This is a genomic window from Pedobacter sp. GW821-FHT01D05, assembly GCF_059422505.1.
Genome location: NZ_JBWKXA010000001.1, coordinates 1556257 through 1671599, shown reverse-complemented (window position 1 = coordinate 1671599; position 115343 = coordinate 1556257). Strand labels below are relative to the sequence as shown.

The following is a 115343-nucleotide window of genomic DNA, read 5'->3' as shown; positions in this document are numbered from 1 at the left end:
AGCTTACAATGGATCTGAAAACTTTGCGTTTGATGGTTTCTTAGGTTTTCCAAGTCAGCAATATGGTTTCTTTCCATCATTTTCTGCCGGATGGACCGTTTCTAACGAACCTTTCTGGAAAAAGAACAATGCCATTACGTATTTAAAATTTAGGGGTAGTTATGGTTTAGTGGGTAACGACCAGGGAATTGGCCGGTTTTTATTCTTAACCAGTTATACCTCAATTCCAACTACTGTTTTTCCAGCGCTTCAATTTGGTGCACCAAATTCGCCAACAACTTATCCAACAATCTATATTCCGGATAATGGATTGGGAAATCCCGAAATTACCTGGGAAACTGGAACAAAACGGAATTTAGGTATGGAGGCACGTTTTTTAAATGATGCCCTGAAACTAAATGTGGATGTATTTGATGAAACCCGTAAAGACATTTTAACTTCTCCAAAAGATCAGCTTTTATCATTTGGCCACATTTATCCATCATTGAATGTTGGTGTGGTTTACAATAAGGGTTATGAAGTAGAACTGGATTACCAGGGTAAAATCGATCAGTTTACTTTCGGGCTTAACGGACAGTTGAGTTATGCTAAAAACATTGTAAAAAACGCATCAGAGCCAGCTGGAACACCCGATGCTCAAAAAACTGAAGGTAAGCCCGTAGGTCAGTTTATTGGCTATTTAAATGATGGTTTTTATACTTCAGCGGCTGATGTTGCTGCTTCTGTTAAGCCGCAGGGGGGTACACCGATTCCTGGTGATTTAAAATTTAAAGATTTAAATGGAGATGGTGTGATCACACCCGATGATAGAACTTCAATCGGTTATTCACCAAATCCTGAATATATTTTCAGTATTACGCCAAGGTTGGCCTATAAAGGCATTACACTTTCGGTAATGTTCCAGGGGGTGGCCCATGTAAGTTCGAACGTAATTTTAACTGAGCAAAATAACGGGCAACAGATGTATCCGTTTATGCTCAATGCCTGGACGCCTGAAAACGCAGCTACTGCAACCTGGCCGGCATTACATGCAAGAGGATACACTGGTTTAAATTATTCACTTAACGATTTTATCCTCCAGAATGCTGCTTATGTTAAGTTAAGAAACGTAGAACTGGCCTGGACTTTACCACAGGCTTGGACAACGGCACTGAAAATTGGTAGTGTAAGGGTGTTTGCAAACGGACAAAATTTATACACCTGGACGAAGTTTAAAATGTATGTAGACCCGGAAAATTTAAACACGGTAAATCAAACTTTCCCACTACAATCACTCTATCCGTCATCTAAAGTTTTCAATCTTGGTGTTAACGTTAATTTTTAATAAGATGAGAAATTATAAAATATATGCTTTAGTTTTTTTACTTACACTTCTTTCAATTTCGTGTAAAAAAGATTTCTTAAACAGGACCCCAGAAATTGCTTTAGATGATAATGGTGTATTTGCCGATCCATTGAGAGCTGCAAGTTATGCTGATGCTGCATATAATTACATGATTAATGATTATGCCAGGTTTAACGATCACCGCGGTTCAACCTCACAAGCCTCTGATGAGGCCGTATCAGGTAATTCCGAATCTACGGTTACTACATTAAACAGGGGTTTATATCACGACCACTCTAATTCTGCATCTTTAAATGATATGCGCGATGTTTGGACAAGATGTTATGCCGGTATCGCTATCAACAATAAAGTATTGGACAGAATGGCCAGCGTACCAACAGCTCCAGTTTTTCCGAAACAGAGAATTGAAGGTGAAATGCGTTTTTTACGTGCTTTTTCTTATTTCGAACTCATCAAAAGATTTGGTGGCGTTCCAATTATGGATAAGGAATATAGCGTAAACGATGATATCAATTTTCCAAGGGCATCTTATCAAGCCTGTGTTGATTTTATTATTGCCGATTTAGATAAGGCCTATACTTTACTGAATAATGATGCTGATAATGGTGCATCAAATTACGGAAGAGCAACTAAAGGTGGAGCATTGGCCCTTAAAGCAAGGGTGCTTTTATATGCAGCAAGTCCGCTGAACAATCCCAGTAATGATAAAACCAAATGGCAACTGGCTGCAGATGCAGCGAGTAAGGTAATGGACGGTACCAGTGCCGGCCAGGTTTACGCTTTGCAGCCCACCTATGCTGATATATTAAACATGGCTTCCTCGCCTGAATATATTATGATCAAAATCAGAGGTCCAAGGGCAATTGATGGAATTTTGGCTGATTATGCCATGTCTCCAGGCTCTGGAGGTGCACAGGGCCAGATGGATCCTACACAAAACCACGTCGACATGTACGAAATGGCAAATGGCAAAGCCATTACAGATGCTACTTCCGGTTATAATCCTCAGCAGCCGTACCTAAACAGAGATCCTCGTTTTTACGCCAACATTCTTTACAACGATCAAAACTGGCAAGGTAAAAAGATCGAAATGTGGTCTTCAACCTCAGCTACGGGCGTAGTAACTTATGGTAAAGACTGGAACCCGACAAACATTATTTATACAGCTACCCGGTATTATTGCAAAAAATACTGGCCAGAAACCTACGTGCGTTTGGGTGGTACATCGGGTACAGCTTTAATCAATTACATTTTCTTTCGTTATGCTGAAATCATGCTAAATTATGCTGAAGCTCAAAATGAAGCAAATGGTCCGGATGCATCTGTTTATAAACAGTTAACTGATATCCGTGCCCGTGCAGGGATAGCTGCAGGTGCCAACGGTTTGTATGGGTTAAAGGCCAATATGACTCAGGGTGAAATGAGAATAGCTATCCGCCACGAACGTGCGATAGAATTGGCTTTCGAAGATCACCGCTGGTATGACATTATGCGCTGGAAAATCGGCCCTGAAGTTATCGCTATTCCCATGTACGGAATGAATGTGGTTAAAAATACTAATGGTTCATTTACTTATTCCCCTGTATTGCTGGGTCCGAATTTTCAAAAAACATATACTTCTAAACAAGATCGTTACCCTATACCCAGGTCTGAGATTTATAAGAGCAATGGGGTGTTGATCCAAAATCCGGGATGGGAATAAACAATATGTTTAATATAACGTAAAACAGATTTTATTCAGTTATGAAATTATCAAAATCAAAATATATAGTTTGCCTTCTTTTTTTGTGGATGGCAGTACTAAAAGTTAGCGGTCAAACACCCGATGAGGCACTGACCGTTACCAGCAAAGTTTTAGATCAAAATAAAACACCGCTTCCGGGCGTGGTCATTACCATACAGGAAGATAAAAGCAACAAATCTATAACAACGGGCGCAGATGGCTCTTTTACCATTCAAACTACATCAAGTGATGTGCTTGTTTTCAAAATGATAGGTTATGGTTTGGTACTTAAGCCTGCGTTGGAAGTAAACAATGCACCTGTTATCTTAAGTAAAACGCTTGTTGAAGCCGGAGATGACGACAATGTTTATATTCCATTTGGCGTAAGAAAAAGAAGAGAGATTACAGCAACCATCAGTACCTTAAAAGCTGATGATCTTCCTCAGATCCCGTCATCCTCTTTAAACAACGTGTTTTCAGGTCGCTTATCGGGTTTGGCCATCATTCCAAATGGATCGCAACAACCTGGTTATGATGTTTCCAGCTTCCTGATCCGTGGACGTTCATCTTATAACAATAATCAAGAACCTTTGGTACTCGTTGATGGTGTGGAGCGCGATTTTAAATCGATGGATTTAGGTGAAATTGAAAGTATAAGTGTATTGAAAGATGCCGGAACTATTGCATGGTACGGCATGTATGGTGCAAATGGAGTAATTTACGTAAAAACACGCCGGGGTAGTGCAACTTCAACAAAAGTTACGTTCGATGCACAAGCCGGTATACAGCAGCCCTTAAACATTGCCAGTCCGCTCGATGCCTACTCTTATGCAACACTTTATAATGAAGCGCTTGTAAACGGAGGTGCCGCACCGGCATATAATGCTACAGCGCTACAAGCTTACCAAACAGGTTCTGATCCTTACCGGTATCCAAACAACAATTTTGTTAAAGATTATATCAGGCAGGTGGCACCTACACAGCGCTATGTAGCTACCGTTACAGGTGGTAATGCCTTTATTAAGTATTATACTTTGGTAAGTGCTTATAATCAGGCCGGTATTTATAAAGGCGGTGATAACCCTACCTACGACGCAAATACCAATTTTAACCGCTATAACCTGCGTACCAATATTGATTTGCATGTGAGTAAATCATTAGATGTATCACTTGATGTGGGTGGGCGCATCACCAATCTGCGTTTTCCAAATATTGGTACAGGTACTTTCTTAAATACTGTATATAGTACCCCGGCAAATGCATTCCCAGTTTTAAATGCTGATGGAAGTTATGGCGGAAATTCTATTTTCCAGGCCAATAACCCATTGGCGATGTTAGAATCGAGAGGCGTAAGCACCGATTTAACCAGGAATTTACTAGCAACGATCGTTGCAACGCAAAAACTTGAAAACATTACCAAAGGTTTATCTTTCAATGTGTTTTATTCTTATGATGTGGCTGGAACCTACCGTTATGGCTTTAACCAGACTTATGCCACTGTTGATCCATTTGCAGCCGGAGGCCCTGCTACTTATGGAACAGCATCTATTGCAAGTTACGCCGCTAATACTTTTATGGGCAACCTGCGTAGAAATGAACTGTGGTTAGGTTTTGATTACGACCGTACTTTTGGTAAACATGGTATCAAGTTCACTACGCGTGGCTCAAGAGCTAACTATTCAACATTTACCGCTTTAGATCAAAGGAGAGAAGGATGGTCTAACCGTTTATCATACAACTATAACCAGCGTTATTACGTGGATCTGATCGGAACTGTTTCTGGTTCTGAAAGTTTTGCTCCTGGCAAACGTTATGGTTTCTTTCCCGCTGTTTCGGCAGGATGGATCATATCTGATGAGGGTTTCATGAAAAGTTCTTCAGGTTTTCTTGACCTATTGAAAATCAGAGGTTCATATGGTCTTGTGGGTAATGATGCAACTGATAATTTACGCCGTTTCGCTTTTAACGATTATTTTAACAGAAGCGGTACCGGATATAATTTCGGCACAAGCTACACCGGGGTAGGTGGTACTGAGCAAAGGGCTTTGGCCAATCCTAATTTAACCTGGGAAAAGGCATACAAGGGAAGCATTGGTTTTGATTCAAAATTATTTAAACAATCGCTTTCAATCAGTGCTGATTATTTCTCGGAAGACCGAAAAGATCTGTTAACTAATTCATTACTTCCAAATGTACTTGGTCAAACACTTTTACAGGTAAATGAAGGCGAGGCATCTTACAAAGGTTTTGAAACTAATCTTAATTTTTACAAAAAAATCGGTTCCGTAGATTTGAATCTATTTGCAAATTATACTTATACCAAAAGTAAAATTATCGCTATAAACGAGGGCGCTGGTATTCCAAGTTACCAATCAAGGGTTGGCCACGAAGTTTCCAGTGTAATCCAGGGTACAGGTTATGTAAGCAGTATGTTGGAGGCCATCGGGATTTTTCAGTCGCAGGCAGAAGTTAGTGCATCGCCTGTACAGCGTTTTTCAAGAACAGTAGGGCCTGGCGATATTAAATATAAAGACCAGAATAATGATGGTGTAATTGATAACCTTGATTTTGTTAATACTGATTATAACTTCGTTCCAAAATCTTTTTACGGTTTTGGTGCCAGTGTAGCCGTTAAAGGTTTCGATCTTAACTTCCTTTTCCAGGGCATGGGTGGGCGAAGCATCAGTATTCATGATCTGATCATTTCAGGAAACTCCAATACAGGATACATTAACCAGTTTAGCGTAGATAGATGGACACCCACAAATCCAGGCGCAACTTACCCGAGGTTATTGGTTGCTGATCGTGGTAACAATACCCAGAATTCTGATTTCTGGATACGCTCCGGCAATTATTTAAGACTGAAAAATATTGAGTTAGGTTACGCTCTTCCTACAGCTTTTGTAAAAAGATTAAAACTATCTCAGTTAAGGTTTTATGTAAGCGGACTAAACCTGTTAACCTTTGATAAACTGGGTAATTTAGATATTGATCCTGAATTACCTGAATCGGGTTATTCATATGGAACATCTTCAGGAGCTTATTATCCTTATATGAAAATATATTCATTTGGGTTGAATTTGAAATTTTAATTACACTGTAATCTTTACAAGATGAAAAAAAATATATTTTATATACTCCTTGCCGTATCAGCAATTTATATGGCAGGCTGTAAAAAAGATGGCTTTTTGCAAGATGGCACAGTTACGCCAAACGGAGATGTTTCGGAAGCTCAGGTTTGGGCAAATCCTGATTTTGCCAGGAACTTTTTAAATAATATTTATGCTACACTCTCTGATCGTTATAATTTAGATAATGATGGGGCCATGCTCGCATCTGGTAGTGATGAAGCTGTCAACTCCAATCTTAATTCGAACATCAATATTCTAAATAACGGAACCTGGGGCCCGGTTAGGGTTGTAGATGATGTTTACACCGCCATGTACACGGGGATCCGTAAAACCAATATGTTTTTGGTTAATGCACCAAAAAGTGTGATCATCCCGTCGGATGGTTTAACCTTTGCCCAGGATATTGCCAGGTTACGTGGTGAGGCATTCTTTTTAAGGGCGTTTTTTCACTTTGAGCTCGTAAAACGTTATGGCAGTGCTGTTTTGGTTACCAGGGTTTTAGATGCAGATGAGAATTTAGATTTACCCAGAAATACATTTGATGAATGTGTTGCACAAATATCTTTAGATTGTGATTCGGCAATTGCCAGATTACCGATCGGTCCAACTGATTGGGCTGTAGCAAGCAGGGGAAGGGCTACACAAACTGCCGCAATGGCCTTAAAAGCAAGATTGTTATTGTATGCTGCCAGTCCACAATATAACCCAAGTGGCGATGCCGCTAAATGGCAGGCCGCTGCTGATGCTGCCAAACGATTGATGGATACGGGCAAACACGCCATTTATTCTTCTTATCAGAATATCTGGTTGTGGAACGTATCTGGGGCAGCCTATAATACAGAAGTTATTTTTGCCACACAAACCCTTAATACCAATACCATCGAAACTAATAATGCACCAATTAGTTACGACGGTGCAAACGGACGAACCAACCCAACACAGGATCTGGTTGATGCTTTCGAAATGAAAACAACCGGCCGCTTGATTAGTGATCCTGCTTCTGGCTATAACGCTTCAAACCCCTATGCAAACAGAGATCCGAGATTAAATTTCGCCATCATGTATAACGGTTCTACTTTCAAAAGTAAACCTGTCGAAACTTTTGTTGGCGGTAAAGATGGTTTAGGACAAAATGTAAATGCGACCAAAACCGGATATTACATGCGTAAATTTTTAAGTGAAAATGCCGTATGGAACAATCCTTCCAATACCACTATACGCCGTCCGTGGATTTTCTTTCGTTATGCCGAAGTATTATTAAACTATGCAGAGGCATTAAATGAGGCACAGGGTGTAGCCGCATTGTCTGAGATTTTAAAGTCGGTTAATGCTGTTAGGCAACGTAAAAATACCACTACGGCATCTCTAAGTGTTGATATGCCGCCTTTACAAACAACCAACCCTGCAGGAGCCGGTTATGTTATCCCATCAAAAGAGGAACTAAGGAAACGTATCCGTAACGAGCGTAGAGTAGAGTTTTGTTTTGAAGAACAACGTTTTTACGATGTAAGAAGGTGGAAAGAAGGAGAAACTTCGTTAAACAAAAATGTTACAGGCATGAGAATTACCCTTGTTTCACCTGGAGTTTATTCTTATCAGCCATTTGTTGTCGAAAACAGGGTTTTTACAGCTAAAAACTATTTATATCCAATTTCACAAAATGAACTAAACAGGGCACCATCGCTTAAACAAAATGCCGGATATTAATCAAAGAACTGGATTTTGCTCAAATTTAGGCGGGCGGTGGAAACACCGTCCGTTAATTAATTGTTAGTTTTGATACGATCAATTAATTAATATTAAAACTTAAGTTATGCTAAAAACAACCTATAGCGTATTTTTAATCTGCTTTTCGCTCCTTTCATCAATCAGTTACGGTCAGGTTACCGCTATACAGAACATTCAGGGCCGGAAAATCCAAAGCCTTAATGGTAAATGGAATTATATTGTCGATCCTTACGAAAACGGTTACTACGATTATCGCCATGAGCCTTTCGATCAGTCGAAAACCGGAACAGGTGGTTATTTTGATGATAAAGTTCAGAAAGATAAATCAGAGCTGATCGAATACGATTTCGACCATTCACCACAAATGAATGTGCCGGGCGACTGGAACTCACAGTCAGAAAAATTAGAACTTTATGAGGGTAATGTTTGGCTCCGCAAAAAGTTTGATGCAAAACCCGAAAAAGGAAAAAAATATTTCGTGTATTTCGCAGCAGTAAATTACGAAGCGCATGTTTACCTTAACGGTAAAAAATTAGGTGTACACAAAGGAGGTTTTACGCCTTTCCAGTTCGAAGTAACCAATAACTTAAAGATTGGTGAAAATTCCATTGTGCTTAAAGTTGATAATATCCGCAAACAGGATGAAATCCCGACTGTAAACACCGATTGGTGGAATTATGGTGGCATTACCCGCGATGTTTTTCTGGCCGAATTTCCAGACCATTTTATTAGCGACTATAAACTTCAGCTCATTAAAGGAAACAATAACCTGTTAAATTTTTCGGTAAAACTTGCTGATGCAACCGCTGGGCAGGAAATTACCCTTTCTATCCCTGAGCTTAAGCTGGAAAAGAAATACAAAACGGATAACGAGGGTAAAATAGCGGATGAATTTACCTGGAATAACTTAAGCCTATGGTCGCCCGAAAGCCCAAAATTATATGCTGTAAATATTAAAAGTGATAAGGAAAATATCAACGATAAAATTGGTTTCAGAACCATTCAGGTTGATGGCGACAGCATTTTGTTGAATGGTAAATCTGTTTTTTTAAGAGGGATTTCCCTTCATGATGAAAACCCGCTTTTAGCAGGCCGTTTACGCTCAGAAGGCGATATGCGCATGATGTTACAATGGGCAAAAGATATGAATTGTAACTATGTTCGCCTGGCACATTATCCGCATAACGAAGAAATGATCCGTTTGGCTGATGAAATGGGCTTATTGGTATGGGCTGAAGTTCCGGTTTATTGGACCATCAGCTGGACCAATCCGGCAACCTACGCCAATGCAAAAAAACAATTGACTGATTTAATTGTGCGCGATAAAAACAGGGCAAGTGTAATCGTTTGGTCTATCGGTAATGAAACACCATTAAGCGATGCCCGTTTAAGTTTTATGAGCAATTTGGCAGAGACGGCCCGTTCTTTAGATGATACCCGTTTGGTGGCAGCCGCTTTAGAAGTTCACCGGGATGGAAATAACATCATTTTAAATGACCCTTTGGGTGAAAAAATCGATTTGGTTAGTTTTAACGAATATGCTGGCTGGTACTGGGGAGGTAATCCATCCGAAATTACCAAATACAATTTCGATATCAAATACAAAAAACCTGTGGTCATTACCGAGTTTGGTGGCGATGCTTTGGGCGGTTTCCATGCCGATGAAAATACGCGTTGGAGCGAAGAGTACCAGGAGGCATTGTACAAAAACCAGATCACCATGTTAAGCAAAATCGGTGCTTTACGTGGAATGACACCATGGATTTTAACCGATTTCAGATCACCAAGAAGGCAACATCCTATTTATCAGAATTTCTGGAACCGTAAAGGTTTGATCAGCGAAACAGGCAAGAAAAAGAAAGCCTTTTATGTGCTGAAAGATTTTTACGACCAGATGCAGGTCAAATACAAATAAAATATGAACAGATTACAGAAAATTAGTTTCGCTTCGAAAATAATGCTTTCGATGTCGCTGTTAACCCTCTCTTGTGCCAAATACAAGAGTACCAGTATCGATCCTGGTATTTTAATACAGCCAACACCGATTGAAGAAGTTACTTTACAGAAAAATATGCCTTTCCCCATGGGGGCCGCTATTAATGTAAGCCTTTTAAAAAGCAACACTAACTACCGTAATCTGGTCATTAAAGAATTTAATAGTGTAACGGCAGAAAATGCCATGAAATTTTGGTCCTTACATCCTTCAAAGGATACCTATACCTGGAGCGATGCAGATTATCTGGTCGATTTTGCCGTAGCCAATGGAAAAAGAGTACATGGCCATACTTTAAACTGGTACAAATCACTTCCCGATTGGGTGAATAACTTTCAAGGAACCACTGCAGAATGGGAGAACCTTTTAAAAACACATATCCAAACGGTTGTAGGCCACTTTAAAGGTAAGGTAGTTTCATGGGATGTGGTAAACGAAGCCGTTAATGACGATGGTACCATACGCAATAGCATCTGGGTACAGAAATTAGGAGTCGATTATATCGGCAGGGCATTTCAGTATGCACACGAAGCGGATCCTAATGCCTTACTTTTTTACAATGATTATGGTCACGAATTTGGTCCAACCAAGCGTACAGCAATCCTAAACCTGGTTACAGGGTTAAAAAATAAAGGTATCCCTATTGATGGGATTGGTATACAGATGCATACGCGTGTAACACAAACTGATGCAAATTTAACAGCTGCCATTACTACGGCCGCTGCTACAGGTTTAAAAATCCATATTTCAGAAATTGATATCGCTTTGAATCCAGACAATGTGCCGTCGATGACTTATACAACTGGATTGGGCGATCAGCAGGCTGCAAAATATAAAACCATTGTTCAGGCTTATAACGCCATTCCGAAAACTCAACAGTTCGGAATCACACAATGGAATGTAACCGATGCCGACAGTTGGATCCCCTCCACCTATAGCCGCCCCGATTGGCCCTTGCCTTTCGATGCACAATTTCAAAGAAAAGCAGCTTATCAAGGAATTTTAGACGGAGTTAAATAGCCATACATTAATGAGAAGATATTTACCATTAGCCTTTATTTTAGGGATATCCCTTTCTGCTACAGCACAGGATAAAAAGATCGAAAAGAAAATTGATTCGGTTTTAAAACTGATGACTTTAGATGAAAAAATAGGTCAGTTAAACCAGTATACGGGCGATCGTGATGCAACGGGGCCCATTACGAATAATCCAAATAAACTAAAGGATATACGTGATGGTAAATTAGGCTCCATGCTGAACGTGCGTGGTGCAAAAGAAACGCGCGAAGTACAGGAAGTGGCCATGCAATCAAGAATGAAAATTCCATTGATTTTCGGTTTGGATGTAATTCATGGTTATCGAGTTACCTTCCCAATTCCACTGGCCGAGGCCGCAAGTTGGGATTTGGCAGAAATGGAAAATGCGGCAAGAGTGGCTGCACGGGAAACGGCTGCCGCTGGGGTACACTGGACATTTGCACCCATGGTTGATATTGCCCGCGATCCACGTTGGGGCAGGGTAATGGAAGGGGCAGGAGAAGATACCTACCTGGGTTCTAAAATTGCTTTTGCCCGTGTAAAAGGTTTTCAGGGTAAAGGTTTGGGTAACCTTGACGCGATTATGGCCTGTGCCAAACATTTCGCTGCATATGGAGCTGCCATTGCCGGGAGAGATTATAATGCGGTTGATATGAGTGAGCATACACTTTGGGAAACTTATCTTCCCCCTTTTAAAGCTGCGGTTGATGCTGGTGCAGCTACTTTTATGAATGCTTTCAATACGTTGAATGGAATTCCAGCTACTGGAAACCGCTATCTGCAACGCGATATTTTAAAAGGGCAATGGAAATACCAGGGTTTTGTAGTAAGCGACTGGGGATCGATAGGTGAGATGATTGCCCATGGTTATGCTAAAGATAAAGAGCAGGCCGCAGAACTGGCTATGAGCGCTGGTAGCGATATGGATATGGAAAGCAGAAGTTACTTGCCAAGCCTTGCCAAACTAGTTACCGATAAAAAAATACCTATTGCTTTAATTGATGATGCCGTAAGAAGGATTTTACGTAAGAAATTCGAATTGGGTCTGTTTGATGATCCATACCGTTTCAGTAACGAAAGCCGTCAGGAAAAGGAGCTGAATGCTGCCGAAAACAGAAAAGCTTCCTTAAAAATGGCCGAGAAAAGCATCGTGTTATTAAAAAATGAAAACCAGGTTTTACCCTTGTCTAAAAACTTAAAAAAGATTGCGGTAATTGGCCCTTTGGGCAAATCGGAAAAAGATATGCAGGGCTTTTGGTCTATTGCCTGGGAAAAAGATAAGCTTGTTTCGCTACATCAGGGCTTGAAAAATAAAGTTGGCAACAAAACCGAGCTACTTTATGCAAAAGGTTGCGAAGTGGCTGATTCATCGAAAGCTGGTTTTGCCGAAGCTGTAGCAGTAGCTAAACAGGCTGATATGGTAATTATGGCTGTTGGAGAAACATTAGACATGAGTGGGGAAGCAAAAAGTAAAGCCAATATCCATATGCCCGGTGTTCAGGAAGATTTAATAAAAGCCATTCAGGCCACGGGTAAACCTGTTGTGGTGCTGATTATGGCTGGTCGCCCGTTAATTTTTAACTGGACAGCCGATAACGTTCCTGCCATTATGTACACCTGGTGGTTGGGCAGCGAAGCGGGTAATGCCATGGCCAATGTGCTTTATGGCGACTATAATCCTGCAGGTAAATTACCAATGACTTTCCCACGCGATGAAGGACAGATCCCTTTGTATTATAACTACCTAAGCACTGGCCGTCCGGCTAAAAATGATAAGGATACCCGTTACCGTTCTGCCTATTTAGATATGCCAAACAGCCCGAAATTTGCTTTTGGCTACGGCTTAAGTTATACCACTTTCGATTATAGCGATTTAGCGGTAAGCAAAACACAGATCAAACAGGATGAAAAAATTACAGTAAGTTTTACTTTAAAAAATACAGGTAAATATACTGGCGAAGAGGTAGTTCAGTTATACCTGCAAGATAAATTTGCTTCTATAGTGCGTCCGGTTAAAGAACTGAAAGATTTTCAGAAAGTAACGTTAAAAGCGGGCGAAAGTAAAACCATCACTTTCCATATCGATAAAGAGAAACTTTCTTTTTATAACCAGCAGCTTAAGTGGGTTTCCGAAGCAGGCGATTTTAAATTAATGATCGGAACCGCTTCGAATAATATTAAACTGGAAAAGGATTTTACACTATTGAACTAGGTTGGCCACGGAGACACAGAAACACGGAAGATTTGTGTTAACCTGCATTGTGAACTTAGTGCCTTAGTGGTAAAAAAAATACAATTCGTAGCGACACGAATGACGGAGGATGGAATTGAAAACAAAGTTTTCCGTGCCTTGGTGGCAAAAATAATTACGAAGATATAACATGAAGAAATCATCCCTACGATCGAAATCACTTTTATTATTACTTATTGCTGCAGTTACCGGCCTAAACACCCACGCCCAGAATGCTGGCCGGAAAACCATCAGCCTGAACGATCAATGGGAATTTAACAAAGAAAACGGACCGGTTGAAAAAGTGAATATTCCACATACCTGGAACAATAAAGATGTTTTGGATGATACACCTGGTTATTACCGCGGTTTGGGAATTTACAAACGTAAACTCAAACTCGGTGAAGGTGCAAAAGGTAAAGCTATTTTTCTTGTATTTAACGGCATAGCACAAGAAGCTGAGGTATTGGTTAATGGCAAATCTGCTGCTAAACATATCGGTAGTTACACCCGTTTTATCGTGCCGATTTCTTCATTTTTAAACTATAAAGATGATGTAATCGAAGTTAGGGCAAACAATCGTTTCAATGAAGATATTCCACCGCTCACTGCCGATTTTACATTCTTTGGTGGTATTTATCGTAATGTAACACTGTTAATCACCAATCCAGTTCACTTTTCGCAGGCAGACAATGGTAGTTCAGGTGTTTTTATCACCACGCCAAAGGTTTCGGCTTCAACGGCGAGTGTGCAGATTAAAAGTTCAATTGATAATGCTACTTCAGCTAATCAAAAAGTGCAGGTTGTAACAACTATTTTCGATGCCAGTGGAAAAGTTGTAACCAGTCAAAATACTACCGCGAATGTAAACAAAGGTGGGAATATGGTGGTCCTTCAGGATATCAAAGCGATCCAGAAACCACAGTTATGGTCGCCGGAAAATCCTTATCTGTACAGGGTGGTGACTAAGATTGTCGATCCTAAGACCAAATCGGTGATCGATCAGGTCTCCAATCCATTAGGTTTCCGCTGGTTTAAGTTTGATGCAGATAATGGCTTTTTCTTAAACGATAAAGCTGTAAAAATCATAGGTGCCAGCCGCCATCAGGATTACGAAAACAGCGGTAATGCCACCCCCGATGCATTACAGATCAGAGATATAGAACTGCTAAAAGCCATGGGGGGTAACTTTTTAAGGGTAGCGCATTACCCTCAAGACCCACAGATTTTAGAAGCCTGCGATCGTTTGGGCATTTTGGCTTCGGTAGAAATTCCGGTAGTAAACACCATTACCGAAAGCGAGGCTTTTACCAATAACTGTTTGAACATGCAGACCGAAATGATTAAACAGAACTTTAATCACCCCAGTATTATTATCTGGGCTTATATGAACGAGATTTTATTGCGCTTAAAATTCTCGAACGATAAACCGCGCCAGCAGATTTATTTTGACCATGTTCGCGAACTGGCCCAAAAGTTAGATAGTTTAACCCGTAAACAGGATCCATCCAGGTATACACTTTTGGTTAACCATGGTGCCTGGGATATTTACAACAAAGTTGGATTGACAAAAATTCCGATGATTGTTGGATGGAACTTATATTCTGGTTGGTATTCGGGCATTCCCGAAGATTTTGCTAAATTTTTAGACCATCACCACAAAGAATTGCCCAATACACCTTTTATGGTAACAGAGTATGGGGCAGATGCAGATCCTAGGATTCGTTCTTTTTCGCCCATCCGCTTCGATAAAAGTGTAGAGTACGGCATCAAATTTAATCAGGTTTATTTAAATGCAATGCTGAGCAGGCCATTTGTAGCTGGAGGCGAAGCATGGAATTTAGCCGATTTTAATTCCGAAACCCGCGAAGAAACCATGCCCCACATCAACAACAAAGGGCTGTTAACCATTGGTCGTGAGCCAAAAGATACTTATTTTCTTTACCAGGCTTATTTATCGGGCAAACCTTACCTTAAAATTACTTCAGCCCAATGGAAAGAGCGAACAGGTAGTGCAGATTCTGCAGCTTTAACCTGCACACAGCCGGTACAGGTGGCCACTAATTTAAAATCGGCTGAACTTTTTTTAAACGGTAAAAGTTTAGGAACAAAAGAAGCTGTAGACCACATTATCGACTGGCAAGTGCCTTTTATTAATGGTAAAAATCAGTTGCATGTCGTTTCCGGCGATCAAAATGATCAGGTGGAAATCAACTTCCAGTTACAGCCTTTTAATTTTAACGATTCCAATATTCCTTTTAAAAATATCAATATCCTTTTAGGTTCAAAACGTTTTTATATCGACGAAAAAGAACATCAGCTTTGGATGCCCGATCAACCTTACAAAGTTGGCGGCTGGGGCTGGATAGGAGGCGAACCTTACAAAGGAACCAATAACCGCATTACTTATGGCAGCGACAAGAATATTTTAGGTACTGATAACGATCCGGTTTATCAAACTCAGCAGGTAGGTATCAAACAGTTTAAATTCGATGTACCCAATGGGGAATATGAGTTAGCATTACATTTTGCCGAACTCGTTGGTGGCGAAACCAAAGAAGCTTTAGCCTATAACTTAGATAACAACCATAAAAAAGAAGTAGAAGAACAGCGCATTTTTAATGTTTCCATTAACGGAATGTCATTTATGCCAAAACTGAATTTAGCTTTCGATTTCGGTTACACTAGCGCAGTAAAGAAAACAACCAGGGTTACAGTACAGAATGGGACCGGTATCGTGATTGATTTTAATGCCATCCAGGGAAAACCGGTTTTAAATGCTGTGCAACTTAGAAAAATCTATTAATCAATTAGAGAAAATGAGCCAACTGCCAGTCCGTATTTTATCAATCGACGTTTTAAGGGCCATCACCATGTTTCTGATGATTTTTGTGAACGATGTTGCAGGGGTTTCCAATATTCCACAATGGATTGAACATACACCAGCTGATGTAGATGGAATGGGTTTTTCAGACCTCATTTTCCCCGCTTTTTTATTTATCGTTGGACTTTCTCTGCCTTTTGCTATTCAAAGTAGAAAAGATAAAGGCGAAAGATGGATTTCCATTTCAGTCTATATCGGTTTAAGGGCACTGGCCTTAATTGTAATGGGATTTTTTCATGTCAATTTAGAGAATTACGATCACCAATCTGCACTACTGCCTTATCCGCTTTATACCATTATCCTTACCGTTGCCTTCTTTTTGGTATGGCTGGATTATCCATCTGGCCTCTCAAAGTTTAAAAAGAACGGATTTATTGCTTTGGGTATTTTGCTCATTGCAGTAATGGCATTGCTGTATAAAGGCGGTTCCGAAGCAAATCCAGAAGGTTTAAAACCTCATTGGTGGGGTATTTTAGGCATTATTGGCTGGGCTTATCTCGTTTCGGCTTTTGTATATCTTTTTTCTAAGGGCAATTTGTTGGTGCTCATGTTAGCTTTTGTAGCTTTTGCAGCCATTAACATCACTGCGCATACAGGCGTTTTTAACCACCACTTATGGGTCATTGGTGATGCTTCGCCAATTGTTTTGATGCTGGGCGGTGCATTGATTACTTCGATATACAAAAAACTAATCGGAGGCAAAAAATACCTCGATTTCTGGATATTGATCAGTTTTTATGGTTTGTTATCCTTCGCTTTTGGTATGTTCATCAGGCCTTATTCAGGTGGGATTTCTAAAATTTATGCCACACCTGCCTGGGTATTTGTATGCATGGGCATTACTATTTTGGTTTTCGAGTTATTGATCTACCTGGTAGATGTTAAACATAAAAAAGATTGGTTTAAACTCATTAAACCTGCCGGCACCAGTACGCTAACCTGTTACCTCATTCCTTATTTGTTGTACGCGCTTTTGAGTTTAGTCCGTTTTCATTTTCCGCATTTCCTGAGTTCGGGTATTGGAGGGATTATCAGGTCGTTTTTGATGGCATTTTTGGTGATTGGTATAGTGTCCTTTTTAGAAAAGAAAAAATTGCGTTTAAAAGTTTAATTTTCAAAATTTATGTTGAAGTTATTTAGATATATAGTCTTGTTTATTGTGTTGTTTAACAGTCAGTTATTGTTTGCACAACAATCAGTTCGCTTAAATAATAACTGGGAGTTTTTAAAGCAAGATTTAGGAGGGATTTGGGAGGCTGTTCGTCCGGTTGGCGCAGGTAATCCTGAATCAGTACCACTATGGCAGAAGGTAAGTTTACCACATTGTGTAAATGCAGAAGATGCGGTTGATCCTGATGTAAATTATTATCAGGGGCCAGCCTGGTACCGCACACAGCTTAAAATCGAAAACCCTTATCAAAACGGCAGAACGATCTTACATTTTGAAGGCGCCGGACAAAAAACAGATGTTTATGTATACACCACCAAAGTTGCTTCGCATGTTGGAGGCTATGATGAGTGGACCGTTGATATTACCGATGCTATTGCCGCTTTCCAAAAAACAGATGTTTATCAAAAACAGTTTAAGGGTAAAGTTCCGGTTTCAGTACGTACCGATAATTCAAGAGATCTCGAAATGATCCCTTCTGATTTATCTGATTTTAACGTTTACGGAGGTATTTATCGCTACCTGAATTTGGTTTATACACCTTCGTTATCCGTTGATAAAATGTTTGCTAAAGCTGAGGTAGATGTGCAGGGTAAATTGGGTAAATTGTATGTCAGGGCACGTTTGTACAATCCTGTCGGACTTAAAAACGCTACTATTCAGTTAAAATTGATTGATGCCGCAGGAAAAATCGCGGGTAAAACAGAGAAAAAGCTTAATAATTTATCTGCTGATATTGATTTACGGTCGCTGGAGATTAAAAAACCTCAATTATGGTCTACCGAAAAACCTATGCAATATCGTTTGCAGTACGAAGTAATTTCTGCAGCAGGCAATTATAAAGGGGAAGAAAAAATTGGTTTCCGTAATATCGAATTTGTAGAAAAAGGACCGTTTAACCTGAACGGAAAACGTTTATTGTTACGCGGAACACACCGCCACGAAGATCATGCAGGTGTAGCAGCAGCAATGACTGAGGGTATGATCCGTGAGGAAATGCAGATGATGAAAGATATGGGCGTTAACTTTATCCGCTTAGGTCATTACCAGCAATCGCGTATTGTTTTAAATCTCTGCGATAGTTTGGGGATTCTGGTTTGGGAAGAAATTCCATGGTGCCGTGGTGGCCTTGGTGGTGAAGTATATAAACAGCAGGCCCGCAGAATGCTCACCAACATGGTTGAGCAGCATTATAACCATCCGGCCATTATCATCTGGGGGATGGGCAACGAAAATGATTGGCCTGGCGATTTCCCGGAGTTTGATAAGGAAAAGATCAGAACTTTCATGAAAGAACTGAACGATCTCTCCCACAAACTGGATAAATCGCGTTATACAGCCATCCGACGTTGCGATTTTTGCAGCGATATTGTAGATGTGTATTCTCCTTCTATTTGGGCTGGCTGGTACCGTGGTGCTTATACCGATTACAAAAAGGCATCTGAAGATGAATTTGCCAAGGTAAAACGCTTTTTACACGTAGAATGGGGAGGAGATAGTCATGCACTACGTCACTCAGAAAATCCTGATAAAGCTTTAAGTAAGATCAAAACCGGGGGAAGTGCTGATGAAAGAGCAGGTGACGCCTCTTTATACGGTGGTGCGGCAAGGATTTCTAAAGATGGCGACTGGAGTGAATCCTACATCACAAACTTAATCGATTGGCATTTAAAAGAGCAGGAAACTATGCCCTGGTTAAGCGGTACGGCTTACTGGCCTTTCAAAGACTTTTCTACGCCCGTTCGTCCCGATAATCCAGTGCCTTACATGAACCAGAAGGGCGTGGTAGAAAGAGATTTTACCAAAAAAGAAGCCTATTACGTTTTCCAGTCTTACTGGACAGAGAAACCAATGGTGCATCTCTACGGACACAGTTGGCCCATCCGTTGGGGCGATGAGGGTGAAGAGAAAATGGTGAAAGTTTACTCCAACTGTACAGATGCCGAAATTTTCTTAAATGGCAAAAGTTTTGGCAGTAAAAAACGCAATAGTCAAGATTATCCGGCAGCGGGTTTGCGCTGGAATCTTCCGTTTGTAAAGGGTGAAAACACGGTTAAGGTAATCGCCAAAAAAGGGAAGGAGACCGTAACCGACAAAATTAAATTTACTTATCAAACCGAAAAATGGACAAAGCCAGCTCAAATGGAACTGAAAAAAATCAGTCAGCAAGATGATGTGGCAACCATTGAAGTAAAGCTTTTTGATGCCAAAGGAATTCAATGTTTAGACGCCGTTAATTTAATTACTTTTGGTTTAACTGGCGATGGTAAATTGATTGATAATCAAGGAACTTCATCTGGTTCCAGGAAAGTGCAGGCTTACAATGGAAGAGCGATGATCAGCATGAAATTAAATAAAGGTCAAAGCGTAGTATCGGCAATTTCTGAAGGTCTGAAAACGGTTTTTATAACTTTATAATACCTAACCAAATATATACCAATGAAAAAAATCATTACCTATGCATTATTAGTGCTGCTCGGTCTTGCCGGAACAGCCTTTGCATGTCCAAAGCCCAATCTGAAAGGAACCGATTTAAAAAAGCAGGCAGAAGCATTGTTGAAAAAACAGATTTTAGGAGAAGCAGCCTGGGCCATGCAGCAAAAACCGATTACTGTTACCGCTTCATCGTCGCCAAGGAGTGCAGGTGGGAAGCATGATTTCTTCTCTGAAGCGGACTATTTTTGGCCTGACCCGAAAAATCCGGATGGTCCTTACATCAACAGGGATGGACTCACCAATCCTGATAACTTTTTAGCGCACCGTAAGGCGATGGTCCGTTTTAGTAAAATTATCGGTGCGCTGGCTTCCGCCTATAAAATTACTGGCGATGAAAAATATGTAAAACAAGCCGTTAAACATTTTCAAGCCTGGTTTATCAATTCGGAGACATTGATGAACCCCAATCTATTGTTTGCGCAAGCGGTAAAAGGTAAGTTTACGGGGCGTAATTATGGTATTATCGATACTATTCATTTAATGGAAGTGGCTCAAGGTGCATTAGTAATGGAAAAAGCAAAAGCATTTGATCAGCATACCAATAAAGGTGTGAAAAAATGGTTTGCCGATTATACCTTATGGTTAAACACCAGCAAGCCAGGTATTCAGGAAAAAACCGTGAAAAATAACCATGCAACCTGTTGGGCCATGCAGGTAGCATCTTTTGCAAAACTTTGTGGCAACGAAAACATGCTCGATTCCTTGCGTACCAGTTATAAAACTATCCTTCTGCCAAACCAAATGGGCGATGACGGTAGCTTTCCGTTGGAAATGGCGAGAACAAAACCTTACGGTTATTCGATCTTTAACCTTGATGCCATGACGATGCTCTGCCAGATTTTATCTACGCCAAAAGATAATCTATGGAATTTTGAAACTGCCGATGGAAAATCCATCAAAAAAGGATTAACTTATTTATATCCGTTTATTGCCGATAAAAGCAAGTGGACCTTAAAGCCCGATGTAATGTACTGGGAAAATTGGCCTGTAGCACAGCCTTTTTTACTGTTTGGAGCAGTACAATACAATCAAGCCAATTGGTACCAAACCTGGGCAAAATTAGACCATCAGCCTCAGGTAGAAGAAGTAATTAGAAATTTACCTATCCGTAACCCATTAATCTGGTTATAATATGAACTTAAAAGTAACAATAACGGCGCTAACTGTATTGTCTTTCAGTATAGTAAAGGCACAAAAAACAGATGTTAAAAAAGCATTTGCATCTGCAGCGAAACAAACAGAAGTACTGATTAAAAATGTAGATTCGGCCAGGAAAGTAAAGCCTAATCTGGTTTCACCACGTACTGTAGAAAACGGACAGTTTAAAATGGTGGTGTCGAAAGATTGGACCAGTGGATTCTTTCCGGCAGAATTATGGTATTTTTATCAATATACCAAGGATAAGAAATGGCTCGGTTTGGCCAAGAAATATACTGAGGATATCAAAAAGGAACAATTTAACACAGGAACCCACGATTTAGGTTTCATGATCTATTGTCCATTTGGAAACGGCTACCGTTTAACCAACGATCCGGCCTATAAAGCTGTAATTATTCAGGCGGCAAAATCATTGTCTACCAGATTCAATGTCAAAGCAGCTGTGTTAAAATCGTGGGATCATAATGGCGATAAGTGGAAATATCCGGTAATTATCGATAACATGATGAACCTTGAGCTGTTATTCGAAACCACTAAATTAACCGGCGATTCATCTTTTTATAAAATTGCGGTAACACATGCCAATACCACAATGAAGAATCATTTCAGACCCGATTTTAGTTCTTATCATGTGATCGATTATGATACCTTAACAGGTAATGTGCGCCAGAAATTAACCGCACAGGGTTACGCTAATGAATCGGCTTGGGCACGTGGACAAGCCTGGGCACTTTACGGTTATACCATGTGTTATCGTGAAACTAAAAATAAAGCATATTTAGCTCAGGCTGAAGGTGTTGCAGGTTTTATCTTAAACAGTAAAATTACACCAGCTGACGGCATTCCATATTGGGATTATAACGATCCTAAAATTCCCGATGTTTCCAGAGACGCATCTGCTGCGTCAATTACAGCCTCAGCACTTTACGAATTGGCAAAGTACAGTACCAATGGTAAAAAATATAAAGCCGCTGCCGATAAAATCTTAAATTCGCTTAGCACAAAGTACACCAGTAAAATTGGCGCAAATTATGGCTTTATTTTGGAACACAGCACTGGGCACCGCCCGGCAAAGTCTGAAATAGATGTGCCGATCAATTATGCCGATTATTACTACTTAGAGGCTTTGTTAAGAAGTAAAAACTAAAATGAAGCGTGTATTAAAGCTATTTATCGGTGCGGGCCTAGCTGCCGGCTTACTACTGGGCATGCAGGCAGATTATTTAACCAAAAAGAAAGTGGTTATTGGGTATGTTGGCGGTTATAGAGGTCTGGTTGATGTGCGTAAAATTTCTGCGGAGAAACTCACACACATCAATTATGCTTTTGTCGACGTAAAAAACAACCGTGCTTTTTTACACCGGGAAGCGACTGATACGGTTAATTTTCAGCAGCTCAATCAACTTAAATTTAAAAATCCTGGTCTTAAAATCCTGATTTCCATTGGTGGATGGGCCTGGAGCGAAAATTTTTCAGATGCTGCACTGAGCGACACGTCGCGTAAAGCTTTTGCCGAAAGTGCCGTTAAAATTATAGAAAAATTTAAGCTGGATGGGATAGATATTGATTGGGAATATCCTGGTATAGCAGGCGAAGAAGGTAACGTTTTCAGGCCGGAGGACAAACAGAACTTTACGCTGATGCTGAAAGAACTCCGTTTAGAACTGGATAGTTTAGAACATAAATATCAATCTAAAAAGCTCTTAACCATTGCGGTTGGTGGTTTTACTGATTTTATCCGCCATACGGAAATGGATAAAGCAGAGCAGTATCTGGATTATGTAAACCTAATGACCTACGATTTCTACAATGGTAGTTTTGCAGGTCATCATACCAATCTGTATAACTCAAAAAGCTACCCAGCACAGCATTATGCAGACAAAACCTTTCGCGAGTTTGCCGCTGCAGGCGTTCCCGACGAGAAATTAGTAATGGGAATTGCCTTTTACAGTCGGTCTTTCACCCTTAAAGAAGGTGCTAAAAATGGCTTAGGCGATTCTGTTTTAAGCAGCAGATATGGAAAAGGTTATACTTTTTTAAAAGACAGTCTGATCAATCAGAAAGGCTTAAGAAATATTACGATAAAGACGCAAAAGCTTCTTATCTCTATAATACCGCAAGCCGTGAATATATGACTTACGATGATGAAAGATCGGTAAAGGCAAAATGTGAATATGTATTGAAAAATAACATGGCTGGGGTGATGTTTTGGGAGTACGACTCTGATTTAAATGGCTATTTACTTAATCAGATCAATAAAAGTTTAAAATGATAATAATGAAACGAAATCTAAGCATCCTATTGATTTTGGCAGCGGCATTTAATGTATCTGCCCAGAAAAAAAAAGTGGTTAAGCCGGTACAAACTTATACCCTTTCCAACAAAAAAGTAACGGTTTACACTACAGCAGACAAGTCTGAATATCGCATCAGTAAAACCGAAACCTTAAGTTTTGTTGAGCATAAGCAACCGTTTGAAACAGAGACTTGTATTTTTGTAGATCCAACTATAAAGTACCAGACCCTGGTGGGAATTGGTGGTGCTTTAACGGATGCTTCTGCGGAAACATTTGCGAAGTTATCTAAGAAAAATCAACAGGAACTTTTAACGGCATATTACAGTAAAGATAAAGGTATCGGTTATACTTTGGCACGTACCAATATCGCCAGCTGCGATTTTTCGAGCGGAAGTTATACCTATGTGCAGGATAATGATAAAGACCTTAAAACTTTTAGCGTAGCGCACGACGAAGAATTTAAAATTCCTTTGATTAAACAGGCTATTGCCGCATCTGGAGGTAAATTGCCTCTGTTTGTAAGCCCTTGGTCGCCACCAGCGTGGATGAAAGATAACAACAGTTTAATTCAGGGCGGACATTTATTGCCTGCATACCGACAAAGCTGGGCAAATCATTACGTGAAATTTATCAAAACTTACGAGGCTATAGGTATTCCGGTTTGGGGTTTAAGTGTCCAGAACGAACCTATGGCCAAACAGAAATGGGAATCTTGCTTGTTCACGGCCGAGGAAGAACGCGATTTCATTAAAAACTTCTTGGGCCCAACCTTGCAGAAGTCTGGCCTTTCGGCGAAAAAACTTATTGCCTGGGACCATAACCGCGATCAGATTTTTCAAAGGGCCAGTACCATTTTGAATGATAAGGATGCGGCTAAATATGTCTGGGGTATTGGTTTTCACTGGTACGAAACGTGGACAGGCAGTGGAATGCAGTTCGGTAATGTGAAACAAACACATGAAGCTTACCCGGATAAAGCCCTGATTTTTACTGAAGGATGTAAAGAAAAGTACGATGTAAATAAACTGGATGACTGGACTTTGGGTGAGCGTTATGGTTACTCCATGATTAACGATTTTAATGCCGGAACAGCTGCCTGGACAGATTGGAATATTCTTTTAGATGAAAAAGGTGGTCCAAACCATGTCGGTAACTTCTGTTTTGCTCCAATACATGCCGATACGAAAAATGATAAATTGATTTATACAAATGCTTATTATTATATGGGACATTTTTCTAAATTTATCCGCCCTGGAGCTAAAAGAATAGGAGCAGCATCCAGTCGCGATAAATTACAATCAACAGCCTTTTTAAATCCCGATGGTAAGTTGGTTGTAGTGGTAATGAATCAATCAGATGATAAATTGAAATACAGTTTATGGATAAAGGGCGAGGCTGCAGCAACAACCAGTTTGCCACACTCCATCACAACATTAGTAATAGAATAAACTTAAAAAAGAACTAAACAAATGGTAAAAGAAGTAGAAAGCCTGTTTTCGCTGAAAAATAAGGTTGTAGTAGTTACAGGAGCTACAGGTGTTTTGGGCGAGGCTTTTATTAACGGTTTGTGTGCCGCAGGTGCTACAATCGTTGTAATCGGAAGAAATGAAGAAATAGCAAAACAAAGGGCCGCAGATGTAATTGATGCAGGTGGTAAAGCAATTTACATTATTGCCGATGTATTAAATGAACAGAACCTGATTGATGCAAATGCAACCATTATTAAAGAATTTGGGCGGATCGATGCATTGGTAAATGCAGCAGGAGGCAACGTGGCTGAGGCAGTAATCCAACCAGGTAGCGATGTTTTTGACCTAAATATTCCGGCCTTAAAGCAGGCTTTTGACTTAAACCTGTTCGGAACGATTATGCCAACGCAGATTTTTGGCAAAGAAATAGCCAAAAACGGCGGTAGCATAGTAAATATATCGTCTGTTTCGGCAACCCAGGCACTTACCAGGGTGTTGGGTTATTCACTGGCTAAGGCATCTATTGATAGTTATACGAAATGGATGGCTGTTGAATTAGCCAATCGTTATCAGGATAAAATCAGGATGAATGCCATTGTTCCTGGCTTTTTTATTACCAACCAGAACAGGGCATTATTAACCAACGAAGATGGTTCTTTAACTGCAAGAGGGCAGGCCATTATTTCTAAAACACCCTTTAAGCGGTTTGGAGCCCCAGAAGAATTAATAGGCGCTTTAGTATATTTGCTAAGTGATGCCTCTAAATTTGTAAATGGAGAGAATGTTAAAGTGGATGGAGGATTTACAGCATTTTCTGGCGTTTAAATAATTTAGGTAATTTGTACGATCATTTTATCAATGTAATCCCAAAATCTGTGTAATCATATATTAAATGAAATATAAAAAATTAGAACAAACCTGGCGTTGGTACGGTCCGAACGATCCAGTTAGCCTACAAGATGTTAAACAGGCAGGCGCTACAGGCATTGTAAGCGCATTGCATCATATTCCGCATGGCGAAGTTTGGCCATTAAATGATATTCAGGAAAGAAAGGCCCTTATCGAGGCTGCAGGTTTAACCTGGTCGGTAGTGGAAAGTGTTCCCGTACACGAAGCGATTAAAACGCGTAGGGCAGACGCCGGACAGTATATCGAAAATTATAGAACCTCTTTGCGTAACCTGTCTGCTTGCGGAATTAAAATTGTTTGTTACAACTTTATGCCGGTATTAGATTGGACTCGTACGCAGTTAGACCTCGAAATGACCGATGGATCGAAAGCACTTTATTTTAACTGGATCGATTTAGCCATTTTTGATCTTTATATTTTGAAGAGAGCAGGTGCTGAGGCAGATTATTCGAAATCTATTTTAGATCGGGCTGCTGCTAAATATACAACTTTAACAGAACAGGATTTAGCTGATCTTCGTGTAAATGTATTAATGGGGATTCCTAATGAAAAAGAAATCGAACTGGAAACTTTGCGCAACAGTATTAATGAATACAAAGCCATTGGTACACAAGGATTAAAAGAAAATTTGAAATTTTTCTTGTTAGCTATTGCTGACGTTTGTACAGAAGAAGGCATAAAAATGACCATCCATCCTGACGATCCTCCATATGCTATTTTAGGTTTGCCAAGAATTGCGAGTACGCTCGAAGATTTTAATTATATCATTAAAGAAGTAGATCAGGCTTTTAACGGTGTTTGTTTCTGTACAGGCTCGCTGGGGGCTGGCATGGGGAATAATGCCTTAGAGATCTTTAATGCGGTTAAAGAGCGTGTTTACTTTGCGCATTTGCGTAACGTCAAAAAAGATGAAGACGGTAGTTTTTACGAAGCAGATCATTTGGGTGGGGATGTGAACATGTACGAAATCATGAAAGCCTTATCAGAAGAGAATGCACTGCGCGATAAATCAATTCCTTTCCGCCCGGATCATGGCCACCAAATGTTGGATGATTTAGCTAAAGTAACTAATCCGGGTTATTCTGCAATTGGTAGATTAAGAGGTTTGGCCGAATTAAGAGGCTTAGAAATAGGCGTTACAGGGAATTACTAAACAATTTCCTAGAGAAACACTTTCGCTTTGTCATCCTGAGCGTAGTCGAAGGATCTTTTAGTGTTTAATTTATCACATATGCGCACAAATAAAAACATTGATTTATTTGTGCGCATTTTTCATTATCCACCTTTCGCCGACCGCCAGACACTTATCGCCAACCCTTATTCTTCACAAATACACCTCAATTCCCAAAATTTTAACTCACCTTTGCTTGTGGCTTGAAATTTGAGTCTCTTATAATTATGGAAAACAGCAATAACCCCAAGAAGAAGATCTTAACGCCTTCTGTTGTACATGATGATTTACCTGAGGTTAAGAAGCCTGAGCATTTACGAAAGGTGCCGCTAAATCACGATAGCGGATTGCCGGAAAATCCTGAAAGAAATTATCACCATGAAGAATTAAAGAGTGTTACCGCCAGTCATGACGAAATTCGGCATGCCGATGATGATATTTGGAACGGAGAAGACGCGTAATTTAGCATTGATTTGATTTTTAGCGTAGCTGTTCTGTAGTAATCATGCAGAATTGGGTGAGAAATCATGTTTTTTACAGGCTTAAATCAAATTTATTTCGCCTGGATTAAATTTTAATTGCTTCGTTCTTAAATACTTATTTGAAATGCGAAAAGCAGCTTCTAAATAGTTTAAAATATATTTTTACATATTAAATAGAACTTCTATATTTGCAGCTCATTAAAAAATGAGCCTCGGTAGCTCAGTTGGATAGAGCAACGGTTTTCTAAACCGTGGGTCAGGGGTTCGAATCCCTTCCGGGGTACATTTAAAGGCTTCTAGTTAAAAAACTGGGAGCTTTTTTTATTTCTGGCCTAAAATCGATGAAGAACTGTTATGCCCGAAAAGCATTCTAACTTTGGAATAATCCTCAATACACAAGTATTTATAGCTAAATTATTGAATTAGTAATGGATAATAGATTTTCTGATAGCAAGCAGGTAGCGGTGGTTTCCACTTTTTCTCATCTTTTAAATACGGATTTTAAGGGAGATATAAATGCAGGTTGCTGGCAGAGAGACCTGGTTGGCGACTTTAAGGAAATTGTATCTAAACTTGAACTGAAAGCTGACCTCACGGAAGTTTCTATGGAAGACCTTCATGTGCTTAAGCTATCTGAACAAGGTAATATGGCAAGAGAAGTAATCTTAAGTGATTTTGAGTTGTTGGCAGATTCAGGTACATCACCTTCTCTTAATTTAGTCAAAAGTTACGAGCGGGATGAGGAACTCGGTTTCATTTCAACAGATGTATATTCATTTCATGTAGACCGATCGCCCATTGGTACCGATACTTTTTTATGTACCTACTATGGTGCTGCGAGTGAAATCTTAGCTAATAATCAGGCTGAACAGAAAATCTTAGTCCCTGAAATCCGGCAAAAGCTCAAAGAGTTGTATAACGGTCCGGAATCGGAATTTGAAAACTTTTTGATGGAACATTATTTTGACTTGCATTACCAGGCCAAAGCTGGTGCAAAGCCCATCAATCTAGGATTGGGACATTTATGGAGACTAGCAGTGGATCATCCTGAAAAACAATGTTTGCCCTGTATTCACCGTGCACCAATTGAAAAAGATGGCGAGTATAGATTGCTTCTGATCTGCTAAAATTAAAATTTTTTTTATCTAATCCCCTTTATTAGGTGTTAATCACTGTCACGTTGTCCAAAAGACTCCTACGCAGAGCTTGTCGAAACACCTTAATGGTATTTAAACAAGTCCTTCGACAAGCTCTCCGTAGGATAGGAGTCCTTTGGACAGAATGACAAATCTATATTATGATACAACCCCTCATTTCTTTTAGCTTCAATCTTTAATACGCTGCTATTGTTACTTTATCTAAATATTTTGTTGACAGCCAGCTGGACTTTAGCAGTGTCATTTTCGATAGTTTTTTTGATAGACTCGTCAAATGAAGGAGGGAAGTCTGCTGTGATAGAGATCAGCTGCGTATGATTGGTCACCGTAAGCTCAAAGGCATGACTCCCGAATTTAAATTTGCTTTTAATTTTGTCTGCCTGTTTTTCAATGGCCTTAGAAAATTCATAGCTGTTGCTAATTTCGTCAAAATGATCCTTTACTGCATGGAAAATCAGGTGTGTTTCTACATCCAATTCGTTGATGATCACCCTGGCATTTAATAGCGCTGGTGCTGTTTTTCCTTCAGTTCCTTTCTGTAGGTTCTTCAAAGAGGGAAGCAGGTCTTCACTGAAGATGATATCCTTAGGGTCGTTAATGAAAATTGTTGAGGGGTTACCATTCTCATCCGATCGCTGTTGGAGGTATATCGTATCATTGCCGTCCTTTAGTTCTACGCTAGCTGGCGCAATATATTCTGTTTTGATATCGGTGATAGTGTTTTTGATGAGCTTAACAACATATGCCAAGACAGGGTAATCTGTAATATCGTTCATGGTGTTTTTTTTACAAATGTACGGCTTCGTTGAGGTGATATAAAGCGCCTAGAGAAAACGAATAGATAGTTTTATTATAAATGGATCACCAAGAGGGAGTTAATTTTTTCTTTGCTCCGGTTTATTTATAATAAGTCACAATCCCCTCTATATTTAACCATTACTTGAAGCTTAGTTTCGCTGAGCAATTCTGGTTTGCGCCTGCGCAGGAATGATGACCTTTCTATTAGGAATCTATCAATTCTAGTGTAGTTGAATGACAATCTTTTTTCGATTTAACTGATGAGAAAGAATCTTCAACTACAATCAGACTCACAACCGCTTTGATCAACTTAATGACATTAGCCTGTCAGGAGAAAATATCAGCGGAAAAAATTGCCCTTCCATTTTATGTCCCGCCCTAATAGGTGCCACGCCTTTAAGTAAGGCCTCGTCGGTATTCGATTCGGTACCGTCAGTAAATACATTTAAAACGAAAGCGCTTCTTGAGCGCGGTGATTTATTTTGGAACGAACCATGAACCATTAACGGATGGTGAAACGTAGCATATCCCTTTTTAAGTTCGATAGGGACAGGATTAAATTCTGCCTTTTGCTCTTCTGTTAAATACGGCATTAAGCCTTCCATATCTCCAGCTAAATCTGGTTTATCCAACAAGCCCCAGTTGTGGCTTTTAGGTACATAATATAAACAACCGTTTTCGGTAGTTGCATCATCCAATCCAACCCAGCAGGTTAAATGTTGCATGGGGCCAGTGCGTGTCCAATAAGAATAATCCTGGTGCCAGGCTACAACTCCTCCGTGTTTTGCTGGTTTACAGAACAACTGATCATGCCAGAAACGTACGCCTTTGTTGCCTAAAATCTGACTGGCCGCCATCGCAAAGCCCGGATTCCATATTACGTCATGAAAGCTTTCGGTAATGCGCCAGGCGCCTAAAGCATGAAATAAAACTGAATTGGGATCTGCAGATTCATTGCTGTGAAATTCGTGAAACAGCCCGTTTAGCGGGTGTGCAGGATCTACAATTTCTGCTAATTCTTTGTTCAACCGCTCAACCTGCCATTCATCCAATAACTTTACATCGCTAACGTATCCAAACGTCTTAAAAAAATCAAGTTGCTCGTTGCTGAGCTTGTACTGTTCCCATTCAGAAGCTTTGGTAGGCCATTTAAATAGGTCGGAAATGAGTTGATGTTTTTTTGAGAGGTCTTGCAGATTGGGTTTGGCCATCAATTTTATACGTTTTATGGTTAGAAATTGCTCATTTATTTAAAGGTAATAAAACATTTTCCGTCATAGAACTGGCAAGGCAAATTTGATTCTAATTATTTTTCAGCCGGTAAACGGTGTCTTACAATTTAATGAATTATGCGGTGTAACCAATTTTAGATAACAAGTGATAAATATTTAACATTGAATTAATAATCGGTCATTAGTTTTGCGGTATAAATATTTGGTTAGTATTTATAAGTTTAGGTTAGTTGATTATAAAAGCCCAGATGGATATCGGGGCTTTTTATATTTAACCCATGCGATAGAAAAACTCGTCGGCCACGATTTTTCCGTCTTTAACCTCATAAACACAGATTTCACTCATAGCCATTCTTCCATGAGCTTTATAAGTGGCATCAATGTTCATTACAATAGCAAAATGATTGTCTGCCACAATTGGTTCGGAGCACGAAGCGCTATGTATCTCTTCAACACTTTCTTCCCATTGTATGGTTTTCTTTTTAACGGCATCTTTGCCTTCTGTTAATTCCATTGGCGAGCCTTTTGGCTCTTTGCTTATAACGTTGTCGGCGTAAAGTTCATCAATGGCCTGTTCGTGTTTGCCTTCACGGCAAAGCTGTACCAATTTGTCAGCTACTTCCTTAGTATTCATATGCTTATATTTAGTTATGATCTAAGTTATCTAAAAATAAACGCTTTTACCTGTTTAAAAGGTTTTAAGTTTAGGTTAACTTGAAGTGTTAATGAAGAAGATTGCAATTATTAAAATTCGTGATTGAAATTAGTCTCAGGTAAACGGGATTACAGTCACAGAAATGGATAAATATTCATCACACAAAACATTTTAAGTTTCGCATTTCGGAGTTTAACAAATTGTTAATCCTGGCCTGCCCTTAAATTTAAACGGCTATTATTTAATGATTCATTATTTGGTTTTGTTGGTTACCAAGGCCAGGATCTCCATTAAATTGTCTATTACCACATCAGGTTTAGCTTCTTCTAATTGTTTTTGTGTATGGGCTCCAGTTGTAATACCTATGCTTAGGCCGCAACCTGCATTTTTGCCTTCTTCAATATCAATACTTGAATCTCCAACCTTAACAACCGATTTACCATCGGTAAGACCATGGTGTCTCATCGCCAATAAAATCATATCAGGTTCAGGCCTGTTCTGGCTAACTTCCGAAGCAGTAACGAGTGTATCGAATTCTGTACCTGCTTTCCAACCCAACCTGCTCAGGATAGCTTCTGCAGTAACCCTGTCATAACCTGTATTAAGCACCGAAATTATTCCTTCTTTTCGAAGTTTTTCAAAAAGTTCAATTGAACCTGGTTGAGGTAAAATTTCCTCAGTTTCATATGCCAGTTTTAGTTTACCAATAAATTCTTCATATATATCGAATACCATTGCCTCATCAAAAGAACCTTTGTAGGTTTTAAGTACCGATCTGATTGCTTCTTTCTTTTCCTTTCCAGCTGCAACAGCAAGGACCTGATCAAGGGTATAAGAAAAACCAGCGGCATTTATTGCATTCATTAGTGTTTTGTAAACTAGGTTGTTTTCGTTCACTGTAGTGCCAGCCATATCGAATACTACCATCTTAATTTCAGGGTACATTTGCTTTCTATTAAATTAGATAAATTAATTTTTTGAACTATTGTCGTCAAATATACTATCAGTATTTTTACTAAACAAATGTTTAGTAATAGTTAACATTTATATTAACATTTGTTTACTTTAGCTAAACATTAAAAGTTCACTTTTGCTTTATTGTTTCGTCAATAAGAAAATATGGATTAGAACAACCAAATTTAAATCAACAGAGAAAGATAAAAATGAAAATCGCAACCCTCATTGTTTTCAATGGATCAGGAAAGGCCCTTGAGGAAATAGAAATAGCTATTCCTATACTTAATCCAGGTGAAATCCTAGTGCAAAACCTTTATACCACGATTTGCGGAAGCGATCTGCATACCTTCTGCGGGTTGCGGAGTGAAGCTGTTCCTACAGTTTTGGGGCACGAAATTGTGGGTAAAGTGCTGGCTTTTCATCCAGAACATAACCAGAAAGATTATTTAGGAAACCCACTTGAAATCGGCGATAGGGTAACCTGGAGCATATTTGCTTCCAACGCAGATTCGGCAAGGGCAAAAGAAGGTATGCCTCAAAAGGCTGATGGTCTATTTAAGTATGGACATGCTAAAGTTACAGATGCAGATGCGCTTCACGGAGGACTTTCAACACACTGTGTATTAAAGCATGGTACTACCGTACTTAAAATCAGTAAAGAAATTCCGCTTAAAGTTGCCGCTACAATTAATTGTGCTGTGGCAACGGTTGCAGGTGCTGTCCGTCTTTCAGGAGGCCTTCAAGGGAAAAAGGTATTAATCTCTGGTGTTGGGCTGTTGGGTTTAGTATGTGCAGCAATGTGCAGTGCCGATGGTGCAAAAGAAATCCATGTAGCGGATGTAAATGAGGGACGTTTAAAGTTAGCCGAAGCGTTCGGAGCCAATGTTCTACATCTCTTAGGCCAGAATGCAGACCTCCCAACTGATATTGATGTGGCATTTGATATGAGTGGTTCGCCAGATGCGATGGAAATGGGACTTGCAACACTTACTGTTGGTGGAACAGCAGTCTGGATCGGAGCAGTTTTTAAAACAAGGGAGGTTCAGGTTAATGCAGAGCGCATTGTTCGAAACCTCGTTACCATCAAAGGCCTCCACAATTATAACTACGAAGACTTTGTACAAGCGGTAAAGTTTATAGAAGCCAACTATGCTAAGTTTCCGTTTGAAAAACTTGTTTCAGCAGAGTTTTCTTTGGAAGATGCAGAATCTGCCTTTAATTATGCAGTGGCTGATAAGCCCATCCGAGTGGGGATAAACGTAGCCAAAAAAAACAATAATGAACAGTAATAGCGTGAGTAAACAGAAATGGAAAATGTTATTGGTAACCATGCTGTGTTACCTTTTCTTTTATACGGGCAGGCACAACTTCGGCTGGGCTGTAAAGGGCATGGTTGCTTCGTTAAATATACCCTACAGTACCATTGGCTGGATTAGCTTTTGCATGTTAATCGGCTATGCCATAGGCCAGTTTATCAACGGTAATTTAGCTGATAAATTGAGCCCTAAACTGATGGTGGTAACCGGAGCTTATCTATCAATCATGACCAATATTGCGATAAGTTTTTCAAATACGGCCACCGTGATTATGATCCTTTGGGGACTCAACGGTTTTTTCCAGTCTATGGCTTGGGCACCAGGTGCGAAACTGATCAATAATTGGTGGGACGAACATGAGCGGGGCAAGGCATTTGGCTTTTATACCATGGCAGCTGGACTATCTTCTGCAGTAACTTACCTTATTTCAATTGTGCTCTTGCAACAGGGAATTGAATGGCGAATGCTATTCCGCTTACCCGTACTACTGTTATTGGCTACGGCAACCGTATTTCTGATTATTGCAAAGGATCGGCCTGATGTTGAAGATAATGATGACCATCAGCCACTGGCCAAAGATAAATCAGATTGGCTCGACCGTTATAAGGAAGCATTCAGAAATAAAAATTTTTTGCTTACCTCTTTATCTTTCGGTTTTGAGAGTATGGCCCGTTATGGACTGATATTTTGGGTTCCAGTTCATTTTTTGGGTAAAAACTGGAAAGATAACCCTGGCAATATCTGGGTTACATTTTTATTGCCCGTTGGTATGGCCATTGGTGCATTATGTTTTGGTGTTTTATCTGATACCCTTTTTAAAGGAAACCGGTTAAAAGCCATCGTAGTTGGAATGTCGGCAAGTGCAATCCTTTCACTTCTTATTTTTATTGTGCCTACGCAACAAATCATTCTCAGTAGTATTTTAATGCTTTTAACAGGTTTCTTTGTATACGGACCACAGGCTTGTTACTGGCCTTTAAGTCCAGATATGTTGGGTAACAGCCTTACAGGTACAGGGATAGGGATTATGAATATGTGCGGTTATCTGTTTGCAGCAATTGGTGAGCCATTTTTGGGCTATGTAATTGATATTACTGGCGATAGCAACAACATTTTTATTGTAACTGCGCTAGCCTGTGTATTTTCTGCTTTAATTGCGTTTTTTGTTTCCAGATCTAAGCCAATCAAAGTAGCATAATGTTTTAAGTTAAGGTACAGTAATGCGGTTGTTACCTGAGCCAGAAGTAATTTTTACCTCCGGAATAATTTTAAAGTCTTTTTTTATAATAATTTATGAGTTTGAAAGGGATAAGTAAGACTACAGTAGGCAATTTGATCGGTCTTCTTGATCAGCTTGAAGAACTGGAAAGAATGATCGGAACTGATCTTGATGGATGCGGTGAAATTAAAAAACTTAAACAGGAACTAATCGAAATCTACCAGAAATATGAACATATGGTACGCGAGATAACCGATCAAATTGGTGTATATCAGGATCTTTATGCTAAGATCAGGTTTAGGTTTGTGCCCGAAAAACTAAAATCTTTAAGACGGATTATTCCGCAGGATAGTTATGAATTTACGATGCTCAAAGAAAGTATTCAAAAAAGCCACTTAACTTAAGTGCTAATAGGAGTAGTTAATTGTAAAATCGAAAAATCAGCATTAGTCGGATCAGCCTGTGCATCCGCCAGTACGATTTACGTGAATCATTTAAAATGATCTCTGGTTTTCTAGATATTGATCATGTGATAATCAGTATGGTTTGTTTTAAATTATAAAGCTTGATATAAAAATGTTGTTCGTTTCTAAAATAATGCACTTCTATTTTTTTTATCCTTCCCGAATATGATTCGTATGTAATATAGTCACCCTCCTTGAGCGTTTGAAGCTCAGCACGGCTGGTCCATCTTTGTATTCTCATGTTTGTGATAAACTGGCTCCTATAACAGGGCTAATATTAAGGATTGCTGAAGGAGAGCGCCCTTTTTAACAGGATTTTTACCCCATTATTTGTCAGTAATAGCTTTTATTCACTCACATAGAACATAATATAATTGTTGGCAAGAATATACTTTTCTATAGCACAACTTAAAAAAAATGTAAAGCAAATTGTCCGTCAATTGTGAAGTGCAATAAACCGCTAATTCCATAATTTGCATTGATTAATTGTCGAACATGAAAAATAAAAGTTTGCCACTTTTATGGGCTATTTTATTTATTTGTTTTAGCTGTAACTCAATTCAGAGTTTGACGGCTTCTCACGCTATCAGTAAAACTGGTGAACAAATAAAGGATGGTGAGAGAATAGATGGCAACCAGTTAATTGATTCACTTTTGGCCGATCGGTTTAGTTACAACAAATCGCTGATTAAAGATGGTTTTAATTCTAAAAAACAGCTTCCAAAGCCCACAACGATCATTACCAATACTCCACTCAAAACCATATCGTTCAATGGATTAAATTATTTAGTCAAAGATGATAAAGTTGTTGACATTAAAGGGCTTAAGCTATCCTTATCAGCACTGTCTATACTAACCGAAAAGTTGGCGATTTTAGATCGGATTCAACAGTATTGTAGTGAAAAAGCAAACCTGGAATACCAACAGAAAAATCGCGATATGAATGCCATTAAAACATTGGACCGTCAGTATTTTGCAGCACTGAATACCTTAAAAAATATCACCTCAAGCGTAGCCATCGAAGCCAGAAAACGAAACGCATCTATATCGATAGAAATGTTGCTAGCCAAAATCGAGCTACCTGATATCAAGAATACCCGGATGAAAACTAAGCGTAATTATGTAGCCAAAATTGAATAATATCAGATGAAGTGATACAAGAATACCACATCACCCACATATGCTGGTTTGGGTTGGTCCTTAATCACAAGCGTAGCTTGAATCGTAACTTTAGTTATTCCCCTCAAATTGCTAATGCAATTTAATTTTGCTTTTAGTTGCACTTCACTATCCACTAAAACTGCCTGGCCAAATTTAAAACGTTCAATGCCATAATTGATTTCCATTTTAATATTACGGACATCCGCAATCTGCTTCCATAAATATGGAATTAAAGATAATGTTAAATATCCATGCGCTATTGTTGCCTTAAATGGTCCTTCATTTTTAGCTTTTTCTGGATCGGTGTGTATCCATTGATGATCTAAGGTTGCATCGGCAAATTTATCAATCTGTTCCTGGTCTATAGTATGCCATTGCGAAACACCTAGTTCTTTACCAAGATGCGATTCATACTCTTCAAAATTATTAATCACCAACATATATTCTGTTTATAGGATTAGTACTGTTACAACTCCTTTAGGTACAACAATCCTTCAGGTATTATAGTTTCATTCACTTTTTTGTATTCAATGATAATCATAATAACGGTGTATTTGCAGGATATGGTTGAAAATATTCAAAAGATTTTTCTGCTCATTTTGCCTTGATTTATGAACAACAAGTGTAGGTTGTTTATAATCAGTTAGATAAGTATAACCACTGTTTATTATCACCCTTTTAAATTTTAAAAGACAACAGGAAATGAAAGATGCTAATTTGACGTGTGGGCTAACAAATGGTGCTGGAGGGAATGCTGTATGGGGTGAGAATATAAGATGGGAGATATAAAATTTATGATGGAATGCCTTCCTAACTATGATTCGAGTTCGGAGAAAAAATGCCCTTCACTTAACGCTAAGCACTTTTAAGCTTTGCTTAATTGTTTTGATTTTAAGTTGATTAAATATTATCTAAATATTTTATTTGATATATTTAAATTAAAATTTAGATTTGTCTAAAATTATATTTAGATAAACCATTCTTGTTCATGAAATCATTCTTATCCTACTGCTTTTGTTTTTTTATATCACTAAGTGCCATCGCGCAAAAAGTTGTGGTTAAAGGTTTGGTCACCTCTCAAAATGAACCAGTAGAAAATATTACCATTAAAATTTTAGGATCTAATGGATCCACCAAATCAAATGTTTCCGGTGCCTATCAATTAGGAGGTATTTCATATGGAAATTACGACCTCATTTTTTCGGGCATAGGTTATCAATCTAAAAGAATTAAAGTAACGCTAAAAGGAGATACCGCACTGGTTAACGTTGATCTGCTAAGCTTAGCATCTGATTTGGGCGATGTGGTAATTACAGGGGTTAACCGGGCCACACAGTTGCGCAAAAGCCCTGTGCCTATTGCCGTGCTTTCCAAAAAATCAATGGACCAAAATGTAAATACGAACCTGATAGAAGCCATTGTAAAGGGCGTTCCGGGCATTACGGCTGTTACCACAGGGCCAAATGTTTCTAAACCTTTTATTAGAGGTTTGGGGTATAACCGTGTGTTAACTTTGTATGATGGTTTACGGCAGGAGGGACAGCAATGGGGCGATGAACATGGTATTGAGGTAGATGAATATGGTATTACCAGGGCCGAAGTGGTAAAAGGCCCGGCCAGCTTAACTTATGGTTCTGATGCACTGGCTGGAGTAATTAATATGATTCCTTATACACCGAATTTTGAAGATGGTAAGCTGAAAGGCGATTTTACTTTAAACTACCAAAGCAACAATGGCATGATCGGTTCTTCTCTCGGACTAGCATACATTGAAAACGATTGGAAATACACGTTTAGGGCAACTGGGAAAACAGCACATAATTACCAAAACAAAATTGATGGACTGGTTTACGGAACAGCATTTAGGGAATACAATTTGTCGGCCAGTGCCAGGGTAGACAAAGCCTGGGGTTTTTCTAAAACTGCCATTACCTACTATGATAATTTAATGGAAATTCCTGATGGAAGCAGAGATTCTTTATCGCGGCGATTCACCAGGCAGGTTTTGGATGATGGAGATGATATTAAAAACAGACCTATTGTGCCTGAAAGTGATCTGAATGTCTACTCCATTAATCCTTTACATCAGCACATTCAACATTATCGGTTTTATAACACCAGTCAGTTTAAATTTGGAACAAGTGATTTAAATTTATTGATAGGCGGACAGCAAAGTGTAAGGAGAGAATATAATCACCCAACGTTGCCAAGTCAGGCCGGACTTTATGTAGTGTTAAACACTTTTAATTATGATCTTAAATACAACCTGCCCGATTTTGCCGGTATCGAAAGTACCATTGGGGTAAATGGCATGTACCAGGGAAACAGGAGCAAGGCTGCTACCGATTTTCCTATTCCCGATTATGATCTTTTCGATATCGGTGCTTTTTATTTCGCAAAGAAATCAATGGGTAAAATCGATGTTTCCGGAGGAATCAGGATAGACAGAAGGAATATACACTGGAATGATTTTTATGTAGGTACAGATGCACAAACAGGTTTTGGCAAACAGGTGAGCTCGACTGATGCCACTGGAAAATTGCAGTTCCCTTCTTTTAATAAAAACTATTATGGCTTGTCAGGAAGTTTGGGTTTAACCTATAATATTTCTGAAAAGCTGCTTATTAAAGCCAATATGGCCAGGGGATACCGTGCACCAAACATTACAGAAATTGGCTCTAATGGATTAGATCCTGGTGCACACATTGTGTATTTGGGCAACAGGACCTTTAAACCAGAATTTAACCTGCAGGAAGATATTGGCATTATTGCTTATTTAAAAGATGCTGAAATAAGTATGGAACTGTTTAATAACAATATTCAGAATTACATTTATCAATCGCGCTTAACCGATGTCAACGGAAATCCAGTGGTTATCGTTCCTGGAAACTTAACTTATCAGTATCAGCAGTCGAAAGCAAGGTTATATGGTGCAGAAATTTCGGTAAATCTACATCCTTCAGCTATAAAATGGCTAACTTTTAATAATAGTTTGGCTTATGTGGTAGGGTTGAACCAGAATCAGGAATTATTAAATAAACATGGTAGGGAAGCTAAATACCTGCCTTTTATTCCGCCATTGCAGGTGAGAACCGAGATCAAGGCAACTGCTCAAAAGGCTATAGGAATTTTTGATAAGCCATATATTAAAATTGACGCTGCTTTTTTCGCTGATCAGGATAAATTTTATGCTTTAGATGATACCGAAACCTTTACGCAAGGTTATACCTTAATCAATGGTGGAATTGGATCAGCACTCAAAACTAAAAAAGGAAAGACCTTATGTGATATTTTTCTTCAGGCAGATAATATTTTCAATATCTCATACCAATCAAATTTAAATCGATTAAAATATTTCGAATATTATAAACCCTCGGCAGATGGCAGATCAGGAATTTATAATATGGGCAGGAACTTAAGTTTTAAAGTTATTATTCCGATTTAAGGCCGGAAGATGTAAGATGAAATGGTTGATCGTTAATGGCTTATGATCAATAAAATATCTGCAGATAGAAATGTGGATAATGGCTGCAAACTATTGACCAAAAAACCATTGACCATAAGCTTCTAATAAAACTATAACAAGGTTATATAATCATGTTTTAGGGTTAAATGTTTCGTTTAGGAAATGGGAGGTATTTATATCTTCCATTTTCTTTTTGCCATAAAACCTTTTTTCTATCAACTGTTCCATCTTATGGACTATGGACTATGGACCAATAAACTATTTTGCCTATTTTTACCCGATATGGAACCCTCTTTAAGCGAACAGCGTTTAACTTTTTTAAGGCAATCAATTGGCAAGGTAATTACCAATTCGCCCTCTAACTTTATGAACTGGCTGGCTCCTGTTTTAGTTAAGGCAGAGCATGGCATATTGGTTTGCCGGTATACCATCCGTAAAGAAATGACCAATCCTTATCAAATTTTACATGGTGGTGTAACAGCAGGCATTATTGATGATCTGATTGGTGCAACTGTTTTTACGATGGGATTAAACGAACGTTATACCACTGTAAATAATTATATCGATTATTTTGCCCCTGCAAGCGAAGGCGACGAAGTTGTTGCAGAAACCTCAATCGTAAAAAGAGGGCGCACCATATTAAATCTGCAATGCGAAATATTTTTACCCTCAAAAAAGCGTTTAATAGCTAAAGGCTATTCGAATATGTTAAACATAGGTTAAGTTTTTTCTGATAGCTTAAGAATTAATTGTTAATTCCTTTAAATTAACGAAACATTCTCATTTATAATTTGTTGTAGATTAACCTAAAATATAATGAGCCATGTTAGAAAATTATTCCACCCTGCAATTCATCGTGAGAGGCAAAATTTTTAAGGGATTTTGCATGCGTATTCAAGATGATTTTCACGAAACTTATGCTGTTGTTTTAGACGGTTACCATTCTTTTTGTATCTGGTTAGATAATAAAACAGAAACATGGTGTGCTTCTAAAAACGTAGCGATTGATCCTGATGCTATTGATGAAATCATTAACAGAATATCTATCCCCCAAACATCTTGCTAAAATTGCGTAATAAAAATGTTGCAGCATAAATTCTGCCATTGATCTGCAGGATTTTGCTGTTTTATGCGGTATTTTCTCTTTTTCTCGTTTGAGTTCCTCTCTATAACGGTGGTCATAATAGATTTTGATGGGTTAAATTGTGTATTTTAACAAGAACTTAACTAATCAATAACCTAAATCTTTCATTATGAACAAAAAATTACTAATGCTATTAGGAATTTTAACTTGTTATGTAGTTTCCTATGCCCAAACAATTGTAAAGGGTAAGGTAACAGACGAAAACAATGTTGGTATTCCAGGTGTAAGTGTGCTGGTTAAAGGCAGTACAACCGGCGCTTCTACAGGCGGTGATGGTTCTTACAGCATTACTGTTCCATCAAATAATGTTACACTGGTTTTTAAATCAATAGGCTTTGTTACCCAAGAGGTAGCTGTTGGTGGCCGAACACAGGTTGATGTGAAACTCTTATCCGATTCCAAAGAACTTTCCGAAGTAGTTGTAACAGCTTTAGGAATTAAGAGATCTGAAAAATCGATCGGTTATGCCACCCAAAAGGTTGATGGTAATGCATTAACCATGACCAAAGAAACCAACGTAATTGGTTCGTTAGCTGGTAAAATAGCTGGTGTTCAGGTAACTGGTTCATCAGGTGCAAGTTTAGGTGGAACGCAAAAAATTAAGATCAGAAGTGTAAATTCATTAACTGGTGGTGGCTCACCTTTAATGGTGGTGGATGGCACACCCATTACACAGAATAATTTTGCTGGAGGCGAAAATGGTGTCGATTATGGAAATACCTCTCAAGATATTAATCCCGATGATATTGAGTCGATCAATGTTTTAAAAGGACCAGCTGCGTCTGCGCTGTATGGTATAAGAGGGCAATATGGTGTGCTATTAATTACCACTAAAAAAGGGGGGAAGGGAGCCAAAATGCAGATTGATATCAGTTCTGCCTATACTATAGATAAAATTGGAAACTTTTTGCCACTACAGAACATTTACGGGGTAGGAAATAGCCAGGTTTTTTCTAAACTGACCAATGGACAAAATTATGTAAATGGAAATGATGAAAGCTGGGGTCCAAAAATGGACGGTACTCCGATCAGAAAAATCAACAGCTTTTATCCACAGGATCCAGAGTATGGCCAACTAAGTCCGTTTGAACCGCAACCGAACAATATTAAAGATTTTTTTGAAACAGGCCAAAATGTAAATAATGGAATATTTCTTACTGGTGGTTCAGAAAATTCTACTTTTAAAATCGGTTATACTAATGCTTATGCAAAAGGGACTATTCCAAATACCTGGTTAAAAAGAAATAATCTAAGTTTAAGCACCACTTTCGATTTAACTAAAAAGCTTACGGTAGGTGCCAATGTAAACTACGCCAATAATTCAGGACAAAGGCCAACACAAGGTTATCAGGGTTCATTTACTGGCGCTGTGCAATGGTTTCAGCGTAACTTAGATGTTAATACACTTAGAAATTACAGGTATGCTGATGGTACTATTTTAAACTGGAATGTAAATCCAAACACAGCGGGTGTAATTGCCACCAATAAGCCTAGTGATTGGAACAATCCATTTTTTGATGCTTATGAAGTACTAAATAACGATGATCGTAACCGTTTATTTGGTGATGTAAATCTGAGTTACCAGCTATTACCAGAATTAAAAATCAGCGGTTTTGTTCGTTCAGATATGTTTAGTCAAAATATTACACACAAAGAGCCTCTTGGTGGTCGGAATTTAGATAACTATGCCATTACCAAAGCAGATGGAATAGATAATAATTATGAATTTTTAGCTCAGTTCAATAAGAATATTAACGATTTTTCGATCAACATCAATGCAGGTGCCAATCTTTACACCACCAAATTTACCCAAACATCGCAATCAACAGTTGGAGGTTTATCCAGTCCAAACACTTATACCATTGCTGCTTCTGTAGATCGGCCAAACAGTAGTTCGTATCTCCGCCAGAAACAGGTAAGAAGTATTTACGCCATGGGTTCGTTCGGTTACAAGGATACCTATTTTCTTGATGCATCTATCCGCAATGATATATCATCGGCCTTACCAGCTGCAAATAACTCTTATTGGTACCCATCTGTTTCAGGAAGTTTTTTATTTAGTAACCTGATCAAATCAAAAGTGCTTACTTATGGTAAATTAAGGGCGAGTTACGCTATTGCAGGTTCTGATTTTGATCCTTTCCAAACTGCAATTACCTATGCTTTTGGTAGCCCATATCCTGCAGCAAGTGGAACAATAAGCTCTTTAACGGTACCAGATATTTTAAAAAATCCTGACCTTAAACCATCATTTGCCAATTCCTATGAAGCAGGGGTAGATTTAAGGTTTTTGAATAATCGGGTGGGGATGGATTTTACCTTATATCAACAGCGAAATAAAAATCAGGTGATTAATTTATCGGTGTCTGGCGCTAGTGGCTATGAAACATATGTGGTTAATGCTGGCTTGATAGAAAACAAGGGTTTGGAGCTTACATTATATGGTCAGCCCATTAAATCTAAGTTGTTTACATGGGATATTAGCATAAATTATGCAAAGAATAAAAATACCATTAAAGAATTATATACTGGAATTGGGGTTTATCAGCTCGATCAGAATACCTATTCGAGCCAAACCATCTTTTTAAATTCTTCACTAAATCAATCTTTCGGAAATTTAGTTGGCCCAGGTTATAAACGTGATCCGGCAACTGGAGAAATACTTTTAGGTGCAGATAATATGCCTATTTCTGTAATTGGGGTCGATTTTGGAAGTGTGGTACCAAACTATACAGGCGGTATTACCAACAATTTTAAAATTTGGAAATTCGATCTTGGTGCTGCATTCAGCTTCCAGAGTGGGGGCAAGTTCTTCAGCTGGAGCCAAATGTTAGCCGCAAAATCGGGACAATCAGAAATTACAGCTGCACTTAACGATAAAGGAGTGAACGTTCGTGAACCCATTGCAAACGGTGGTGGTGTAAAAGTTTCGGGAATATCTTCAATTACAGGTCAGCCCGTTACTGCTTATGTAGATGCCAGAACGTATTATAGAACAAACCTAGGGACTAAATTTTATGATGAGTGGGTTTACGATGCATCTTATATTAAAATTCGTGAGTTAAGTTTAGGCTATAACTTCGATGCTAAGCTTTTAAGTAAAACACCATTTAAAGCCATTAAACTTTCGGCGGTGGCACGTAACCCGGTAATGATCTGGCAAAAAGCGCCTAAAGGTGTCGACCCTTCAGAGCTTTCTTCTGGAAGCTCAGCCATTAGCTGGATTGAAAAAGGAGAACTGCAAACGGTACGTTCTTTTGGTTTAACCTTAAACGTGAAATTTTAAATCTTAAGACCATGAAAAAATTACATCAATCAATATACTATTGCTTAATGGTTTTAACCTTATCAAGCAGTTGTAATAAATTTAAGGATTCGATTAATACTGATCCAAATAATCCTACGAAAGCATCGGGAACGCAGTTGATTGCCAATTCAGAGCAATTTTTACCAACGTTAAGTTCTTCTCCATACGGTGTTCATTATCCACAATATTTATCTAATACCTCTTTTCCTGACAATTCCAGATATGTAACCACTAATTTTAATTTTTATGGTTTATACCAAGGGCCATTGATCAATCTAGAGAATGTTATAACCAATACCAGCCTTGATGCGAGTGAAGGGCCAATTGCCAACCAGGTCGCAGTAGCTAAAATATTAAAAGCCTATTTTATGTGGCATGCAACAGATCGATGGGGGGCTTTACCATATAGTGAGGCACTAAAAGGAAAAGACAACTTTACACCTAAGTACGATTCTCAACAAAGTATTTACAATAATCTTTTCGCACTGCTCGACGAGGCAAATGCCGGTTTTGTTACTGGTAACTTAAAAAATGATATTGTTTATGGTGGCGATGTTGCTAAATGGAAACGTTTAGGCAATACCATTCATTTGTTAATGGCGTTGCGTTTAAGCAAAGTTGACCAAACAAAAGGAAGTGCCGAATTTAATAAGGCCATCGCCAATGGGATTATGACAGCTAATACCGATAATTTGGCCTACCCTCATTTGGCTGTTACTGCACAGGAGAATTATTGGTATAATTCATTCACCGTACTCAGCAGAAACTGGTTCGCGGTGAGTAAGCCAGTTGTAGATTTTATGAAGCCTTTAAATGATCCACGATTACCAATTTTCGCAGTAAAGAATACTGCTGGAGATTATGTTGGTTTAGATTACGGTTTATCTACAACAGTTACGCCAGGCAATTATTCGTTATTGGGGACAGCAATACGTCAACAAAATTCTCCGGTTTATTTAGTTACTTACGCACAAGCTTTATTTGCATTGGCTGAAGCAGCAAAAAGGACCTGGATTGCCGGTGGTGATGCTGTTGCAAAAACAAATTACGATCTGGCCATTGAACAATCTATAAGACAATGGAATAACAATGATATCAGTGGATTAGCTGCCTATAAATTAAATGCTTCAGTAATATACAACCCACTTACTGCATTAGAGCAGATTGGAAATCAGCGTTGGGTGCATTTATTTATGCACGGTTATGAGGGCTGGGCCGAATGGCGCAGAACTGGTTTCCCCAGCTTTTTGGTTCCAGCACCAAACAACAACAACAAACCGATACCAAGAAGAGAAGGTTATCCCACGCAAGAACAGGCTAATAATACCGAGAATTACAAAGCCGCAATTGCAGCCTTTCCTTATCTTGGTAGTGATGATTTAAATGCTCGAGTTTGGTGGGATAAACCTTAAAACAATACTGTATTAGCGTTTAAATACAGCTCTTGTTTATATTAAAATCCCTGCCAGATAATTTTCTGGCAGGGATTTTTTGTAGCTGTTAAACGCTTTCTTTGTCATGCTGAATGCAATGGGTGAATCAGTCTCGCAATAATGATAGATGGATCAACACACTAATGACTAATAAACCAATGACCAATGAACCGCGATTTACGCAAAAAACATATAACTAAGCGCTATGGCTGTACAAACCCCAACTAGATCAGCCAATAACATTGAACCAATAGCATAACGTGTATTCTTTATTCCAACAGATCCAAAGTAAACCGCTACTACATAGAAAGTGGTATCAGACGCACCTTGAAAAACACCAGACAGTTTACTGGCAAATGAATCTGGTCCGCTGGAAATCATGGTGCTTACCATCATTCCTCGGGCGGCACCACCGCTTAAAGGCCTGATTAAAGCTGTGGGCAGCGCATCAACAAATTTGGTGTCGGCTCCTAAAAACACAAACATGTTTTTAATCCCGCTCATGATTACATCGAAAGTTCCACTGGTTCTCAACATGCTTACTGCAACTAAAATTCCAACTAAATAGGGGATAATTTTCAGTGCAGTTTCAAATCCGCCTTTGGCGCCATCAATAAATGCATCAAAAACATCAATTTTTTTATACAGTGCACCCAATACAATCAATAAAAAGATCAATAAAATTATTCCACCGCTTAACAAGCCTGAAAATGATTTTATGCTTTCTGCATTTAACTTACTTACGTACCAAACCAGTAAGCCAACCAGTGCCGAGATACTTAATACCCAGGTAATGATAACAGGTTGAAGTAAGTTTATCTTTTGTTTAAAGGATACAATGAGCATTGCAGCCATGGTACCTACAAAAGTTACAATCAAACACGGGATGAAAATATCAGTTGGGTCCTGCGCATTTTGAGTCGACCTAATGGCAATTACACTAACGGGAATTAGGCATAAGCCGGCAGCATGCAAGCATAAAAACATAATCTGCGAATTGCTGGCAACATCCTTATTTGGATTAAGCTCCTGCAAACTTTCCATCGCCTTTATACCAAATGGGGTGGCTGCATTATCCAAGCCCAACAAATTAGCAGAGAAATTCATGATCATATGTCCCATAGATGGGTGCCCTTTCGGAATTTCGGGAAAGAGTTTCGAAAAGAAAGGTCCAATAATTCTGGATAATAAACGGATACCGCCTGCTTTTTCGGCGATGCTCATTAGCCCCATAAATAAAGCCAGTGTTCCAATTAATTTAATACAAAGATCCACCGCTATCCAGCAGGTTTCGATAATGCCGTCTAATTTTAAAGGGTTTAATGGATCGGATGATTTGCCGATTACCATCCAGTTAAAAATATCGCTATGTCCGAAAAAGAAACATTTAATACTTGCTACAACAATAGCCACGATAATAAATGCTGACCAAATTCTGCTTAATGCCATTAGGATTGTTTAGTTTTATTTGAAGGGGTTAAAATACCTTTTTTAGTCGAAAGTTCATAGCGGGAGAGCCCGGAGTCGGCAGTCTTTAGTCCGAAGTCAGCTTATGCAAGCTAAATAATGGGTTATGGTCAATAGTTTAATGGTTGATTGCTAAGGTCCTTATAAACTGTTAGGCCGTTAGCTAAGAACTATCAAACTATTAACCAAAGAAAAGTCCATAGCCAATAGTTTATTCACTATCAACTATGGACTTCAGATTCCGACTAACTACGGTTTATCATCTGTTAGTTCAAAACCCCAGGTTTTTCCTTTTTCAGTAGCTGGAATTCCACTTGTCATCCAAGCTGGAGCTTTTGCACCTTTTAAATAATAGTCGAAAAACTGTTGCTCACGGATTTGAATATCCTTACGGTTCTGGCGTTGAACCAGGTTATGCGCTTCGCCATTATAGTTCAGCATCCAAACTGGTTTACCTAAACGGCGCAGACCAGTAAACATTTCAATACCCTGATACCAAGGTACAGCACCATCTGCATCATTAGCCATTACCACAACAGGAGTATTTACTTTCGGGAACATAAATAATGGTGAGTTCTCGATATATAATTCTGGTTTTTCCCAAAGTGTTGCACCGATACGGCTCTGCGTTTTTTCGTATTGGAACTGACGGTTCATACCAGTTTCCCAACGGATACCACCATAGGCAGAAGTCATATTAACTACAGGTGCACCAGCCCAAGCAGCGGCATACATGTTATTCTGTGTAATGAGATAGGCTACTTGGTAACCACCCCAGCTTTGACCTTGGATACCGATTTTACTGCCATCTACCCAGCTATTTTTCTTCAGGCTTTCTACACCTGAATTGATAAATTCAACTGCCGATTTGCCTGGATGACCAGTTTCATAGCTAATATCTGGCGCAAAAACCAGGTATCCATTACTCACGAAATAAGAAATGTTTAAGCGAGATGGAGTAGGCGCCGGCGCTTGGTAAGTGTACAAACCATCCGTTAGTTTTTCGTAGAAATACGCAATCATCGGATATTTCTTATTTGGATCGAAATTTTCCGGTTTGTACAGTATACCTTCAGCTTTGTAGCCCTTCGGCGTAGTCCACTTAACCAGCTCAGCCGTGCCCCAATTGTAGTTTTTTTGTTGAGGGTTAGTATTGCTTAATTTGGTTTCAGTTTTGAAATCGGTAGTGATATAAATATTTGGCGATTCTACATAATTAGCTTTATCGTAAATGTAAACATCAGCATCTTTAGCCTTTAGCAGGTTTGAATATTTAAACTTAGCCATTACTACCAATTCTGGCGCCTTAGCTGAACCTATGTTGGTACGGTAAAACCCGTTTTCTTTAGTTAAATGGTTAAAACCATCTAACCAAACCGTTTCGTTCGCTTTTACAAATTTGCTATCTGCATTGCGCTCAAATCTGTTATCCTGTTGTACTCTTTCGTAACGGAAAGTAATGTTGTTTGCTCTTCCAAAACCGGCGGTAATATTTTTTGGTGCCGATTTTCCATCTGGTGAGAACGACCAGATATCGTATTTATCGTAAATTAAAACAGCTTTATCACCTTCAGTCCAGGTGGCTAAACCATAAGCAGAAGGTAAATCCGGCACATCGTTTTCCTCATCAACAAATTTTTCGCTTAAACCTGCTGTTAGTACGGTTACTTTTCCGGTAGTTACACTATAAGTATTCCAGCTACCTGCTTTTCTATCAAAATATAAAACATAGTTTCCGCCAGGAGAAGCCATTGCATAACCGCTTAAATTATCAATAATTTTCTTTTTCTGACCGTTTTTAGTATCAACCAGATAATAATCTTTTGAGGTAGAACCACTCCATTGTGATTCGATCCTGCGGCCATAGTCTGTAGAGGCTAAAACCAGATTCGCATCACCTTCAGCAATCAGATTGGCATCAGGTAATTTTATATCCGTTAATGGAATCACTTTAGGATCACTGCTGTAAACGTCAATCACCGATAAATAACTTTTTTTACCGTCTCTATCAGCATTTTTAAGCTGCATAGGCTGCAAGTAGTCGTCTTTGTAATTCCAAACATCAACTTTGGCCACTTCGAAATCTACAATAGTGGTGTCTTTTGGTTTTTTGATAGGAGAGATGCCGAAAAACAATTTCTTGCCATCTTTACTAAAGGTTATTTTACCATCGCCATTAACCGACCATTTTGCAGGTAATCCCGGCATATCAAAATCAACCAGTATCTGCGCCGTATCTAGTGTTAAAGAGTTGTAATAAATATTGTAATTTTTTATTTCCTGTTTCTCCGGACTTTGTTCGCCCACAAAAGCCACATGCTCGCTTTCCTCATCAAAAGTGAAGTTTTTAAAACTTCCTTTACCTTTAATTAGGGTTTTTAATGTGCCTTTTTCTGTGTTTAGCAAAAATACTCCTTGTGGAGCTGTTTTGTCCTTTTTAGATCCGCTACAGGCAAAAACCAACTGTTTACCATCTTTACTGAAATAATAATCGGTAACGAATTTATAAGTTTTATCTGTGCCCGTTAAAAGATTTTTTACCACTAAATCGGTTCCTTCGTCGGTTTTACCTTTTGCAGCAGGTTCATCATCAGCAAAATCCATTTCACCATCTTTTTTTTCAGTTGGTTTTGCCGTTTTCTTTGCTGTATCTGGCTTTTCGGTCAGATAAGCCATTACGCCAGCACCTTCTTCAGGGAATTTGAAAGATTTTACCCTTGCCACTTTGGTAACGGCACTAGTGGTGAGGTTGGCAATGCCCAACGAATCTTTAGGTAATTCATCAGGCTTTTTCTTTTTAATTTTAGCCTGACGTAAATCTTTATTTAAAGGACGGATGTTAAAAGCCGCAAACTTAGAATCATTACTAAACTGCGAGTTCATCCCCCTCGGTATATTAATCTTCGCATTCGTTTTAATATTGGTAAGGTACAATTGTGCATCACCCTCTTGCTGTAAGATGCTGTACATCGCCCATTGACCATTATTTGATAATTGCTTTGTTCCTACTGATTCCCAGGTATCATATACAGAATGGTCTAATGGTTTCTTTTGTGCGTAGGCAAAGCTGACAACGAAAAACAGAATAATAGTTAGTCTCTTTTGCATTTTTAAAAGTTAATTAATTTGTTGGTTGAGATTTAATCTTCTAAAATTGGAATTTTTTACCTTATTAGGAAACTTGTATGCCAAATATTACAATTAAAAAGGGAATTGAGGAAGCAAAATGGATAATGTAAGACGTAAAATGGATGATGGAAATTAATAATTACTAGTGATCAACTATGGACAAAAGAAATCTATCGAGACAGATCTCTCCGTTCCGTTGCACTCCAGTCGAGATGACGCCCTTTCTTTTAGATCTCGCGCTTCACGTCTAACGCCATGCGCTTATCGCTCTCCTCCAAAAAAAAAACCATCTCCGTGGTCTGTGTCCTCACAGATCACAAACATCATCGTCACTTCAATTGAAGATTTCTTTCCTGATTTAACGTGGGGACTGCACTTCGGTAGAAATGACAAAATTCGCTTTACGCTCGGCTTAAAATTAAAAACCCTCGATTACTTTAAGCAACCGAGGGTTTTCATATCATTAAAGACTAAATTATTTTTTAGCCTGTTGCTGCTGACGCATATAATCATCTAAGCGCTGTTGGAATTTAGATTTTTTCTTTTTCTCATCAGCTGGTCTGGCTTTGTTTTGCTGAATCAACGCGTGGATTTTATCATCATCAACCATCTTACGGATTAAGAACTGCTGTCCGAAAGTCATCAAGTTGGCCAAGAAATAATAATAGTTTAATCCGGCAGGGTAGCTGTTTAATACACCTAAGAAAATAATCGGCATAATGTAACCGATGTATTTCATTTGGCCTGTAGCTCCAGAAACCTGGTTGTTAAAATAAGTCATAATCAATGTAGAGATGGTCATCAATACACACATTAAACTCAAGTGATCGCCAATGAAAGGGATTTTTACGCCAAATTTGATAAACTCATCATAAGTAGATAAATCTTTCATCCAAAGGAAACTCTCACCGCGTAATTCGAACAAGTTCGGGAAGAAGAAGAAAAAGGCCATTACCAAAGGCAATTGTAACACCATCGGTAAACACCCACCCAGCGGGTTTACGCCAGCTTTTTTGTATAATTTTAAATATTCCTGTTGAACCAATGTTGGGTTATCTTCACCTACTTTAGCTTTAATTTCATCCATTTCTGGTTTCAATACCCTCATTTTAGCCATTGATAGGTATGACTTGTAAGTAAGAGGTGATAAAGCAAGTTTTAATAAAATGGTCAATACCAGTATGATTAAACCAAAGTTCCAGCCAAAGTTGTTTAAGAAGTTAAATACTGGTAATACAACCCAACGGTTAATATACTTTAACGGCCAATAACCCATATCAATTTGCTGATACAGATCATACCCTTGATCTTTTAACGCAGAAAATTTATTGGTTCCGAAGTAAAATTCCATTTCATATGCCTGATTTGCCGAATGTGCATATGGCAATTCCATATTTGCGGCATAATATTTTATTTGGCCAGGAGCTGTTGGAATTTTAACTTCTAAATTTCCTTTTTCGAAACCTTGTTTAGCAATTAAAGAAGTCGAGAAAAAGTGTTGTTTAAAAGAAAACCATTGGATTTTTCCTTTTGTTAATTCTTCTTTTTCATCTTTAGAAACACTTAAATGGTTTACATCACCATCTACATATTTGTAGTAAGGTGCAGAATAACGGTGTTCACTTTCGATAGATTTCTCTTGTTGTAATAAAGTAGCTTCCCAGTTTAAACCAATACTGTTGCCAGAAATAACTTGCTGTAAACCAACTAAATTAATGTTGAAAGCCAGATTGTTGCCTGCTTTTAAATTGTAAACAAACGCTACATAGGCGTTAGCGCCATAATCCGCACGCATTGTTAATGTATTACCCACTTGCGTAGGTTTAAAGTATAAATCGTTTGTATTTATAACTTTACCAGCTGCATTAAGGTTTAAACCAAATTTATTCTGGTTACCATCAAATAAAATTAGTGGCTTACCATTAAAGGTTTTTTGACCTAATACTTCTACTGATGATATTTTACCACCCTTATTGCTAAAAGTGATTAATAATTTATCATTTTTTAAAGTAGTTTTAGTTTCAGTGCCAGTAATTGCGGTACCAAAAGGGCCTTTTAGGGCTAAAGAATCTACAGCTGGGTTAGCAATCGCAGCAGTTTTTGTTGTGTCTTTTTGAATTGGACTTACGCCAATCTTTTTTAGCGAATCGGCTCTTTTTGTAGAGTCGATTCTTACTTGTTCTCTTTTTACTTCAGCTTCATTTGGCTTCAAAAAGTAGAATGATCCTGCCAAAATGATCATGATCAGGAACAGTCCTGTGAAGGTATTTCTATCCATTATTTATGTTTATACTGCTTTTAATTCGTTTTCTTTTTCGCAAACTCCATCGCAGCGGCGACAAATTTAACAAAAAGTGGGTGAGGATTAGCAACTGTTGATTTTAATTCTGGGTGAAACTGTCCGCCTACGAAAAATGGATGATTTTTAAGCTCCACAATTTCAACTAAATTGGTTTGCGGATTCATACCTGATGCAATCATTCCTGCATCTTCATATTGCTTTAAATAAGCATTGTTAAATTCGTAACGGTGACGGTGGCGTTCATTGATGTGCGATTTACCGTAAATAGAAAAGGCTTTAGTTCCTTTTTTAATATCACAAGGATAAGAGCCTAAACGCATCGTTCCACCTTTATTTGTTATTTTTTTCTGCTCTTCCATCATGTTAATTACCGGATTGGCAGCATTTTCTTCAATTTCTGTAGTATGTGCATCTTTCAAACCTAAAACGTTACGTCCGAATTCGATAACAGCACATTGCATACCCAGGCAGATTCCGAAGAAAGGAATATTATTCTCGCGAACATATTTTATGGCATCAATTTTACCTTCAATACCGCGGCTACCAAAACCTGGTGCAACTAAAACACCTTGTAAATGACCTAATTTATCTTTTACATTATCAGGGAAAATGCCTTCAGAGTGTATATATTCTACTTTAACCTTACATTCATTTTTCGAACCTGCGTGTACAAAAGATTCGATAATTGATTTATAAGCATCAGGTAGTTCTACATACTTACCGATTAAACCAATTTTAACCTCTGCCGTAGGATTTTTTAAACGGCCCAGGAAATCTTTCCAGCTTTCCATATCGGGATCGCTTTTGGTCGGTAATTTTAATTTCGATAAAACAGTTTTATCCAATTGTTCTTTTAACATTAACAATGGCACATCATATATAGTAGATGCATCCATCGATTCGACTACCGCATTGATGTTAACGTTACAAAATAAAGCAATTTTTTTTCTGATCTCAGGGCTAATGTGGTGCTCGGTTCTGCAAACCAATATATCCGGCTGTATTCCATACTCCAACAACGCTTTAACAGAGTGTTGTGTCGGCTTGGTTTTTAGCTCGCCGGCAGCAGCTAAGTAAGGTACCAGGGTTAAGTGGATAACAATAGCGTTGGTACTGCCTTCTTCCCATTTAAACTGACGAACAGCCTCAATAAATGGTAATGATTCGATATCACCCACAGTGCCACCAAGTTCTGTAATTACAATATCATATTCACCGCTATCACCTAAAATGCGCATGTTGCGTTTAATCTCGTCGGTAATGTGGGGTACAACCTGAACAGTTTTGCCCAGATATTCACCTTTCCGCTCTTTATTAATTACATTCTGGTAAATACGGCCGGTAGTAATGTTGTTTGCCTGTGATGTTGGAACGTTAAGGAAACGCTCATAATGACCAAGATCCAAGTCGGTTTCAGCACCATCTTCCGTAACAAAGCATTCGCCATGTTCGTATGGATTTAAAGTTCCTGGATCGATATTAATGTACGGATCGAATTTTTGAATGGTTACACGGTAGCCACGTGCCTGTAAAAGTTTAGCTAAAGATGCGGAAATGATGCCCTTACCTAAAGAGGAAGTAACACCGCCCGTAACAAAAATATACTTTGTCATGATTGATAATTTGTGGAATTAACCAGGTGTTTTGGACCTGTTTAATTGTTTTTGTACGGGATACAAAGGTACAAAAAATTATCGCTCGATTAGATACTTGCCAGAATATTTTTTCGTCATATTATATCACTGATATTGACTATTTTAGCTAAAAAAGCCGCTTAAAGTATCAGCGTATAAAGTTCTTTTTTAATATCTTCTATCTTTCTGGGATTCTTTTTATCCTCATAACGGGTATAGAGGTCGATCATTTTTTTGAAATCTTTTTCGGTATCGGTTCTTTTTCCTTTTGCAGGAGGAGCAATGGTTAAGATAGGAACGTTTTTAGCTTCAACCTTGGTGGCAAACCAGGTGGTGTTATACCGGGGAATGGCTAGGCCCAATATCATGCCTGGTAAGCCCGTAAATCCTTCAGGACCGCCTTTTAATAAAATCTCTTCACTATAGAAAGCCACTACAGTAACCGAATCGTTTATTACTGCTATTGCTTTACGGCATTCGTAACCTGCAATTTGGCGTACATCGTGCATGATTTTCCAATTGAGATGAGGGATAGTGTCTTTTAAAATAAAATCTTCGCCACTTATTGGTTTTCTCATTACTCTTGTTTTTTTGCTAAAATCGGTATAAAGCTCATTCGTATTCTCACCGGCAATAAAGAAGAAATTATTGTCGCTTAAGGTCTCTTTCGGTTTAATCTTATAAATGGAGCTACTGTCGTTAAAACTATAATCCCAGCTGGAAATTCTGTATTTGCTCATTTTATCCCTCGCATCGTCCGATATCCAGGTATTTGATGCCAATTGCTGTTTTTGATTGATCTTTTTCTCGAAAGTTATTTTAGCGCTTTTGATGAAAACAGTTTGTGCACGCACTACTATAACTGCAAAAAACAAGATTATGCTGAGTCCTAAATTTTTCATCTTCAATTATTTTTTGTCTTGTTTAACAAAGTTTCCGGTTAAATTATAGGTGATGCCAATTAGGACATACCTGGGAATGAAGCTGTTGGTATATTCACTGATATTATTGCCACCAACGTAACGGTTATAGCCGATTTTTTCAGCTAAAATATCAGAAATGGATACTTTAAGCTCTAATTCTTGTGATTTGAGCATCTTTTTTGATAAAAATGCATTCCACAAGGCAATATTAACGGGGGTACTAAACGAAGAATTTGCTGGTTGATATGACAAGGATATCGATGTATTAAATTCTGTATTGTATGGAAGTTCTATATTTCCAGAAATATCATGGTTGTGGCTAAAGTTTTTGCCATTGTTTATCGAACCGATTGACGAACGGCTGTTCGAAAATGTAACCGATGAATTATATTGAATTTGAACTTTATCTCCATAATAGCTAAAACGAGGGCGTATATTAATACTATTGTTCACATTCTCATTCAATTTATTATTTAAGATCGATACAGCGTTCGAATGGTTGAAACTGGCATTTAATCCTGTGTTTAAACCGGTTTTGCTAAAACTTTTATTAAAACTCGCACCTGCGTAAAAATTATTATTACCATTTAAATTGATATAACTGCTAACGGTTTTATTCACATCATCTACTGTTCTTGAGCTCACAACGGCATTTTTTGTAAAGCTATAGCCACCATACACATATGCGTACATCTGAGATTTTTGCTGATACGTGTTTAAATTAAAGCCAAAATTATTGTTGAAAGATGGTTTTAAATTTGGATTACCTCTTATTTCGTAAAGTGGATTATTAATTTGTCTGATAGGTTGCAACTGATCTAAACTCGGCTGTCGGGTACTACCATTGTAGTTTAACGATACGCTGGTGTTTTTGCCAAGTTTATAATTAAAGTTGCTCTGTGGGGCCCAGTTTAAATAGTTTCGGTTAAATTTATTGGCTCGGTCCAGATCATTCAGCTCAAATGTAGTTTCGGTAGCCTCCGCACCACCAGATAGCGTGAACTTCTTTGACCTGTATTGCAGCACAATTTTACCAATGTTCGAAAAATTATTGAAATCGAAATTGTTGCTCAATGAATCGATTCGTTTATTATTTAATGATTTATCGAATACAAGTTTATGGCTATTGGATGTTACCGTTTTAAAACTGTAGGCTGTTTGTAATGAAAATTGCCTGCCCAAAGGTTCGGTATACGATATTCTGGTGCCAAGTGAGCTTTCTCTACCCGAATTATCGTTCAGGAAGTTTTGGTTAACAATTCTATTGATTGCTCCATTCCCATCGTAGTATTGGGTTACACTTAAACTGGTGCCCAAACTGGTACTACTTTTGGTTTCAGGTTGTAAATCAATCGAGAGTGTTCTCCCTTTTTTGACAAACTTTTTGGAGTAGTTTATATTGCCGTTAAACAGGTCATTGTCGCCATTACTATCATTATACTGATCACTATTATTTACAAATATCCCTGCGTCATTTTTAGTTTCGTTCTTGCTGATATACTGGCTGCTGTTTTTGCGTTTGCTACCTGCGAAGGATATTTTTAGGGTAGAAAGCGAATCCAATTTAATATCGACACTGCCTTTTAAACTCTGGCCACTGTTTCGGGTTTCGCTGTTCGAGCTGCCTTCGCTAAAGAAATTAGTTCCGTTGGGCAGTAACGACTGGTTTTTCGAAGTTGTTCTGTCTAATATGTTTCTGTCACTGCCTTTGTAATTGAGTTTTAGGCCAACTTTGTTTTCGTTCCATTTGTTAGAAAAATGTGCACCATATCCCGTTACATCTGGCAGGCCGCTTGATGGTGAAAAATCATCTTCATCTCCACTGCTGCCATAACTGATCATCACCGTACTGCCATCATCGCCAACTTCAATTACATCATAATCATTGCCTTTTAATTTGCTCATGGCGGCGCTTGCCTTCGAATCCTGATTGGTATTGGAGTTGGATCCAAATACTGCGGCTTTCAGTTTGTTTTTGTAAATACCAGCCATGCCACCAATGTTTTTGTAGTGCTTAAGGTCGCTGTTGGCATCCAGGGTGCTGAGATATCCGTTTTTGGCGTTTTCCTTGAGTTTGATGTTCATTACCTTCTCTTTGGCATCACCTTCTTTTATACCAGATAATTCTTCCTCTTTGGTTTTTTTGTCATAAACCTGAACTTCGCTAACTGCATTGGCTTTCAGGTATTTCTGTGCCAGAAGCGGATCATCACCAAAAAATTCCTCGCCATCAACCAAAAGTGTATTTACATCTTTTCCGCCAGCTTTTATTGCGCCATCTTTGTCAACCTCAATTCCAGGTAAGCGCCTTAATAAATCCTGTAGATTGGCATGTGGTTTTACCGCAAAACTATCTGCCTGATAAGTTATGGTATCGCCCTTCATGCTAATGGCCTGCTTTTGGGCTTTAATTACCACTTCGTTTAAAAGTGTGGCTTTGCTGTCCATCGCGATATTACCCAGGTTAAACCTTGATGAATCGGACAGTTGGATGTCTCTTATATAATCGGCCATTCTCGGAAAAGTGACCACCAGGGTATAATTTCCTTTTTTTAAATTCGAAAACTCGAATTCACCGTTAGCCTTGGTACGGGCATCTTTAATTAAAATGGAATCTTTGCTTGATATTAATAGGATAGAGCTATTCTGTAATTTTGTTTTTTCAACGGTATCAACCACAACGCCTTTTATACTAGCGTATTGAGCGAATACAGGAAGAAAAAATAACGAAAAAACGAGCGCTAATAGTAATGGTTTGAGCATGTATTTGGTAAAGAGGCGTTAATAAATGGTTGTTTGGTTAAGTGCCTGAAAATACAACTATTTATTTAGTTGTTAGCAATAAAGTAAAATATTTTTTTTCAAAAAGAAATATAACTGCTGGAGTTGCGGAGAATAATATTCTTAAAAAAGAAGTGGCGGGAGGAAAGAATTGCAAGTTATGCGTTTGCAACATTTATTTTGTTGCTGCTAAAATCAGTTTTTTAATCAGTACAATTTGCCCAAAATGGTAATAGCTATGCTCAATTACGCCTTCTATGTTACGCAGATAGGTGCCGTACTTTGCATTTACAAATAACTGATCTAATTTTTTGTCGGGTATTTGTGCTACTTCATCAGCGAAAGCTGCCGAATTTGCCAAAAATTCTTCCACCAGTTTTTTCCAATCTTCTTCTGATTGTATTGGCGGCAGGTCGAAACTATATTGATCTTTAATTTCCAAAGGGCCACCTTTAAATACATTTAAAATACCAACCAGATAATAATTGATGTGATAGGTTAAAGCTGCAATTGTATTTAAATCTGCTACCTGATGCCTTGCCTGTTCCCAGGTAATGTTTAACAATTGTTCCTGGTAGTTGGTGTTGGCAATCCAATATCCATTTAATAAAACTTCTCTTAATCGGTTTGCAATAAATTCAGATCTTTTCATTGGTCTCATTCCTTAGTTGAAACTAGGCACTTTTAGTACAAGACTTACTTTTCTACAAATTTTTATTTTTTGCCACAGATTCACAGATTAGATACAATCTGCGAATCTGTGGCTTTTTTTAACAACGAATTGGATTCTAATTTCCTGACATTGATTTATAGCTATTAACAACAGTTGTAGTAAATTTTTACTTTCTGCTCTTTTTCACTCCAGGCAATGTAAATGTTGTTTTCCTTTCCTAAGCGATACTTAAAACCATTTAATCCCGACTTCTTTAATTCTTCGTAAAGGGCCTTGTCAGGGGTATAATTATCGGCTTTATCTTCGGGCATTACTGCAGGCTCGAGAAAGTTATCATCACTAAAAAAATCATCAGCAATGGTTTTTAAGAAAATAATCTGGTCTTTTTCTTTCGAGAGATCAACATTTGGATCGGTACTGCCCAATAACTCAGTTCCTTTGATTCTGGTATTGTAAATTTCTTTTCCATCGGCATTTTTGATGGTGAAATTCAATACCATTTCTTCGGGTTTCCGCCCTGTAAGCTCGATCTTAAAAGTGTCCAAACGTTTTAAATCAGAAAAAGACTTGGCCAGGCGCTGGTTAACGTTTTTAAACTCAATGGCGTTGGTTTCCTTTTTGCTGTTCGAATTACAGGCAACGAGCGCTAACAGGCAGATGGCAACAAAGAGCGGTATATTTCTCATATTCAAAACTACAAATTTTATGTTTTAGTTCATGTCCATATTTTATGATATCCCTTAAATTTAAAAGGAATACCCGATAGATAACCACAATTGAAAATCGAAATAACCACCTGGGAGCCTATTCTTTAAATTATTTTGAACATGATAATAATCTCCATAACCTAAGCCTGTTAAGCCCTCTAAAAGAAAATGTTTTCCCGGAATAAAGGATACGCCAAATGTTCCGCCGTAACGCACAGACCCAGCGCTAAAATCCCTATCACGGCCCCAGCCAAAAATACCGGTTTCATCAACTGAGCGATGCGAGATAACAGTTTTATCTAGATTTCCGAAATAAACGCCATAAAAAGCATTGGCTTCCCTTTTCTTAATCGGACGGATGTATTTCTTTGCACGAAGCAAGAAACCTTCGTAATGGAGGTAGTCGCGGTAGCCCAGATTTTTAATTTCGCCAGAGGTGTAGGCGAGCTCTAAGCCATAGCGGTTCGAAAAAGTCTTTTCTATGGCTATTGCAGGTCTTTTGGCCACTAAATTCAAAACATTTGTCTTGATCATTAAGCCGGGCCCATCTTGTGCAAAGCTGGCATATGTACATAAAATGAATATAGGGAGGAGCGTTTTCTTTTTCATATATAGGCGAAAATACTAAAATATTAGCCCCAAGCAATCAAAGCTATTGCAAAACTAAATTTAGTTCTTATATTTACGTAACTGATTACGTAATTAATTATTGTCATGATTTTTTTTGAACAGACTGGTAAAGTAGCTATAGGCAGTAGGTTAAGGATGCTAACCGATAAAGTAACCGAAGACGCAGCGCAGATTTATAAGTTGTATAATATTGATATGCAACCGAAGTGGTTTCCTGTGTTTTATGCTTTAGCACAAGAGAAAGAAAAAACGATTACTGAACTGGCTAAAGGTATTGGCCATTCTCATCCATCGGTGAGTAAGATTATTAGCGAAATGCTAAAAAAGGGCTACGTTAAAGAGGGAAAGGATAAAACCGATGGGAGAAGGAATGTGGTGAGCCTTTCTCCGGCAGGTATAGAGATTTCTAAAAAAATTAAAGATCAATTGATTGATGTAAATGCTGCCATTGAAGAGCTTTCGGCCCAAACACAAAATAAACTTTGGGAAGCGATAGGTGAGTGGGAGTTTTTATTGGAACAAAAAACCTTATTGAGAAGGGTAATGGAAAAGAAAAAAGAAAGAGATGGCTTAAAGGTTGAGATTGTTGATTACCAGCCCAAATACCAGGAAATATTCAGGTCGCTAAATGTAGCGTGGATTTCACAGTACTTTACCATGGAAGAATCTGATTATAAAGCTTTAGATAATCCGCAGGGTTATATTTTAGATAAAGGAGGTTTTATATTGGTTGCGCTTTACGAAGGTGAACCTTTGGGCGTTTGTGCACTAATTAAGATGAATGATGGCGAATATGATTTTGAACTGGCCAAAATGGCGGTATCGCCAAAAGCTCAGGGAAAAAATGTAGGCTTTCTATTGGCAAATGCCATTATTGATAAGGCAAGATCGTTAGGCGCATCTAAAATTTATTTAGAAAGCAATACCATTTTAAAACCAGCCATAAATCTTTACCATAAACTAGGTTTTCAAAAAGTGGCAGGCAAGCCTACGCCTTACACACGATGTAATATTCAGATGGAACTGGTGATTAGATAGGTGCTATTTGATACGTCATGCTGAATTCATTTCAGCATCTTAATTGTAAGGAGGCTGTATCATAAAGACGATTCACCTCAGGTGATGTCTTGTTGAGCTTGTCGAAACACTTTAAAGAGTATTTAAGCAGGTCCTTCGACAAGCTCTCCGTAGGAGTCCTTTGGACAGGATGACAAATCTATATTTATGATACAACCACGACGTAATTTTTAATTTATATAATGGTTAAGGTAACTTCAGTGCCTTAAGTAATTTGTTCAGTTTTAATAAGTCTTCTGGTGTGTCTATTGCAACTGTCTCTAAATCAGTTACTTTTGTTTGGATGTAAAATCCGTTTTCGATCCATCGAAGCTGCTCTAAGCTTTCGGCAATTTCTAAAGAAGAGGGTGGTAACTTGGTAATGGCTTTTAACGATTCAGTACGGTAACCGTAAATTCCGATGTGCTTATAAAACTGGTGCTTTTCTGCCCATACGCCTGGTTCGCCATTTCTGATAAAAGGAATCGGACTACGGCTAAAATACATGGCGCGACCGTTTACATCGATCACCACTTTAGGACTATTGGGATTGTATACACTTTCCTGACTCTGGATAGATTTGATTAATGTTGCCAGTTGTACTTTTTCTTCAGTAAAGCAGCTTGCCAATAATTCAATCTGTGCAGGCTCAATAAATGGTTCGTCTCCTTGAATGTTGATTACAATATCAAATCCTGGTAATTGTTCAATCACTTCGGCACACCTATCGGTTCCGCTTTGGTGATTAGATGAGGTAAAGATAAATTCTCCACCAAACCTTTTTACTTCATCGGCAATTCGTACATCATCGGTGGCAATTACGACTTTCGATAAGCTTTCAGCTTTCGATGCCTGCTCGTAAACCCTTTGGATCATGCTTTTTCCGGCAATATCCACTAGAGGTTTTCCCGGAAAACGGGTAGAGGCATATCGTGCAGGAATAATTCCGATAATTTTTGGATTTCCTAATGTGGAGCTTAAATTTCTATCACTCATATATTATTTCGATAGAATTGATAAAAAACAAATATGAAAATCAATGCGATGATAATATAAGATATCGGCTGTGCAAAATTGAATGTCCAACCAAGCAATTTTACACGTTTCGGAACAATTAATCTCGAATCTTTTTTATTGAAATAAAAAGTACCCCATTTCCAGTTCTCTGGATTATCGTGTTCGAAATCTTTTTCCATATTCATCACATTAAATATTCAAACCATTTATTATGAATTCAACTCCCCCTTTAGGGGCAGGGGGTTAAAATAATCCATTTATTTCGGCCTCAATAGATTGGATTACCGTACCTAGGTCTTCTGGGTTGTTGGTGAAATCTAATTTATCTTTATCCAAAATCAATAATTTACCCAGGTTATAACCTTTAATCCAGGCTTCGTATTTTTCGTTCAGCTTAGATAGATAATCAATACGGATACCCGCTTCGTACTCACGGCCACGACGCTGGATATTATTCACCAATGTAGGTACCGATGCGCGCAGGTAAACCAATAAATCTGGCGGTTTAATAAAAGAGGTAATATTATCAAAAATAGCCCTGTAATTATCATGATCGCGGGTGGTCATTAAAGCCATATCGTGCAGGTTTTCTGCAAAAATATGCGCATCCTCGTAAATGGTTCTATCCTGGATCACGTTACGTTTATTAACCTCAATATCGGTAATTTGCTGAAAACGACTATTTAGGAAATAAATCTGGAGGTTAAAGCTCCAACGTTTCATGTCGCTGTAAAAATCTTCCAGATAAGGGTTATTGTCCACAGCCTCGTATAAAGCTTCCCATCCATAATTTTTGGCCAATAAACCTGTTAGGGTAGTTTTACCGGCACCTATATTTCCTACAATTGCTATGTGCATTTTCTTTAGATTGGAGATGTGAGATTTGAGATATGAGACTGAGAAATAATCTCAAATCTAATGTCTCGCTTCTCAAATCTATTAAAATTATTAAAAACTTTTAAACCCGATTAAACTGCGAACCTCTCTGATGGTTTTTTGTGCGCTTTCGCGGGCCTTTAATGCACCATGTTTAGCCACTTGCCTTAAATATGAATCATTTTTGGCAATATCCAAAATACGCTCACGCATAGGTGCAGTCGTAATAATCATATCTTCTGCCAGTTGTTTTTTGAAATCACCATAACGGATCTGCATTTTGCTATACAAATCTTCAAAATGTGCAAGTGTATCGGCACTCGAAACCACTTTCATTAAATCGAAAAGATTCTGAATAGGCTCAGGTTTCGGTTGGTTTTCTTCCGTTGGGCCACCATCACTAACCGCTCTCATTACTTTTTTACGAATGGTTTCAGGGTCATCAGATAGGTAAACCGCATTAGCTTCGCCTTCTGATTTACCCATTTTACCTTTACCATCTAAACCAGGTACTTTAACCAGTTTATCAGTGTAGCTAAAAGCGTAAGGTTCAGGGAAATATGCTGTATTATATAACCTGTTGAAACGGTTTCCGAAAGTACGGGCCATTTCCAAATGTTGTTCCTGGTCTTTTCCAACAGGTACTTTGGTCGCCTTATGGATTAAAATATCGGCCGCCATTAATACCGGATAGGTTAACAAACCTGCATTTACGTTATCGGGGTTGGCACGCACTTTATCTTTAAAAGATGTGCTGCGCTCTAATTCACCCATATAAGCGTTCATATTTAAGTATAGATATAGCTCCGCAATTTCCGGAACATCACTTTGTATATAAATGGTACTGTTTTCTGGATCAATTCCACTAGCTAAATATTCAACCAAAACATGTTTAATATTTCCATGTAAATCGGCTGGAGTCGGGTGTGTAGTTAAGGAGTGTAAATCGGCGATAAAAAAGTAGCAATTGTAATCGTTCTGCATCTGAACGAAGTTTTTAACTGCGCCGTAATAATTACCCAAATGTAATTTTCCCGTTGAGCGGATACCGCTCACCACTGTTTCTTTCATAATGGCACGAAATTAAAAATAAAATACATGCAAATCATAAATCGTTTCAATTTTAATGGCAAGATTTTTTTTGAATACTGGTAAGACCTACAGTTTATATGTACAGTCGTCATCTCAACCGTAGCGGAGAGATCTTTAGAACGGGTTTCGCCAGTGATTGGTATTATACAACCAAATCTTAGCCCAATGCAATCAGTTGTTTGAAATATCAAACTATTTTATATTTTTGGTTATCTATGATTTATTTTCTAAGACAAGTACACCGGGTATGGTTTTTATTCTGGATACTGTTTTTTTTCGCTCTATTCTATCCTTTATACTACGTTACTTCACGTAATGAGAAATATTATAGCATTCTGAATTTTTTTAGGAAAGCCAACAGTTTTTTATGTAGCCTGTTTTCTGGTGTTTTTTTTCGTTATCAATACGAAGAAAAGCTAAATCCCAAACAAACTTACATCTATTGTGCCAACCACACCTCTAACCTGGATATCATGATTTTCTGTATCATGGGACATGGTAAATTCCATTTTATGGGAAAAGACGAACTGTTGAGCAATCCGGTATTGGGTATCTTTTTTAAAACCATCGATATTTCTGTAAATCGCGAAAGTAAGATTTCGGCTTTTAAAGCTTTTAAAAAAGCTGGCGAGAATTTAGAAAAGGGGATGAGCCTTATTATTTTTCCGGAGGGTAAAATCGACGACCATTACCCACCAAAGTTGGGCGAGTTTAAAAATGGTCCTTTCCGTTTGGCTATCGATAAAAATATACCGTTGGTACCTGTGAGTATTAGCAATGTTTGGAAAATTAATTGGGATGATGGAGCAAAGTATGGAAGTAAGCCGGGAATTTGCGATATTTACGTCCACAAACCCATAAATACATCAACTTTGACCGATGTTGATGCTGATGTGTTGAAAGAAAAGGTTTATAGATTGATTGATAGTAAGTTAGTATAAATATGAATTTAGACGCAAAAACCATCCATAAAATAGCCGATCTGGCCAGAATTCATATTGATGAAAAACAGGTGGATACACTGATCCCTGAAATGAACAAAATTTTGTCATTCATGGAAAAGTTAAATGAACTGGATACTTCAAATGTGAAACCACTGGTTTATATGAACGAATCGGTAAATGTTTGGAGAGAAGATGTGGTTAAGCAGGAAATAGCTACAGCTGATGGCTTGAAAAATGCAGCAAAACATACCGACCAATTTTTTATGGTGCCAAAAATTATTGAAAAATAATTGAGGTAATCGCTATGCTGACCTGTAGCGCAGCGGAAAGCTCCGCAGTAAAATTTATTCAGCATCTTTAAGATTAACATTTGTGCAGTAATTTTTAACCCTCTTGTAACATCTTACCCTTTACGCTTGTCTAAAAAAGAAAAAACATGGAGAAACCACTCATCACTATAAAAGAAATTGGCCGTAAATATGTTATTGGATCTGAAGTGATTCACGCTTTAAAATCAGTTTCTTTAGATATCAATAAAGGCGAATTCGTAGCATTGATGGGACCTTCTGGTTCTGGTAAATCAACCCTGATGAATATTTTAGGCTGTTTAGATACACCTTCAAGCGGAACCTATGTTTTAAATGGAACCAATGTAAGTCACATGAGTGATGATGCCTTGGCAGAAGTGCGCAACCAGGAAATCGGTTTCGTTTTTCAAACCTTTAACTTATTGCCACGCTCAACATCTTTAGATAATGTTGCCTTACCTTTAATTTATGCCGGAACAAGTAAAAAGGACAGGGATGCAAGAGCAGCTAAAGCGTTAGAAAATGTAGGCTTAGGCAATCGTATGGATCATAAGCCAAATGAGCTATCGGGCGGTCAACGTCAACGTGTGGCCGTAGCCAGGGCTTTGATCAATAATCCATCTATTATTTTGGCCGATGAGCCAACAGGTAACTTAGATACCAAAACATCAATTGAGATAATGGGCCTGCTGGAAGAAATCCACAGTAAAGGAAACACCATTATTCTGGTTACGCATGAGGAAGACATTGCGCAGCACGCTCACCGTATTGTACGTATGCGTGATGGTTTGATTGAAAACGATTATTTAAATACAGATATAAAAAATGTATCTCCACGTTTGCAGGCTTTGAAAGATACGGGCAGCGATTGGGAGAAAATTAATTAACCCCTAAATCCCCTAAAGGGGACTTTTAGGACTAACCATATTATTCCCCCTTAAGGGGGCAGGGGGTATGAAAATCTACACTAAAACTGGTGATAAGGGCCAAACATCACTCATAGGTGGTACCCGTGTGCCTAAATATCATTTACGGATCGAAACCTATGGAACTGTTGACGAGTTAAATTCGTACATAGGTTTAATTATGTGTCAGGATATTGATGCGCATGATCAGAAACTACTAAAAGAAATTCAGGATAGGTTATTTACTGTTGGCTCATCGCTTGCGGCCGATCCAGAGAAATCTAAAATGAAGATCCCCGATCTGCACGATACTGATATTACCTTGCTGGAAAATGAGATGGATCTGATGAATGAAACGCTGCCTGCTTTAAAACATTTTATTTTACCTGGCGGAAATACTGTAGTTTCTTACTGCCATATTGCTAGATGCGTTTGTAGAAGGGCAGAACGACTTACAGTTGAACTTGCAGAAAATAGCTTTGTAGATGAGCGTGTAACAGTTTATTTGAATCGTTTAAGCGATTATTTATTCGTTTTGGCACGAAAACTGACCGTGTATTTTAAAGCGGAAGAAAACATTTGGATTCCGCGGGTTTAATAGTGGAAAAATAAGTTTGTTTTGCTCAAAAATTTTAATATACTTTGCGCAATAATAATAAGAACAAGAATTTAATTGAATTGAAGATATGTATTGGACATTAGAATTAGCATCGCACTTGGAAGACGCACCATGGCCTGCAACTAAAGACGAATTAATTGATTATGGTATCCGCTCTGGTGCCCCAGTAGAAGTAATTGAAAACTTACAGGCATTAGAAGATGATGGCGAACCTTATGAAACCATTGAGGAAATTTGGCCAGATTATCCAACTAAAGAAGATTTCTTCTTCAACGAGGACGAATACTAAGCATTAGAAAACTATAAAAAACCTCCAGGTAACCGGGAGGTTTTTTTATGTCTTCATCTTTCCATTTCATTCCCTGCGCCCAGCGACACTAATAAAATAATTACATTTTTTAAACAAAACCGAAAAGCCGAGTGTTAATACATCAATAATATAACATTGCTAAAAAATTAACACTATGGGAAATTTATTGTATTTAGTCGCAGTAGTATTGGTAATACTCTGGGTAATCGGATTTATATTTCACGGCTTCGGCGACGTTGGCGGTATAATCCACGTTTTACTGGTAATCGCAGTTATTGCAATTCTGCTTAAAGTAATTGGCCGGGCTGCGTAAAAATATATCGCACCGATATTCATTGGTTTAGAAGTAGGGAACACTTTGAAATAGATGGATTAAAAAAGGAGTTTCATTTTTGAAACTCCTTTTTTATATTTAATTTTTTAACAACAATTCGGCAAGCTCTAAATCGATTGGATAAGTGATTTTAATATTCCCTCTTTCTCCTTCGATGATATTAATCTCATAACCAATAGATTCTACCACACTTGCATCATCTGTAAAATGAGTATTGAACGCTTGGTTGTACGCTTCTTTTAGAATGCTGTGGCTAAAAGTTTGTGGCGTTTGTACTAAATAGATTTCATCCCGTTTTAATGCTGTGGTTTTATCGTCTCTAAGCAAGCGTACGCTATCGCTCGACTGTACTGCTGCAATAACGTTTCCCTGTAGCTCAGCCTCATTAAAACAGCTGTCGATAAGAGATTTGGAAACCAGTGGACGCACGGCATCGTGAATGGCAACATAACTTTCTTCTTCGATGGCATGGATTGCATTTTTCACAGAGTGAAAACGCTCCGTGCCGCCATCAATAACCTGGTGCGGTACATGGAAATTAAATTCTTCACACAACCGGGTCCAGTATGCTTGCTGATCTTTGTTCAGTACCAATAAAATTTTAGGTTGGGTATCGCTTTGTGCAAAAGCTTTTATGGTATGCATCAAAACCGGAAGATTTTTGAGCAGTAGAAATTGTTTTGGGGTTTCCGTTTGCATCCGATTGCCAGAACCGCCTGCTACAATTATAGCGTAGTATTTCATATTTAAGAGATGAGATTATAGATTTGAGATATGAGACTTGAATTAACTCAAATCTCACATCTCAACACTCAAATCTATATAATTAGCATGGCATCGCCATAGCTGTAGAATTTATATTTTTCTTTTACTGCAACTTCGTAAGCATTCATTACGTTTTCATATCCACCAAATGCACTTACCATCATCAATAAAGTAGATTCTGGCGTATGGAAATTGGTAATCATTGAGTTTGCAATACTGAAATCGTAAGGAGGGAAGATAAACTTACTGGTCCAATCGTTAGCCGATTTTAATGTTCTGTTCGCAGAAACAGCCGATTCGATAGCACGCATTGAAGTAGTACCTACCGCACAGATTTTTCTTTTTTCCTCTAAAGCCTTGTTTACAATGTTCGCATCTTTTTGTTCGATGATAAACTGCTCAGAATCCATTTTGTGTTTGGTTAAGTCTTCAACCTCCACAGTTCTGAAGGTTCCTAAACCAACGTGTAAAGTTACTTCAGCAAATTCTATACCTTTAAGTTCAAGGCGTTTCATTAGCTCACGACTAAAGTGTAAACCTGCAGTTGGAGCAGCTACGGCACCTTCGTGCTTAGCAAAAATGGTTTGATAACGTTCTTTATCTTCGGCAGTAGCTTTACGTTTAATGTATTTAGGAAGTGGGGTTTCGCCTAAAATTTCAACATTTTTTCTAAATTCTTCGTCAGTACCTTCAAATAAGAAACGGATGGTACGGCCACGTGATGTGGTGTTATCTACAACCTCAGCAACCAATAAATCGTCGTCGCCAAAATATAATTTATTACCTACGCGGATTTTACGTGCAGGATCTACCAAAACATCCCATAAACGTAATTCCTTGTTTAATTCACGTAGCAAGAAAACCTCGATGGTTGCACCGGTTTTCTCTTTATTTCCATATAAACGGGCAGGGAAAACCTTAGTGTTATTTAATATCATAACGTCTTTGTCATCGAAATAACCTAAAACGTCTTTAAAAATTTTATGTTCAATTTTACCGCTGTCTTTGTGTAAAACCATTAGACGAGCCTCGTCGCGTTGTTCTGCCGGATTGTTGGCTACTAATGATTCAGGTAAGTTGAATTTGAATTGTGATAATTTCATTCTTGATGAATTTTTTGAGGTGCAAAAATACGAATTTAATTTTTCTTTTTCGTATTTTATCAAACGCAATTTATGTATATTATGTTTTAATCATTTTAAATCAAATAATACAGGGCGATTAATGCATTGTAGACATAAAATTAATTAGTTTTGAAGATAAGCTGTAACCTTTTGAAAAGCTTTGCATCTAACCTTTAATTATGATAATCTTTAGGCTGATAGGCGAGAGTTTCCGTTTTGCATTTGATGCGTTGCGCCAGAATAAATTACGTACCATGTTATCGCTTTTGGCTATAACAATTGGTATTTTTACCATTATTGCTGTATTCTCCGCAGTAGATACCTTTCGCGGTAAATTGCAGTCCAGTGTAGATAAACTGGGCTCTAACACCATTTATATTCAAAAATGGCCCTGGAGTTTTGGCGATAATTATCCCTGGTGGAAATATATGAACCGCCCTCAGCCTTCATTGCGCGATTTTGAAGCACTCCGCGAGAGAATTGAAAATGCACAAGGTGTTACATTCGAAATATCGACTAACGATAGGACGATCAAATACAGAAGTAACTCAGTAGAAGGGATTTCGGTGTGGGCAGCATCGCACGATTTTAATAAAACCTGGAATTTCGAACTTCAGGACGGCCGGTATTTTACCGAAAATGAGAGTAAAAACGGCTCACCTGTTTGTATTTTAGGTTCTGATATAGCCGACGGACTTTTTGATGGTGATGCGCCAGTGGGTAAACAGGTACAGATTTTAGGAAGAAGATTAACCGTTGTTGGTGTTTTCAAAAAAGAAGGAGAAGATATGTTAGGTACTTCTCTCGATAAAAATGTAAATATTCCGATTGCTTTTGCGAAAGGTGTTTTAGATATCCAAAACGAGCGTTATGGTCCGCAAATTACAGTTCGTGGTAAAGATAATGTGAATCTAGAAGAGGTAGAAAGCGAATTGAAAGGTTTAATGCGCTCCATCCACAGAATCAGACCTGGCCAGGAAGAAGATTTTGCATTAAATAAAACCACCATTATTTCTAACCAGTTAGATTCGATGTTTAAAATGGTAAATATTGCCGGTTGGGTAATTGGTGGGTTTTCGATCCTGGTTGGTGGTTTCAGTATTGCCAATATCATGTTTGTATCGGTTAAGGAACGGACCAATATTATTGGTATTCAAAAATCTTTGGGTGCAAAAAATTATTTTATCCTGCTTCAATTTATATTCGAATCGATTTCGCTTTGTATTTTAGGTGGTTTGCTGGGCTTATTACTGGTCTTTCTGCTCGCTTTGGGCATTGGTGCGGCCACTGATTTTCACATTATACTGGGCTTGAACAATATTGCCTTAGGTATCGGCATATCGATAATCATCGGCACTATCTCTGGTTTTTGGCCAGCATATTCAGCATCAAGATTGGATCCGGTAGAGGCGATTAGAAGTTAATTAAGTGGGCAGTTTTTAGTTCTCAATCGGCAGTTTACTGCACTTGCGGTAGTTAATAAACCTTATTGCAGTGGAAAGCCCGCAGGGCTGCGAGGATTTGTAGCGGAAAGAAGGACTGGGTGCTCCGGTGAAATGCTGGCTTTCATTTCCAAATTATTTAAAAAAAGTGTTGTGGTCGGTGTGACACCAACCACTAGGAAAAAAATGGTTAATAAACCTCGTCGATTAGAAATTCTATAGTCCTCGTTTATAACGAGGATTCGTGAGGTCCACATTTGCAATGTGAGGATGTTGAATCAAAAAAAAATACTTTTGGCGATAAAATCGCCTTTCTCTTTCATCCTCGTTATAAACGAGGATGATGATAACATAAAAGAAAAACCCCTCGCTAAATTTAATTAGCGAGGGGTTTTTCTTTATATAAAGTTAACTGAAAACCGCTAACTGCAAATTGATTAAGCCAATTTACCTAAAGCTTCTTTAATTCTTCTTAATGCTTCAACCAAACTCTCGTCAGATGCTGCGTAAGATAAACGGATGTAGTTGTTGTTACCAAACGAATCGCCACCAACAGTTGCTACATGACCAACGTTTAATAAATATAAAGCTAAGTCTGAAGAATCTTTAATTACGTTTCCATCAGCATCTTTTTTACCGAAGAAAGCGCTTATTTCCGGGAAAAAGTAAAATGCCCCATCTGGAAGATTTGTTTTAACACCTGGAATTTCGTTTAATAAATTGTAAACCAATTCTCTACGGCGTAAAAATGCTTCTTTCATTTCTAAAACACTGGCTAAACCTTGCTCGTAAGCAACAATTCCGGCTCTTTGTGCAATAGAACATGTTCCAGAGGTTGTTTGTCCTTGTAGTTTATCGTTAGCGGCTGCAATCTCTTTATTGGCGGCAATGTAACCTAATCTCCAACCTGTCATAGCGAAAGCTTTAGAGAAACCGTTAACAATGATTACACGGTCTTTAATGCTATCGAATTGAGCAATAGACTCATGTTTATCAACGAAGTTAATGTGCTCATAAATCTCATCAGATAAGATATAGATATTAGGGTGTTTTTCGAATACGGCAACCAGCGCGGCTAATTCTTCTTTACTGTAAACTGATCCTGTTGGGTTACAAGGCGAAGAAAACATAAACAATTTCGATTTCGGCGTAATGGCTGCTTCTAATTGTGCTGGCGTAATTTTGAAATTACTTTCAATATCTGTATCGATAAAAACAGATTTTCCTTCTGCAAGGGTTACCATTTCTGAGTAAGAAACCCAGTAAGGTGTTGGGATGATTACTTCATCATCCGGATCAATCAAAGTTAAAATAACATTCGATAAAGATTGTTTTGCACCTGTTGAAACAACGATCTGAGAAATATCGTAATCCAGATTGTTTTCTGTTTTTAACTTATTAACGATTGCTTGGCGCAGGTCGGGATAGCCCGGTACTGGCGAATAACGTGTATAATTTTCGTCTAATGCCTTTTTAGCAGCATTTTTTACGTGGTCGGGTGTGTTGAAATCGGGTTCACCAACGCTTAAACTAATGATGTTAATGCCCTTAGACGCTAATTCGCGGCCAAGTTTGGTCATTTTAAGGGTTGCAGATTCAGATAGACTGTTGATTCTTTTGGATAAGGTGCTCATGGTTAATTACTTTGAGCGCAAATATATAAACCAAATATTATTCTGCACTAAAAAAGACATAGTTTTTCTTATTTAATTTATTCGATAAGCGTATTTTTGAAAAAAAATATCCCGGTGTCGGTAAAAAAGAAAGCAATAATAATTTCTCTGGTGGTGAGTGTGGTACTGATGTTGGCCAAATTTGTTGCGTACTTTATTACGGGTTCAAACGCCATCTTAACAGATGCAGCGGAGAGCATTGTAAATGTAATAGCAGGAAGTTTTGCTTTTTATAGCATTTACCTCAGTACGCAGCCCCGCGATGAAAACCATCCTTATGGGCATGGAAAAGTTGAGTTTTTCTCGGCCTTTGTTGAGGGGATATTGATTTTAATTGCGGGAGTGGTTATTATTTTCAAATCTTCGTACAACCTGATCTATCCTCATTTGGTAGGGGAACTATTAACAGGAACGCTGATAATTGGTATCACAGGCCTGATTAATCTTATTGTAGGCCTATACCTCATAAATGTAGGTAAAGATGAGCATTCTGTTACATTGCAGGCTGATGGTAAACATTTATTAACTGATACCTACACCAGCGCAGCGATTGTTGCTGGCTTAATATTAATTCAGCTAACAAATATTATTTGGCTGGATAGCTTCCTTTCTTTTTTGGTTGGCTTTTATATTATTTATTCTGGTTATAAGCTTACCCGGGGTTCTGTAGGAGGATTAATGGATGAAAGTGATTTTACGCTTGTTGAAGAAGTAGTAGCTGTTTTACAAAAGAACAGGCATAACCCGTGGATTGATGTACATAATCTGCGTACCCAGCAATACGGCCCTGAATTTCATATCGATTGCCATGTAACATTGCCTTATTATTTTGATTTAAATAAAGTTCACCGTGAAATTTCACAGATTGATGAACTGATCAATAAAAACGGCTTCCGCAAAGCAGAGCTCTTTATTCATGCAGATCCATGTTTGCCTGAATGTTGCCATTATTGCCACATGAGTGAATGCCCGGTGAGGGCAGAGGCCTTTAAAAAGGAAATTGTATGGACACCAGAAATAGTAATCAAAAATAAAAAGCATTTCGAAAATGAGCTACTTTAATGTTAGGGTTTATGGATTGTTAATTAACCAGAATAATGAGGTTTTGGTAAGTGATGAGGAAGAATATGGCTTTCGTTTCAGTAAGTTTCCGGGGGGTGGCTTAGAACTTGGTGAAGGCTTAATTGATGGATTAAAACGTGAGTTTATGGAAGAGTGTGATGCTGAAATTGAAGTATTATCTCATTTTTATACCACAGATTTTTTTGAAAAATCGTCATTTAACGATAGCCAGGTCATTAGTGTGTATTATATCGTTAAAGAAAAAGCGCCTTTGCAGTTGGCCTTTAAAGATGTTATTTATGATTTTGATGGAGATGGTGAAATTCTTCAGGCTTTCAGGTGGGTGAAAATTGAAGATTTAAATATAGAGGATATTACCTTTAAAACAGATAAAACCGTAGGCCAGCTTTTAAAAAATCAATATTCAGTTAAATTATAATCATGATACCCGATTCGTCCAAATTCCATACTCCAAATGCTCAACTCAATTTAACCGAACGAGATCAAAAGGTAATCTGGCATCCCTATACCCAAATGAAAAATGCACTGCCCCATATCCCAATTGTTAGGGGAGAAGGGGTGTACGTTTTTGATGAGAATGGAAAAAGGTATATCGATGCAGTTTCATCCTGGTGGGTGAATATTCATGGCCATTCACACCCTTATATTGCACAAAAAGTAGCTGAACAGCTCAATGTGCTTGAACACGTGATTTTTGCAGGTTTTACACACGAGCCCGCTGTACTACTTGCAGAAAGGCTTTTGCCCATATTGCCCGGCAAACAAGATAAAGTTTTTTATACCGATAACGGATCAACGGCAGTAGAGGTAGCCTTAAAAATGTGCCTGCAATACTGGGACAATAAGGGCACACCAAAAACGAAGATTTTAGCCTTTAAAAATGCTTATCATGGCGATACTTTTGGCGCCATGTCTGTTAGCGGCCGCAGTATTTTTACGGACGCTTTTAACAGTCTATTATTCGATGTCGAGTTTATAGATCTTCCAAATGAGTACAACATCTCAGATCTTATATCTCATATCTCAAATCTTAAAGATACCGCTTGTTTTATCTTCGAACCACTCATTCTAGGATCGGGTGGAATGTTGATGTACGAAGCTAAATATTTGGATCAACTTTTATCTGCCTGTAAAGAAGCAGCAATTTTAACCATTGCTGATGAAGTGATGACAGGTTTCGGTAGGACAGGAACTTACTTCGCTTGTGAGAAATTAACTAATAAGCCTGATATTATCTGTTTAAGTAAAGGTTTAACAGGTGGAACAATGCCATTAGGAGTAACCACCTGTACGAACGAGATTTTTGAAGCATTTTTAAGTGATGATAAATTAAAAACGCTCTACCACGGACACTCTTTTACAGCGAATCCGATTGCTTGTGTAGCTTCTCTGGCGAGTTTGGATATTTTGTTAAAAAGTGAAACACTTCAGAATATTAAACGGATAGAGGCCAAACATGCTATTTTTCTTAAAGAAATTGAAGCACATGCTAAAGTTAAGGCCATTAGGCAAACAGGAACAATTATTGCAATTGAATGGGAGACCGGGAATGAAACTTCTTATTTAAGTAATCTCCGTAATTTACTGTATGCGTACTTCTTAGAAAAGGGAATTATACTGAGGCCATTGGGCAATATTATCTATATCCTCCCACCATATGTAATCAGCGATGAAGATCTCGATTATATTTATGCTGTCATAAAATCGGCTTTAGAGGAAGTATAGCTGCTTTTAGGCCGTAGCGAGATGCTGCCACTTATGTAACTTACTTTAAGGCGGTTGTCAGTCTAAGCGAAGACCTTTATCTGTGTTGTAAGATGTTACCATCATACACTTATTAAATCTTTATATATTATTTGTGGTGTAAGATGTTACCATCTTACACTTCATTAAATCTTTAGATATATATTAAGTCAGATGTTACCACCTTACTTAACTATAATTCAAAATGGCGAAACGCGTGAAACTACGCTTGTGGTTCCAGATAATTCTTAAGCGCATCACTAACGAATGTCTGTGGTGTAAGATGTTACCATCTTACACTTCATTAAATCTTTAGATATCTATTAAGTCAGGTGGTAACATCTGACTTAACAATAATTCAAAATGACGAATGCGTGAAACTACGCTCCTGGTTCCAGATAATTTTTAAGGGCATCATTAACGAAATAAGTCCAGCCACCATTGAAACTTGTTTTTGCAAAATCTGGCCCGTTCTCAGCAAAGCTTTCTATACCGCTATGTGTTAATTTCAGCCTGGTTTGCTCGCCTTGCTCAAATAACTCCCAGCTTACCACCGAGTTGCCTGGATAACCGTCATATCGCCAGGTGTAGGCCAGTTTCCTGCCCTCAACAATTTCGGTTATTTCGCAGAGATGTAAATATTGAGGCCCATCATCCGGCCCACCAGAAAACTCAAACTTAAAACCTACTTCCGGTTTAAAGTTTTCTAATTGAAAATACCATTGTTTAATTTCATTATTATCGGTTAAAGCTTTCCAAACTTTTTCGATAGGGGCGTTATACACTCTTTCTACAATAACTGGTTCGTTTTCCATCTTTATTTTGATTTAGTGTCTTTTGATAAGTGTATTTCTAGCGCATCTAATTTGCTTGTCCAAAAAGTACGGTATTGTTCTACCCATTTAGATACTTCTGCTAGTTTCTGAAATTGTATGTTACAGTACCGGTCACGGCCTTGTTGGGTAATTTGTACCAAACCGCATTCTGTTAAAACTTTAATGTGCTGTGAAATGGCAGGTCGGCTCATGTCGAAATTTTCGGCAATAGCATTTAAATTTAAGGTGTTATGCGCAATCAGATTGATGATTTCTCTTCGGGTAGGATCGGCAATGGCTTGAAATACATCTCTTCTCATAAAATTAATTGCGTAAGTGATTGCTTACAAATATAAATGTAAGTAATCGCTTACGCAAATTTGGTTTAATTTTTTTTGCATGATAAAAATTAACCCAAGGGCATTTTACTCATATCCATATAAAGAATACTCCATCTTTGACCATCCAGGTCAACAAAGCCACAACCATACATCCAGCCATCTTTGTAGCCAGGTTCGCCATAGAGTGTGCCACCGGCAGCAACTACCTTTTGTGCCAGATTATCTACTTCTTCCGGACTTTCTGCGTCAAAAGAGAATAATACTTCGCCGCCATGGCGTTTATCGGCAATACTGGTTCCTGCAAAACCTTCGTACAACGCTTCTTCAAAAAGCATAATCGCTAAATTACTTTCTCCTACTAAAAAGCACGCCGAATCTTTGCGAGCACCATATTGGAGGTTAAGCGTAAAACCGAGTTGCGTGAAGAATGCTTTAGACTTGTTAATGTCTTTTACCGGAAGGTTTATCCAAAGTGATTTTATCATAACGTTTTATATTTTGTTGCAAGTAAAGATAGGTAACTGAGCATGGACTCATTGATGCCAAAGACGAAAAGTTAGCGGGGGATTTAAGACAATTAGTCTCTGCGGTATTTTTCGGAAAGTTTTTTAGGCGCTACGTTGCAATAAGAGAGCGTAAGTGCATCGATAAGCATTTCGTCTGCTAGTTCTTCTAGGTCGAAAATTGTCCAACCCTGTTTGCCCCAGGCTCCAGTAGCCGGCTGTATGCTGTTCGGGTCAAAATCACAGAAAACAGACTGATCGATTGCCGATAATTTGAATGTTGCCTGTTTTTTCTGGATATTTAGCGTAGCAAAGATCTTTTTATTTACCCGGAAAGAAATTTTTTCGAAATGCGGCAATTCAATAACTTCATCAAAAGATAGGCAATGAGCTATAAAAATTAAACTATCCATCGGCTTTATTGCGTAAAAGAAATTGACGAACTATTGAATATTTGCCTTGGCAATCGGCTATTAATTTTAAGCGTTAACACTTTAACTGGTTTTTCATCGGTGTCGTAAAAATAAAGAGTATTGGTATTCAGCTTAAATGGCAATTCATTGGACATACCGAAATGATACCGGGCTTTGAATTTTTTATTTGGACTGTAAAATATAAGCCAGCTATTTCCGTGGTAAACCACGGCAGCCTTTACTCGGCTAAATTCTTTAACTACATAAAATAGATTTTTTTGGTTTTTATCTGTTATTTTTCCTAAATACGTAGATCTGGTATCACCATGTTCGGTTTTTTGATATATTTCCTTCCCAATATTCTTTTCAATGAACATTACATTTTGTGCAAAACACAAAGTAGATGAAAGTAATAATAGTAGGATTATTGCAGAATACCTTAATCGCATTGCATTAAATTTTCTACAATTTATACAATTTCTGTGGATGTTGTTCCGCGTAATTCAGAATTAAATTTAAGATGTAACTGTTAGACTGATAGATAGAAAGATCATTTTTGATTGGCGCCAGACCATCTGATAAGTAATTTTTATCTGTAAAATAACCCATTCCATAAAATTTTCCATTCTCTACAACCAAACAGCTAAACTCGTTGTCTTTTCTGCCCTCATCCACCAATGCGAAACTTGGTTGTTGTTTCTGGATATCGGCCAATGCTGTGTTTAGTTTTTTATTATAAACACTTACAGTTTCGATTCCGCTGCAGGCACCAAAACATTGCCCATTTTCGTGTGCATAACATTTAGTAGCCGTTTTTTGCAGGTAACAGAGCTTTGCGCAAAGCTGGTACTTATCAACCAGCTGGTTTAAGAAGTTATAACCTTCCAATAAGCTGTTGAAACTCTGAAAGGCATTATTGTTTTTTTTATGCTTATCAATGGCTAAACGCAAATATCCGTTTTGATCTTCGAAAACATATAAATCATATTTATGCTCATAACGTTTCATCGCCCGGTTGTTTTCGGGCCAAAGGCGTTTAATTTCATTGGCTTCTAAAATTAAGGCCATCAGTTCGGTACCACAGATTACATGGTCTACATGATGAATGGTGCGTAAAAAATCCTGGCGTTGCCGGTTAGGTGTATTACCTGTAAAGTGACTGGTTACGCGTTTTTTTAGGTCTTTCGCTTTTCCAACATAAATAATTTTGCCTTTACTATCTTTAAAATAATATACACCAGGTTGATGAGGTAACCTCAGGATAGAAGCTTTATCCAAGTGTGGCGGTAAAACTTGTTCTTTCGATGTTTTCTTCAGCATTTCTGCTATTATGCCTTCCTGATCGTATTCTAGCAATAAATTGAATAGGATACTGGTTGCATCTGCATCTCCAGCTGCCCGATGTCGGTTTTGAATCGGAATCTGCAAGGCTGTACAAAGTTTTCCTAAACTATAAGAAGATTTACCAGGAATCAGTTTTCTGCTCAACCTTACCGTACACAGCTTTTTGCATTGTAAATCATATCCTGCAGCTGCTAAATGATGCTTCAAAAACGAATAATCGAAGTTTACATTATGCGCTACAAAAATCTTGTCGTTTAATAACTGATAAATCTGTAAAGCAACATCATCAAAGGTTGGGGCATCCGATAACATGTTATCATCAATACCGGTAAGTGCCGTAATGTAAACGGGTATAGGTTGCTTCGGGTTAATTAGGGTAGTGTAAGATTCAACTATTTCATTACCATCATGTATGTTAATGGCAACCTCGGTAATGCCATTTGCTGAGGCATGACCGCCAGTGGTTTCGATATCTACAACTGCGTATAACATTAAATTAATTTGAAATACAAATCTATGCTAAAATAATTAGTATGAAAATAATTTTGATTATTTCTTTAGCATAAAAAAGCGGTTATGTATTTAACGTAACCGCTCTGGAATTTTGTATGCAAATATTTAAAGTTTATTTAATAGTTTGCTTAAATTAGGTTTAATGCCGATAGAAATTGGCACGGTATTAAAAACCCTGTTCTGGATTTTACTAAAGCCATACATGTAACTCGCCTCTACAAATAAATTGGCGCCGCCAATATTATATTCGATACCGGCCCCACCTTCGGCAATACCCAAACCATTTGATTTATTATCTTGGGTAACCTGCAGCGTTGTCGAATTTACGCTAGCCTGAGGCGTAAGGATAAAACCGCCACCAGCACCTGCGAAACCATAAAAAGCCCATTTGTTTACAATTTTACGGTATCCTAAAGCAACATTTAGCAAGTAGGTGGTGGCCCGGCCTTTTTGTAAGGTATAAGTATAGCCCGCATCTGGTGTTATCTGGTTAAAGGTAAAAGCATGTAAACTTGCCTTGGGGTACAAGAACAAACCACCGTCGCCCAAACCCAAGTTTAAACCGAGTGATGTTGAAAATTTCGGCTTAAAATAATCAGAAGTTTCGCCCATTGGGAATGCAAAGCCAATTCCACTCATGGAATAGAGTTTATCTGGTCTGCTTTGTGCTTTTACATTGATTGATACTGCTGCACATAACAACAGAAGAGATAATGGTAATTTTAATTTCATATCTGACTTTTTAATTTTTGGTTAATGCACTTACTTTTTGGAGCAAATCTGCCATATTAAAGGGTTTTTCTAAATAATCATCGGGATGATATTTTTGCGATGTAATATAATTTTCATCGTACCTCGCCGAAGCCATAATGATGGGGATACGCGCTGTTTCAGGGTTTAACCTTAGCTCTTTAAACACAGCACGTCCATCCATTCCATTTAACATAATATCGAGGATAATCAGATCGGGACTAAAATCTCTTATTGTTTTAAAAATATGCCGTGGAGATAGTAGCGGATAAACATTATAATGTTCTGTTTCTAATACATCCTGGAAAACTTCTAATACATCTGGATCATCATCCACAACCAACACTCTTTTCAAAACGGATAAATCAGTTAATTAATAATAAAATAGATTATCCTAATACAAAGTTTTAGACCTAATGTTTTGATTGTGCATTAAAAATTAATTCGAGATGCTGATGCCCGAAATATTAAAGGCTACATTATGGTGCCGGGACGGGGCTTTTCCTGAAGCAAATTGTTTTTAATAAAATTTGCGAAAAGTTCTATATATGTACCCGAAACAGTAAAGGATGTTTCGCCAGAAAGCAGTATTTTATTACCGAGTACACTTTTGATATGCTGTTTTGCAATAACAACAGTAGGGTTAACCTGGATAAACGCCGAATGTTTTTTTAACATTTTCAAAGTCTTGGTAAAATTAGATTTTGAACTTAGAAAAGCATTTTTTGTTGTTTTAAACTGAATATCTTCTCCCATTTCTTCTACGGCAACCAATTCATCCAGATCTATTCTTACCAAATCAGCATTTTCTCCTTGTAAAGGGATGTAAAAGAAATGATCTTCGAACGCGTAAAAAGAATGTTGTGCTTTTTTTCCCGTTGGGTAGAGGTTATTTATTGTTTTGGTAAAATGTAAAATAGAGTAGGGCTTAAGCAAATAAGCATCCGCATCAACTTTAAAAGCATCAATGGCATACCTTGGGTGCGCCGTAGTAAAAACCAGGTGTTTTGTTTTTTGCCTTAATAGAGTTGCCAATTCGATTCCGGAAAGCGAAGGCATTTCTACATCCATAAAAATAATGTCGACAGGATTAGATACCGATATTTCTGCTAGGGCTTTGAGCGGTTCAGTAAAAGTTTGGATAAGCTTTAAATCAGGCAGCTTTTCCATATATGCTATTAAGCTCTCCAGGGAATGAGGGTCATCATCAATAGCGATACAACTTATTGACATTTTTTATAGTTTAGTTGATGCAAATTACAATTTCAACCATTAAAATGAAAAAAAAACACATTCGAAACGGATTTTTATGTATTCGGCAAGGAAAATCGGCTTTTCTTTGGAGATTATAGTGTAATTTGAAATTTTAAACTAAAATTATTAAATCAGATTTTTCTTATTTAAATTTTAATAACCAGCATTACTCTGAAATACTGATCTGAATCAGTAAAATAACTGAATTCTGCATTATTGCCATAGGTGTAGGCTAAACGCTTCTTTATATTTTCCATTCCAGAGCTTAAGCCTGAGTTATCTTTAATTGCTTTTATTAAGTTTGAGGTTTCTATTATAAGCTGACCATCTTTGAGGCTCAAATTCACTTCAGCAGGATGTAATGCTGTAAGCAGTTCGCCATGTTTAAACATGTTCTCTACCAAAATGGTTAGCACCAAAGGAATGATTTTAACATTACGAATTTCATCATCGTACCAAAAACGGAGCTGAACCTGGTGATCCTTGCGGAGCTGATGCAGATTGATGAGGTTTTCTACCTGATTAATCTCCTCATCAAGCAAAATAAACTCTTTATCTTGGTTGCCATCAACCGAATAGCGCATCATCTCAGCCAGAGAATGAATGGCTTCTGCGGCAACCGGAGAAGAATCTTTAGCGTTTTGATAAATAAAATCTAAAGTATTAAATAACAGATGAGGTTGTATCTGCGCCTTTAAAAAGGCATTTTCTGATTTAGCTATTTGGATAATGTTATTTAGCCGTTGTTTCTCCAGGTCTTCAATCTTTTTCCGTTCTTCGAGAAAATTAAGGAGAAAATAATAACTGGTGGCAAAACACATAAAATATATAGCACGGTAAATCGGCGCAGCAAAAAAGGCTGCATTAAATATCAGTTTAATAGGGCCATTATAATCTGTATAATTAATTACAATGTAATCTAAACAAACCGTTAATATTAAATAAGCACCCAGTTCGAGTAAAATAAACAGCGGTAACTTCCACCATCTTTCATTAATTCTTTTCAGGGCAAAAGCCAAAACCACATGCGCGTGGAAATAAAATGTAGCGATGTTTAAGCTATAAAAAATTACATAAGTGCTCAATGTAGAAAATCTGCCAACGAAAATGCCGATGATTATGGCCTCGTAAAATATGAATATGGTCCACCCTAAAATATGAAGTCTTTTGTCGGAAAACCAGGCTGAAATTTTGTGTAATTTGTTTTTTTTAGCGATAAATGTCATTGGCTAGTTAATTGAGGAACGGCTATATATCCTAAACAATAAAGCCATAAGCGTTTAATTGTTTAGTTAACGAAAATACTAAAAAATTAGTTTAAGAGCGGTTAGTTTTAATCGTTTTCTCTTTTATGTAGTCCTGTATGCTCTCACGGTAACTATTTCCAATGTTGATGGTTAGATCATTGATCATTTTTAGGGTATTGCCCTCTACTTTTTCAATGTAATTTTTAGCAATAATAAATGAGCGGTGTGCCTGGGCAAAATTCTGATAATCTTTTAAAATGATCTTTATCTCTGATAGTGCAATGTATGATACAATGGTTTCGTTTAGGGTGAAAATCCGGACATAGTTTTGCAGGCTTTCTATCGCAACAATATCTGTATATCTAACTTTAATTAAGCTGTTCTTCTCATTTTTATTCCTTACAAAGAAATAATCATCTTCTTGTTTAATACTAACATTTGGTAAGCTGGGGCTAATGGGAAATAACCTGTTTATGGTCTCCGCAAAACGGGCAAAGGTATATGGTTTTAATAAATAAGCGCTTGCATTCATTTCAAAAGCTTCATAGGCATACTTAGAATGCGAAGTAGTAAAAATTAGTTTCTCTGTTTTATGCCTGATTGCTTTTGATAATTCTAATCCCGAGATCATAGGCATATCAACATCTATAAAAACAATGTCAACCTGATCTCCTGCGGTAATTTCGTTTAATGCCTGTAGCGGATCTGTATACGAGTTTATTAAATGAATGTTTGCGAGATGATTGATGTATGATTTGATACCGTTGACGGCGTGAATGTCGTCATCAATTACGATACAGGTTAATTTCATTAGGTATGTTTTAAGGTTAAGCGAAATTATAGGATGCTTTTTAAATATCGAAATTATTTTAGGTCTGTAATGTGATTTCGTTGGTTTTTGTAGTAAATATGATACGCCTATGTTTTTTTATGAAAGAAATATAGGGGTGCAAAAATCGATGATGAAGCTTTTTACAAAATGAATAAAACAAATTGATTTAATTGCTTGTATAACAATATATTGTATTTTGAATCGTAGTTATTAATAGATATATTTAATAACCAAAATAATCATCCCTAATTACCTAAAACAATATCCCATGAAAAATAGAATCCGCACCGCCAATAGATTAAACGTGTCTATTACTAAAAAGGTTATTGAACTGCAGGAGCAAGGTTATGACTGTGATTTTCTGCTACTGGCTAACGGAAGTTTACACTGCATGCAAACTAATTTAAGCTATCCGCTAAGTACGGTTGCTATTAAACAAAGGGAACATGGCTACGATTTCTTTAGCCATTCTTATAAAAATGTACATACTATAGAAACTGGTAATGGTGAAAGAGGTGTACTACTTACCGAAAAGGTATTTTAACCGGCTACTTTGTGCCGCTGATCAGTAGTTGAAATTTACTGTGTTTAGCGGGTATTTCATGAGAACTCATTCATTACAATGCCTACAATATTAGACGATGCATTTATAGCATTTTAGTAAAAACTTTTTTTTCTTCTTTTTGTTTAAATTTTATTGAATATATTTAAACAAAAAAATGATTTATTCCATTTCAGATCTTGAACAGCTTTCGGGCATCCATTCTCATACCATCAGGATCTGGGAGCAGCGTTACAATGCACTGAGTCCGATGCGATCTCAAGGCAATACGCGTTTATATGATGATACGCAGCTCCGAAGATTATTAAACATCGTTAGCTTAAATAAAAGCGGTTTAAAAATTTCTAAAATCTGCAGCCTTTCTGATGAAGCGATTGATAAACTTCTCGACCAACAGTTTTCATATCCCACTGATGATGAGCGGGCAGATTATGTTTCCCAACTTATTAGGCATGGTTTGGCTTTTGATGAGCGCTCATTTAATCATTTAATTGATGAAAGCATTGATCGGTTGGGACTTTCTGACTGCTACCGGAACATAATGTATCCATTATTGGTCCGTTTGGGACTAATGTGGCGAAAAGACGATATTTGCCCTGCACACGAGCATTTTTTATCAAATATTATCCGTCAAAAAATATTTACACATATCAATAATCTTCCTTTAACAAGTCATACCGGCGAAAGTTGGCTTCTTTTTTTACCGGAAGATGAGGATCATGATATTGGGCTGCTTTTCGCCAGTTATATGTTGAGGATGCATCATCATCAAGTTATTTTCTTAGGCAGCAAAGTTCCGTTGGATTCGATCAAGCGAATATTTTCTACATTAAATGTAGGTCATGTTTTGCTTTTTATGACAAAGTCGAGATTGGAACCTGCCGCACAAAAATACATAGATCAATTGTCTGAAATATGCTCATCAGCCAAGATCCATCTTGCGGGAAATAGTGAGGTTATCGGTAAACTAAACGATATCGATCACATCAACTGGTTTAAAACGCTCGATGAATTTGAAAAAATAATACAATACCCTTTTTTACATGAAAGAAATTTTTGATCAACTATCTGCCAATTGTAGCCGGCTTACCACTAAGTTATATAGTACCAGCTTTTCTTATGGTATTTATTTTCTTGGTAAAGAACTGCGTCAACCCATACACTCCATTTATGGCTTTGTACGTTTAGCAGATGAAATTGTAGATAGTTTCCATCACTATGACAAGAATTTTTTATTAGAAAAATTTAAGAAGGATACTTTCGAAGCCATTACCCTCGGCATTAGTTTAAACCCTATTTTAAATTCATTCCAAAGGGTTGTAAATCAATACCAGATAGATCAGGAACTGATTGTTCTTTTTCTGAGGAGTATGGAGATGGATCTTTCTACGCAAGAATATACACCGGAACTTTACAACGAATATATTTTAGGCTCCGCAGAAGTGGTAGGTTTAATGTGTTTAAAGGTTTTTACCAATGGCAGCGATGCAGATTACGAACAATTGAAGCCTTATGCCATGAAATTGGGCTCTGCATTTCAGAAGGTTAATTTTTTGAGGGATGTGAAGGCTGATCATCAAACACTTAGTCGAAATTATTTTCCCAATGTTAATTTAGCCCTATTCTGCGATCATCAAAAAAAAGAAATCGAAGCAGAAATTGAAGCAGAATTTGCAATGGCATTAACTGGCATTAAGCAGTTGCCCACAGCATCCAGAAATGGCGTATATTTGTCTTATATCTATTATAAAAAATTATTTGCTAAGATAAAGCGTTTAAGTGCTGAAAAAGTTATGACTGAAAGGATAAGAATTTCGAACACCCGTAAGGTTAGTTTGATGTTTGGTTCTATTATCCGTAATAAGTTAAATGTAATTTAAATGGAAGAACAAGTTATTCTGGTTGATGAGGAGGATGTGCCGAAAGGACAGATGGATAAAATGGAAGCACACGAAAAAGGTGTGTTGCACCGGGCCTTTTCTGTTTTTATTTTTAATTCTAAACGTGAACTATTACTGCAGCAGAGGGCAATGAGCAAATATCATTCTGCAGGTTTATGGACGAATACCTGTTGCAGTCATCCGCGGATTGGAGAAAGTAATATCCATGCAGCAAAAAGGAGATTGATGGAAGAAATGGGGATGGACTGTGAGTTAAACTATCTGTTTAAATTTACCTACAAGGCAATATTTGAAGATGGGTTAACGGAACACGAGGTTGATCATGTTTTTTTCGGTATGAGTGATGAAATACCAGCTATTAATCATGATGAAGTAGAAACTTTTAAATATATGGATTTAGAGACCTTAGCACAGGATATAGCGGTTAATCCGACTGCCTATACGCCATGGTTAAGAATTTGCCTGGATAAAGTTGTCGCGCATGCATCAACGGCTAAAACAAAAAACGGGCATACAGCCTAAGCCATATACCCGTATCTAAATTAACGCTCTCGGGGACAAATATAGGAACAGTTTAGAAAATTCCTAAGGATTTAACATTTCTTTTACTTTAAGATTATAGTTTGCTGTTTTGGTAAAAGCTGGACTATAATTTAACCGGTTAACATTTAGTGTTTTATATTTCTGACTGGAATTTTGAGCCCGAAAAATATTTTTTAGCTAGGCATATCGTTTTTGGCATTTTTTACAGAAATATGTTTGCCGGTGTGTTTTGCCGAGCTCCTTTTTCTCTATCTTATGTTTAAGTGGGCACGCTTTCTGACTGTAGACTTCCCAATGCCTACTTAATGTATTTTCATTTTTCCATTTTAAAAAATCAAAACTATAGTTTCTGGCTTCCTTAACCAATGCCTTTAATTTTACAAGTGGTAAATTTTCAATTGTAGTTAAGGGATGTATACGGGTACGGTATAAGACCTCGTTTTTAATAATATTACCCACTCCACTAAAAATCTGCTGATCCAGCAATACGTCGCAAACCAGCGCTTGGGGTTTTTCTTTTAACTTTTTAATAGCTGCACTGCTGTCCCACTCATCAGCCATTACATCGTTTTCCCAGTTGTAATGTTTTTTAACGTTTCCTTCCAGGAGGTCAACTTTGCAGGTATAAAAGTTTAATTCATCTTTTTTAAAGATCAGCCCCAATTTTAATGGCGCTTTTTTACGCTCATTAATTAAATAACTGCCAAATAGCATAAAATGGATACGGATTGTGAAATCGTTAAAACAGATCAGAAAATGTTTACCCCAACTCTTAAAATCCTGGATCTTTTCATGGAGCAATCTATCCTTGTCGAAATTTTTTGCATGGCCTGCTACTTCCAATACTTCCGGTTTACCCAAATGGAGCGCTTTGATTAAATCTTTTAATATTACTATTGATGGACCTTCGGGCATATTATTCTTCCTCTAGTTTCTGGAATTTAAATTTATCCTTAATGTGACGGTTAAAATATCTTCCTTTCGATCCGGAAGCCTTTAACATCTTGTAAATTTTTTCGGGAACATTTTTATATAGATAAACCATATCGGTTACAAAGAAGATTTTCAATGTTTCTGTAGCTGCATCATAACTAAAATATTTGATTACGGATGATGGCATAATATTGGATTATAGCTTAAAAACAGCTGCCATTACAAATGGTTTCAATCGCTTTTGAGTGCTGATTCTTCTCGCTGAGCTTTAATCTTTTCCTTTTTCAGATCGATACGGATAATGTTATATAAGCTCATATAAACATTTGCCATCCATACTATCGAAAAGAAAGAAATAATATAACCACGCCAGTCGGGATAAAGTAAAGTGAATTTGGTGATAAAAAGTAGAATCGCGGTTACATAATGACTAAAGCAGTATTCGCAGGTGAACACATAAAAGAACTTTCTTTTTACGAGTTGACCGCAGTTTTTAGAACGGTTTACACAGAATTCACGCGCTTCTTTGAAGATTTCTTCTTTAGTAACTGTCCAGGCTATGCAAGCTACTGGCAAAGCCATAACGAAGAGGTAATAAATGGGTACATTCATAGTAATTAAATCAGGGTATAAATACAACCTTAAAGCCTTGAAAATGTTTATTAAGCGATAAACATTTTGATTATATTTATGTTAATTAAAATATATCTAATTATTTGTTTTATGGAAAGATCAGAAATCATATCTCTACTTGAGGTAATCAATCAACAGGTTAGTTCTTCGGTTTTAGGTGGGATGGAAGAAGAATATGAAGAATTAGAAAGCATGGGCCTGATTAAAATTAACCGCGAATCGGTACAATGGTCGTCTGCTATGACGCCTGCCGGAAATGCTTATTTGGGGCATGATTAACTGGGTTTACAGAATTCAGTAAACTGATGAAGTTTAACATGGGTGGCAAAAATTCTGTGTCTCACTTGTGCAAAGGAGAGAGTCAGAATAAGTTACACATTAGTTATGATTTGGAAAGCAATTGGAGTGGTTCTTCGCTTAAGATAGTCCCGCCCCCGTTTCTGCCCCGATGAAGAATCGCGGCATTTCACTATGGTCTGGTTTAGCTTACTCCTGTTTTTGCTACTACGTCTTTTCCTGTGCCATCTCACAATCCATTCTGTGTTTTCTTGGCAAGAAATGCGCCAACTGATTTGATTACATTCAATCTTTACGACTAAACTTTGACCAATTTATTGTTGGAATTCTGCTAAATTTGCAGCAAGTTTAGAATTGTGCCTAAATAAAATAAATGGCCATTCTATCTGCAGATATGAACGATTTACAACTTAGAACGGTAAATGTAACCAGATACGTTACGCCTTTGCGCGAGGGTGGGTCTATGCCCGCCATTGCTGAGGCTGATGATAACTTTTTATATGTACTGAAATTTAGAGGGGCAGGACAGGGTACCCGGGCTTTAATTGCAGAACTAATTGGTGGCGAAATAGCCCGCTATTTAGGTTTGCGTGTGCCCGAATTAGTTTTTGCCAATTTAGATGAAGCTTTTGGGAGAACAGAACCCGACGAAGAAATACAGGATCTGCTAAAAGCCAGCGTGGGCTTAAATTTGGCATTACACTATTTGTCTGGCGCAATAACATTCGATCCGACTGTAACTACCGTTGATGCTAAGCTTGCCTCGCAGATTGTATGGCTAGATTGTTTTTTAACCAACATGGACCGTACCTGCAGAAATACCAATATGTTACTGTGGCATAAGGAACTTTGGCTAATCGACCATGGTGCTGCATTATATTTTCATCATTCGTGGCAGAACTGGGAAGAACAGGCTATTAAACCCTTCTTTTTGGTAAAAGACCACGTATTGTTACCGTGGGCCACTGAACTGGAAAGCGTAAATGAGGAATTTAGCAAACTTCTTAGCCCTGAAAAGATCGAAGCGGTAATTAATTTAATCCCTGATGACTGGTTGGAAGGCGAAACCAACTTCGAAAGCAAAGCAGCGCATCGCAATGCCTATACGCATTTTCTTACTACCAGGTTAACTCATTCCACTATATTTTTAAAAGAAGCACTGCATGCAAGGGAAATTCTTATTTGAGTATGCTGTGATTCGCGTAATGCCTAGGGTAGAACGTGAAGAGTTTATTAATGTGGGCATTATTCTGTTTTGTGCCAAGCAAAAATTTCTAAAAAGTGTTTTTGCACTGGATGAGAAAAGAATAAAGGCTTTTTCTGCAGAGATAGATTTAGAAGAGCTAAAAGAGAACTTATGCGCTTTTGAAAGAATAAGTACGTCTGCAAAAGGATCAGGCCCCATTGGTCAATATGACCAGGCTTCTCGCTTTAGGTGGCTTACGGCAACAAGAAGTACTGTAGTGCAATGCTCAAAAGTACACCCCGGTTTTTGCGATGATGCTGAAGAAACTTTGCTAAGACTGCATGAAGAGCTGGTTCTTTAGTTCACATTTCAGTTTGCATTAGTCAATTAACCAATTAAACAATTAACCCATCTAGTCTTGCCAAAAGAATATTTCAAAAAGCTTCAGGATTTGCTCGATACAGAGCGCAATGAAGACTTACAATCCTACTTAAAACTTACTGAAAATACTTCGGCAGCCGATAGGAGGGCACTGGGTTTAACCTGGTACCCTATTGCAATCAGGAATACCGAAATAGGCCGTGGCGATTATTTAACTGTAGAGTTGGAAAGGACTACCCATCAGGATTTTTCTCATCAGTTCCGTTTTGGTTCGGCTGTGGTATTATTTTCTAATCACGATGCCAAAGAAGACCGGATAGAGGGGATTATAAATCATCAAAGTGGCAGCAGGATGAAAATCAGCTTCCGTGTGGATGAATTACCAGACTGGACCAGAGATGGCAAACTCGGTGTGGACTTACTTTTTGATAATAACAGTTACGACGAAATGCAGAGCGCCCTTAAACAGGCTACGCACTTAGCCGAAAATGAATCAGAAAATAAACTGATCCGTATTTTAACGAAAGGAGAAAAACCTTCATTTCAGGGCGAAGAGAAATTTATCATTCCAAATACGCTAAACGACTCGCAGCAATTAGCCGTGAATAAAATTATTTCAGCTGATCATTTGGCTGTGGTTCATGGTCCACCAGGCACCGGAAAAACAACAACGCTTGTACATGCTATAAAATCGCTGGTTAAACACAGCGATCAAAAAATCCTGGTGGTTGCACCAAGTAATACCGCTGTTGATTTACTTACGGAGAAATTAGCAGCTGAAGGGCTAAAAGTAATCCGTGTGGGTAATCCGGCAAGGGTTTCAGAAAGATTGCTTGCCGCTACTCTTGATCATCAAATGGCCGATCATCCGGAGATGAAAACGATTAAGGCCTTAAAAAAACAAGCCAGCGAGTATAAAAACATGGCCCACAAATACAAGCGGAGTTTTGGCAAAGCAGAACGGGAGCAACGTAAGGCCTTGTTTGATGAAGCGCATAAAATTGGAAAAGAAGTAGAAAAAACAGAGCAGTACATTATGGATAATCTGTTTACTAAAGCACAGATTATTACCGCCACCCTGGTGGGAGCCAACCACTATACCGTTCGGAATTTAAAGTATAATACCATTGTAATTGATGAAGCTGGCCAGGCTTTGGAACCTGCCTGTTGGATACCGATTTTAAAAGCACAGAAAGTAATATTGGCTGGCGATCATTTTCAGCTTTCCCCAACTATAAAATCAAATGAAGCCGCGAAAAATGGTTTAAGTAATACTTTACTTGAGAAAGCAGTAAATCTTCATCCAGAGTCTGTTGTATTATTAAAGGAGCAATACAGGATGAACAAAGATATTATGGGTTATTCGTCTCAGGTATTTTACAAAAACGAGTTGATAGCGCATCACGCGGTTGCTGACCATTTATTGTTCGCCGGCGATCAACCTATTCAATTTATCGATACGGCAGGTTGTAGTTTCGACGAAAAATTAGATGGAACCAGTACAACCAATCCTAATGAAGCTGCATTTTTGGTCAAACATTTAACGCATTTAGTAAATAATTTTAGAGATCAGTCTTTAACTGAAAATTTTCCTTCTATTGCTATTGTCTCCCCTTATAAACAGCAGGTTCAGATTTTAAATGCATTGGTTCAGGAAAATGAAATTTTAAATCTATATCGCAATAAAATTGCAGTAAATACCATTGATAGCTTTCAGGGGCAGGAACGTGATGTGGTTTATATTAGCCTCACCAGGAGTAATGGCGATGGAAGTATCGGGTTTTTATCAGATACGAGGAGAATGAATGTTGCGATGACGAGGGCAAGGAAAAAGCTGGTGGTTATTGGCGATAGCGCTACTTTATCGAAATCTAATTTTTATGCTGAATTTATAAAGTATGCTGAGCAACTTAACGCATACCACAGCGCCTGGGAATTTATGGAGTTATAGCCATAAAACTGTTACTTCATATATTTGCTTGCCATTATATGATGCAAGTTGATACTAAACCTTTTCCAGTTTCTTTTCTTCTGCGAGTTTGCCAGATATACTGGCCCCTGCAATTAATAGTTCGTGTGTAATCGTTTTGGTATATTCTGTAATTTCTGATTTAAAATCTTTTACGGATGAACCTGAACGGATTTCTTCCAACCTTTTTTCCCATTGTCCGGTAAGTTCAGCCTGTGCAATCTGTTTATCTTTAACCACTTCATAAACAGCGAGCCCTTTATTGGTAGGTACAAGATTTCGCTTTTCCCTTGTAATATATTCTCTGGTGATTAGCGTTTCGATAATGGATGCACGTGTTGCCGGCGTACCTAAACCACTATCTTTCATGGCGTAGCGTAATTCTTCATCTTCAATCTCTTTGCCGCATGTTTCGAGCGCTTTTAATAACGAAGCCTCATTGTACATTGGCTTTGGTTTAGTCTGCTTTTCTAAAAGAGATTTTTCAGTTATAGGCAATTGTTCTCCAACAGCAACCTTTGGTAATGCTGCATTGTCTTCATCCTTTTTATCATCTTCAGGGTCGTTAAAAACAGCTCGCCAGCCTGCAGAGCGGATTACGGTTCCGTTAGCCACAAAAGTAACTCCTGATTGAATGGTTATTTTGGTTAATTCCTTAATACATTCCTGGTGAAAAGCCTCAATCATACGGCCAACAACCATATCGTATACAGCCTGTTTATCTGCACTTAGCCCATAAGCCTGTTCGCCGGTTGGTAAAACAGCATGGTGGTCGGTTACTTTTTTAGCGTTAACACTTCGCTTATTTAAAGTGATGGTTTGCAGAAACTGCGCTTGTTTTCCAAAGTCAGCATGATCGGTGAATTTTGCAATCAAATCTGGAACGCCTGCAAAAACATCATCACCAATGTATCGCGATCCGGTACGGGGGTAAGAAACCAATTTACTCTCGTACAGGTTTTGCAAAATATTAAGTGTCTGATCAGCAGTATATCCTTTTTTCTTATTGGCTTCTTGCTGTAAACTGCTTAAGTCATGCAATAACGGAGGTGGTTCTTTTCTTGGCTTTGCTTCTACAGCCGTAATGTTTCCGCCCGTTGGAAAGCCAGAAGCCACATCCTCTACAAGCGCAAATAACTTTTCTACTTCTTCCTTTTCTTTATAATTCGAAGTTGATATAGCCTTAAATGTCTGCTCATCTTTGGTCAGCAAAATACTGATCTGGTAATAGGTTTGGGGAACAAAATTTTTGATCTCCAAAAAGCGGGCGCAGATCATGGCCAGGGTAGGCGTTTGTACCCGCCCTAACGAAAGAACTGTTCTGTTGCCTGCCGAAATACTTAGCGCCTGTGTAGCGTTCATTCCCACCAGCCAGTCTGATTCTGAGCGGCAATGAGCCGAATTAAACAAGGTATCGTAATCGGTTCCAGGTTTTAAATTTCTGAATCCATCTTTTATAGCTTCATCTGTTTGCGAAGAGATCCAAAGGCGTTTGAAAGGTTTTTTACACTTCAGGTAATAATAAATGTACCTGAAAATTAATTCACCCTCACGCCCCGCATCCGTTGCCACAATAATTTCGCTCGCCTCATCAAAAAGTTTTTTTATGGTGTCTAATTGTTTCCGCACTGCCGGATCTTCTACAAAACCATCTTTTGTTTTAATCTTTCTAACTGCAAGTTTAAACTTCTGTGGAAGCATGGGTAAATGTTGCTTCCTCCAGCCAATAAAGCCGTAATCTTGAGGTGGAGCCAATTGTAATAAATGCCCGAATGCCCAGGTAAAAGAATAACCTTTACCTTCAATGTATCCATCTTTTCTGGTGGTTGCTCCGAAAACTTTAGCAAGTTCACGACCAACAGAGGGCTTTTCTGCAATTACAATCTTCATGAATGGGCTTATCTTTTCAACCCCAAAGATGATTAAAATATTGGCAACCGATTAAAAAAATTACTCACAATGCTACTTAACATTCGTTTTGGCAAACAATTATCAGATAACTTTGTCCATCATTTGTGTCAGGATTTTTTATATCGAATTGATTAACAATTTGGTAATATCGCTATCTAACAGCTACAATTGAATTTTTAATGAATGGATAAAATTTATGAACTGGCAGGAAATAAAATTAAAGTGGGGCTCGAACCGCAATTAATCCGCGTGTATAGTAATGCTCAACTCTGGGCTTATCTTGATGGAAAAGCAGATGCAAGGTTTGAGCTTTTGATAAATACAATTAAAGCCGATTATGAACAGCATTTCGGTAAAGCACTGGCTATTTCTAACGCTTCGCTTATTGTAGAGGTACTGGTGCATGTGTATTGCGACTACCTGGGATTGTCTTTTAACCGCATAGTAAAGATAAAATGGATTCAGGCTTTGGTTAAAAAACTGCTCAAACGTGCCGAAGTTGTAGACTGCGGTGAAAAGGAGGTAGACAGTAACCGTTGGGTTTGGGACTTACTGGCCAGCAGCAAATCGATCTTTATCTGGATTTTACCAAAAAACCTGAACGCCAAAAATATTAAACAATATTAATCCGTTTGGGCTGCTAAAATCTGTTCCTGATTTAATACAACACTTGCAGCCAATGTTTCATTTAAAAATGATGAATTGTATTGTTGTTCTGAATTATTGATAAACAGTACCGTTCGGTCAGAAATGGTGTTGATCACCTGATCGGCCAATTTAGCCGGAACAGCTGGGCAACCTTGGCTTCTGCCCAGTCTACCCAATTGATTGATGCTTTTTTGACTTACATAACTGGCGCCATGAACCACAATAGACCTTTCTCTTGCATTGCTGTTAAAACCTTGATCCATGCCATCCAGTTTAAGCGAACGGCCATGTTTTCCGTAGTAGACTTCGCCAGTTAAATAAAAACCTAAACTGCTCTGGTTCGAATTGATGTTGTTTGAAAAGTAGGCTGGTTTATCGCCACCACTGTTTTGCCCATGGGCTACCCAAGTATTTAACAACAGTTTTTTGCTTGCAAGATCGATAATGTATAAACGTTTTTTACGGCTTTCCTGATCAAAATCTGCAATGGTTAAAATAGATCTGTTATGTAATAGGCCAGAATATTTTAAGTTATAAAAACCGGTTAAGGCTTTTTCAAAAACCTGTTCACTTAATCCAGCAGAATCTAAATGGACCTGATGATAAATATTCGAGATATATTGATTGTATAGGCTATCTGAAGCAATAGACTTTACTGCTTCTTTTTGCGTTTCTGGATGCTCCACGGCTTTCCAACTTGTTCCGACAATGCTCATGCCCACTAAAAAAACCGTAGCAATGTCCAGGATGTATTTCTTCATTCAGTATGGTTTAGTTTGATATTGAGCTATTTATACGGTTGTTGTGTCCAAATGTTGCCCAAAACAATTTTGTAGTGTTCTAAATACAATTGGTTTTACATTGTTGTGACTTAAAACGTGGTTATATAGCTTTTGGGAATGTGGATTTGATTTTCTGAAAATTAATAATACCAACAATCTTTTTTATTTGGTGTTATGTATTAAAACTGTACACATGAAGATTTTATTAACGGGAGCAAACGGTTACATAGGCACCAGGCTACTTCCGCTGTTGTTAGAAGAAAAGCACGAAATCGTTTGTATGGTAAGGGATAAGCGTAGGTTTATTTCAGTGTCTGATTTAAGTGATCAGGTTAAGGTTATTACGGGCGATTTACTAGATGCAGAAAGCTTAAAAGAAATTCCAACGGATATTGATGCCGCATACTACCTGGTCCATTCCATGTCTTCGAGCCAAACCGGCTTTTCTGATATGGAGAAAATTTCGTCTGAAAATTTTTCAACAGCCATACGAAATACCAATTGTAAACAGATTATTTATTTAACTGGGATTGCAAATGATGAACACCTCTCAGAACATCTAGGATCGAGGTTAGCGGTAGAAGCAGAACTTAAATCATCAGGAAAAGCCTGTACCATTTTAAGAGCGGCAATTATTATTGGCTCTGGTAGTGCCTCATTTGAAATTATTAGGGATTTAACTGAGAAAATTCCTTTCATGATTACGCCCAAATGGGTGGAAACCCGCTGCCAGCCAATTGGTATACGTGACGTTTTGGCTTATCTGATTGGTGTTCTGCGTAATGATAAGGCTTATAATAACACTTTTGATATTGGTGGACCAGATATTCTAACTTATCGGGAAATGCTTTTAGGCTATGCCAAAGAACGTGGATTAAAACGCTGGATCATCACCGTTCCTGTTTTAACACCAAGATTATCTTCTTTGTGGCTAAATATGATTACTCCGGTACCTTATTCATTAGCCCGTAGTTTGGTAGACAGTATGAAGAATGAGGTAATATGTAAAGATAACCGTATCCAAGAAGTTGTACCGCTAAAATGTTTAAACTATGCCGAAGCTTTACACTTAGCGTTTGAAAAGATTGATCAGAATTCTATTGTTTCGAGCTGGAAGGATGCCCTGAATCGTGGCTATTTAAATTCTAATTTTATGGATCAGATTAAGGTACCACAAAATGGAACCTTAGAATATAAAGTGAAAATGCCATTCGAACGTAAAGCCGAAGAAGTTTTTGAAAACATTTGGAGCATTGGCGGCAATAGAGGCTGGTATTTTATGGATTGGCTTTGGCATTTACGTGGCTTTTTGGATAAAATGTTTGGTGGGGTAGGCACCAGAAGAGGAAGAACCAGTAATACCGATTTACAGGCAGGAGATGTACTCGATTTCTGGCGTGTTTTGCTTGCTGATAAAAAGAGTAAACGATTATTGCTTTATGCTGAAATGAAAGTGCCTGGTGAAGCATGGCTTGAACTAAAACTGGTAGAATTTCATGGAAAAGCATTTTTATCGCAAATAGCTACCTTTAGGCCTAAAGGTTTGTGGGGCAGGGTATATTGGTATGCCATGTGGCCCTTTCATATTATACTCTTTAAGGGGATGGCCAAAGAGATTACTACTTACAAGCCTGATAATTAAATCTATTTGCCTATTTTTGCCACACAACGAATATAAAATGCCAAACGAAGAAAATGATTATTCTTTCTGGACCAAGTACAAAAGATTTGCTTCAACAGAAATTTTGATGTACCTGATCATGATTATCGGTATTGGCCTCGGGATTATTTTTTTAAGCTAAGTGCTAATTTTAAATAATCTGCAGAATTTATATCATTAATGAATTTCGAAAACTCATTATACTGCGCTGCAGGAAATGTACCATCATTTAGTATAAATTTCCGATAATAGGTTAGTTTGTTACCTGCTAAGCTTGCCTTACATACATATTCCCCGAAAGGGCTTTTAAAAGCTTTGTCTTGTCCAGCAATGAGTTCCGTAATTACATTATCTGGCAAGGTATAAATAATGGTATCTTCATCTGTATATCCGCGGTTTATGTAGACAGGATGTGTTCTATTCTTTATCTCAGGAATTGACCTCCTCAGATTAAAGGCATTGAGCTGTAAAAACATTTTATTTCCATTAACAGGAGCGTAATTTCTGATGTTAATGCTTACTTCTTCTGTTAATTTCGGAGATATATCTTTTTTCTGCGCAAAGGAAACTGCCTCGAAATCAATATTGTCAATATTGTAAGCTTCCTTTAATAGTTTATGCTGTTCGGTTATTGATTTACCGATCAATGATTCCTGATTTTCGTATTGTGAGCCGGCGTAAACAGTATTCATCTTCCCAGATACGCTGCCGTCTAACTGAAGCGTTAAGTCGGCCTTACGTATCTGTAAGTTCTCAGCAGTTGTTAGTTTTGGTGTATGCAATAGTTTTCCTCCTTCGGTAGTACAGGCCAGTACTAATCTATCATCCGTAAAATCGCTTAAAAAGCCAAAGGGTATTTTTTGGCTGGTGCATTCTAACCAGGTGGTATCACCTTTTAATGGCATACATAAAATAACATGATTGCCCTGTACCATACTGGCGTATTTAGGGTTCATACTTTTCTTTTCAGAACCAGCCGATACTACGCAGTAATAAGAATCTATATTTGCTGCACTGAGCAGGCTTTGCATATAGTTTACTAAAGCTTTACAATCACCATAACCCAACCGGTCTACTTCGCTGGCTGCAATTGGCTGAAAACCACCAATACCAATTTGTACGCTGATGTACCTTGTTTTGTCTTGTAAATACTGATAAATTTTACGTGCCTTATCTTTGTCCGTTTTTTCGTTTTTTACAAGATCTTTTACCATTTCAATGGTGGCAGGGGGCAGGGCTTTGCGTGCTGCTAAAAGATCGTCATAAATCCATTTGCCGAGTTCTTTCCAGTTGGTATAACTGCCTTTATGGTTGTAATAATAAAACGCTTGCGGGGCAATCTGGATGTTGGTTGCATAAGTTTCGTGTGCCGGGCTATAGGGTTCAGTTTTAACCGCCAGGATATTATTTGCCTTCCAGATTGTTTTTTTCTGCTTCTCATCAGTTAGTACTTCTGGTGTACCGCTATAATTCTGGGTTTTTATTCTCACCTGATCTGCTGGCTTACAAATAAAAGTATAAGTACTTTTCTCTACCGAAACATCATCTGCTGGTTTCGGACTCCAATCGGGTATAATCAGATTTTGCTTATTTCTAATTTCATAATTGTAAACCACGGTATAAGGATACTCGTTTACCGATGGCAGGTAATGTTTTACGCGGCTATCAACAAATAAGGAAAATCCATCGGCCGCACTCATATCAGCAAAATCGTTCTGAGAAAACTTGTTGGTGAGTTTGCCGAGACTGTTGTAAACTTCTCCCTTTATCCCTTTAATTGAAATGTTTTTATCGTAATAGAGCACCAAACGCGCTTCGTCCTCTCCATTTTGGTTAAATACCGTAATGGCTTTTTTTACGTTGAGCATTACGTTATCAGGCGAGCGCATATCAATGGTTGTTTCTTCATTCCTGATACAGGCATTGGCGCGGGTGCGCAGGTTAGCGGGAATTAAATCAACATCATAGTTATCTTGCGCAAAGCCAGCAACAGAAACTAAAAGAAAGGAAAATACGGTGAATAAAAGTCTCATTTAATTTGCCTTTTTTAATAAAAATTCTGTTTTCTGGTTTTGGATGATCTTGCTGTAGAATTCCTTTAAGAAAAGATATTCTTCTGGCTGATAAATAGCATTGTTAAACTGTAAAATCTGACTCATCGAAATGGTGTTTTCATCTAAACCCGTCTGCAATAAATACTTTCCACCGGCATTGGGTAAAGCAATTGCCATATCTTTTGGTTTTTCTATCAATTGGTATTTTTCCGGTAAAAGCACATTGATGATGATGCGCTCGTCAGACGCCGCACCCAAATCAACCGGGTAGGTACGTTCGTTTAAATTAAACGGATTTTTCGAAATGGTATTAATGAAAAATGGACTAAAATAAAATTGATCTTTATTGGTGCCATCGTTTATGGTAAACTCTACCTCGTATTTTTCTATTAAAGAATTTTCTACACTATCCAGGTTCGAAATTTGATGGTCCAGTATCTTAATTCTGGTTAAGCGTTCGTCAAGCTTCTCTACATACTCATCTGGCGAATTGTATTGGAGAATGTCTTTACGTTTGCCATATGCCGCGTAACCCATAGTATGGGTAGTTAAAGTGCCAATAATTTTTCCTTCAGTAGTCATTTTTCCCGTGAGGATATAACTGGTGGTTGTTTTCTGGCTGGCCTTTAAGTCGATCCAGTAAGATGGCTTTTTTAGATTGATTACCCGGCCTTGGTCGTTAATACACCGCAGTGGTAACAATCCGAAGGGTAGAAGTGGTTCAGTGGCATCCAACAAATAGCTTTTATCAGCAAGGTTTACTTTAGCCACCAGGTAATTAAAATCACTCATTACAGGATAAAGTTTGTTTACAGTTCCATTGTCACGGGTAGAAAGGATAACTGCTTCTGCATCTAAACCTGCTGCAGAAAGCGCCGCAATTAGGCTCAGGTTAATATCCGCCACATTGCCCGATCTGTTTTCTAATGCCTTTTTGATATTATCTTCTGAATATTTTCCGTAATAATTATTCCACTTGATCTGCTTTTTGATATAATTATAAACGGCTTTTGCTTTATCTAAATCAGTCGTACTTCCCTTTGTGATTTCTGGAATGAGGTCTTTAAAAACATCTTTCCTTTTCATCTGATCGCCCAGGGTTTTATATGATGACAGTTCATAATCAACATCTTTCCAGGTTTTCGTATAAGATGTTTTTCCTCCATTCAAATTCTGTACATCCGAAAGCTCAAAATAAATGGCCGATTTAAAGTTACTGGGAGCGGTCATATTATCTTCTTCAATAAATGCCGGAATGTTTTTCATCATGTAGTTGATTTTTGAGCAATCGATAGCTACGCCTGAAAGCCTTAAACATTCTTTACTCAACTCTACTTTTTGATCCGTCAGTTTTTGAAATCCGCGCAAGGAAACATTGTAATTGTAAATGCCTGGAATGTAAACCAAATATTCGCTAATTACCTTTGGAATATCACCTTGAAATTCCCATGTTTTGAAATTAAACAAGTTGGGCGATTTTAACCTGTAACTATATTCAATTACAGAACCTTCTTTGAGGTTTGGAAGCGTAAACTTGGTTAGCCTGGTGTATTTTGACCGGTTTTCAGTGAAAACAGCCTTTCTATCCATCACGGTTTCCACAAAGTTATTGTTTACATAATTAAAGGTAGAAGCTTTTAAATCACTGATCGTTTCTTCGCGGGATTCGTCTTTATAGGTTGGAATAACAATATTAGCTTCCTTAAAGCCTTCTTTATTGTAGATTTTGATTTTTACATGGTGCTCAAAAATCAGCTCTAAACTACCTGTATTATCGTCGCGTTGAATTGATGCCGTACCAAATTCTTTTAAAACAATAGCATTCGCATTGCTGTCTAATTTTTTTCTGTCGAATTCATAATCGTCATAGGTAATTGCGCCAAAGTTAAAGTTTTGAGCATGAGTAGTTAATGATAAAAATACAAGGAATAGTATGGCTAATGTCTTATTCATTTGAGCGTATATAAATTGTCGCAATTTAATTCTACAAACTAACATTCTGAAATAATTTGACAATTAAATTTATAAATTAATAAAGCTGTTTTACAGAACTAATGAAACCTTTTTAGCACTTTTGAAAAAAAGAATTTGACATTCCGATTCAAATCTAATGTCGCAAATCTCACATCATAAGAAATGAAATTAAATTTAAAGCGCCCTTTAGCATTTTTTGATTTAGAAGCTACTGGAATTAATGTTGGAGCCGACAGAATCGTTGAAATAGCGATTTTAAAAGCTATGCCAGATGGTTCTGAACTGGTTAAAACCTGGCGTGTAAATCCCGAAATGCCAATTCCTTTGCAAACGTCGTTAATACACGGTATTTACGACGAAGACATTGCTAACGAGCCTACCTTTAAAACTATAGCAGCAGAAATTGCTGAATTTATTGGGGAAAGTGATCTTGCTGGGTACAATTCGAATAAATTTGATATCCCGATGCTTTTAGAAGAATTTTTAAGAGCTGAAGTAGATTTTGATATGAACAACCGCAAGTTTGTTGATGTACAGAATATATTCCACCAGATGGAGCAACGTACCCTAAAAGCGGCTTATAAGTTCTATTGCCAGGAAGATTTAATTAATGCACACGCTGCAGAAGCAGATGTTATTGCCACTTATAAGGTTTTACTTGGCCAGTTAGAAATGTACAAGGAAACCGAGTTTGAGAGCAAACAGGGTGTAAAAAGTATCCCCGTTGTAAATAACGTAGATGCATTGCATATTTTTACCAATATTAATAAACCTGTAGATTTTGCTGGTCGTTTAGTGTATAATGATAATGATGAAGTGTGTTTCAATTTCGGTAAACATAAAGGTAAAACAACAGCACAGGTATTTTCTGTAGAACCTAGTTATTATGCCTGGATGAAGAATGGCGACTTCCCCTTGTATACAAAGAAGAAATTAGATGAGGAGTGGGCAAAATTCAATGCGAAGAAAAATGAGAACAGAGCAGCACGGCCTCAAAATAATACACCTGCCAATAAACCTCAATATCAACAGAAACCTCAGCCTAAGCAAGAAAAACCTGCACAACCGATCAACACGGATATGTTGGAGCAATTGAAAATGAAGTTTGGCAAGTAGGGTTTGATTAATTGCTCAATTGTGTAAACTGGTTAATCGGTTAACTGTTAATTGTTAATATTGATTGGTTATTAAAGATAACATTACGCTTTGCCCTAAACTCAAAAAATGAAATCTATAAAAATATTTAGCCTTTTATTGTTTACTACTGTTTATGTTAGTGCACAAACTACTTTACCAATAGCACCTGAATTTCAAAAAACCTATCAAAAGGAAACGAGAAATACAGACGGAAAGCCTGGTAAAAATTATTGGCAAAATACTTCAAAATACGATCTGAATGTAGAATTTAATCCAACTAGCAGGCTGTTAAAGGGTCAGGTTCAGGTAACTTATACCAATAATAGTCCTGATACACTGAAGGAAATATGGTTTAAACTCTATCCAAATCTGTATAAAAAAGGAACACCGAGAAAGTCAAAATTGGCAGAGTCTGACCTGGGTGATGGGGTTGCTATTGGAAAACTGGCAGTAAACGGAAAATCAAACACTGATTTTAAAATTAATGGAACCAACATGACAGTGAATGTTCCTGCAGTTGTTCCTGGCAAAACGATTAGCGTTTCTATCGATTATAGCTATACTTTAAATAAAGGATCACATGTGCGTACAGGTCAGGTAGATGAGGGCTCTCATTTCGTGGCGTATTTTTTTCCGCGTATTGCGGTTTATGATGATGTAGACGGATGGAATAAATTCCCCTACACAGGAGCTGAAGAGTTTTATAACGATTTTGACCAGTTCAATGCTTCAATTACAGTTCCTGGTGGATATGGCGTTTGGGCTACCGGCGATCTGAAAAATCCTTCAGAAGTTTTCCAAAAAGACATTGTTTCGAGAATGTTATCTGCCGAAAAGAACGACGCTGTAATTGATGTGATTACCGACAAAGATTTGGCCGATAAAACAGTAACTCAGCCGAATGTGTTTAATACCTTTAAATTCGAGGCTAAGAACGTTACTGATTTTGTATTTGCTTTAAGTGATCATTACCTGTGGAAATCGGCCAGTTTAGTAGTTGATCCTAAAACAAAAAGAAGAACCCGTGTAGATGCTGTTTTTAATCCAAAACATAAAGATTATTACGAAGTAATTGATTTCGCCCGTAAAACGGTTGAAGCTATGAGTTACACTTTTCCTAAATGGCCTTTTCCATACAATCATGAAACCATATTCGATGGTTTAGACCAAATGGAATACCCAATGATGGTGAACGATAACCCGGTTGATAATCGCACAGACGCCATTACCTTAACCGACCATGAAATTTTTCATACCATGTTTCCTTTTTACATGGGCATAAATGAGACTAAATATGGTTGGATGGATGAAGGTTGGGCTACAATAGGCGAGTGGTTGATTTCTCCGATGATTGATTCTACAATTGTTGATGAATACGGCGTACAGCCTACAGCTTCGTCATCTGGCGGAAAAGATGATACCCCAATAATGACTTTAACTCCTGATTTAAAAGGATCAGGATCTTTTACCAATTCGTACCCTAAACCAGGTTTGGCTTATTTGTTTGTTAAAGATTACCTTGGAGATGAGCTCTTTACCAAAGCTTTGCATACTTATATTAAAAACTGGAATGGTAAACACCCCATGCCACACGATTTCTTTAACAGTATTAACGAGGGAAGCGGTAAAAATTTAAACTGGTTCTGGAAAGCCTGGTTTTTTAATGATGGTGTTACTGATATGGCTATAAAGGCTGTAGACAAAACATCAAATGGATACACGGTTGTTGTGGAGAATAAGAGTGTTAAAGCTATGCCAGTTGATTTAACCTTAACTTATGGGGATGGTTCTGTCGAAAAGAGTCACAGTACAATCGGCATTTGGGAAAAAGGAGATAAACAGGTTAAAATCAATATCACAACCACTAAAAAGTTATCCAAAGTAGTAATGGGAAATCCACATACACCAGATAAGGTTAAAAGTGATAATAGCTTTTCAGTGAATTAATAAGATCTAAAAATAGGATAATAAGGTTGATCAATCCTGCCTTCATCACTAAAAACACGACAGAATTCAGCATCTCTTAAAGCTTTTTTTAGAGATGTTTTTTTATGGTTGATATAAATCTTATTTTGGATTAATCTAACGCCATGGCTGTAATCAGCCCAGGTGTTGGTGTGTTTGTTGTATACCGGCTGAATGGCCTTTCCATCTAATTTATGCCAACCGTAAATGACTACCCTAGGCGTTGATTCCCCATAAATCTTATTTGAAATAATAATATCTTTTTTATTTCCTGCAGTAAGTTCTCCTGATTGATGATTAGCCATGAATGGCTTGAGCTGACTGAGTATAGAATCTGTGTGCGCAATAAAAATAGGTAAGCTTGTCATTGCTTTGGTAGGCGGTATAGGTTTTGGAGCCAGTTTTATTTTTGCTTCTTTATAAATCTGATCGACCAAAAGTTTGGTTGGTAGTGAACATTTGGTCAGCTGGGCAACTTTCTGAGCTAAAATAGGCGTCATCGGAACATAAAAAAAATCGTTGTTATTACCAATTGCAAAATAGTCAGGTAGAATATAATAACTAATATGATTTGTTTTTTGATCACTTATCCAATCCATTTCGATTTTTACAAGTGTCCGTAAAAAACCAGGAACATTTCCTTTTTTAATCTCTTTGAATATTATTTTTTCACGATCCATCAGGCTTAAGCTACTATCTCTAATACTCAATGCAAATTCTTTCCCAGTTAAAGCATTCTGTTTTCTTTTCTTGAGTCGAAGCTCTTGCGCGCTTGCAAAAAGGAAAGTAAAAGTCAATAAAAGAAATGCAGATAATCTTTTCATTTATTCAGGTTTAAGAAAATCGATATTTCTTTTTAGTCCGGTAAATTTGGTACGCTTAACTGCCGATCCCTTAAAAACCCTTTTAAAAACATCGTCTGTAATCTCGGTCAGGTCTTTTGCGTTCAAATCCAGCAATCCGTTCCCGGGCTTAAAGGCTTCTTCATTGTGTGCTTTAGAGAAACGGTTCCAGGGACAAACATCCTGGCAGATATCGCAGCCAAACATCCAGTTGCTCATTTTGTCTTTAAACTCATTTGGGATTTCATTTTTGAGTTCAATAGTGAGGTAAGAGATGCATTTCGTTCCATCTACCACCTGTGGTGAAATAATGGCATCAGTGGGGCAGGCATCTAAACAGCGGGTGCAGCTTCCACAGTAATCAGCCTGGTATGGGTGATCGTAATCCAGTTCCAGATCAACAATCAGTTCGGCAAGGAAGAAAAAAGAACCATCGGTTTTACTGATTAAGTTAGAATTTTTACCAATCCATCCAATGCCTGATTTTTTGGCCCAGGCACGGTCTAAAACCGGAGCAGAATCTACAAATGCCCTTCCCGAAACTTCACCAATGTTTTCTTCAATAAAATGAGTTAATTCTTTTAGTTTATCTTTTATTACGGTATGGTAATCTTGTCCGTATGCGTACTTGGAAATTTTTGGCGCATCAGGATCTGATTGTTTTTCATCTGTGTAATAGTTTAAGGATAAGGAAATTACCGATTTTGCATCCTCCACTAAAAGTCTTGGGTCGAGGCGTTTATCGAAATAATTCTCCATATATTTCATTTCGCCATGGCGGTTTTGATTCAGCCATTTTTCTAACCTTGGTGCCTCTTCTTCAAGAAATTCAGCTTTTGAAATGCCACAGGCCATAAAGCCCAAGCGCAGGGCTTCATCTTTGATGAGTTGGCTATATTTTGCAGAATTGTTGTACACCGATCTGCAAAGATAAGGCTTAGGATTTAAAACATTTTCACTAATCACTTGTTCTCAATACAGAAACTAAATTAATTGATTATGGTTCATCCTGATTGGAGTAATAACCAGTGGGAGAGCTTTTAGAGTATTAGCCATGGAAAATATAGATCCACAACATACGGAATCAGGAGCAGCTCCTAAACCGATAGAAAAAGATTACGAAAGTCATAAAGCAGATCCGGGACCAGCAAAACCAGCCGTTACTGAAAAAGACGAAAACGGAGGAGGACAAGCCTTGAAATGGGTGTTGCCTTTAGCTGTGATTATTGGTCTGATTATATGGTTTATAATGAGAAAATAATTAGCTTTAGATTTACAATGAAAATGCCGGTACATTAATTTGACCGGCATTTTTTATGGGTTATTATTTTAAAAGTTTAACCTGATAAAGATCTTTTCTTCTGTCTTTTAACACCTTTACTGTTCCATAGTGGTGCAGTTCGTCAAGTAAATGCAGATCAACATCTACCACTAAAACCATTTCTGTATTTGGGGTTGCCTCTGCTTTTATGGCATTAGTTGGAAAAGCAAAATCGGAAGGCGTAAAAACGGCCGATTGCGCAAACTGGATATCCATGTTATTTACTTTCGGTAAATTGCCCACACAGCCAGCAATGGCCACATAACATTCATTTTCTATCGCCCGGGCCTGAGCACAATGGCGAACACGCGTATAACCATTCTGTGTATCCGTTAAGAAGGGTACGAACAAAATCTGCATGCCCTGATCGGCATAAATACGGCTCAATTCAGGAAATTCTACATCGTAACAGATCAAAATGCCCACTTTACCACAATCAGTATCAAAAACCTGTACTTTATCACCGCCAATCATACCATAATATTTCTGTTCATTCGGTGTGATGTGGATTTTTCTATACTCATCTATTTTACCGGTGCGGTGACAAAGGTAAGTGGCATTATAAAGTTTACCATCCTCAATAAGTGGCATACTGCCTGTAATGATGTTAGTGTTGTAGCTCAACGAGTACTCATGCATTTTTTGTACAATCTCTGCTGTTTTTTCGGCGAGTTTGCGCATGGCTTCAATCTCTGGCAAGTGATTATAAGGTTGCAGTAAAGGCGTGTTAAATAGCTCAGGGAACATCACGAAATCTGATTTGTAACCACTCAAAGCATCTACAAAGAATTCTACCTGCTCATAAAATGCATCCATATTAGGGAATAAACGCATTTCCCATTGTACTAAACCTAAACGGATGGTCATTGCCGAACGGGCTGAAGCGTCAATACCCTGGTAATAAATATTATTCCACTCAATTAAGGTAGCATACTCTTTTGATTCTTTATCGCCCGGCAAGTAATTCTTTAATACTTTTCTTACGTGGAAATCATTAGAGATCTGGAAAGTAAGCGTAGGATCGTAAATTTCTTTTGCTTTTACCTTATCTATATACTGCCTCGGGCTAAGCTGTTCTGCATATTGGTGGTAACCTGGGATTCTACCACCGGCAATAATGCTTTTAAGGTTAAGGCTTTCGCAGAGTTCTTTTCTGGCTTCGTATAATCTTCTTCCTAAACGTAGTCCACGGTAATCGGGGTGCACGAAAATTTCGATTCCATATAGCGTGTCGCCGTTGGGATCATGTGTTGTAAAAGAATAATCGCCAGTAATCAACTTGTAGGTATGCCGATCTCCATATTCATCGTACTCTACAATAATGGCTAATGAACAGGCTACCACCTTATCATCAACGGCAATACAAAGCTGTCCTTCGGGGAAAATATTTAAAAGTTTTGCAATACTAGATTTTGGCCAGATAGAACCACCCATGCTGTCGTAAGCCTGGAGCATAGATTCTTTAAGATCTGCGTAATCTTCGAGCGTTAGTTTACGTAATTCAATATTCATAATGTTTGATTTCTATTTTATGAACACCAAAAGGGCTTAAATGTTCAGATGGATTTTATTTTTTCGGCAGATCGTCATTGCGAAATGAAGAAGGGGGGAGTGGGCTGTGTGAAGCAATCTATAAAAACAAGTCATAAGATTGCTTCGGCTCGCTCAATGCCAGCCTCGCAATGACGGAAAAAAGTAAGGCTGCAAGAAACAATCTTACTTTAAAACAACTTCCCGGTTTGGCCAGGATAATTCTTTTTTAAATGTTTGTAAGCGGCTTCAGTAACCTCGCGGCCACGTGAAGTACGCATAATATAGCCTTCCTGAATCAAAAATGGCTCATAAACTTCCTCAATGGTTCCTTCATCTTCTCCAACAGCTGTCGCAATGGTTTTTAAACCTACAGGGCCACCCTTAAATTTATCGATAATGGTAACCAGGATCCTGTTATCCATTTCATCTAGGCCATGCTCATCTACATTCAGTGCATTTAAGGCATAGCGGGCTATTTCAGTATCGATATTCCCGTTTCCTTTAATCTGCGCAAAATCTCTTGTTCTCCGTAAAAGTGCATTGGCGATACGGGGCGTGCCGCGGCTACGACGGGCAATTTCGTAGGCACCTTCGTCACTTATCGGTGTTTTTAGGATATCAGAAGAGCGTAGTACAATAGTGGTTAGCAATTTAGCATCATAATAAGCCAAGCGGGCATTGATACCAAAGCGCGCTCTTAACGGAGCAGTCAACAATCCGGAGCGGGTAGTAGCACCTACTAACGTAAAAGGATTAAGCGATATCTGTACCGAACGGGCATTCGGGCCAGTTTCGAGCATAATATCAATCTTAAAATCCTCCATAGCAGAGTATAAGTATTCTTCTACAAGGGGAGATAAGCGATGGATCTCGTCAATAAAGAGAATATCACCTTCATCTAAGCCGGTTAATAAACCAGCTAAATCGCCAGGTTTATCCAAAACAGGACCAGAAGTCACCTTAATGCCCGTAGCCATTTCATTGGCAATGATATGAGAAAGTGTGGTTTTGCCTAATCCCGGAGGACCATGCAAAAGAACATGATCTAAAGCCTCACCACGGAGTTTTGCCGCCTGAACAAAAATCTTCAGGTTTTCCATCACTTTTTCCTGTCCCGTAAAATCTTCAAAAGCCTGTGGCCTTAAAACCCTTTCAATATCGCGATCGGTGGGACTTAGGTTGCTTGCTTCAGGATCCAGATTCTCATTCATACAGCAAATATAAAATTAAATGCTAAAAAAATTAGGATTTTTTAAATTTATCAGCAACTACTAGTTCTTTTGATCCTGCAGTGTATTTATAAAAACCTTCACCAGTTTTAATACCTTTTTTACCTGCAGCAACCATATTTACCAATAAAGGGCAAGGCGCGTATTTAGGATTCCCAAAACCATCATTCAATACTTTTAAGATGGCCAAACAAACATCCAGACCAATAAAATCGGCTAATTGCAAGGGGCCCATCGGGTGTGCCATTCCAAGTTTCATTACCGTATCGATTTCATAAACACCTGCAACGCCTTCATATAGCGTATAAATAGCCTCATTAATCATTGGCATCAAAATGCGGTTAGCCACAAAACCCGGATAATCATTTACCTCAACCGGAACTTTCTCCAAACTTTGAGACAACGACATAATGGTACTTGTTGTTTCATCACTTGTGGCATAACCTCTTATTACTTCTACCAACTTCATTACCGGAACTGGATTCATAAAGTGCATCCCGATTACTTTATCACCTCTACCGGTTATAGCGGCAATCTGGGTAATGGAAATAGAGGAGGTATTAGAAGCAAGAATAGCATGGGCAGGTGCGTACTCATCTAAATCCTTAAAAATCTTCAGTTTTAAGTCTACATTTTCAGTAGCGGCCTCTACAATTAAATCGGAATTTTGAACGCCATCTTTTGTTGAGGTATATGTAGTGATGTTATTGAGAGTGGCCGCTTTCTGATCTGCTGTTAATGTGCCTTTGGCAACCTGCCTGTCTAAATTTTTGGTAATCGTTTGTATGGCCCTATCCAATGCAGCTTTATTAATATCAATAAGGTTGACTTGATAATTGAATTGTGCAAAGGTATGAGCGATGCCATTTCCCATCGTACCAGATCCTATAACTGCGATTTGTTTCATTTTTAGGAGATTAAAAAGAGAATTTAAGAATAAACGACTAGTTAAAATAGAGATCTTGCAGAATAGTTGATCTCTATTTATTTTATATTAAGCTATGGTGCCAATCTGGTTTTAGTCCAGATCCCCTTAACCTTTTCGAAATTTATCCTGTCGTGCAGCCTGCTGCTTCTTCCTTGCCAAAACTCAATTCTTGTAGGTTTTACGATATACCCGCCCCAATGTGCAGGTTTAGCTACACCTTTATTGGCACTTTTAGCTCTTAATTCTTCAACTTTTTCTTCCAAAAATGCCCTGTTTGGAATAACCTGACTTTGTGGAGAAGCTACTGCTCCAATCTGACTGTCAAGCGGTCTCGTATTGAAATATTCTTCAGAAGTTTCTTTATCTAGTTTTTCTACTGTTCCTTCAATCCTCACTTGTCTTTCCAATTCAGGCCAGAAAAATACTAAAGCTGCGTATGGATTGCGTTTAAGCTCTTTTCCTTTAGCACTTAAATAATTCGTAAAGAACCTAAATCCATCTGTATCAACACCTTTAAGTAAAACAATACGGGCATCGGGTCGGCCAGCTTTATCGGCTGTAGCCAAGGTCATTACATTGGGTTCATATATCTGGGCATCAACAGCGTGCTGAAACCACTTTTTAAACTGGATAATCGGATCTTGATCCACGTCAGATTCATCTAGCGAAGCGCTTTTGTAATCTTGGCGCAGGTTTTGTAGAAATTCATTTGTAACTTGCATTTAACAAAAATAGACATCTTTTACGGTGTAACAAATGATTATCATCATGCTGAACAATATAAAACCAAAAACTGGCCGCTTGCTTATCTCAGAGCCATTTATGGCCGATCCGAATTTTAAAAGATCTGTAGTGCTGTTAACTGAACATGGTGATGATGGAACAGTAGGTTATATCCTTAACCAGGTAGGAAATCTGATTTTGAATGATGTGATACAGGATTTGTGGGATGCAAAAAACTACATTTATTTTGGCGGACCGGTTGCTGCAGATACCTTGCATTTTATCCATAGGTGTTACGATAAATTGCAGAGTGGCGAACCTATCGGGAATGGACTGTATTGGGGAGGAAATTTCGAAACACTTAAAATACTCCTAAATACTAATGCAATAAGCGCCGATGAAGTGAAATTTTTTATGGGCTATTCTGGTTGGGACAATGGACAATTAGACCGCGAAATAGAGCAGAACGCCTGGATGGTGAGCGATACCTTTAATCCTGATCTCATTTTTAGTAACGATGATGAAAAACTTTGGCGGGATGTGATCGTAAATTTAGGACCAAAATATGCGCATATCAGTAATTTTCCGGTAGACCCGAGTTTGAATTAGTCAGTTTATAGTTTTATATATAGTTTCGTCATCTCGACTGAAGCGCAGTGAAATGGAGATATCTAACTGGAATATCTCTTTAGCTAGATTTCTCGACTCCGTTGCACTCCGCTCGAAATGACGAACCTTTGAGTTTAGTTATCGTCGTTTAAGCCTCAAGACTATCAGCGCTTTCTTCAACCTTTCTTCTCAGCTCATCTTTATAAGCTTGCATTTTAACCGTTAAGGAATCATCAGCTGTAGCTAAAATCTGAGTGGCCAATAAACCTGCGTTTTTAGCAGCGTTTAAAGCTACTGTGGCTACCGGAATGCCATTTGGCATTTGTAAAATAGATAAAATACTATCCCAGCCATCAATAGAATTTGATGATTTAACCGGAACACCGATTACCGGTAATGTGGTAATAGAAGCGACCATGCCTGGCAAGTGAGCAGCACCACCGGCACCAGCAATAATTACCTTTAGGCCACGGCCTTGTGCTTCTTTGGCATAATTGAACATACGTTCTGGCGTTCTGTGGGCAGAAACAACCGTAATTTCATAGTTTATTCCAAATTCTTTTAATACATCAGCAGCATCTTGCATAACAGGTAAATCTGATTTGCTTCCCATTATAATTCCTACTAATGCCGAATTTGAATTTCCTTGACTCATATCTGTTTTATTTCTTTTTTAACTTCTTTTAAATTTTGTATTTCCACCTCGCTATTAGTTCCCCCTTAGGGGGCTAGGGGATTATGCAATTACTTTTAACGTTTTTTGCACAAACCGTGCCTTTTCAATGGCCTTATCCCTGTCGATATCCACAATGGTTACATGGCCCATCTTGCGGAAGGGTTTTGTATATTTTTTGCCATATAAGTGAACGAAAACACCGTCAATCGCTAATATTTTTTCCAGATTTTCATATTTGGCTATACCTTCAAAACCTTTTTCACCAAGGAGGTTAATCATAATAGCATTAGTTATGCTGCTGGTATCGCCAAGTGGTAAGTTATAAATAGAACGTAAATGTTGTTCGAACTGAGAAACATAATTACCCTCTATCGTTTGATGACCGCTGTTGTGCGGGCGGGGAGCAACCTCATTAACCAGTAATTCGCCATCTTTACACACAAACATTTCTACCGCTAAAATCCCGGTGATGTTCATTGCTGAGGCAATATTTTTAGCAATGTTCTCTGCTTTTTGTTGTAAACTTTCGGCAAAAGTAGATGGAGAAATCAAAAATTCAACCAAATTGGCCTCTGGATTAAATTCCATTTCTACCATCGGGAAAGTTTTCATATCGCCATTGGCATTACGGGCAACAATTACCGCAACTTCTTTTTCAAAATCGACCAGTTTTTCGATAATACAAGGTGCGTCAAAAGCTTTATCCAGATCGGCAGCACTGTTGATTTTCATCACGCCTTTGCCATCGTAACCATCTTTACGCAGTTTTAAAATATATGGAAAAGGGATATTACTGTTCTCCATATCTTCCTTCGTATTTACAATCTGGAAAGGAGAGGTTGGGATATCGTTTTCTTTGAAAAACTGTTTTTGTACACCTTTATCCTGAATTAAACGGATTACCCTCGATTGAGGAAAAACCTTTTTACCTTCTTTTTCGAGCTGTTCAAGCGCATCGATATTTACTTTTTCAATTTCAATGGTAATGATGTCGGCTTTCTTTCCAAAGTTGTAAACGGTATCAAAATCGGTAATTGAGCCATTTTCGAAGTAATTAGAGATGTGTTTGCAAGGGGCATCAGGATCTGGGTCTAAAACTAATGTGGTTACATTGTAATTGATTGCTTGTTGAATGAGCATTCTGCCCAATTGTCCGCCACCTAAAATACCTAATTTTAATTCGCTAATCTGTTTTGCCATGCGCTTGAAAATAATGCTACTTTTGTGCAAAAGTAACCATAATAAATTTTATTGATGAATGCTGATGCAATAATTATTGGTGCAGGTGCTTGCGGATTGATGTGCGCGGTGCAGGCAGGCTATCTGGGCAAGAAAGTAATTGTGCTCGAAAAAAACGAAAAACCCGGTGCCAAAATTTTAATTTCGGGTGGAGGTCGCTGTAATTATACGAATCAATTTGCATCAGCTGAGCAGTTTATATCAGCAAACCCACATTTCATCAAATCTGCCTTTACCCAGTGGACAGTTGACGATACCATTAGCTTCTTTGAAACTTATGGCATTACAGGCAGGGAAAAAACTTTGGGGCAATTATTTCCTGATGATAAAAATGCGAAAGATGTTGTTGAGGTTTTTACCTCCATTTGTGAAGATTTCGGGCAGGAAATTAGGTGTAATGCCGATGTAAAGGATATTGAAATATTGCCGGAAGGTTTTAAAGTAAGTTATCAGAAAAATGGTAAAACCGTAGTTTTAACTGCCGAAAAGTTGGTGATTGCCGCTGGTGGGTTACCTATTCCAAAAATGGGTGCTACTGATTTTGCTTTACGTTTTGCCAGAAAACATGGCTTAAAGATTATTGAAACAGCTCCAGCTTTGGTTCCATTAACCATTACCGGTAAGGATGAAGAATGGTTTGCACAACTTTCGGGTAATTCTGTTTTCTGCGAAGTAAGCAATGATGAAATTTCGTTCGAAGAAAATATCCTTTTTACGCATTGGGGATTAAGTGGCCCTGCTATTTTGCAGATTTCTTCTTTTTGGCGGAGGGGGGAGACGATTAATCTAAATCTGCTGCCACACCAAAATGTGGTTAACTTATTGGATGAGGAAAGAAAAAATAACGGTAAAACACTACTGTCGACATTGCTGAACAGGTTTTACACCAAAAAGTTTACCGATGCTTTAGGTAAGTTTTTGCCTTTAAGCAAGCCTGTAGCTGCATTGACAAAAGCAGAAATTGATTTAATTGAACAGACGATCCACCACTTTAAAGTTAAACCTGCTGGCGATAAAGGTTACGATAAAGCTGAAGTAATGCGTGGCGGAATTGATACAAATGAAATATCTTCTAAAACCCTTGAATGTAAAAAGATTCCAAACCTGTTTTTTGGTGGCGAATGTTTGGATGTTACCGGTTGGCTGGGCGGCTATAATTTTCAGTGGGCCTGGGCAAGTGGTTTTGTGATTGCGCAGAATTTATAATATCCGTCACCCTGAATTTATTTCAGGGTTTATCTAAGCCTCGTACGCTTCTAAATGGCATATGCCTCAATAAAGCAGCTGAAAACATAAAAACTTAGATGTTCTTAGATAGTCAATATTATTTTGAAAATGAGCGGCTGTAATACTTAGGATACTGCAGCCCTGCTATCCCTTCAAGTCCTCACTCATGCTTCGTTCCGGGCTTTTCGTTCTATCAGGTTTATTTAACCCGAAACAGTGATTCTTAGCAAGCTAAATTAAATCTCGCATTTTTTTAAAACCCGCGAGATTTGGTCTCAATCCTAATGGTAATTTATATGCTTCTTATCTAATTAAAGTAATCGTGCCTGTTAAAGCTTGACTAGTGTTTTTTGATTTTATTAAATAATAATAAACACCCACATTAGCAGGATTTCCCTTTACTTTTCCATCCCAGAATGGTGCCTTGCCTGTAGTTGTATGAATGATATTTCCATATTGGTTAAAAATCTGAATGTTGCTCTGAGGATCATTTTCAAGCCCGCTTACCTGCCACAAGTCGTTCACGTTGTCATCGTTAGGACTAAATGCATTTGGAATTAGAATATCTTTACAATACTGAACAACGGAATAGCTTACTGATTTCGTACATCCATAAATATCTTCGACCGTAAGGGAATAATTTCCTGGCTTGTTTACTTGATAAAAATGACTTGAAGTCTTTTGGCCTTCCCATGTGTAAAAGGCAAAGCCTGCTGGCGCTTCAAGTGTCGCTTTTTCCTTCGCAATCACACAAATCCGAACCTGCTCAGGCTGAAGTAACAGAAGTGGTTCGTTTACATTTACCTCAACTGTTGCGCTTTCATTTCTACAACCCGAGGTGCTGGTAAAACTGACTGAATAAATTCCGCTGCTGTTAATTTTTATGGTTTTAGTAGTTTCACCGGTACTCCAAAGGAAATCTGTTCCAGGTTGGTTAGCTACAGCGGTGAGTAAAACTTCTTCTCCATTGCAGAGTAATTTATCTGAACTCCTGCTTATGGTTACATCCGGAATTACGCTAAAGCTGATGTTGATTGCCTCTGATGTACTTGAACATTCATTTCCATTAGTTAAAGATGCTGTGTAAATTCCTGCCAAAGCAATTGAAATGATATTCTGGTTTTTAAACTCAGGAAGCTCCGACCCGTTTCGGAACCAATTTACAATGTAACTGTTCGGATTGTCAATCTTAATTTCTGCAGTTTCACCGACACAATAAGCCGTTTTTGACGTTGTAAGTTTGACTGTTGGTAGGGCAATCTGATTAATTTTCACTTGCTTTGAAAGCTCATAATAGTTTTCACAGTTACTTACCTTTACCTCGTATATGCCAGGTAAGGTTGCATTATAGGTGTTCTGTGTCGCATTTGGAATGTCAGCACCATTCTTTACCCACTGGTA

General features: G+C 38.0%; 102 protein-coding genes, 1 tRNA gene and 1 pseudogene (2 of these 104 only partly in view). 56 read left to right on the top strand and 48 right to left on the bottom strand.

Annotated elements, in window-relative coordinates; genetic code table 11:
• From AC07VK_RS06830 to AC07VK_RS06735, 20 genes and pseudogenes are all read left to right on the top strand, one after another.
• Window positions 1-1324: the 3' end of a SusC/RagA family TonB-linked outer membrane protein gene (locus AC07VK_RS06830; RefSeq protein WP_492959238.1), read on the top strand. It extends 1844 nt beyond the left edge of the window; the window shows 1324 of its 3168 coding nt (coding positions 1845-3168); its start codon lies beyond the left edge, outside the window; its stop codon occupies window positions 1322-1324.
• Window positions 1325-1328: 4 nt separating this feature from the next.
• On the top strand, window positions 1329-3047 hold the full coding sequence (locus tag AC07VK_RS06825; protein ID WP_492959236.1) for a RagB/SusD family nutrient uptake outer membrane protein: 1719 nt from the start codon (window positions 1329-1331) through the stop codon (window positions 3045-3047).
• An 89-nt stretch (window positions 3048-3136) separates the two neighbouring features.
• Window positions 3137-6160: a SusC/RagA family TonB-linked outer membrane protein gene (locus AC07VK_RS06820; RefSeq protein WP_492959234.1), complete on the top strand. Its 3024-nt coding sequence runs from the start codon at window positions 3137-3139 to the stop codon at window positions 6158-6160.
• Between the two features lie 21 nt (window positions 6161-6181).
• Window positions 6182-7906, top strand: a complete 1725-nt coding sequence (locus AC07VK_RS06815; protein ID WP_492959232.1) for a RagB/SusD family nutrient uptake outer membrane protein — start codon at window positions 6182-6184, stop codon at window positions 7904-7906.
• A gap of 106 nt (window positions 7907-8012) precedes the next feature.
• Entirely contained in the window at window positions 8013-9842 is a 1830-nt protein-coding gene (locus tag AC07VK_RS06810; RefSeq protein ID WP_492959230.1) for a glycoside hydrolase family 2 protein, read from the top strand.
• Window positions 9843-9845: 3 nt separating this feature from the next.
• Window positions 9846-10940 carry an endo-1,4-beta-xylanase gene (locus AC07VK_RS06805; RefSeq protein WP_492959228.1) on the top strand — a complete coding sequence of 365 codons (1095 nt, stop codon included), beginning with the start codon at window positions 9846-9848 and terminating at the stop codon, window positions 10938-10940.
• Between the two features lie 10 nt (window positions 10941-10950).
• The gene (gene bglX, locus AC07VK_RS06800) at window positions 10951-13170 is read left to right on the top strand and encodes a beta-glucosidase BglX (RefSeq protein ID WP_492959226.1); all 2220 of its coding nucleotides are present in this window, start codon (window positions 10951-10953) and stop codon (window positions 13168-13170) included.
• 169 nt (window positions 13171-13339) lie between these two features.
• A complete protein-coding gene (locus AC07VK_RS06795) occupies window positions 13340-15994 on the top strand; it encodes a glycoside hydrolase family 2 TIM barrel-domain containing protein (RefSeq protein WP_492959224.1) in 2655 nt (884 codons plus the stop codon).
• Entirely contained in the window at window positions 15966-17183 is a 1218-nt protein-coding gene (locus AC07VK_RS06790) for an acyltransferase family protein (protein WP_494939789.1), read from the top strand. The genes AC07VK_RS06795 and AC07VK_RS06790 overlap by 29 nt, the downstream gene beginning before the upstream one ends.
• Window positions 17184-17195: 12 nt before the next feature.
• A complete protein-coding gene (locus AC07VK_RS06785) occupies window positions 17196-19658 on the top strand; it encodes a glycoside hydrolase family 2 TIM barrel-domain containing protein (protein ID WP_492959220.1) in 2463 nt (820 codons plus the stop codon).
• Between the two features lie 21 nt (window positions 19659-19679).
• The gene (locus AC07VK_RS06780) at window positions 19680-20867 is read left to right on the top strand and encodes an alginate lyase family protein (protein ID WP_492959218.1); all 1188 of its coding nucleotides are present in this window, start codon (window positions 19680-19682) and stop codon (window positions 20865-20867) included.
• A 1-nt stretch (window position 20868) separates the two neighbouring features.
• Entirely contained in the window at window positions 20869-22041 is a 1173-nt protein-coding gene (locus AC07VK_RS06775) for a glycoside hydrolase family 88 protein (protein ID WP_492959216.1), read from the top strand.
• A 1-nt stretch (window position 22042) separates the two neighbouring features.
• Window positions 22043-22852, top strand: a pseudogene (locus AC07VK_RS06770) (glycoside hydrolase family 18 protein); the annotation flags it as partial.
• Window positions 22853-22908: 56 nt separating this feature from the next.
• Window positions 22909-23166 (top strand): glycosyl hydrolase family 18 protein, encoded by a 258-nt coding sequence (locus tag AC07VK_RS06765; RefSeq protein WP_492959849.1) that lies wholly within the window; start codon window positions 22909-22911, stop codon window positions 23164-23166.
• Between the two features lie 5 nt (window positions 23167-23171).
• Window positions 23172-24638 carry a glycoside hydrolase family 30 protein gene (locus AC07VK_RS06760; protein ID WP_492959214.1) on the top strand — a complete coding sequence of 489 codons (1467 nt, stop codon included), beginning with the start codon at window positions 23172-23174 and terminating at the stop codon, window positions 24636-24638.
• A gap of 21 nt (window positions 24639-24659) precedes the next feature.
• Window positions 24660-25484: an SDR family oxidoreductase gene (locus AC07VK_RS06755; protein ID WP_492952145.1), complete on the top strand. Its 825-nt coding sequence runs from the start codon at window positions 24660-24662 to the stop codon at window positions 25482-25484.
• Between the two features lie 67 nt (window positions 25485-25551).
• Entirely contained in the window at window positions 25552-26721 is a 1170-nt protein-coding gene (gene uxuA, locus AC07VK_RS06750; RefSeq protein ID WP_492959212.1) for a mannonate dehydratase, read from the top strand.
• A gap of 245 nt (window positions 26722-26966) precedes the next feature.
• A complete protein-coding gene (locus AC07VK_RS06745; RefSeq protein ID WP_492952147.1) occupies window positions 26967-27200 on the top strand; it encodes a hypothetical protein in 234 nt (77 codons plus the stop codon).
• Window positions 27201-27430: 230 nt separating this feature from the next.
• Window positions 27431-27504: transfer RNA gene (locus AC07VK_RS06740), tRNA-Arg, on the top strand.
• A gap of 145 nt (window positions 27505-27649) precedes the next feature.
• Window positions 27650-28348 (top strand): DUF1826 domain-containing protein, encoded by a 699-nt coding sequence (locus tag AC07VK_RS06735; protein WP_492959210.1) that lies wholly within the window; start codon window positions 27650-27652, stop codon window positions 28346-28348.
• Window positions 28349-28575: 227 nt separating this feature from the next.
• On the opposite strand, the gene AC07VK_RS06730 is transcribed toward AC07VK_RS06735, so the two are convergent.
• The 4 genes from AC07VK_RS06730 to AC07VK_RS06715 all read right to left on the bottom strand — a co-directional run bounded on the left by AC07VK_RS06730 (window position 28576) and on the right by AC07VK_RS06715 (window position 32008).
• A complete protein-coding gene (locus AC07VK_RS06730) occupies window positions 28576-29154 on the bottom strand; it encodes a hypothetical protein (RefSeq protein WP_492959208.1) in 579 nt (192 codons plus the stop codon).
• Between the two features lie 327 nt (window positions 29155-29481).
• A complete protein-coding gene (locus tag AC07VK_RS06725) occupies window positions 29482-30387 on the bottom strand; it encodes a phytanoyl-CoA dioxygenase family protein (RefSeq protein WP_492959206.1) in 906 nt (301 codons plus the stop codon).
• 292 nt (window positions 30388-30679) lie between these two features.
• Window positions 30680-31042, bottom strand: a complete 363-nt coding sequence (locus tag AC07VK_RS06720) for a SnoaL-like domain-containing protein (RefSeq protein ID WP_492959204.1) — start codon at window positions 31040-31042, stop codon at window positions 30680-30682.
• Between the two features lie 273 nt (window positions 31043-31315).
• Window positions 31316-32008, bottom strand: coding sequence for a phosphonatase-like hydrolase (locus AC07VK_RS06715; protein WP_492952152.1), 693 nt, complete (start codon window positions 32006-32008; stop codon window positions 31316-31318).
• 218 nt (window positions 32009-32226) lie between these two features.
• On the opposite strand from AC07VK_RS06715, the gene AC07VK_RS06710 reads away from it, so the two are divergent.
• The 4 genes from AC07VK_RS06710 (at window position 32227) to AC07VK_RS06695 (ending at window position 36159) form a co-directional block, all read left to right on the top strand.
• Window positions 32227-33309: a zinc-binding dehydrogenase gene (locus AC07VK_RS06710; RefSeq protein WP_492959202.1), complete on the top strand. Its 1083-nt coding sequence runs from the start codon at window positions 32227-32229 to the stop codon at window positions 33307-33309.
• Window positions 33299-34534 carry an MFS transporter gene (locus AC07VK_RS06705; RefSeq protein WP_492959200.1) on the top strand — a complete coding sequence of 412 codons (1236 nt, stop codon included), beginning with the start codon at window positions 33299-33301 and terminating at the stop codon, window positions 34532-34534. The genes AC07VK_RS06710 and AC07VK_RS06705 overlap by 11 nt, the downstream gene beginning before the upstream one ends.
• Before the next feature lie 95 nt (window positions 34535-34629).
• Complete coding sequence (locus tag AC07VK_RS06700; protein ID WP_492959199.1) at window positions 34630-34959, top strand: hypothetical protein; 330 nt, start codon at window positions 34630-34632, stop codon at window positions 34957-34959.
• A gap of 555 nt (window positions 34960-35514) precedes the next feature.
• A complete protein-coding gene (locus AC07VK_RS06695; protein ID WP_492959197.1) occupies window positions 35515-36159 on the top strand; it encodes a hypothetical protein in 645 nt (214 codons plus the stop codon).
• 2 nt (window positions 36160-36161) lie between these two features.
• Here the strand turns inward: AC07VK_RS06695 and AC07VK_RS06690 are convergent, their stop codons facing one another.
• Window positions 36162-36620, bottom strand: coding sequence for a MaoC family dehydratase (locus tag AC07VK_RS06690; protein WP_492952157.1), 459 nt, complete (start codon window positions 36618-36620; stop codon window positions 36162-36164).
• Window positions 36621-37168: 548 nt separating this feature from the next.
• Here AC07VK_RS06690 and AC07VK_RS06685 point away from each other — a divergent pair.
• The 5 genes from AC07VK_RS06685 to AC07VK_RS06665 all read left to right on the top strand — a co-directional run bounded on the left by AC07VK_RS06685 (window position 37169) and on the right by AC07VK_RS06665 (window position 45509).
• Window positions 37169-39625: a TonB-dependent receptor gene (locus tag AC07VK_RS06685; RefSeq protein ID WP_492959195.1), complete on the top strand. Its 2457-nt coding sequence runs from the start codon at window positions 37169-37171 to the stop codon at window positions 39623-39625.
• A gap of 303 nt (window positions 39626-39928) precedes the next feature.
• Window positions 39929-40369 carry a PaaI family thioesterase gene (locus tag AC07VK_RS06680; protein ID WP_492952159.1) on the top strand — a complete coding sequence of 147 codons (441 nt, stop codon included), beginning with the start codon at window positions 39929-39931 and terminating at the stop codon, window positions 40367-40369.
• 100 nt (window positions 40370-40469) lie between these two features.
• Complete coding sequence (locus AC07VK_RS06675) at window positions 40470-40712, top strand: hypothetical protein (RefSeq protein ID WP_492952160.1); 243 nt, start codon at window positions 40470-40472, stop codon at window positions 40710-40712.
• Between the two features lie 187 nt (window positions 40713-40899).
• Entirely contained in the window at window positions 40900-44076 is a 3177-nt protein-coding gene (locus tag AC07VK_RS06670) for a SusC/RagA family TonB-linked outer membrane protein (protein ID WP_492959193.1), read from the top strand.
• An 11-nt stretch (window positions 44077-44087) separates the two neighbouring features.
• Window positions 44088-45509, top strand: coding sequence for a SusD/RagB family nutrient-binding outer membrane lipoprotein (locus AC07VK_RS06665; protein ID WP_492959191.1), 1422 nt, complete (start codon window positions 44088-44090; stop codon window positions 45507-45509).
• A gap of 198 nt (window positions 45510-45707) precedes the next feature.
• Here the strand turns inward: AC07VK_RS06665 and AC07VK_RS06660 are convergent, their stop codons facing one another.
• The 9 genes from AC07VK_RS06660 to AC07VK_RS06620 all read right to left on the bottom strand — a co-directional run bounded on the left by AC07VK_RS06660 (window position 45708) and on the right by AC07VK_RS06620 (window position 59755).
• Entirely contained in the window at window positions 45708-46979 is a 1272-nt protein-coding gene (locus AC07VK_RS06660) for a nucleoside recognition domain-containing protein (RefSeq protein WP_492952163.1), read from the bottom strand.
• Window positions 46980-47246: 267 nt separating this feature from the next.
• The gene (locus AC07VK_RS06655; protein WP_492959189.1) at window positions 47247-50105 is read right to left on the bottom strand and encodes a S9 family peptidase; all 2859 of its coding nucleotides are present in this window, start codon (window positions 50103-50105) and stop codon (window positions 47247-47249) included.
• A gap of 496 nt (window positions 50106-50601) precedes the next feature.
• Complete coding sequence (gene yidC, locus AC07VK_RS06650) at window positions 50602-52404, bottom strand: membrane protein insertase YidC (RefSeq protein ID WP_492959188.1); 1803 nt, start codon at window positions 52402-52404, stop codon at window positions 50602-50604.
• A gap of 20 nt (window positions 52405-52424) precedes the next feature.
• Window positions 52425-54041, bottom strand: coding sequence for a CTP synthase (gene pyrG / locus AC07VK_RS06645; RefSeq protein ID WP_492959187.1), 1617 nt, complete (start codon window positions 54039-54041; stop codon window positions 52425-52427).
• A 161-nt stretch (window positions 54042-54202) separates the two neighbouring features.
• Window positions 54203-54964, bottom strand: a complete 762-nt coding sequence (locus AC07VK_RS06640) for a GLPGLI family protein (protein ID WP_492952167.1) — start codon at window positions 54962-54964, stop codon at window positions 54203-54205.
• Window positions 54965-54970: 6 nt separating this feature from the next.
• Window positions 54971-57748 (bottom strand): outer membrane beta-barrel protein, encoded by a 2778-nt coding sequence (locus tag AC07VK_RS06635; protein ID WP_492959185.1) that lies wholly within the window; start codon window positions 57746-57748, stop codon window positions 54971-54973.
• Window positions 57749-57941: 193 nt separating this feature from the next.
• Window positions 57942-58418 carry a DinB family protein gene (locus tag AC07VK_RS06630; RefSeq protein WP_492959183.1) on the bottom strand — a complete coding sequence of 159 codons (477 nt, stop codon included), beginning with the start codon at window positions 58416-58418 and terminating at the stop codon, window positions 57942-57944.
• Window positions 58419-58582: 164 nt separating this feature from the next.
• Entirely contained in the window at window positions 58583-59125 is a 543-nt protein-coding gene (locus tag AC07VK_RS06625) for a hypothetical protein (protein ID WP_230140423.1), read from the bottom strand.
• 60 nt (window positions 59126-59185) lie between these two features.
• Window positions 59186-59755, bottom strand: a complete 570-nt coding sequence (locus tag AC07VK_RS06620) for a hypothetical protein (RefSeq protein ID WP_492952171.1) — start codon at window positions 59753-59755, stop codon at window positions 59186-59188.
• A 105-nt stretch (window positions 59756-59860) separates the two neighbouring features.
• On the opposite strand from AC07VK_RS06620, the gene AC07VK_RS06615 reads away from it, so the two are divergent.
• Complete coding sequence (locus AC07VK_RS06615) at window positions 59861-60814, top strand: bifunctional helix-turn-helix transcriptional regulator/GNAT family N-acetyltransferase (RefSeq protein ID WP_492959181.1); 954 nt, start codon at window positions 59861-59863, stop codon at window positions 60812-60814.
• 225 nt (window positions 60815-61039) lie between these two features.
• Here AC07VK_RS06615 and kdsB read toward each other — a convergent pair whose 3' ends face one another.
• From kdsB to trpS, 4 genes are all read right to left on the bottom strand, one after another.
• Window positions 61040-61828: a 3-deoxy-manno-octulosonate cytidylyltransferase gene (kdsB, locus tag AC07VK_RS06610; protein ID WP_492959179.1), complete on the bottom strand. Its 789-nt coding sequence runs from the start codon at window positions 61826-61828 to the stop codon at window positions 61040-61042.
• On the bottom strand, window positions 61825-62028 hold the full coding sequence (locus AC07VK_RS06605) for a DUF5808 domain-containing protein (RefSeq protein WP_492959177.1): 204 nt from the start codon (window positions 62026-62028) through the stop codon (window positions 61825-61827). The genes kdsB and AC07VK_RS06605 overlap by 4 nt, the downstream gene beginning before the upstream one ends.
• Window positions 62029-62092: 64 nt before the next feature.
• Window positions 62093-62707, bottom strand: a complete 615-nt coding sequence (locus tag AC07VK_RS06600; RefSeq protein WP_025144984.1) for a deoxynucleoside kinase — start codon at window positions 62705-62707, stop codon at window positions 62093-62095.
• Between the two features lie 90 nt (window positions 62708-62797).
• On the bottom strand, window positions 62798-63796 hold the full coding sequence (gene trpS, locus AC07VK_RS06595; RefSeq protein WP_492959175.1) for a tryptophan--tRNA ligase: 999 nt from the start codon (window positions 63794-63796) through the stop codon (window positions 62798-62800).
• Between the two features lie 236 nt (window positions 63797-64032).
• Between trpS and AC07VK_RS06590 the strand changes: the two genes are divergently transcribed.
• From AC07VK_RS06590 to AC07VK_RS06565, 6 genes are all read left to right on the top strand, one after another.
• Window positions 64033-64758 (top strand): lysophospholipid acyltransferase family protein, encoded by a 726-nt coding sequence (locus tag AC07VK_RS06590; RefSeq protein ID WP_492959173.1) that lies wholly within the window; start codon window positions 64033-64035, stop codon window positions 64756-64758.
• A gap of 2 nt (window positions 64759-64760) precedes the next feature.
• Window positions 64761-65051, top strand: coding sequence for an Asp-tRNA(Asn)/Glu-tRNA(Gln) amidotransferase subunit GatC (gene gatC / locus AC07VK_RS06585; protein ID WP_029278731.1), 291 nt, complete (start codon window positions 64761-64763; stop codon window positions 65049-65051).
• A 146-nt stretch (window positions 65052-65197) separates the two neighbouring features.
• Window positions 65198-65956, top strand: a complete 759-nt coding sequence (locus AC07VK_RS06580; protein WP_057934548.1) for an ABC transporter ATP-binding protein — start codon at window positions 65198-65200, stop codon at window positions 65954-65956.
• A gap of 67 nt (window positions 65957-66023) precedes the next feature.
• Window positions 66024-66572, top strand: coding sequence for a cob(I)yrinic acid a,c-diamide adenosyltransferase (locus tag AC07VK_RS06575; RefSeq protein ID WP_492952177.1), 549 nt, complete (start codon window positions 66024-66026; stop codon window positions 66570-66572).
• Between the two features lie 88 nt (window positions 66573-66660).
• The gene (locus AC07VK_RS06570; RefSeq protein ID WP_010603503.1) at window positions 66661-66882 is read left to right on the top strand and encodes a DUF2795 domain-containing protein; all 222 of its coding nucleotides are present in this window, start codon (window positions 66661-66663) and stop codon (window positions 66880-66882) included.
• Window positions 66883-67057: 175 nt separating this feature from the next.
• Window positions 67058-67216 carry a lmo0937 family membrane protein gene (locus tag AC07VK_RS06565; protein ID WP_139180130.1) on the top strand — a complete coding sequence of 53 codons (159 nt, stop codon included), beginning with the start codon at window positions 67058-67060 and terminating at the stop codon, window positions 67214-67216.
• Window positions 67217-67315: 99 nt separating this feature from the next.
• Here AC07VK_RS06565 and AC07VK_RS06560 read toward each other — a convergent pair whose 3' ends face one another.
• The gene (locus tag AC07VK_RS06560) at window positions 67316-67981 is read right to left on the bottom strand and encodes a 2-C-methyl-D-erythritol 4-phosphate cytidylyltransferase (protein WP_492959171.1); all 666 of its coding nucleotides are present in this window, start codon (window positions 67979-67981) and stop codon (window positions 67316-67318) included.
• Between the two features lie 74 nt (window positions 67982-68055).
• Window positions 68056-69105 carry a tRNA preQ1(34) S-adenosylmethionine ribosyltransferase-isomerase QueA gene (gene queA / locus AC07VK_RS06555; RefSeq protein ID WP_029278727.1) on the bottom strand — a complete coding sequence of 350 codons (1050 nt, stop codon included), beginning with the start codon at window positions 69103-69105 and terminating at the stop codon, window positions 68056-68058.
• Between the two features lie 200 nt (window positions 69106-69305).
• Between queA and AC07VK_RS06550 the strand changes: the two genes are divergently transcribed.
• Window positions 69306-70550 carry an ABC transporter permease gene (locus AC07VK_RS06550; protein WP_492959169.1) on the top strand — a complete coding sequence of 415 codons (1245 nt, stop codon included), beginning with the start codon at window positions 69306-69308 and terminating at the stop codon, window positions 70548-70550.
• 455 nt (window positions 70551-71005) lie between these two features.
• Here the strand turns inward: AC07VK_RS06550 and AC07VK_RS06545 are convergent, their stop codons facing one another.
• Window positions 71006-72202, bottom strand: coding sequence for a pyridoxal phosphate-dependent aminotransferase (locus AC07VK_RS06545; RefSeq protein WP_492952180.1), 1197 nt, complete (start codon window positions 72200-72202; stop codon window positions 71006-71008).
• Between the two features lie 114 nt (window positions 72203-72316).
• Here AC07VK_RS06545 and AC07VK_RS06540 point away from each other — a divergent pair, with 114 nt between their 5' ends.
• Genes AC07VK_RS06540 through bioA form a run of 3 tightly spaced genes read left to right on the top strand, consistent with a single transcriptional unit; the run spans window position 72317 to window position 75049 of the window.
• Window positions 72317-73303, top strand: a complete 987-nt coding sequence (locus AC07VK_RS06540) for a cation diffusion facilitator family transporter (protein WP_492959847.1) — start codon at window positions 72317-72319, stop codon at window positions 73301-73303.
• The gene (locus AC07VK_RS06535; RefSeq protein ID WP_492952181.1) at window positions 73290-73742 is read left to right on the top strand and encodes an NUDIX domain-containing protein; all 453 of its coding nucleotides are present in this window, start codon (window positions 73290-73292) and stop codon (window positions 73740-73742) included. Before AC07VK_RS06540 ends, AC07VK_RS06535 begins: the two co-directional genes overlap by 14 nt.
• A gap of 2 nt (window positions 73743-73744) precedes the next feature.
• Window positions 73745-75049 (top strand): adenosylmethionine--8-amino-7-oxononanoate transaminase, encoded by a 1305-nt coding sequence (bioA, locus tag AC07VK_RS06530; RefSeq protein WP_492959167.1) that lies wholly within the window; start codon window positions 73745-73747, stop codon window positions 75047-75049.
• Between the two features lie 398 nt (window positions 75050-75447).
• Here bioA and AC07VK_RS06525 read toward each other — a convergent pair whose 3' ends face one another.
• The 11 genes from AC07VK_RS06525 to AC07VK_RS06475 form a co-directional block, all read right to left on the bottom strand.
• Window positions 75448-75882, bottom strand: coding sequence for an SRPBCC family protein (locus AC07VK_RS06525; RefSeq protein WP_492952183.1), 435 nt, complete (start codon window positions 75880-75882; stop codon window positions 75448-75450).
• A 2-nt stretch (window positions 75883-75884) separates the two neighbouring features.
• Window positions 75885-76202: an ArsR/SmtB family transcription factor gene (locus AC07VK_RS06520; RefSeq protein ID WP_492959165.1), complete on the bottom strand. Its 318-nt coding sequence runs from the start codon at window positions 76200-76202 to the stop codon at window positions 75885-75887.
• Window positions 76203-76291: 89 nt separating this feature from the next.
• The gene (locus tag AC07VK_RS06515; protein WP_492959163.1) at window positions 76292-76708 is read right to left on the bottom strand and encodes a VOC family protein; all 417 of its coding nucleotides are present in this window, start codon (window positions 76706-76708) and stop codon (window positions 76292-76294) included.
• A gap of 92 nt (window positions 76709-76800) precedes the next feature.
• Window positions 76801-77139, bottom strand: a complete 339-nt coding sequence (locus AC07VK_RS06510) for an MmcQ/YjbR family DNA-binding protein (RefSeq protein ID WP_492959161.1) — start codon at window positions 77137-77139, stop codon at window positions 76801-76803.
• 5 nt (window positions 77140-77144) lie between these two features.
• The gene (locus tag AC07VK_RS06505; protein ID WP_492952187.1) at window positions 77145-77516 is read right to left on the bottom strand and encodes a hypothetical protein; all 372 of its coding nucleotides are present in this window, start codon (window positions 77514-77516) and stop codon (window positions 77145-77147) included.
• 85 nt (window positions 77517-77601) lie between these two features.
• Complete coding sequence (locus AC07VK_RS06500; RefSeq protein ID WP_492959159.1) at window positions 77602-78975, bottom strand: exonuclease domain-containing protein; 1374 nt, start codon at window positions 78973-78975, stop codon at window positions 77602-77604.
• Between the two features lie 126 nt (window positions 78976-79101).
• On the bottom strand, window positions 79102-79728 hold the full coding sequence (locus AC07VK_RS06495) for a hypothetical protein (RefSeq protein WP_492959157.1): 627 nt from the start codon (window positions 79726-79728) through the stop codon (window positions 79102-79104).
• 10 nt (window positions 79729-79738) lie between these two features.
• Window positions 79739-80092: a response regulator gene (locus tag AC07VK_RS06490; protein WP_492952380.1), complete on the bottom strand. Its 354-nt coding sequence runs from the start codon at window positions 80090-80092 to the stop codon at window positions 79739-79741.
• Between the two features lie 128 nt (window positions 80093-80220).
• The gene (locus tag AC07VK_RS06485) at window positions 80221-80979 is read right to left on the bottom strand and encodes a LytR/AlgR family response regulator transcription factor (RefSeq protein WP_492952190.1); all 759 of its coding nucleotides are present in this window, start codon (window positions 80977-80979) and stop codon (window positions 80221-80223) included.
• Window positions 80980-81146: 167 nt separating this feature from the next.
• On the bottom strand, window positions 81147-82226 hold the full coding sequence (locus AC07VK_RS06480) for a sensor histidine kinase (RefSeq protein WP_492959155.1): 1080 nt from the start codon (window positions 82224-82226) through the stop codon (window positions 81147-81149).
• Between the two features lie 91 nt (window positions 82227-82317).
• The gene (locus AC07VK_RS06475; RefSeq protein ID WP_492959153.1) at window positions 82318-83058 is read right to left on the bottom strand and encodes a LytR/AlgR family response regulator transcription factor; all 741 of its coding nucleotides are present in this window, start codon (window positions 83056-83058) and stop codon (window positions 82318-82320) included.
• A gap of 289 nt (window positions 83059-83347) precedes the next feature.
• Here AC07VK_RS06475 and AC07VK_RS06470 point away from each other — a divergent pair, with 289 nt between their 5' ends.
• From AC07VK_RS06470 to idi, 4 genes are all read left to right on the top strand, one after another.
• A complete protein-coding gene (locus AC07VK_RS06470) occupies window positions 83348-83623 on the top strand; it encodes a hypothetical protein (protein WP_057934564.1) in 276 nt (91 codons plus the stop codon).
• A gap of 175 nt (window positions 83624-83798) precedes the next feature.
• Window positions 83799-84701 (top strand): MerR family transcriptional regulator, encoded by a 903-nt coding sequence (locus tag AC07VK_RS06465; RefSeq protein ID WP_492959151.1) that lies wholly within the window; start codon window positions 83799-83801, stop codon window positions 84699-84701.
• Entirely contained in the window at window positions 84685-85521 is an 837-nt protein-coding gene (locus AC07VK_RS06460; RefSeq protein WP_492959149.1) for a phytoene/squalene synthase family protein, read from the top strand. Before AC07VK_RS06465 ends, AC07VK_RS06460 begins: the two co-directional genes overlap by 17 nt.
• Window positions 85522-86064: an isopentenyl-diphosphate Delta-isomerase gene (gene idi, locus AC07VK_RS06455; protein WP_492959147.1), complete on the top strand. Its 543-nt coding sequence runs from the start codon at window positions 85522-85524 to the stop codon at window positions 86062-86064.
• 198 nt (window positions 86065-86262) lie between these two features.
• On the opposite strand, the gene AC07VK_RS06450 is transcribed toward idi, so the two are convergent.
• Genes AC07VK_RS06450 through AC07VK_RS06440 form a run of 3 tightly spaced genes read right to left on the bottom strand, consistent with a single transcriptional unit; the run spans window position 86263 to window position 87630 of the window.
• Window positions 86263-87000, bottom strand: coding sequence for a DNA-formamidopyrimidine glycosylase family protein (locus AC07VK_RS06450; RefSeq protein ID WP_492952196.1), 738 nt, complete (start codon window positions 86998-87000; stop codon window positions 86263-86265).
• A 1-nt stretch (window position 87001) separates the two neighbouring features.
• On the bottom strand, window positions 87002-87205 hold the full coding sequence (locus AC07VK_RS06445; RefSeq protein WP_492952197.1) for a KTSC domain-containing protein: 204 nt from the start codon (window positions 87203-87205) through the stop codon (window positions 87002-87004).
• Between the two features lie 44 nt (window positions 87206-87249).
• On the bottom strand, window positions 87250-87630 hold the full coding sequence (locus AC07VK_RS06440; protein ID WP_492952198.1) for a hypothetical protein: 381 nt from the start codon (window positions 87628-87630) through the stop codon (window positions 87250-87252).
• A 111-nt stretch (window positions 87631-87741) separates the two neighbouring features.
• Here AC07VK_RS06440 and AC07VK_RS06435 point away from each other — a divergent pair, with 111 nt between their 5' ends.
• The 4 genes from AC07VK_RS06435 (at window position 87742) to AC07VK_RS06420 (ending at window position 91466) form a co-directional block, all read left to right on the top strand.
• The gene (locus AC07VK_RS06435; RefSeq protein ID WP_057934571.1) at window positions 87742-87930 is read left to right on the top strand and encodes a hypothetical protein; all 189 of its coding nucleotides are present in this window, start codon (window positions 87742-87744) and stop codon (window positions 87928-87930) included.
• A gap of 391 nt (window positions 87931-88321) precedes the next feature.
• The gene (locus tag AC07VK_RS06430; RefSeq protein WP_492959145.1) at window positions 88322-89134 is read left to right on the top strand and encodes a HipA family kinase; all 813 of its coding nucleotides are present in this window, start codon (window positions 88322-88324) and stop codon (window positions 89132-89134) included.
• Window positions 89112-89495 (top strand): DUF3037 domain-containing protein, encoded by a 384-nt coding sequence (locus AC07VK_RS06425; protein WP_492959143.1) that lies wholly within the window; start codon window positions 89112-89114, stop codon window positions 89493-89495. Before AC07VK_RS06430 ends, AC07VK_RS06425 begins: the two co-directional genes overlap by 23 nt.
• 57 nt (window positions 89496-89552) lie before the next feature.
• Window positions 89553-91466, top strand: a complete 1914-nt coding sequence (locus AC07VK_RS06420) for an AAA domain-containing protein (protein ID WP_492959141.1) — start codon at window positions 89553-89555, stop codon at window positions 91464-91466.
• Window positions 91467-91520: 54 nt separating this feature from the next.
• On the opposite strand, the gene AC07VK_RS06415 is transcribed toward AC07VK_RS06420, so the two are convergent.
• Window positions 91521-93374: a DNA topoisomerase 3 gene (locus AC07VK_RS06415; protein ID WP_492952202.1), complete on the bottom strand. Its 1854-nt coding sequence runs from the start codon at window positions 93372-93374 to the stop codon at window positions 91521-91523.
• Between the two features lie 204 nt (window positions 93375-93578).
• On the opposite strand from AC07VK_RS06415, the gene AC07VK_RS06410 reads away from it, so the two are divergent.
• Complete coding sequence (locus AC07VK_RS06410) at window positions 93579-94022, top strand: hypothetical protein (RefSeq protein ID WP_492959139.1); 444 nt, start codon at window positions 93579-93581, stop codon at window positions 94020-94022.
• Here the strand turns inward: AC07VK_RS06410 and AC07VK_RS06405 are convergent.
• Window positions 94019-94804 carry a murein L,D-transpeptidase catalytic domain family protein gene (locus tag AC07VK_RS06405; protein ID WP_492959137.1) on the bottom strand — a complete coding sequence of 262 codons (786 nt, stop codon included), beginning with the start codon at window positions 94802-94804 and terminating at the stop codon, window positions 94019-94021. The genes AC07VK_RS06410 and AC07VK_RS06405 overlap by 4 nt on opposite strands.
• 214 nt (window positions 94805-95018) lie before the next feature.
• Between AC07VK_RS06405 and AC07VK_RS06400 the strand changes: the two genes are divergently transcribed.
• Complete coding sequence (locus AC07VK_RS06400; RefSeq protein ID WP_492959135.1) at window positions 95019-96467, top strand: SDR family oxidoreductase; 1449 nt, start codon at window positions 95019-95021, stop codon at window positions 96465-96467.
• A 37-nt stretch (window positions 96468-96504) separates the two neighbouring features.
• Complete coding sequence (locus tag AC07VK_RS06395) at window positions 96505-96627, top strand: hypothetical protein (RefSeq protein ID WP_255512125.1); 123 nt, start codon at window positions 96505-96507, stop codon at window positions 96625-96627.
• On the opposite strand, the gene AC07VK_RS06390 is transcribed toward AC07VK_RS06395, so the two are convergent.
• Both AC07VK_RS06390 and AC07VK_RS06385 read right to left on the bottom strand, forming a co-directional pair.
• Window positions 96611-98518, bottom strand: a complete 1908-nt coding sequence (locus AC07VK_RS06390) for a DUF3857 domain-containing transglutaminase family protein (RefSeq protein ID WP_492959133.1) — start codon at window positions 98516-98518, stop codon at window positions 96611-96613. The genes AC07VK_RS06395 and AC07VK_RS06390 overlap by 17 nt on opposite strands.
• Window positions 98519-100492: a transglutaminase family protein gene (locus AC07VK_RS06385; RefSeq protein WP_492959131.1), complete on the bottom strand. Its 1974-nt coding sequence runs from the start codon at window positions 100490-100492 to the stop codon at window positions 98519-98521. It abuts the gene before it with no gap.
• A gap of 183 nt (window positions 100493-100675) precedes the next feature.
• Between AC07VK_RS06385 and AC07VK_RS06380 the strand changes: the two genes are divergently transcribed.
• Together AC07VK_RS06380 and AC07VK_RS06375 are read left to right on the top strand one after the other, a co-directional pair.
• On the top strand, window positions 100676-101629 hold the full coding sequence (locus AC07VK_RS06380) for an exonuclease domain-containing protein (protein WP_492959129.1): 954 nt from the start codon (window positions 100676-100678) through the stop codon (window positions 101627-101629).
• A 108-nt stretch (window positions 101630-101737) separates the two neighbouring features.
• On the top strand, window positions 101738-103597 hold the full coding sequence (locus AC07VK_RS06375; protein ID WP_492959127.1) for a M1 family metallopeptidase: 1860 nt from the start codon (window positions 101738-101740) through the stop codon (window positions 103595-103597).
• Here the strand turns inward: AC07VK_RS06375 and AC07VK_RS06370 are convergent.
• Both AC07VK_RS06370 and queG read right to left on the bottom strand, forming a co-directional pair.
• The gene (locus AC07VK_RS06370) at window positions 103594-104439 is read right to left on the bottom strand and encodes a hypothetical protein (protein ID WP_492952211.1); all 846 of its coding nucleotides are present in this window, start codon (window positions 104437-104439) and stop codon (window positions 103594-103596) included. The two genes, AC07VK_RS06375 and AC07VK_RS06370, sit on opposite strands and share 4 nt — an antisense overlap.
• Complete coding sequence (queG, locus tag AC07VK_RS06365; RefSeq protein WP_492959845.1) at window positions 104440-105375, bottom strand: tRNA epoxyqueuosine(34) reductase QueG; 936 nt, start codon at window positions 105373-105375, stop codon at window positions 104440-104442. It lies immediately after the preceding gene.
• Window positions 105376-105511: 136 nt separating this feature from the next.
• Between queG and AC07VK_RS06360 the strand changes: the two genes are divergently transcribed.
• Complete coding sequence (locus AC07VK_RS06360) at window positions 105512-105718, top strand: hypothetical protein (protein ID WP_492952212.1); 207 nt, start codon at window positions 105512-105514, stop codon at window positions 105716-105718.
• Between the two features lie 63 nt (window positions 105719-105781).
• Here AC07VK_RS06360 and AC07VK_RS06355 read toward each other — a convergent pair whose 3' ends face one another.
• The 4 genes from AC07VK_RS06355 to pdxH all read right to left on the bottom strand — a co-directional run bounded on the left by AC07VK_RS06355 (window position 105782) and on the right by pdxH (window position 110190).
• Window positions 105782-107290, bottom strand: a complete 1509-nt coding sequence (locus tag AC07VK_RS06355; RefSeq protein ID WP_492959125.1) for a GNAT family N-acetyltransferase — start codon at window positions 107288-107290, stop codon at window positions 105782-105784.
• Window positions 107291-107499: 209 nt separating this feature from the next.
• Window positions 107500-108522: a Holliday junction branch migration DNA helicase RuvB gene (gene ruvB, locus AC07VK_RS06350; RefSeq protein ID WP_029277907.1), complete on the bottom strand. Its 1023-nt coding sequence runs from the start codon at window positions 108520-108522 to the stop codon at window positions 107500-107502.
• Between the two features lie 31 nt (window positions 108523-108553).
• The gene (locus AC07VK_RS06345) at window positions 108554-109447 is read right to left on the bottom strand and encodes a 3-hydroxyacyl-CoA dehydrogenase family protein (RefSeq protein WP_492952214.1); all 894 of its coding nucleotides are present in this window, start codon (window positions 109445-109447) and stop codon (window positions 108554-108556) included.
• A 92-nt stretch (window positions 109448-109539) separates the two neighbouring features.
• Window positions 109540-110190: a pyridoxamine 5'-phosphate oxidase gene (gene pdxH / locus AC07VK_RS06340; RefSeq protein ID WP_492959123.1), complete on the bottom strand. Its 651-nt coding sequence runs from the start codon at window positions 110188-110190 to the stop codon at window positions 109540-109542.
• A gap of 46 nt (window positions 110191-110236) precedes the next feature.
• On the opposite strand from pdxH, the gene AC07VK_RS06335 reads away from it, so the two are divergent.
• A complete protein-coding gene (locus AC07VK_RS06335; protein WP_492959121.1) occupies window positions 110237-110800 on the top strand; it encodes a YqgE/AlgH family protein in 564 nt (187 codons plus the stop codon).
• A gap of 148 nt (window positions 110801-110948) precedes the next feature.
• Here the strand turns inward: AC07VK_RS06335 and purE are convergent, their stop codons facing one another.
• Together purE and AC07VK_RS06325 are read right to left on the bottom strand one after the other, a co-directional pair.
• Window positions 110949-111455, bottom strand: a complete 507-nt coding sequence (purE, locus tag AC07VK_RS06330; protein WP_492952217.1) for a 5-(carboxyamino)imidazole ribonucleotide mutase — start codon at window positions 111453-111455, stop codon at window positions 110949-110951.
• A gap of 81 nt (window positions 111456-111536) precedes the next feature.
• Window positions 111537-112676, bottom strand: a complete 1140-nt coding sequence (locus AC07VK_RS06325) for a 5-(carboxyamino)imidazole ribonucleotide synthase (RefSeq protein WP_492952218.1) — start codon at window positions 112674-112676, stop codon at window positions 111537-111539.
• A gap of 54 nt (window positions 112677-112730) precedes the next feature.
• On the opposite strand from AC07VK_RS06325, the gene AC07VK_RS06320 reads away from it, so the two are divergent.
• The gene (locus tag AC07VK_RS06320) at window positions 112731-113921 is read left to right on the top strand and encodes a BaiN/RdsA family NAD(P)/FAD-dependent oxidoreductase (protein ID WP_492952219.1); all 1191 of its coding nucleotides are present in this window, start codon (window positions 112731-112733) and stop codon (window positions 113919-113921) included.
• Between the two features lie 324 nt (window positions 113922-114245).
• Here AC07VK_RS06320 and AC07VK_RS06315 read toward each other — a convergent pair whose 3' ends face one another.
• Window positions 114246-115343 carry the 3' end of a gliding motility-associated C-terminal domain-containing protein gene (locus tag AC07VK_RS06315; protein ID WP_492959119.1) on the bottom strand. The gene runs 1587 nt beyond the window's last position, so the window shows 1098 of its 2685 coding nt (coding positions 1588-2685); its start codon lies beyond the right edge, outside the window; its stop codon occupies window positions 114246-114248.

What these genes read in the sequence shown, in the direction of transcription:
- AC07VK_RS06535 (WP_492952181.1), top strand. Translation starts at nt 73,290, where the DNA reads ATGAGCTACTTTAATGTTAGGGTTTATGGATTGTTAATTAACCAGAAT.
- AC07VK_RS06345 (WP_492952214.1), bottom strand. Translation starts at nt 109,447, where the DNA reads ATGAAACAAATCGCAGTTATAGGATCTGGTACGATGGGAAATGGCATC.
- AC07VK_RS06560 (WP_492959171.1), bottom strand. Translation starts at nt 67,981, where the DNA reads ATGAAATACTACGCTATAATTGTAGCAGGCGGTTCTGGCAATCGGATG.
- AC07VK_RS06415 (WP_492952202.1), bottom strand. Translation starts at nt 93,374, where the DNA reads ATGAAGATTGTAATTGCAGAAAAGCCCTCTGTTGGTCGTGAACTTGCT.
- AC07VK_RS06485 (WP_492952190.1), bottom strand. Translation starts at nt 80,979, where the DNA reads ATGTCAATAAGTTGTATCGCTATTGATGATGACCCTCATTCCCTGGAG.
- AC07VK_RS06525 (WP_492952183.1), bottom strand. Translation starts at nt 75,882, where the DNA reads ATGGAAAACGAACCAGTTATTGTAGAAAGAGTGTATAACGCCCCTATC.
- bglX (WP_492959226.1), top strand. Translation starts at nt 10,951, where the DNA reads ATGAGAAGATATTTACCATTAGCCTTTATTTTAGGGATATCCCTTTCT.
- AC07VK_RS06425 (WP_492959143.1), top strand. Translation starts at nt 89,112, where the DNA reads ATGCAAGGGAAATTCTTATTTGAGTATGCTGTGATTCGCGTAATGCCT.
- AC07VK_RS06510 (WP_492959161.1), bottom strand. Translation starts at nt 77,139, where the DNA reads ATGGATAGTTTAATTTTTATAGCTCATTGCCTATCTTTTGATGAAGTT.
- AC07VK_RS06390 (WP_492959133.1), bottom strand. Translation starts at nt 98,518, where the DNA reads ATGAGACTTTTATTCACCGTATTTTCCTTTCTTTTAGTTTCTGTTGCT.
- AC07VK_RS06495 (WP_492959157.1), bottom strand. Translation starts at nt 79,728, where the DNA reads ATGAAATTAAAATTACCATTATCTCTTCTGTTGTTATGTGCAGCAGTA.
- AC07VK_RS06760 (WP_492959214.1), top strand. Translation starts at nt 23,172, where the DNA reads ATGAAACGAAATCTAAGCATCCTATTGATTTTGGCAGCGGCATTTAAT.
- AC07VK_RS06505 (WP_492952187.1), bottom strand. Translation starts at nt 77,516, where the DNA reads ATGTTCATTGAAAAGAATATTGGGAAGGAAATATATCAAAAAACCGAA.
- AC07VK_RS06590 (WP_492959173.1), top strand. Translation starts at nt 64,033, where the DNA reads ATGATTTATTTTCTAAGACAAGTACACCGGGTATGGTTTTTATTCTGG.
- AC07VK_RS06480 (WP_492959155.1), bottom strand. Translation starts at nt 82,226, where the DNA reads ATGACATTTATCGCTAAAAAAAACAAATTACACAAAATTTCAGCCTGG.
- AC07VK_RS06440 (WP_492952198.1), bottom strand. Translation starts at nt 87,630, where the DNA reads ATGAATGTACCCATTTATTACCTCTTCGTTATGGCTTTGCCAGTAGCT.
- AC07VK_RS06550 (WP_492959169.1), top strand. Translation starts at nt 69,306, where the DNA reads ATGATAATCTTTAGGCTGATAGGCGAGAGTTTCCGTTTTGCATTTGAT.
- AC07VK_RS06395 (WP_255512125.1), top strand. Translation starts at nt 96,505, where the DNA reads ATGCCAAACGAAGAAAATGATTATTCTTTCTGGACCAAGTACAAAAGA.
- AC07VK_RS06355 (WP_492959125.1), bottom strand. Translation starts at nt 107,290, where the DNA reads ATGAATATTGAATTACGTAAACTAACGCTCGAAGATTACGCAGATCTT.
- trpS (WP_492959175.1), bottom strand. Translation starts at nt 63,796, where the DNA reads ATGAAAGAAACAGTGGTGAGCGGTATCCGCTCAACGGGAAAATTACAT.
- ruvB (WP_029277907.1), bottom strand. Translation starts at nt 108,522, where the DNA reads ATGAATGAGAATCTGGATCCTGAAGCAAGCAACCTAAGTCCCACCGAT.
- AC07VK_RS06575 (WP_492952177.1), top strand. Translation starts at nt 66,024, where the DNA reads ATGAAAATCTACACTAAAACTGGTGATAAGGGCCAAACATCACTCATA.
- AC07VK_RS06730 (WP_492959208.1), bottom strand. Translation starts at nt 29,154, where the DNA reads ATGAACGATATTACAGATTACCCTGTCTTGGCATATGTTGTTAAGCTC.
- AC07VK_RS06695 (WP_492959197.1), top strand. Translation starts at nt 35,515, where the DNA reads ATGAAAAATAAAAGTTTGCCACTTTTATGGGCTATTTTATTTATTTGT.
- AC07VK_RS06805 (WP_492959228.1), top strand. Translation starts at nt 9,846, where the DNA reads ATGAACAGATTACAGAAAATTAGTTTCGCTTCGAAAATAATGCTTTCG.
- AC07VK_RS06600 (WP_025144984.1), bottom strand. Translation starts at nt 62,707, where the DNA reads ATGCACATAGCAATTGTAGGAAATATAGGTGCCGGTAAAACTACCCTA.
- AC07VK_RS06775 (WP_492959216.1), top strand. Translation starts at nt 20,869, where the DNA reads ATGAACTTAAAAGTAACAATAACGGCGCTAACTGTATTGTCTTTCAGT.
- queA (WP_029278727.1), bottom strand. Translation starts at nt 69,105, where the DNA reads ATGAAATTATCACAATTCAAATTCAACTTACCTGAATCATTAGTAGCC.
- AC07VK_RS06745 (WP_492952147.1), top strand. Translation starts at nt 26,967, where the DNA reads ATGGAAAACAGCAATAACCCCAAGAAGAAGATCTTAACGCCTTCTGTT.
- AC07VK_RS06820 (WP_492959234.1), top strand. Translation starts at nt 3,137, where the DNA reads ATGGCAGTACTAAAAGTTAGCGGTCAAACACCCGATGAGGCACTGACC.
- AC07VK_RS06795 (WP_492959224.1), top strand. Translation starts at nt 13,340, where the DNA reads ATGAAGAAATCATCCCTACGATCGAAATCACTTTTATTATTACTTATT.
- AC07VK_RS06700 (WP_492959199.1), top strand. Translation starts at nt 34,630, where the DNA reads ATGAGTTTGAAAGGGATAAGTAAGACTACAGTAGGCAATTTGATCGGT.
- AC07VK_RS06580 (WP_057934548.1), top strand. Translation starts at nt 65,198, where the DNA reads ATGGAGAAACCACTCATCACTATAAAAGAAATTGGCCGTAAATATGTT.
- AC07VK_RS06685 (WP_492959195.1), top strand. Translation starts at nt 37,169, where the DNA reads ATGAAATCATTCTTATCCTACTGCTTTTGTTTTTTTATATCACTAAGT.
- AC07VK_RS06670 (WP_492959193.1), top strand. Translation starts at nt 40,900, where the DNA reads ATGAACAAAAAATTACTAATGCTATTAGGAATTTTAACTTGTTATGTA.
- AC07VK_RS06780 (WP_492959218.1), top strand. Translation starts at nt 19,680, where the DNA reads ATGAAAAAAATCATTACCTATGCATTATTAGTGCTGCTCGGTCTTGCC.
- AC07VK_RS06720 (WP_492959204.1), bottom strand. Translation starts at nt 31,042, where the DNA reads ATGAATACTAAGGAAGTAGCTGACAAATTGGTACAGCTTTGCCGTGAA.
- gatC (WP_029278731.1), top strand. Translation starts at nt 64,761, where the DNA reads ATGAATTTAGACGCAAAAACCATCCATAAAATAGCCGATCTGGCCAGA.
- AC07VK_RS06565 (WP_139180130.1), top strand. Translation starts at nt 67,058, where the DNA reads ATGGGAAATTTATTGTATTTAGTCGCAGTAGTATTGGTAATACTCTGG.
- AC07VK_RS06475 (WP_492959153.1), bottom strand. Translation starts at nt 83,058, where the DNA reads ATGAAATTAACCTGTATCGTAATTGATGACGACATTCACGCCGTCAAC.
- pyrG (WP_492959187.1), bottom strand. Translation starts at nt 54,041, where the DNA reads ATGACAAAGTATATTTTTGTTACGGGCGGTGTTACTTCCTCTTTAGGT.
- AC07VK_RS06605 (WP_492959177.1), bottom strand. Translation starts at nt 62,028, where the DNA reads ATGGAAAAAGATTTCGAACACGATAATCCAGAGAACTGGAAATGGGGT.
- AC07VK_RS06665 (WP_492959191.1), top strand. Translation starts at nt 44,088, where the DNA reads ATGAAAAAATTACATCAATCAATATACTATTGCTTAATGGTTTTAACC.
- AC07VK_RS06790 (WP_494939789.1), top strand. Translation starts at nt 15,966, where the DNA reads ATGCTGTGCAACTTAGAAAAATCTATTAATCAATTAGAGAAAATGAGC.
- kdsB (WP_492959179.1), bottom strand. Translation starts at nt 61,828, where the DNA reads ATGAGTGATAGAAATTTAAGCTCCACATTAGGAAATCCAAAAATTATC.
- AC07VK_RS06435 (WP_057934571.1), top strand. Translation starts at nt 87,742, where the DNA reads ATGGAAAGATCAGAAATCATATCTCTACTTGAGGTAATCAATCAACAG.
- AC07VK_RS06450 (WP_492952196.1), bottom strand. Translation starts at nt 87,000, where the DNA reads ATGCCCGAAGGTCCATCAATAGTAATATTAAAAGATTTAATCAAAGCG.
- AC07VK_RS06520 (WP_492959165.1), bottom strand. Translation starts at nt 76,202, where the DNA reads ATGAGAAGAGATGTATTTCAAGCCATTGCCGATCCTACCCGAAGAGAA.
- AC07VK_RS06815 (WP_492959232.1), top strand. Translation starts at nt 6,182, where the DNA reads ATGAAAAAAAATATATTTTATATACTCCTTGCCGTATCAGCAATTTAT.
- AC07VK_RS06360 (WP_492952212.1), top strand. Translation starts at nt 105,512, where the DNA reads ATGGAAAATATAGATCCACAACATACGGAATCAGGAGCAGCTCCTAAA.
- AC07VK_RS06705 (WP_492959200.1), top strand. Translation starts at nt 33,299, where the DNA reads ATGAACAGTAATAGCGTGAGTAAACAGAAATGGAAAATGTTATTGGTA.
- AC07VK_RS06630 (WP_492959183.1), bottom strand. Translation starts at nt 58,418, where the DNA reads ATGAAAAGATCTGAATTTATTGCAAACCGATTAAGAGAAGTTTTATTA.
- bioA (WP_492959167.1), top strand. Translation starts at nt 73,745, where the DNA reads ATGATACCCGATTCGTCCAAATTCCATACTCCAAATGCTCAACTCAAT.
- AC07VK_RS06660 (WP_492952163.1), bottom strand. Translation starts at nt 46,979, where the DNA reads ATGGCATTAAGCAGAATTTGGTCAGCATTTATTATCGTGGCTATTGTT.
- AC07VK_RS06825 (WP_492959236.1), top strand. Translation starts at nt 1,329, where the DNA reads ATGAGAAATTATAAAATATATGCTTTAGTTTTTTTACTTACACTTCTT.
- AC07VK_RS06735 (WP_492959210.1), top strand. Translation starts at nt 27,650, where the DNA reads ATGGATAATAGATTTTCTGATAGCAAGCAGGTAGCGGTGGTTTCCACT.
- AC07VK_RS06785 (WP_492959220.1), top strand. Translation starts at nt 17,196, where the DNA reads ATGTTGAAGTTATTTAGATATATAGTCTTGTTTATTGTGTTGTTTAAC.
- AC07VK_RS06370 (WP_492952211.1), bottom strand. Translation starts at nt 104,439, where the DNA reads ATGAAAAGATTATCTGCATTTCTTTTATTGACTTTTACTTTCCTTTTT.
- AC07VK_RS06445 (WP_492952197.1), bottom strand. Translation starts at nt 87,205, where the DNA reads ATGCCATCATCCGTAATCAAATATTTTAGTTATGATGCAGCTACAGAA.
- AC07VK_RS06465 (WP_492959151.1), top strand. Translation starts at nt 83,799, where the DNA reads ATGATTTATTCCATTTCAGATCTTGAACAGCTTTCGGGCATCCATTCT.
- AC07VK_RS06810 (WP_492959230.1), top strand. Translation starts at nt 8,013, where the DNA reads ATGCTAAAAACAACCTATAGCGTATTTTTAATCTGCTTTTCGCTCCTT.
- AC07VK_RS06620 (WP_492952171.1), bottom strand. Translation starts at nt 59,755, where the DNA reads ATGAAAAAGAAAACGCTCCTCCCTATATTCATTTTATGTACATATGCC.
- AC07VK_RS06710 (WP_492959202.1), top strand. Translation starts at nt 32,227, where the DNA reads ATGAAAATCGCAACCCTCATTGTTTTCAATGGATCAGGAAAGGCCCTT.
- AC07VK_RS06570 (WP_010603503.1), top strand. Translation starts at nt 66,661, where the DNA reads ATGTATTGGACATTAGAATTAGCATCGCACTTGGAAGACGCACCATGG.
- AC07VK_RS06335 (WP_492959121.1), top strand. Translation starts at nt 110,237, where the DNA reads ATGCTGAACAATATAAAACCAAAAACTGGCCGCTTGCTTATCTCAGAG.
- AC07VK_RS06640 (WP_492952167.1), bottom strand. Translation starts at nt 54,964, where the DNA reads ATGAAAAATTTAGGACTCAGCATAATCTTGTTTTTTGCAGTTATAGTA.
- AC07VK_RS06320 (WP_492952219.1), top strand. Translation starts at nt 112,731, where the DNA reads ATGAATGCTGATGCAATAATTATTGGTGCAGGTGCTTGCGGATTGATG.
- AC07VK_RS06675 (WP_492952160.1), top strand. Translation starts at nt 40,470, where the DNA reads ATGTTAGAAAATTATTCCACCCTGCAATTCATCGTGAGAGGCAAAATT.
- AC07VK_RS06410 (WP_492959139.1), top strand. Translation starts at nt 93,579, where the DNA reads ATGGATAAAATTTATGAACTGGCAGGAAATAAAATTAAAGTGGGGCTC.
- AC07VK_RS06690 (WP_492952157.1), bottom strand. Translation starts at nt 36,620, where the DNA reads ATGTTGGTGATTAATAATTTTGAAGAGTATGAATCGCATCTTGGTAAA.
- AC07VK_RS06755 (WP_492952145.1), top strand. Translation starts at nt 24,660, where the DNA reads ATGGTAAAAGAAGTAGAAAGCCTGTTTTCGCTGAAAAATAAGGTTGTA.
- AC07VK_RS06400 (WP_492959135.1), top strand. Translation starts at nt 95,019, where the DNA reads ATGAAGATTTTATTAACGGGAGCAAACGGTTACATAGGCACCAGGCTA.
- AC07VK_RS06515 (WP_492959163.1), bottom strand. Translation starts at nt 76,708, where the DNA reads ATGATAAAATCACTTTGGATAAACCTTCCGGTAAAAGACATTAACAAG.
- AC07VK_RS06460 (WP_492959149.1), top strand. Translation starts at nt 84,685, where the DNA reads ATGAAAGAAATTTTTGATCAACTATCTGCCAATTGTAGCCGGCTTACC.
- uxuA (WP_492959212.1), top strand. Translation starts at nt 25,552, where the DNA reads ATGAAATATAAAAAATTAGAACAAACCTGGCGTTGGTACGGTCCGAAC.
- AC07VK_RS06470 (WP_057934564.1), top strand. Translation starts at nt 83,348, where the DNA reads ATGAAAAATAGAATCCGCACCGCCAATAGATTAAACGTGTCTATTACT.
- AC07VK_RS06500 (WP_492959159.1), bottom strand. Translation starts at nt 78,975, where the DNA reads ATGTTATACGCAGTTGTAGATATCGAAACCACTGGCGGTCATGCCTCA.
- idi (WP_492959147.1), top strand. Translation starts at nt 85,522, where the DNA reads ATGGAAGAACAAGTTATTCTGGTTGATGAGGAGGATGTGCCGAAAGGA.
- AC07VK_RS06405 (WP_492959137.1), bottom strand. Translation starts at nt 94,804, where the DNA reads ATGAAGAAATACATCCTGGACATTGCTACGGTTTTTTTAGTGGGCATG.
- AC07VK_RS06725 (WP_492959206.1), bottom strand. Translation starts at nt 30,387, where the DNA reads ATGGCCAAACCCAATCTGCAAGACCTCTCAAAAAAACATCAACTCATT.
- AC07VK_RS06375 (WP_492959127.1), top strand. Translation starts at nt 101,738, where the DNA reads ATGAAATCTATAAAAATATTTAGCCTTTTATTGTTTACTACTGTTTAT.
- AC07VK_RS06385 (WP_492959131.1), bottom strand. Translation starts at nt 100,492, where the DNA reads ATGAATAAGACATTAGCCATACTATTCCTTGTATTTTTATCATTAACT.
- AC07VK_RS06635 (WP_492959185.1), bottom strand. Translation starts at nt 57,748, where the DNA reads ATGCTCAAACCATTACTATTAGCGCTCGTTTTTTCGTTATTTTTTCTT.
- AC07VK_RS06545 (WP_492952180.1), bottom strand. Translation starts at nt 72,202, where the DNA reads ATGAGCACCTTATCCAAAAGAATCAACAGTCTATCTGAATCTGCAACC.
- AC07VK_RS06625 (WP_230140423.1), bottom strand. Translation starts at nt 59,125, where the DNA reads ATGAGAAATATACCGCTCTTTGTTGCCATCTGCCTGTTAGCGCTCGTT.
- AC07VK_RS06615 (WP_492959181.1), top strand. Translation starts at nt 59,861, where the DNA reads ATGATTTTTTTTGAACAGACTGGTAAAGTAGCTATAGGCAGTAGGTTA.
- purE (WP_492952217.1), bottom strand. Translation starts at nt 111,455, where the DNA reads ATGAGTCAAGGAAATTCAAATTCGGCATTAGTAGGAATTATAATGGGA.
- AC07VK_RS06430 (WP_492959145.1), top strand. Translation starts at nt 88,322, where the DNA reads ATGGCCATTCTATCTGCAGATATGAACGATTTACAACTTAGAACGGTA.
- AC07VK_RS06680 (WP_492952159.1), top strand. Translation starts at nt 39,929, where the DNA reads ATGGAACCCTCTTTAAGCGAACAGCGTTTAACTTTTTTAAGGCAATCA.
- AC07VK_RS06325 (WP_492952218.1), bottom strand. Translation starts at nt 112,676, where the DNA reads ATGGCAAAACAGATTAGCGAATTAAAATTAGGTATTTTAGGTGGCGGA.
- pdxH (WP_492959123.1), bottom strand. Translation starts at nt 110,190, where the DNA reads ATGCAAGTTACAAATGAATTTCTACAAAACCTGCGCCAAGATTACAAA.
- AC07VK_RS06715 (WP_492952152.1), bottom strand. Translation starts at nt 32,008, where the DNA reads ATGTACCCTGAAATTAAGATGGTAGTATTCGATATGGCTGGCACTACA.
- AC07VK_RS06380 (WP_492959129.1), top strand. Translation starts at nt 100,676, where the DNA reads ATGAAATTAAATTTAAAGCGCCCTTTAGCATTTTTTGATTTAGAAGCT.
- AC07VK_RS06655 (WP_492959189.1), bottom strand. Translation starts at nt 50,105, where the DNA reads ATGCAAAAGAGACTAACTATTATTCTGTTTTTCGTTGTCAGCTTTGCC.
- yidC (WP_492959188.1), bottom strand. Translation starts at nt 52,404, where the DNA reads ATGGATAGAAATACCTTCACAGGACTGTTCCTGATCATGATCATTTTG.